The sequence below is a fragment of the Pseudomonas sp. 20-5 genome (genome assembly GCF_056782835.1).
This window is the reverse complement of record NZ_CM165584.1, coordinates 3,434,849-3,549,928: the sequence shown is the minus strand read 5'-3', so window position 1 is coordinate 3,549,928 and position 115,080 is coordinate 3,434,849. Positions and strand designations below refer to the sequence as shown.

At 67.4% G+C, this 115,080-nt stretch carries 92 protein-coding genes and 3 pseudogenes (2 of these 95 only partly in view); 47 read left to right on the top strand and 48 right to left on the bottom strand.

The features are described 5' to 3' along the window. From fan1 to lasA, 8 genes are all read left to right on the top strand, one after another. Positions 1-1,542 carry the 3' portion of a nuclease Fan1 gene (gene fan1 / locus AC1RB9_RS16200; protein ID WP_003450139.1) on the top strand. The gene continues 138 nt to the left of window position 1, outside the view, so only the last 1,542 of its 1,680 coding nucleotides appear in the window; its start codon lies off the left edge, out of view; it ends in the stop codon at positions 1,540-1,542. Continuing rightward, complete coding sequence (locus AC1RB9_RS16195; RefSeq protein WP_003450142.1) at positions 1,535-3,811, top strand: ATP-dependent DNA helicase; 2,277 nt, start codon at positions 1,535-1,537, stop codon at positions 3,809-3,811. Before fan1 ends, AC1RB9_RS16195 begins: the two co-directional genes overlap by 8 nt. An 89-nt stretch (positions 3,812-3,900) precedes the next feature. Further along, positions 3,901-4,110 (top strand): hypothetical protein, encoded by a 210-nt coding sequence (locus AC1RB9_RS16190; RefSeq protein ID WP_003450145.1) that lies wholly within the window; start codon positions 3,901-3,903, stop codon positions 4,108-4,110. A 141-nt stretch (positions 4,111-4,251) separates the two neighbouring features. Then, entirely contained in the window at positions 4,252-4,779 is a 528-nt protein-coding gene (locus tag AC1RB9_RS16185; RefSeq protein ID WP_003113617.1) for a type VI pilus biosynthesis protein, read from the top strand. Continuing rightward, a complete protein-coding gene (gene gspD, locus AC1RB9_RS16180) occupies positions 4,766-7,096 on the top strand; it encodes a type II secretion system secretin GspD (RefSeq protein ID WP_003450146.1) in 2,331 nt (776 codons plus the stop codon). Before AC1RB9_RS16185 ends, gspD begins: the two co-directional genes overlap by 14 nt. Positions 7,097-7,263: 167 nt before the next feature. Further along, on the top strand, positions 7,264-7,503 hold the full coding sequence (gene acpP, locus AC1RB9_RS16175; protein WP_003106681.1) for an acyl carrier protein: 240 nt from the start codon (positions 7,264-7,266) through the stop codon (positions 7,501-7,503). 282 nt (positions 7,504-7,785) lie between these two features. Beyond that, the gene (locus AC1RB9_RS16170; protein WP_003120217.1) at positions 7,786-8,211 is read left to right on the top strand and encodes a hypothetical protein; all 426 of its coding nucleotides are present in this window, start codon (positions 7,786-7,788) and stop codon (positions 8,209-8,211) included. A gap of 281 nt (positions 8,212-8,492) precedes the next feature. Then, the gene (gene lasA / locus AC1RB9_RS16165; protein WP_023090616.1) at positions 8,493-9,749 is read left to right on the top strand and encodes an elastinolytic metalloprotease LasA; all 1,257 of its coding nucleotides are present in this window, start codon (positions 8,493-8,495) and stop codon (positions 9,747-9,749) included. Positions 9,750-9,863: 114 nt separating this feature from the next. Here lasA and AC1RB9_RS16160 read toward each other — a convergent pair whose 3' ends face one another. Together AC1RB9_RS16160 and AC1RB9_RS16155 are read right to left on the bottom strand one after the other, a co-directional pair. Next, on the bottom strand, positions 9,864-10,655 hold the full coding sequence (locus tag AC1RB9_RS16160) for an EcsC family protein (RefSeq protein WP_003106675.1): 792 nt from the start codon (positions 10,653-10,655) through the stop codon (positions 9,864-9,866). A gap of 60 nt (positions 10,656-10,715) precedes the next feature. Further along, positions 10,716-11,738, bottom strand: a complete 1,023-nt coding sequence (locus AC1RB9_RS16155; protein WP_003106674.1) for a transporter — start codon at positions 11,736-11,738, stop codon at positions 10,716-10,718. 499 nt (positions 11,739-12,237) lie between these two features. On the opposite strand from AC1RB9_RS16155, the gene AC1RB9_RS16150 reads away from it, so the two are divergent. From AC1RB9_RS16150 to AC1RB9_RS16135, 4 genes are read left to right on the top strand one after another with little or no spacing between them, the layout of a single operon-like run. Continuing rightward, positions 12,238-20,640: an Ig-like domain-containing protein gene (locus AC1RB9_RS16150; protein ID WP_124164874.1), complete on the top strand. Its 8,403-nt coding sequence runs from the start codon at positions 12,238-12,240 to the stop codon at positions 20,638-20,640. After that, positions 20,640-21,917, top strand: a complete 1,278-nt coding sequence (locus tag AC1RB9_RS16145; RefSeq protein WP_003102743.1) for a TolC family protein — start codon at positions 20,640-20,642, stop codon at positions 21,915-21,917. Before AC1RB9_RS16150 ends, AC1RB9_RS16145 begins: the two co-directional genes overlap by 1 nt. Further along, positions 21,907-24,078 (top strand): type I secretion system permease/ATPase, encoded by a 2,172-nt coding sequence (locus AC1RB9_RS16140; RefSeq protein ID WP_003114950.1) that lies wholly within the window; start codon positions 21,907-21,909, stop codon positions 24,076-24,078. The genes AC1RB9_RS16145 and AC1RB9_RS16140 overlap by 11 nt, the downstream gene beginning before the upstream one ends. Beyond that, entirely contained in the window at positions 24,068-25,255 is a 1,188-nt protein-coding gene (locus AC1RB9_RS16135; RefSeq protein ID WP_003102741.1) for a beta-barrel domain-containing protein, read from the top strand. Before AC1RB9_RS16140 ends, AC1RB9_RS16135 begins: the two co-directional genes overlap by 11 nt. Positions 25,256-25,363: 108 nt before the next feature. Here the strand turns inward: AC1RB9_RS16135 and AC1RB9_RS16130 are convergent, their stop codons facing one another. From AC1RB9_RS16130 to AC1RB9_RS16115, 4 genes are all read right to left on the bottom strand, one after another. Next, the gene (locus tag AC1RB9_RS16130) at positions 25,364-25,942 is read right to left on the bottom strand and encodes an HD domain-containing protein (RefSeq protein ID WP_003160088.1); all 579 of its coding nucleotides are present in this window, start codon (positions 25,940-25,942) and stop codon (positions 25,364-25,366) included. 88 nt (positions 25,943-26,030) lie between these two features. Beyond that, positions 26,031-26,585 carry a helix-turn-helix domain-containing protein gene (locus tag AC1RB9_RS16125; RefSeq protein WP_003088112.1) on the bottom strand — a complete coding sequence of 185 codons (555 nt, stop codon included), beginning with the start codon at positions 26,583-26,585 and terminating at the stop codon, positions 26,031-26,033. Positions 26,586-26,742: 157 nt separating this feature from the next. Then, positions 26,743-28,938: a xanthine dehydrogenase family protein molybdopterin-binding subunit gene (locus AC1RB9_RS16120; protein ID WP_003450155.1), complete on the bottom strand. Its 2,196-nt coding sequence runs from the start codon at positions 28,936-28,938 to the stop codon at positions 26,743-26,745. A gap of 4 nt (positions 28,939-28,942) precedes the next feature. Further along, complete coding sequence (locus AC1RB9_RS16115) at positions 28,943-29,404, bottom strand: (2Fe-2S)-binding protein (protein WP_003102736.1); 462 nt, start codon at positions 29,402-29,404, stop codon at positions 28,943-28,945. Positions 29,405-29,734: 330 nt separating this feature from the next. Between AC1RB9_RS16115 and AC1RB9_RS16110 the strand changes: the two genes are divergently transcribed. Both AC1RB9_RS16110 and ndhC read left to right on the top strand, forming a co-directional pair. Then, positions 29,735-30,058, top strand: a complete 324-nt coding sequence (locus AC1RB9_RS16110) for a DMT family transporter (protein ID WP_003102734.1) — start codon at positions 29,735-29,737, stop codon at positions 30,056-30,058. Positions 30,059-30,070: 12 nt separating this feature from the next. Next, positions 30,071-30,469, top strand: coding sequence for an NADH-quinone oxidoreductase subunit A (gene ndhC / locus AC1RB9_RS16105; RefSeq protein WP_003088123.1), 399 nt, complete (start codon positions 30,071-30,073; stop codon positions 30,467-30,469). Here ndhC and AC1RB9_RS16100 read toward each other — a convergent pair. Next, the gene (locus AC1RB9_RS16100) at positions 30,466-31,017 is read right to left on the bottom strand and encodes a helix-turn-helix domain-containing protein (RefSeq protein ID WP_003450159.1); all 552 of its coding nucleotides are present in this window, start codon (positions 31,015-31,017) and stop codon (positions 30,466-30,468) included. The two genes, ndhC and AC1RB9_RS16100, sit on opposite strands and share 4 nt — an antisense overlap. An 85-nt stretch (positions 31,018-31,102) precedes the next feature. On the opposite strand from AC1RB9_RS16100, the gene AC1RB9_RS16095 reads away from it, so the two are divergent. Next, complete coding sequence (locus tag AC1RB9_RS16095; RefSeq protein WP_003102722.1) at positions 31,103-31,636, top strand: GNAT family N-acetyltransferase; 534 nt, start codon at positions 31,103-31,105, stop codon at positions 31,634-31,636. A gap of 68 nt (positions 31,637-31,704) precedes the next feature. Further along, complete coding sequence (locus AC1RB9_RS16090; RefSeq protein ID WP_003122806.1) at positions 31,705-34,068, top strand: DNA polymerase II; 2,364 nt, start codon at positions 31,705-31,707, stop codon at positions 34,066-34,068. A gap of 3 nt (positions 34,069-34,071) precedes the next feature. Here the strand turns inward: AC1RB9_RS16090 and AC1RB9_RS16085 are convergent, their stop codons facing one another. The 3 genes from AC1RB9_RS16085 to AC1RB9_RS16075 form a co-directional block, all read right to left on the bottom strand. Further along, positions 34,072-34,740 carry a hypothetical protein gene (locus AC1RB9_RS16085; protein ID WP_003102715.1) on the bottom strand — a complete coding sequence of 223 codons (669 nt, stop codon included), beginning with the start codon at positions 34,738-34,740 and terminating at the stop codon, positions 34,072-34,074. After that, entirely contained in the window at positions 34,724-36,133 is a 1,410-nt protein-coding gene (locus tag AC1RB9_RS16080) for an alpha/beta fold hydrolase (protein ID WP_003450162.1), read from the bottom strand. The genes AC1RB9_RS16085 and AC1RB9_RS16080 overlap by 17 nt, the downstream gene beginning before the upstream one ends. Positions 36,134-36,506: 373 nt before the next feature. Next, complete coding sequence (locus tag AC1RB9_RS16075; protein WP_003088136.1) at positions 36,507-36,794, bottom strand: hypothetical protein; 288 nt, start codon at positions 36,792-36,794, stop codon at positions 36,507-36,509. A 164-nt stretch (positions 36,795-36,958) separates the two neighbouring features. Between AC1RB9_RS16075 and AC1RB9_RS16070 the strand changes: the two genes are divergently transcribed. Continuing rightward, a complete protein-coding gene (locus tag AC1RB9_RS16070; RefSeq protein WP_003115740.1) occupies positions 36,959-37,345 on the top strand; it encodes a hypothetical protein in 387 nt (128 codons plus the stop codon). A 13-nt stretch (positions 37,346-37,358) separates the two neighbouring features. On the opposite strand, the gene AC1RB9_RS16065 is transcribed toward AC1RB9_RS16070, so the two are convergent. From AC1RB9_RS16065 to AC1RB9_RS16030, 8 genes are all read right to left on the bottom strand, one after another. Then, positions 37,359-37,982: a glutathione S-transferase family protein gene (locus AC1RB9_RS16065; protein WP_003088140.1), complete on the bottom strand. Its 624-nt coding sequence runs from the start codon at positions 37,980-37,982 to the stop codon at positions 37,359-37,361. An 88-nt stretch (positions 37,983-38,070) separates the two neighbouring features. After that, positions 38,071-38,460, bottom strand: a complete 390-nt coding sequence (locus tag AC1RB9_RS16060) for a hypothetical protein (RefSeq protein WP_003088144.1) — start codon at positions 38,458-38,460, stop codon at positions 38,071-38,073. Next, positions 38,457-39,194 carry a hypothetical protein gene (locus AC1RB9_RS16055; RefSeq protein WP_003088145.1) on the bottom strand — a complete coding sequence of 246 codons (738 nt, stop codon included), beginning with the start codon at positions 39,192-39,194 and terminating at the stop codon, positions 38,457-38,459. The genes AC1RB9_RS16060 and AC1RB9_RS16055 overlap by 4 nt, the downstream gene beginning before the upstream one ends. After that, positions 39,191-41,620 (bottom strand): penicillin acylase family protein, encoded by a 2,430-nt coding sequence (locus AC1RB9_RS16050; protein WP_003450166.1) that lies wholly within the window; start codon positions 41,618-41,620, stop codon positions 39,191-39,193. Before AC1RB9_RS16050 ends, AC1RB9_RS16055 begins: the two co-directional genes overlap by 4 nt. 25 nt (positions 41,621-41,645) lie before the next feature. Then, a complete protein-coding gene (locus tag AC1RB9_RS16045; protein WP_003102697.1) occupies positions 41,646-42,269 on the bottom strand; it encodes a 2OG-Fe(II) oxygenase in 624 nt (207 codons plus the stop codon). 16 nt (positions 42,270-42,285) lie between these two features. Next, positions 42,286-43,560, bottom strand: coding sequence for a fatty acid desaturase (locus tag AC1RB9_RS16040; protein WP_003102695.1), 1,275 nt, complete (start codon positions 43,558-43,560; stop codon positions 42,286-42,288). Positions 43,561-43,578: 18 nt separating this feature from the next. Then, on the bottom strand, positions 43,579-44,748 hold the full coding sequence (locus tag AC1RB9_RS16035) for a hypothetical protein (RefSeq protein WP_003088150.1): 1,170 nt from the start codon (positions 44,746-44,748) through the stop codon (positions 43,579-43,581). Positions 44,749-44,753: 5 nt separating this feature from the next. Then, on the bottom strand, positions 44,754-45,521 hold the full coding sequence (locus AC1RB9_RS16030; RefSeq protein ID WP_003102692.1) for a sterol desaturase family protein: 768 nt from the start codon (positions 45,519-45,521) through the stop codon (positions 44,754-44,756). Between the two features lie 761 nt (positions 45,522-46,282). Between AC1RB9_RS16030 and qscR the strand changes: the two genes are divergently transcribed. The 8 genes from qscR (at position 46,283) to phzG (ending at position 53,751) form a co-directional block, all read left to right on the top strand. Further along, positions 46,283-46,996, top strand: coding sequence for a quorum-sensing transcriptional repressor QscR (gene qscR, locus AC1RB9_RS16025; protein WP_003118960.1), 714 nt, complete (start codon positions 46,283-46,285; stop codon positions 46,994-46,996). A gap of 481 nt (positions 46,997-47,477) precedes the next feature. Then, entirely contained in the window at positions 47,478-47,966 is a 489-nt protein-coding gene (gene phzA, locus AC1RB9_RS16020; RefSeq protein WP_003450170.1) for a phenazine biosynthesis protein PhzA, read from the top strand. Between the two features lie 35 nt (positions 47,967-48,001). Then, positions 48,002-48,490, top strand: coding sequence for a phenazine biosynthesis protein PhzB (gene phzB / locus AC1RB9_RS16015; RefSeq protein WP_003115119.1), 489 nt, complete (start codon positions 48,002-48,004; stop codon positions 48,488-48,490). Between the two features lie 23 nt (positions 48,491-48,513). Next, on the top strand, positions 48,514-49,731 hold the full coding sequence (phzC, locus tag AC1RB9_RS16010; protein ID WP_015502308.1) for a phenazine biosynthesis protein PhzC: 1,218 nt from the start codon (positions 48,514-48,516) through the stop codon (positions 49,729-49,731). Then, positions 49,728-50,351, top strand: a complete 624-nt coding sequence (phzD, locus tag AC1RB9_RS16005; protein ID WP_003093625.1) for a phenazine biosynthesis protein PhzD — start codon at positions 49,728-49,730, stop codon at positions 50,349-50,351. The genes phzC and phzD overlap by 4 nt, the downstream gene beginning before the upstream one ends. Further along, positions 50,348-52,231, top strand: coding sequence for a phenazine biosynthesis protein PhzE (gene phzE / locus AC1RB9_RS16000; protein ID WP_003460078.1), 1,884 nt, complete (start codon positions 50,348-50,350; stop codon positions 52,229-52,231). Before phzD ends, phzE begins: the two co-directional genes overlap by 4 nt. A gap of 13 nt (positions 52,232-52,244) precedes the next feature. After that, the gene (gene phzF / locus AC1RB9_RS15995; RefSeq protein WP_003093628.1) at positions 52,245-53,081 is read left to right on the top strand and encodes a phenazine biosynthesis protein PhzF; all 837 of its coding nucleotides are present in this window, start codon (positions 52,245-52,247) and stop codon (positions 53,079-53,081) included. Positions 53,082-53,106: 25 nt separating this feature from the next. Continuing rightward, positions 53,107-53,751 carry a phenazine biosynthesis FMN-dependent oxidase PhzG gene (gene phzG, locus AC1RB9_RS15990; protein WP_023088039.1) on the top strand — a complete coding sequence of 215 codons (645 nt, stop codon included), beginning with the start codon at positions 53,107-53,109 and terminating at the stop codon, positions 53,749-53,751. A gap of 520 nt (positions 53,752-54,271) precedes the next feature. On the opposite strand, the gene AC1RB9_RS15985 is transcribed toward phzG, so the two are convergent. The 18 genes from AC1RB9_RS15985 to AC1RB9_RS15900 form a co-directional block, all read right to left on the bottom strand. Further along, positions 54,272-54,808: an HIT family protein gene (locus tag AC1RB9_RS15985; RefSeq protein WP_003450216.1), complete on the bottom strand. Its 537-nt coding sequence runs from the start codon at positions 54,806-54,808 to the stop codon at positions 54,272-54,274. 41 nt (positions 54,809-54,849) lie between these two features. Next, positions 54,850-56,490 carry an alpha/beta hydrolase gene (locus AC1RB9_RS15980; protein ID WP_003450219.1) on the bottom strand — a complete coding sequence of 547 codons (1,641 nt, stop codon included), beginning with the start codon at positions 56,488-56,490 and terminating at the stop codon, positions 54,850-54,852. Continuing rightward, positions 56,487-57,698, bottom strand: coding sequence for an MFS transporter (locus AC1RB9_RS15975; protein WP_003450221.1), 1,212 nt, complete (start codon positions 57,696-57,698; stop codon positions 56,487-56,489). The genes AC1RB9_RS15980 and AC1RB9_RS15975 overlap by 4 nt, the downstream gene beginning before the upstream one ends. 1 nt (position 57,699) lies before the next feature. Further along, on the bottom strand, positions 57,700-57,888 hold the full coding sequence (locus tag AC1RB9_RS15970; protein ID WP_003450223.1) for a hypothetical protein: 189 nt from the start codon (positions 57,886-57,888) through the stop codon (positions 57,700-57,702). Then, on the bottom strand, positions 57,885-59,036 hold the full coding sequence (locus AC1RB9_RS15965; RefSeq protein WP_003088170.1) for a PepSY-associated TM helix domain-containing protein: 1,152 nt from the start codon (positions 59,034-59,036) through the stop codon (positions 57,885-57,887). Before AC1RB9_RS15965 ends, AC1RB9_RS15970 begins: the two co-directional genes overlap by 4 nt. Positions 59,037-59,076: 40 nt before the next feature. Further along, positions 59,077-61,491: a TonB-dependent receptor gene (locus tag AC1RB9_RS15960; RefSeq protein WP_003450227.1), complete on the bottom strand. Its 2,415-nt coding sequence runs from the start codon at positions 61,489-61,491 to the stop codon at positions 59,077-59,079. 208 nt (positions 61,492-61,699) lie between these two features. Beyond that, positions 61,700-62,650, bottom strand: coding sequence for a FecR domain-containing protein (locus tag AC1RB9_RS15955; RefSeq protein WP_003114934.1), 951 nt, complete (start codon positions 62,648-62,650; stop codon positions 61,700-61,702). Further along, the gene (locus AC1RB9_RS15950; protein ID WP_003088185.1) at positions 62,647-63,153 is read right to left on the bottom strand and encodes a sigma-70 family RNA polymerase sigma factor; all 507 of its coding nucleotides are present in this window, start codon (positions 63,151-63,153) and stop codon (positions 62,647-62,649) included. The genes AC1RB9_RS15955 and AC1RB9_RS15950 overlap by 4 nt, the downstream gene beginning before the upstream one ends. Before the next feature lie 91 nt (positions 63,154-63,244). After that, entirely contained in the window at positions 63,245-63,925 is a 681-nt protein-coding gene (locus tag AC1RB9_RS15945; RefSeq protein ID WP_003114933.1) for a hypothetical protein, read from the bottom strand. Between the two features lie 106 nt (positions 63,926-64,031). Next, positions 64,032-65,258: a DUF2599 domain-containing protein gene (locus AC1RB9_RS15940; protein ID WP_003112111.1), complete on the bottom strand. Its 1,227-nt coding sequence runs from the start codon at positions 65,256-65,258 to the stop codon at positions 64,032-64,034. Positions 65,259-65,825: 567 nt separating this feature from the next. Beyond that, positions 65,826-67,373 carry a PucR family transcriptional regulator gene (locus AC1RB9_RS15935; protein ID WP_003119177.1) on the bottom strand — a complete coding sequence of 516 codons (1,548 nt, stop codon included), beginning with the start codon at positions 67,371-67,373 and terminating at the stop codon, positions 65,826-65,828. A gap of 63 nt (positions 67,374-67,436) precedes the next feature. Beyond that, positions 67,437-68,669, bottom strand: coding sequence for an aromatic amino acid transport family protein (locus tag AC1RB9_RS15930; protein ID WP_003088197.1), 1,233 nt, complete (start codon positions 68,667-68,669; stop codon positions 67,437-67,439). 44 nt (positions 68,670-68,713) lie between these two features. Continuing rightward, the gene (locus tag AC1RB9_RS15925) at positions 68,714-69,061 is read right to left on the bottom strand and encodes a cupin domain-containing protein (RefSeq protein ID WP_003088200.1); all 348 of its coding nucleotides are present in this window, start codon (positions 69,059-69,061) and stop codon (positions 68,714-68,716) included. 12 nt (positions 69,062-69,073) lie between these two features. Further along, positions 69,074-70,474: an NAD(P)/FAD-dependent oxidoreductase gene (locus AC1RB9_RS15920; protein WP_003117378.1), complete on the bottom strand. Its 1,401-nt coding sequence runs from the start codon at positions 70,472-70,474 to the stop codon at positions 69,074-69,076. A gap of 193 nt (positions 70,475-70,667) precedes the next feature. Continuing rightward, on the bottom strand, positions 70,668-71,366 hold the full coding sequence (locus AC1RB9_RS15915; RefSeq protein WP_003117379.1) for an anaerobic ribonucleoside-triphosphate reductase activating protein: 699 nt from the start codon (positions 71,364-71,366) through the stop codon (positions 70,668-70,670). Then, complete coding sequence (nrdD, locus tag AC1RB9_RS15910; protein WP_003088212.1) at positions 71,363-71,509, bottom strand: anaerobic ribonucleoside-triphosphate reductase; 147 nt, start codon at positions 71,507-71,509, stop codon at positions 71,363-71,365. The genes AC1RB9_RS15915 and nrdD overlap by 4 nt, the downstream gene beginning before the upstream one ends. Before the next feature lie 43 nt (positions 71,510-71,552). Beyond that, the gene (locus AC1RB9_RS15905) at positions 71,553-73,580 is read right to left on the bottom strand and encodes a ribonucleoside triphosphate reductase (RefSeq protein ID WP_003111559.1); all 2,028 of its coding nucleotides are present in this window, start codon (positions 73,578-73,580) and stop codon (positions 71,553-71,555) included. A 157-nt stretch (positions 73,581-73,737) separates the two neighbouring features. After that, positions 73,738-74,547 (bottom strand): class I SAM-dependent methyltransferase, encoded by an 810-nt coding sequence (locus AC1RB9_RS15900; RefSeq protein WP_003088221.1) that lies wholly within the window; start codon positions 74,545-74,547, stop codon positions 73,738-73,740. A 167-nt stretch (positions 74,548-74,714) separates the two neighbouring features. Between AC1RB9_RS15900 and AC1RB9_RS15895 the strand changes: the two genes are divergently transcribed. From AC1RB9_RS15895 to metE, 6 genes are all read left to right on the top strand, one after another. Next, on the top strand, positions 74,715-76,676 hold the full coding sequence (locus AC1RB9_RS15895) for a TonB-dependent receptor domain-containing protein (protein WP_003450235.1): 1,962 nt from the start codon (positions 74,715-74,717) through the stop codon (positions 76,674-76,676). Further along, positions 76,676-80,521 carry a cobaltochelatase subunit CobN gene (gene cobN / locus AC1RB9_RS15890; protein ID WP_003124738.1) on the top strand — a complete coding sequence of 1,282 codons (3,846 nt, stop codon included), beginning with the start codon at positions 76,676-76,678 and terminating at the stop codon, positions 80,519-80,521. Before AC1RB9_RS15895 ends, cobN begins: the two co-directional genes overlap by 1 nt. Next, positions 80,518-80,994, top strand: a complete 477-nt coding sequence (locus tag AC1RB9_RS15885; RefSeq protein ID WP_003088234.1) for a MotA/TolQ/ExbB proton channel family protein — start codon at positions 80,518-80,520, stop codon at positions 80,992-80,994. Before cobN ends, AC1RB9_RS15885 begins: the two co-directional genes overlap by 4 nt. Continuing rightward, a complete protein-coding gene (locus AC1RB9_RS15880; RefSeq protein WP_003088238.1) occupies positions 80,994-81,320 on the top strand; it encodes a DUF2149 domain-containing protein in 327 nt (108 codons plus the stop codon). The genes AC1RB9_RS15885 and AC1RB9_RS15880 overlap by 1 nt, the downstream gene beginning before the upstream one ends. A gap of 80 nt (positions 81,321-81,400) precedes the next feature. Beyond that, the gene (locus AC1RB9_RS15875; protein WP_031632880.1) at positions 81,401-83,671 is read left to right on the top strand and encodes an OsmC domain/YcaO domain-containing protein; all 2,271 of its coding nucleotides are present in this window, start codon (positions 81,401-81,403) and stop codon (positions 83,669-83,671) included. Between the two features lie 132 nt (positions 83,672-83,803). After that, positions 83,804-86,104, top strand: a complete 2,301-nt coding sequence (gene metE / locus AC1RB9_RS15870; protein WP_003102365.1) for a 5-methyltetrahydropteroyltriglutamate--homocysteine S-methyltransferase — start codon at positions 83,804-83,806, stop codon at positions 86,102-86,104. Positions 86,105-86,165: 61 nt separating this feature from the next. Here the strand turns inward: metE and AC1RB9_RS15865 are convergent, their stop codons facing one another. Together AC1RB9_RS15865 and AC1RB9_RS15860 are read right to left on the bottom strand one after the other, a co-directional pair. Next, positions 86,166-86,735, bottom strand: coding sequence for a GNAT family N-acetyltransferase (locus AC1RB9_RS15865; RefSeq protein WP_003119171.1), 570 nt, complete (start codon positions 86,733-86,735; stop codon positions 86,166-86,168). A gap of 46 nt (positions 86,736-86,781) precedes the next feature. Further along, positions 86,782-87,078: a DUF7660 family protein gene (locus AC1RB9_RS15860; RefSeq protein WP_003088248.1), complete on the bottom strand. Its 297-nt coding sequence runs from the start codon at positions 87,076-87,078 to the stop codon at positions 86,782-86,784. Between the two features lie 371 nt (positions 87,079-87,449). Here AC1RB9_RS15860 and AC1RB9_RS15855 point away from each other — a divergent pair. The 7 genes and pseudogenes from AC1RB9_RS15855 to AC1RB9_RS15825 all read left to right on the top strand — a co-directional run. Beyond that, positions 87,450-88,217 (top strand): annotated as a pseudogene (locus AC1RB9_RS15855) (PAS domain-containing protein); the annotation flags it as partial. 186 nt (positions 88,218-88,403) lie between these two features. Beyond that, a pseudogene (locus AC1RB9_RS15850) lies at positions 88,404-88,745 on the top strand (methyl-accepting chemotaxis protein); the annotation flags it as partial. Between the two features lie 169 nt (positions 88,746-88,914). Beyond that, on the top strand, positions 88,915-89,427 hold the full coding sequence (locus tag AC1RB9_RS15845) for a (2Fe-2S)-binding protein (protein WP_003088271.1): 513 nt from the start codon (positions 88,915-88,917) through the stop codon (positions 89,425-89,427). Beyond that, positions 89,424-90,413 (top strand): FAD binding domain-containing protein, encoded by a 990-nt coding sequence (locus AC1RB9_RS15840; protein WP_003102358.1) that lies wholly within the window; start codon positions 89,424-89,426, stop codon positions 90,411-90,413. Before AC1RB9_RS15845 ends, AC1RB9_RS15840 begins: the two co-directional genes overlap by 4 nt. Further along, on the top strand, positions 90,410-92,614 hold the full coding sequence (locus AC1RB9_RS15835) for a xanthine dehydrogenase family protein molybdopterin-binding subunit (RefSeq protein WP_003450244.1): 2,205 nt from the start codon (positions 90,410-90,412) through the stop codon (positions 92,612-92,614). Before AC1RB9_RS15840 ends, AC1RB9_RS15835 begins: the two co-directional genes overlap by 4 nt. A 493-nt stretch (positions 92,615-93,107) precedes the next feature. Further along, positions 93,108-93,488 carry a DUF4354 family protein gene (locus AC1RB9_RS15830; RefSeq protein WP_003111130.1) on the top strand — a complete coding sequence of 127 codons (381 nt, stop codon included), beginning with the start codon at positions 93,108-93,110 and terminating at the stop codon, positions 93,486-93,488. 736 nt (positions 93,489-94,224) lie between these two features. Next, positions 94,225-94,389, top strand: a complete 165-nt coding sequence (locus AC1RB9_RS15825; protein ID WP_071535722.1) for a DUF736 family protein — start codon at positions 94,225-94,227, stop codon at positions 94,387-94,389. Positions 94,390-94,453: 64 nt separating this feature from the next. On the opposite strand, the gene AC1RB9_RS15820 is transcribed toward AC1RB9_RS15825, so the two are convergent. Continuing rightward, the gene (locus tag AC1RB9_RS15820; RefSeq protein ID WP_079275382.1) at positions 94,454-95,824 is read right to left on the bottom strand and encodes a hypothetical protein; all 1,371 of its coding nucleotides are present in this window, start codon (positions 95,822-95,824) and stop codon (positions 94,454-94,456) included. Between the two features lie 56 nt (positions 95,825-95,880). Here AC1RB9_RS15820 and AC1RB9_RS15815 point away from each other — a divergent pair. After that, positions 95,881-96,087, top strand: a pseudogene (locus AC1RB9_RS15815) (DUF2840 domain-containing protein); the annotation flags it as partial. Positions 96,088-96,093: 6 nt separating this feature from the next. After that, entirely contained in the window at positions 96,094-96,273 is a 180-nt protein-coding gene (locus tag AC1RB9_RS15810; protein WP_016851718.1) for a hypothetical protein, read from the top strand. Between the two features lie 273 nt (positions 96,274-96,546). Here the strand turns inward: AC1RB9_RS15810 and AC1RB9_RS15805 are convergent, their stop codons facing one another. The 5 genes from AC1RB9_RS15805 to AC1RB9_RS15785 all read right to left on the bottom strand — a co-directional run bounded on the left by AC1RB9_RS15805 (position 96,547) and on the right by AC1RB9_RS15785 (position 103,196). Beyond that, positions 96,547-97,800: a hypothetical protein gene (locus tag AC1RB9_RS15805; RefSeq protein ID WP_170869670.1), complete on the bottom strand. Its 1,254-nt coding sequence runs from the start codon at positions 97,798-97,800 to the stop codon at positions 96,547-96,549. Between the two features lie 482 nt (positions 97,801-98,282). Next, on the bottom strand, positions 98,283-99,422 hold the full coding sequence (locus tag AC1RB9_RS15800) for a catalase family protein (RefSeq protein ID WP_003450259.1): 1,140 nt from the start codon (positions 99,420-99,422) through the stop codon (positions 98,283-98,285). A 178-nt stretch (positions 99,423-99,600) separates the two neighbouring features. After that, positions 99,601-101,496 carry a di-heme-cytochrome C peroxidase gene (locus AC1RB9_RS15795; protein WP_003450262.1) on the bottom strand — a complete coding sequence of 632 codons (1,896 nt, stop codon included), beginning with the start codon at positions 101,494-101,496 and terminating at the stop codon, positions 99,601-99,603. Between the two features lie 310 nt (positions 101,497-101,806). Further along, positions 101,807-101,941 (bottom strand): hypothetical protein, encoded by a 135-nt coding sequence (locus AC1RB9_RS15790; protein WP_003088290.1) that lies wholly within the window; start codon positions 101,939-101,941, stop codon positions 101,807-101,809. Between the two features lie 157 nt (positions 101,942-102,098). After that, positions 102,099-103,196 carry a GNAT family N-acetyltransferase/peptidase C39 family protein gene (locus AC1RB9_RS15785; protein WP_003450267.1) on the bottom strand — a complete coding sequence of 366 codons (1,098 nt, stop codon included), beginning with the start codon at positions 103,194-103,196 and terminating at the stop codon, positions 102,099-102,101. A gap of 190 nt (positions 103,197-103,386) precedes the next feature. Here AC1RB9_RS15785 and AC1RB9_RS15780 point away from each other — a divergent pair, with 190 nt between their 5' ends. The 7 genes from AC1RB9_RS15780 to rbsK all read left to right on the top strand — a co-directional run bounded on the left by AC1RB9_RS15780 (position 103,387) and on the right by rbsK (position 112,089). Further along, positions 103,387-104,874, top strand: coding sequence for a RimK family protein (locus tag AC1RB9_RS15780; protein ID WP_003088294.1), 1,488 nt, complete (start codon positions 103,387-103,389; stop codon positions 104,872-104,874). 135 nt (positions 104,875-105,009) lie between these two features. Continuing rightward, complete coding sequence (locus AC1RB9_RS15775) at positions 105,010-106,338, top strand: sigma-54 dependent transcriptional regulator (protein WP_003450268.1); 1,329 nt, start codon at positions 105,010-105,012, stop codon at positions 106,336-106,338. A gap of 218 nt (positions 106,339-106,556) precedes the next feature. After that, on the top strand, positions 106,557-107,516 hold the full coding sequence (locus AC1RB9_RS15770) for a sugar ABC transporter substrate-binding protein (RefSeq protein WP_003450274.1): 960 nt from the start codon (positions 106,557-106,559) through the stop codon (positions 107,514-107,516). A gap of 21 nt (positions 107,517-107,537) precedes the next feature. Beyond that, positions 107,538-109,070, top strand: coding sequence for a sugar ABC transporter ATP-binding protein (locus AC1RB9_RS15765; protein WP_003450276.1), 1,533 nt, complete (start codon positions 107,538-107,540; stop codon positions 109,068-109,070). A 23-nt stretch (positions 109,071-109,093) separates the two neighbouring features. Beyond that, positions 109,094-110,092 (top strand): ABC transporter permease, encoded by a 999-nt coding sequence (locus tag AC1RB9_RS15760; protein WP_003088303.1) that lies wholly within the window; start codon positions 109,094-109,096, stop codon positions 110,090-110,092. A 3-nt stretch (positions 110,093-110,095) separates the two neighbouring features. Further along, a complete protein-coding gene (locus AC1RB9_RS15755) occupies positions 110,096-111,109 on the top strand; it encodes a LacI family DNA-binding transcriptional regulator (protein WP_003119158.1) in 1,014 nt (337 codons plus the stop codon). 53 nt (positions 111,110-111,162) lie between these two features. Further along, positions 111,163-112,089: a ribokinase gene (gene rbsK / locus AC1RB9_RS15750; RefSeq protein ID WP_003450278.1), complete on the top strand. Its 927-nt coding sequence runs from the start codon at positions 111,163-111,165 to the stop codon at positions 112,087-112,089. 120 nt (positions 112,090-112,209) lie between these two features. Here the strand turns inward: rbsK and AC1RB9_RS15745 are convergent, their stop codons facing one another. The 4 genes from AC1RB9_RS15745 to AC1RB9_RS15730 all read right to left on the bottom strand — a co-directional run. Further along, positions 112,210-113,475: a transporter gene (locus AC1RB9_RS15745; protein WP_003088309.1), complete on the bottom strand. Its 1,266-nt coding sequence runs from the start codon at positions 113,473-113,475 to the stop codon at positions 112,210-112,212. A gap of 60 nt (positions 113,476-113,535) precedes the next feature. After that, complete coding sequence (locus AC1RB9_RS15740; protein ID WP_003144431.1) at positions 113,536-114,288, bottom strand: hypothetical protein; 753 nt, start codon at positions 114,286-114,288, stop codon at positions 113,536-113,538. A 13-nt stretch (positions 114,289-114,301) separates the two neighbouring features. Next, positions 114,302-114,982 carry a C39 family peptidase gene (locus AC1RB9_RS15735; protein WP_003117395.1) on the bottom strand — a complete coding sequence of 227 codons (681 nt, stop codon included), beginning with the start codon at positions 114,980-114,982 and terminating at the stop codon, positions 114,302-114,304. A gap of 61 nt (positions 114,983-115,043) precedes the next feature. After that, a protein-coding gene (locus AC1RB9_RS15730) for a hypothetical protein (protein WP_003113480.1) crosses the window boundary here: on the bottom strand, positions 115,044-115,080 show its 3' portion. It continues 986 nt past the right edge of the window; 37 of the gene's 1,023 nt are visible here — the last part of the coding sequence; the start codon falls outside the window, past its right edge — the gene reads right to left on this strand; its stop codon occupies positions 115,044-115,046.

Sequence of the window (115,080 nt, the reverse complement as noted above, 5' to 3'; positions counted from 1 at the left end):
GCCTTCATCGCCGCGTTCGCCGAGCTGCCCGAGGCCAGCCAGGCCCTGCTGGTGCGCATGGTGATGCGCAAGGGCACGCTGTTCCGCGAAGGCAAGCTGGCCTATGCCGAGATCGGCGACACGCGCGCCGCCGTACAACCGCTGTTGGCATTGGGCTGGGTGGACGCGCAGCCGACCCTGGAACTGGCGCAACTGTTCGGCTTGCTGAAGAAGGACGAATTGTCGCAGCTGTTCAGGGACCATCTCGGGCGCGCGAACCTGCGCAAGGATGCGTTGCTGGAGCGGCTCCAGCCGTTGTTCCCCGAGGCGCGGCGGCTCGGCGAGTGGCAGGCCGACTTCGCCGAACCGGTCTACGAGTTGCGCTGCATGGGGCTCTGCGACCGCTTGCGGTTGATGTATTTCGGCAACCTGTGGCAGGACTGGTCGGAGTTCGTCCTTGCCGACCTGGGTATCTATCGTTACGAAAGCGTCGAGTTTTCCGCCGACTCCCGCGGCTTTCGCCTGCGTGCCGACGTCGACGCCTATCTCCACCTGTTCGACTGCCGCCAGCGCTTCGACCTCGGCGAGCCGCTGGAGGAACTGCTCGCCGGCCTGCCGGGCGAACCCTACGCCAATCCCTGGCTGGAAGGGCGGCGGGTCAAGCTGCTGTTCCAGTTCGCCCAGCACTGCGAAAAGCAGCGGGATTTCGACCTGGCCCAGCGGCTCTATCGCCAATCCAGCCACCCCGGCGCGCGCCTGCGGGCGATTCGCAGCCTGGAACGTGGCGAGCGCTTCGCCGAAGCCCATGCATTGGCGCGGGAGGCCAGCTGTGCGCCGGAAAGCGACGCCGAACGCCAGGGCCTGGCCCGATTGCTGCCGCGCCTGCAAGGCAAGCTCGGCCTGCCGCGACAGGCGCGGGCGGCGGCTCCGGAAATCGACCGCCTGGACCTGTGCCTGGCGTTCCCGAGCGAACCCTGTAGCGTCGAGTGGGCGGTTCGCGAGCACCTGGAAGAGCCCGGTTGCGCGGTGCACTACGTCGAGAACGGCCTGATCAATTCGCTGTTCGGGCTGCTCTGCTGGGAGGCGATCTTCGCCGCCATTCCCGGGGCGTTCTTCCATCCCTTCCACAGCGCGCCGGCGGACCTGCACAGCGCCGACTTCCGCCAGCGCCGCGCCGCCCTGTTCGAGGCCTGCCTGGGACGGCTGGAGGACGGCAGCTACCGCGACGCGATCCGCTGTCGCTACCGCGACAAGTTCGGCATGCAGTCGCCCTTCGTCTACTGGGAACTGCTTGGCGAGGAACTGCTCGAACAGGCGCTCGATTGCCTGCCGGCGGCCCACCTGCGCGCCTGGTTCGAACGCCTGCTGGAGGATATCCCGGGCAACCGCGCCGGCCTGCCGGACCTGATCCAGTTCTGGCCGGCGCAGCGGCGCTACCGGATGGTCGAGGTCAAGGGACCGGGCGACCGCCTGCAGGACAACCAGTTGCGCTGGCTGCAATTCTGCCGCGAGCGGGAGATGCCGGTGGCGGTCTGCTACGTGCGCTGGCATGTCGATGACTGAGCAGGGCGGCGAGGCGCTGTACCAGGTGGCGGTGCGCGCGCTTTGCGAGTTCAGCGCCAAGCGCGGCGACCTCGACCTGCGCTTCACCCCGTCGCCCAGCGCCCTGGAAGGCATCGCCGGACATACCCTGGTGACCTCCCGGCGCCCCGCTCACTACCAGCGCGAAGTGGCGCTGGACGGACGCTACCGTCACTTGCAGGTGCGCGGCCGGGCGGATGGGTACGATCCGCAGGCGAACTGCCTGGAGGAAATCAAGACCCACCGCGGCGACCTCGCCCTGCAACCGGCCAACCACCGGCACCTGCACTGGGCCCAGGCCAGGGTCTACGGCTGGCTGCTCTGCGCCGAACGGAAGCTGGAGGAAGTCGAACTGGCGCTGGTCTACCTGGAGGTCGGCAGCCAGAAGGAGACCCGCTTCGTCGAGCGGGTGCGGGCCGACGAGCTGCGGCTGTTCTTCGAGAGCCAGTGCCAGGCGTTTCTCGCCTGGGCCGAGCAGGAACTGGCGCACCGCCAGCGGCGCGACCGCGAACTGGCCGCGTTACGCTTTCCCCACGCCGAATTCCGCCACGGCCAGCGGCAACTGGCGGAGGCGGTGTACAAGGCCGCCTCCGCCGGTTGTTGCCTGATGGCCCAGGCGCCGACCGGGATCGGCAAGACCATCGGCACGCTGTTCCCGCAACTCAAGGCGATGCCCGGGCAGCGCCTGGACCGGCTGTTCTTCCTGGCCGCCAAGACCCCGGGCCGGGCCCTCGCGCTGCATGCCCTGCGTAGCCTGGAAGGGGAGACCGGCGGACTGCCGGTGCGGGTGCTGGAACTGGTGGCGCGGGACAAGGCCTGCGAGCACCCGGACAAGGCCTGCCACGGCGAGTCCTGTCCCCTGGCCCAGGGCTTCTACGAACGCCTGCCGGCGGCCCGCGCCGCCGCCGTGGAGGCGCGCTGGCTGGACCAGGCGCGGTTGCGCGAGGTGGCGCTGGCGCACCGGGTCTGTCCCTACTACCTGGGCCAGGAACTGGCGCGCTGGTGCGACCTGGCGGTGGGCGACTACAACTACTACTTCGATCTCGGCGCCATGCTCCATGGCCTGGCCCAGGTCAACCAGTGGCGGGTGGCGGTACTGGTGGACGAGGCGCACAACCTGGTGGAGCGCGGCCGGCGGATGTATTCCGCCGAACTCGACCAGGGCGATTTCCTCGGTGTGCGCAAAACCGCCCCGGAGGCCCTGAGGAAACCGCTGGAGCGCATCCAGCGTGCCTGGAACGAACTGGGCAAGACCCAGGCGGACGACTACCAGGCCTACGACGAGCCTCCGCAGAAGCTGCTCCTGGCCTTGCAGAACGCGGTGGCGGCGATCAACGACCTGCTCGCCGAGCAACCGCAGGCGCTGGAGCCGGCGTTGCAGGAGTTCTACTTCGCGATCCTGCAGTTCGGCCGTCTCGCCGAACTGTTCGGCGAGCATTCGCTGTTCGACATCGAGAAGCGCCCAGGCCGCAACGGCCGCAGCCTGGCCCGGCTGTGCCTGCGCAACGTGGTGCCGGCGGCGTTTCTCGCCGAGCGCTTCGCCGCCAGCCGCTCCACTGTGCTGTTCTCCGCTACCCTCGGGCCGCGCGACTATTACGCCGACCTGCTCGGCCTGCCGGCGGGCACGCCCTGGCTGGAAGTGGACTCGCCATTCAGCGCCGAGCAACTGGAGGTGCACATACAGCGTCGGGTTTCCACGCGCTATGCGCAGCGCCAGGCATCCCTGGCGCCCATCGCAGCGATTCTCGGCGAGCAGTTTCGCCAGCGGCCGGGCAACTACCTGGCCTTCTTCAGCAGCTTCGATTACTTGCAGCAGGCGCTGGACGTCTTCCGCCAGGCATACCCGTGGGTGCCATGCTGGAGCCAGACGCCACGGATGGACGAGGCGGAGCGCCGGGTCTTCCTCGAGCGCTTCGTCGCGGGCGGCGAGGGCATCGGCTTCGCCGTGCTCGGCGGTGCCTTCGGCGAAGGCATCGACCTGCCTGGCGAGCGCCTGATCGGCGCCTTCATCGCCACCCTCGGGTTGCCCCAGGTGAATCCGGTGAACGAGCAGATCCGCCTGCGCATGCAGCGCCTGTTCGGTGACGGCTACGACTACACCTACCTGTATCCGGGACTGCAGAAGGTGGTCCAGGCCGCCGGGAGGGTGATCCGCAGCCGCACCGATCGCGGCGTGGTGCACCTGATCGACGACCGTTTCGCCCAGGCCAAGGTGCGCCGGTTGCTGCCGGGCTGGTGGCAACTGCGTTGACCCGTGGCGATACGCCGGCAGGTGCTGCCGGACAGCCGGACAGCCATGTATAATCGCGTCCCCACGATTTCCCCCGATCCGGATACGCCATGGCTTCCGCTCCCGACGCTCTTCCCCAGACCCTTTCCTCCGACGACGCTCCGGCCCAGGCCGCGCCGAGCGACGCCAGCGTGTTGCTGAAGGCCGCCCTGGCGAAGAAGAACCAGGCCCAGCTCTATCCGCAGCGGAAGATCCACGACAAGGGCCAGCGTCCCGGCATGGCGCCGCGCGGTACCCGTCGTTCGATGGGCAAGCGCTGAGGCCTTTCCCGCGCCTGGCGTTTTGTGGGCCAGTTCCCGCCACGAAGGATCAAAGCGGGCAGCCTTAACAGTTTTGCCCTTTCGCGGCCGTAGGCCGCAGCCCCATCCCTTATGCTCGCCGCCCCTGGGCGAGCCGCGTCGATGCAGCGCGCCCGTTTGCCGGAATCCGCCTGCTGCATGTCGCGTCACCTTCCATCGTCTTTCGTTTCCCTGCGCAGCCTGGCCGGGCATGCGCCCGCTGTGCTTTGCGTGCTGCTGCTGGCGTTGCTCAGCGCCAGCCTGGCCAGCCAGACGCGCTCGCTGCGCCGCGAGCTGGCGGAATTGCCCGCCGCAGCGGCCCCGGCGCCGCCAGCCAACCCTTCAGCGGCCCCGCGCGCGGCGTTAGCCGGCTTGTTCGGTGGCGCTCCGTCGCCGCGCGGCGCGACGGCGGGCGAGCGTCTGCAATTGCGCCTGCTGGCCTGCTTCCTGGCGCGTCGCGAGGACCGCTCGGCGGCGCTGATCGCGGTGGCCGGGCGCTCGCAGCGCTTCCTGCCGGGCGCCGAAGTGCGCCCCGGCACCGTGCTGCTGGCGGTTCATCGCGACCATGTGGTGCTGCGCGACCAGGGTTATGAAGAACGTCTGTATTTCCCCAAAGCCGAAGGGGCAGAAACCACCCATGCCACGTTGTAGTACCCGTTCCGCCCAGCGCCTGTCTCCGCTGTTCCTGGTCCTGTCGCTGGCCGTCCTCGGCCTGGCGCCGCCGGTCCATCCGGCACCTGCCGAGACTGCCGCCGCGCAAGAGGAAGAGCAGTGGACGATCAACATGAAGGATGCCGAGATCGGCGACTTCATCGAGCAGGTATCGAGCATCAGCGGCCAGACCTTCGTCGTCGATCCGCGGGTGAAGGGGCGGGTCACGGTGGTATCCCAGGCGCGGCTCAGCCTGGCGGAGGTCTACCAGCTGTTCCTTTCGGTGCTCGCCACCCATGGCTACGCGGTGCTGCCGCAGGGCGACCAGGCGCGTATCGTGCCGAACATGGAGGCACGCCAGGACGCCGCGCAGAAGACCGTCCGCGATGGGCCGGGCAGCCTGGAGACGCGGGTGGTCCAGGCGCAGCAGACCTCGGTGGCGGAACTGATCCCGATGATCCGGCCGCTGGTCCCGGCCCATGGCCATCTGGCCGCCGTACCGTCGGCCAACGCGCTGATCGTCAGCGACCGCCGCTCCAACATCGAGCGCATCGAGGCGATCGTGCGCAGCCTCGACCGGGCCGGCGAACATGACTACAGCATCTACGACATGCGCCATGCCTGGGTCGCGGAAATCGCCGAGGTGCTCGATCGCAGCGTCACCCCGGCCGCCGGGAAGAGCGCCGCCACCGTCCAGGTCCTTGCCGACAGCCGCAGCAACCGCCTGGTCCTGCTCGGTCCGCCGCAGGCGCGAGCGCGCTTGCTGCGGCTGGCGCAGTCGCTCGACGTCCCCTCGTCGCGGTCGGCGAACAGCCGGGTGATCCGCCTGCGCCATGGCGACGCCAAGACCCTTGCCGCCACCCTCGGGGAGATCGGCGAATCGCTGCACGGCGAGCGGGGCCAGGATGGCCGGGGAAGCGGCAAGCGCGGCCTGCTGGTGCGCGCCGACGAATCGCTGAATGCCCTGGTGATCCTCGCCGACCCGGAGGATGTCGGCCTGCTCGAGGACATCGTCCGCCAGCTCGACGTGCCGCGCGCGCAACTGCTGGTGGAGGCGGCGATCGTCGAGCTGTCCGGCGAGATCGGCGACGCCCTCGGGGTGCAATGGGCGCTGCGTAGCGGGCATGTCGCCGGCGGCGCTGGCTTCGCCGACAGCGGGTTGTCCATCGGCACCCTGCTGGGCGCGTTGCAGGCCGGCAAGCCGCCGGCAGAGCTGCCCGACGGTGCGATAGTCGGCCTCGGCAGTCGCGATTTCGGCGCACTGGTCACCGCGCTGAGCCGCAATAGCCGCAGCAACCTGCTGTCGACGCCGAGCCTGCTGACCCTGGACAACCAGAAGGCGGAAATCCTGGTCGGCCAGAACGTGCCGTTCCAGACCGGCAGCTACACCACCAGCGCCAGCGGTTCGAGCAATCCGTTCACCACTGTCGAGCGCAAGGATATCGGGGTGACCCTCAAGGTCACGCCGCACATCGGCGAGGACCGCATGCTGCGCCTGGAGATCGAGCAGGAAATATCCTCCATCGCGCCAACCGCCACCCTGGCGGCGAAGGCGGTGGACCTGGTGACCAACAAGCGCTCGATCAAGAGCACCGTACTGGCTGACGACGGCCAGGTCATCGTCCTCGGTGGACTGATCCAGGACGACCTGCTGCGCAGCGATTCGCGGGTACCGCTGCTGGGCGACATCCCCGGCGTCGGCCGGCTGTTCCGCTCGTCCCGCGAGACCCGGGTGAAGCGCAACCTGATGGTCTTCCTGCGCCCGAGCATCGTCCGCGATGCCGCCGGCCTGGAGCGCATCAGCCATGGCCGTTACCGTTCCATCCAGTTGCTGCGCGGTGCCGCCGGCGAACCGGCGCACCCGCTGTTCGAGGATGCCGGCGCCATCGACCTGCGTCCCGCCGCCCAGGTCGCACCGGCACCTATTGGCTCGCCGCGCAGCTATCCGGCTCCAGCCCCGGTGCTGATGGAGAAGCCGCGCCTGGCGGACCCGGCGTCCCTGGGCGACGGTCGCGGCGGCGAGGTACCGGAGGTTCGCCAGGGCACGCACGCGCCGCAGCCGCCGTCACCCCAGCGCTACGCCGTGCGATTGGTCGAGGGCAGCAGCGAAGCCTTCATGCGCGCGCTGATCGAGCGGCATCCGGGCCTGTCGTTGCGTTTGCGCCGCGAACTGCGCGATGGCCAGGAGCTGTTCGCGGTGGAACGGGGCGACTACCTCGACCCGGAGCAGGCACGCCGGGCCCTGGCGGAACTGCCCGAAAGCCTGCCGCGAGGGAAGGCGCGGGTGATTGCGCATACGCCGGGAAGCGCCCTGTGACGGACTTCGAATCCTCGCGTCGCGCTCCGTCCACCGGATTGTCCGGCGCGCTGCGGCGGCCGCGCTCCAGCGCAGCGCCACTGCCAGATCTGGCAGTTGTCGCTGGCGGGGACGGAGGCTTTAGTAGCCGCACTTTTTTCCAGGGCCGGGCAGTGGGACCGCAATGCATGGACGACATCGAGACCAGAGTGAGGAAACTGGTAGCCGCCCGGTTCGGCGTGGAGGAATGCGACATCCGGCTGGACAGCGACTTCCGTAACGACTTCGGTGCCGAGTCGCTCGAGGTAGTCGAACTGGTCATGGCCCTGGAAGCGGAGTTCGGCGTCGAGATCGCCGATGACGATGCGGAACGGATCGAGACCGTGCGCCAGGCCATCGACTATCTCGAGGAAGCCGTGCCGACCTGACTCCCCCTGGACCACCGGCCGATGCCGTGGTCATTCCCTGCGAAACGCTGTGCGCCACCTCCCGCCCGTGCCGGCGGCAAGGTGCGCGACGTCCCGCGCTTCGATTACGCCGGATCGTCCAGCCCGCCCCGGGCCGATCCGGCTTTTTTTTGCCCGCCGCCGCGATTGCGAGGCGGCCGCCGTCGGTTGGATTTCCTGAATCTTCCCGCGCCTCGCCGGTCGACCGAACAAGGGCAGCGTGCCATTCCCGGCGCGTGCCCGCCATTCGTAACGGAGGTCGTCATGGCTACACGACGGAAAACAACACCCCAGGAAATCGATGATATCCAGGACCGCATGGGTTCGATGCGCGAGCTCGATTTCGACGAGCGCCGCCAGGCGCGTAAGGCGCGGATCGGCGACGAGCGGCCCGAGGCCGAGGTGGAGGCCGAGTTTTCCTCGCGGCGGGTACGCGAGGCGGGCCACGCTGGCGGGCAGCCGGACGAGGACGATGGTTACCAGGATAACGTCGGCATGGACGATCTGGCGCCGGAAACCCTGATCGACGAAAGCGGCGCCCGCTCGCCGGCCGAGCGCGGCGGCGAATCGCCCGCGGACAAGCGCCTGAGGGTCGTGCATGGCAACGAGATCGGAGCCGGCCACGGCCTCGACGAGGCCGAGCTGGCGCGTCGTGATCCGCTCGACGGTTCCTCCGACGAGGAACGCTGAGCGCGCAGACTGTATCGAAGTATTTCCGACGCCTGGCGTTCTGTGATCGATTCGGCTCGGTTGGAGTGCGCTGCCGCACGCTTTTCGGCCGGACGGAGCGGGGCACGGGATCTACTGCAAAAGCTGATAGTTGTCTTCCCGGGTGACGGCGTTGCACGGTCCTGCGGCGTGCAACCCGGCCTGGGCGAAATACCGGCGGAGCGGACCAGGCTATCCCGTCGGAGGCGATGTCGCCGGGCTGCTGGCTTTCAAGGTTTCCCTTCGATGACCAGGAGCTACCCATGCAGCACAAAAGATCCCGCGCGATGGCGAGTTCGCGCTCGCCGTTCCTCTTCGTCTTGCTGGCGCTCGCCGTGGGCGGTACGGCCAATGCCCATGACGATGGCCTGCCGGCCTTCCGCTATTCGGCGGAGTTACTCGGCCAGTTGCAACTGCCCAGCGTGGCCCTGCCGCTGAATGACGACCTGTTCCTTTACGGTCGCGACGCCGAGGCGTTCGACCTCGAGGCCTACCTGGCCTTGAACGCGCCGGCGCTGCGCGACAAGAGCGAATACTTGGAGCACTGGAGCGGCTACTACAGCATCAACCCGAAAGTGTTGTTGACCCTGATGGCCATGCAGTCCGGGCCGTTGGGTGCGCCGGACGAGCGCGCCTTGGCGGCGCCGCTGGGGCGGCTGTCGGCGAAACGCGGCTTCGATGCCCAGGTACGCGACGTGTTGCAGCAGTTGTCGCGGCGCTACTACGGTTTCGAGGAATACCAGTTGCGCCAGGCGGCTGCGCGCAAGGCCGTCGGCGAGGACGGCCTGAACGCGGCATCGGCCGCGCTGCTCGGTCTGTTGCGAGAGGGGGCGAAGGCCTCCGCCGTGCAAGGCGGCAATCCGCTCGGCGCCTACGCGCAGACCTTCCAGCGCCTGTTCGGCACCCCGGCCGCGGAACTCCTGCAGCCGCGCAACCGCGTGGCCCGGCAACTCCAGGCGAAGGCCGCGCTGGCGCCGCCATCCAACCTGATGCAATTGCCCTGGCGCCAGGGCTATTCCTGGCAGCCCAACGGAGCGCATTCGAACTCCGGCTCGGGCTATCCGTTCTCGTCCTTCGATGCGTCCTACGACTGGCCGCGCTGGGGCAGTGCGACCTACAGCGTGGTCGCCGCCCACGCCGGTACGGTACGGGTGCTGTCGCGCTGCCAGGTACGGGTGACCCACCCCAGCGGCTGGGCGACCAACTACTACCACATGGACCAGATCCAGGTGAGCAACGGCCAGCAGGTCAGCGCCGACACCAAGCTCGGCGTCTATGCCAGCAACATCAACACCGCGCTCTGCGAGGGTGGCAGCTCCACCGGACCGCACCTGCATTTCTCGCTGCTCTACAACGGCGCCTTCGTTTCCCTGCAGGGAGCCAGCTTCGGTCCGTACCGGATCAACGTCGGCACCAGCAACTACGACAACGATTGTCGCCGCTACTATTTCTACAACCAGAGCGCCGGCACCACCCATTGCGCTTTCCGCCCGTTGTACAACCCCGGCCTGGCGCTCTGAGTCGGCGCGGGGCCCGGCTCCAGCCGGGCTCCGCCGCGAGCGAAACGGCGCTGAACAGCTGGCGCGTCGCTGCCGCCGCGCCCGGCGCCAGGCTGACCGCGTGGGCCGGCATGCTCAGCCGCGCCGGGGCAGCAGGGCGTAGGCGTCGCGAACCACATCCTTGCCGTAGTGGCGTTCCAGGCGGCGGACGACGAAGTGACCGCGCGCCATGGCCTGGAAATGGTTCATGAACACCGTGTTGATCGCCGCGCCGCCGAGGGCACCGACGATGGGCACGATCTGCGCCGCAAGCTTTTCCGAATACTGCACGCCCAGGCGCTCGGCGACCTTGCGCACCAGGGCCAGGAGCATCGGCGCGGCCTTCTTGCTGCCGGCGTCCTTGCCGAGGAAGTCGGCGGCCGCCTTGACCTGCTGGGCCAGCGCCGTACGCACCGCGTAGTAGCCGGACTCCGACGCGTCGTCCGAGGCGGATTTGCCGCCGAGGGCGAAGACTTCGATACAGGCCATCAGGGTGTCCATGTCCCTGATCGACTCGCCCTCGCTGCGCGCGATGTCGGCGATGGAACGGAAGATGATGCCGGTGGTGACCGGCACCTCGACCAGCATCGCCAGCGGCCCGAAGAAGCCGCCGACGCCACCGGAAACGGCGGCGCCGAGGGTATGCAGGCGGTTCGCCGGTTGACCGCTGGCGTTTTCCTGGAGAGTGGCGGTGGCCGAGCGGGCGACTTTCAGCAGCGCTCCCTCGATCACCGAACCGAGCTTCTCGTTGACCTTCCGCGGCAGCTTCTTCAGGCCGTATTCGATCGGCGTGCCCAGCAGGCTGGTGAGTTGCGCGGTGAGTCCAGGGTTCTCCAGCAGGTTCTTGGCGGCCTGGAGTTGCTTGAGATCGGCGGGGGAAAGGCTCATGGAAGGTCCGGCTGACGGTGGTCGGTCAACCTAACCACTGTCCGCCGGCGTTGTCCACGCTCAATAGTCGCCGCGCTTGCGGAAGGCCCAGCGGCCGGCGAGGAAGGTGAAGCTGGCGACCAGCACGAGCATGATCCAGAAGCCTTCAGGATCGTCGGCGAAGGGAATCCCGCCGACGTTCATGCCGAAGAAGCCGGCGACGATGTTGATCGGCAGGGCCAGCACCGTGACCATGGTCAGGGTGAAGAGGATGCGGTTATTCTGTTCGTTGAGCTTGGCCGCGATCTCTTCCTGCAGCAGCTTGATCCGTTCGCCCAGGGCGGTCAGGTCGCTGATCACCAGGGAGAACTCCTCGGTGGCTTCGCGCAACTCACGCAGGTCGGCATCCTGTAGCCATTCCGGCGGTCGGTTGAGCAGGCGCAGCAGCGAACCGGGCTCCAGCGCCAGCAGGCGTTGCAGGCGTACCAGCACGCGCCGCATGGCGCCGAGGTCGGCGCGGTTGGCGGAGAGGCGCAGGGCCAGTAGCTGGTCCTCAATGCGGTCCACTGCGACGCTGGTTTCGCGGACGATCTGGGTCAGCACGTCGCCCTGGTCGCGCAACAGGTGGATCAGCAACTGCAGGGGCGAACGGAAAGGTTCGCCGTGCTTCACCGAAGAGCGCAGCTTGTCCACCGAGCGCAGCGGTTGCGCTCGTGCACTGACCAGCAGCCGGCCACGGGCGCAGACCCACAGGGTGGCCACGTCCGAAGAGACCAGGCCGAAGTTGAAGACCACGTCGTTGACCACTGCCAGCAGCGCCGAGTCGACGTGTTCGATGCGCGTCGAGCGCGACCCCTCGCGCAGGCTTTCGAAGAAATAATCCGGCAGTTCCAGATGCTTCTTCATCCAGCGCTCGCAGGCGGCATGGGCGAGGTTCAGGTGCAGCCAGAGGAACTCGTCCGGCGCCTCCTCGCGAGCCTGCCGCAGGCAGGCGAGGGCGGTAGCCGAGTCGATTTCCCGCCCCGCTTCGCCGGGGCGGAAACGGAAACCGTAGATCAGGCCGAACAGGTCGGCGTCCTGGGGCGGGGAGATACCGTGATGCATGGTCGCTCGCGGGAGAGGATCGGTTGGGTAACTTGGCATCGTAACGATGACGCTTTGATTGCAGGGCGATGAAGGCCGCTTCGCGGGATGCCCGGCGATGCTTTCCGTTGGAACTGTCGGGGGCGTCTTGCCGTCGCCTCGCGCCGACGAACTACGAGGTGCCGGGAAGTGCTATTTCATTTCTCCCGGTTTTTATGAAATACGCATCGTAGAGTTCTGATATTTGCCCGCTGGGTTATTTAGTCGATTTGCCGTGCCAGGTGATGGGGGTTGTTTATAAAGTATTATAACTTTTTGATTATATATTGTTTATCAATTAGATAGGCGTGTGATGGCTAAATGGCTGCATGTTTTCCAGGGGTTATCTAAATTGAATTTTTCATGGGGGCTTTCTTAGTCGTTATATATAAAGTCAGACTCGCCTTTTATTTAAAAGCTGCTATTTCTGGATTACATGGTGCGGCCGTTCGGTCGCTGCTTGACAAGAGGAATGTCGGAAATGTCGATCCAGGCGAAAGTTACCCCTATCGATCAGAGTATTTCTTCTGCGGCTGCCGTCGAGGTTCCGGAAAACGGGATACTCAAACTCTCCCAGAGCAGTAATATCGCGCTCGATGTCGCACCGGAGTCGGTGGCGGGATACTCGAAGAGCGGTTCGGACCTGATCGTCCAGCTGAAGACCGGGGAAAGCGTACGCATCGCCAACTTCTATGCGGAAGGCCAGCCTTCCAGCCAGCTGTTCCTGGCCGACAAGGACAAGCTGGTGGCGGTAGATCTGCCGCCGGTCGCCGCCGACGGGCCGCTGATGGCCGGCTACATCCCGCAGGAAAGCCTGGCCGGTTTCGAGTCGCTGACCGGCGCCGGTGTGCTCGGTGGCATGAGCGCAGGGACTGCGCTGCTGGTCGGTGCGGCGGCCATCGGCGCCGGGGTGGCGATTTCCAACAGCAGCGGCGGCGGTGGCGGCGGCGGTTCTTCGGTGCCCCCGGACACCACTCCGCCGAAGGCGGCCAGCGGCCTGAAGATAGCGCCTGACGGCAGCAGCATCAGCGGCCAGGCCGAGGCCGGCGCGAGCGTCGGCATCGATACCAATGGCGACGGCAAGCCGGACCTCACCGTGATCGCCGATGCCAACGGCAATTTCACCGCTCCGCTGAACCCGCCGCTGACCAATGGCCAGACGGTCACCGTGGTGGTCACCGACCCGGCTGGCAACGCCAGCCCGCCGGCCCAGGTCACCGCTCCGGACACTACCGCCCCGGCGCCGGCTACCGACGTGCAGGTGGCGCCGGACGGCAGCAGCGTCACCGGCAAGGCCGAACCCGGCTCGACGGTGGGCGTCGATACCGACGGCGACGGCCAGCCGGACACCACCGTGGTGGTCGGCCCCGGCGGCAGCTTCGAGGTTCCGCTGAACCCGCCGCTGACCAATGGCGAGACGGTGACGGTGATCGTTACCGACCCGGCCGGCAACAACAGCACCCCGGTGACCGTCGAGGCGCCGGACACCACCGCCCCGGCGCCGGCCACCGACGTGCAGGTGGCGCCGGACGGCAGCAGCGTCACCGGCAACGCAGAGCCGGGCGCCACCGTCGGTGTCGACACCGATGGCGACGGCCAGCCGGACACCACCGTGGTGGTCGGCCCCGGCGGCAGCTTCGAGGTTCCGCTGAACCCGCCGCTGACCAATGGCGAGACGGTGACGGTGATCGTTACCGACCCGGCCGGCAACAACAGCACCCCGGTGACCGTCGAGGCGCCGGACACCACAGCCCCGGCGCCGGCCACCGACGTGCAGGTGGCGCCGGACGGCAGCAGCGTCACCGGCAACGCAGAGCCGGGCGCCACCGTCGGTGTCGACACCGATGGCGACGGCCAGCCGGACACCACCGTGGTGGTCGGCCCCGGCGGCAGCTTCGAGGTCCCGCTGAACCCGCCGCTGACCAATGGCGAGACGGTGACGGTGATCGTTACCGACCCGGCCGGCAACAGCAGCACCCCGGTCACCGCCGAAGCCCCCGACTTCCCCGACGCGCCCCAGGTCAATGCCAGCAACGGCAGCGTCCTCAGTGGTACGGCGGAAGCGGGCGTGACCATCGTGATCACCGACGGCAACGGCAATCCGATCGGCCAGACCAGCGCCGATGCCAACGGCAACTGGAGCTTCACCCCCGGTAGCCAACTGCCGGATGGCACCGTGGTCAATGTGGTGGCCAGGGACGCCGCCGGCAACAGCAGCCCGGCGACCTCCATCACCGTCGACGGCGTGGCGCCGAGCGCGCCGGTGGTCGAGCCGAGCAACGGCAGCGAACTCAGCGGGACTGCCGAACCGGGCAGCAGCGTGACCCTGACCGACGGCAATGGCAATCCGATCGGCCAGACCACCGCCGATGCCAACGGCAACTGGTCTTTCACGCCGTCCACCCCGCTGCCGGACGGTACCGTGGTCAACGTGGTGGCCAGGGATGCCGCCGGCAACAGCAGTCCGCCGGCCAGCGTTACCGTGGATGCCGTCGCGCCGGCCACGCCCACCGTCGATCCGAGCAACGGTACGACCCTCAGCGGCACCGCCGAGCCGGGCGCTACCGTGACCCTGACCGACGGCAACGGCAATCCGATTGGCCAGGTCACCGCCGACGGCAGCGGCAACTGGACCTTCACCCCGAGCACGCCGTTGCCCAACGGCACGGTGGTCAACGCCACGGCTACCGACCCGTCCGGCAACGCCAGTTCGCCGGCCAGCGTCACCGTGGACGCCGTGGCACCGGCCACGCCAGTGGTCAACCCGAGCAACGGCACCACGCTCAGCGGCACCGCCGAGCCGGGCGCCACCGTGACCCTGACCGATGGCAACGGCAATCCCATCGGGCAGGTCACCGCCGATGGCAGCGGCAACTGGAGCTTCACTCCGACCACGCCGTTGCCCAACGGCACCGTGGTCAACGCCACGGCCACCGACGCCTCCGGCAACACCAGTGCGGGCAGCAGTGTCACCGTGGACTCGGTAGCCCCGGCCACGCCAGTGATCAACCCCAGCAACGGCACCACGCTCAGCGGCACCGCCGAGCCGGGCAGCAGCGTGACTCTGACCGATGGCAACGGCAACCCGATTGGCCAGGTCACCGCCGACGGCAGCGGCAACTGGAGCTTCACCCCGTCCACGCCGCTGGCGGATGGAACCGTGGTCAACGCCACGGCCACCGATCCGGCGGGCAACACCAGCGGCCAGGGCAGCACCACCGTCGATGGCGTGGCGCCGACCACGCCGACCGTCAACCTGAGCAACGGCAGCAGCCTCAGCGGCACTGCGGAACCGGGCAGCACGGTGATCCTCACCGACGGCAACGGCAATCCGATCGCCGAGGTCACCGCCGACGGCAGCGGCAACTGGACCTACACCCCGTCCACGCCGATCGCCAACGGCACCGTGGTCAACGTGGTGGCCCAGGACGCCGCCGGCAATAGCAGCCCGGGCGCCAGCGTCACCGTGGACTCGCAGGCCCCGGCGGCTCCGGTGGTCAACCCGAGCAACGGCACTACGCTCAGCGGCACCGCCGAGCCGGGCGCTACCGTGACCCTGACCGACGGCAACGGCAACCCGATTGGCCAGGTCACCGCCGACGGCAGCGGCAACTGGAGCTTCACACCGGGCACGCCGCTGGCCAACGGCACCGTGGTCAACGCCACGGCCAGCGACCCGACCGGCAATACCAGCGCTCCGGCCAGCACCACCGTGGACTCGGTGGCGCCGGCCGCGCCGGTGGTCAATCCGAGCAACGGCGCGGAGATCAGCGGCACCGCCGAACCGGGCGCCACCGTGACCCTGACCGATGGCAGCGGCAATCCGATCGGGCAGGTCACCGCCGACGGCAGCGGCAACTGGAGCTTCACCCCGTCCACGCCGCTGGCGGATGGAACCGTGGTCAACGCCACCGCTACCGACCCGGCCGGCAATACCGGCGGCCAGGGCAGCACCACCGTGGACGCCATCGCGCCGGCCACGCCGACCGTCAACCTGAGCAATGGCAGCAGCCTCAGCGGCACCGCCGAGCCGGGCAGCACGGTGATCCTCACCGACGGCAACGGCAATCCGATCGCCGAGGTCACCGCCGACGGCAGCGGCAACTGGACCTACACCCCGTCCACGCCGATCGCCAACGGTACTGTGGTCAACGTGGTGGCCCAGGACGCCGCCGGTAACAGCAGCCCGCCGGCGACGGTGACCGTCGATTCCAGCGCGCCGCCGGCGCCGGTGATCAACCCGAGCAACGGCGTCGTCATCAGCGGCACCGCCGAGGCCGGTGCCACCGTGACCCTCACCGATGCCGGCGGCAACCCGATAGGGCAGGTCACCGCCGACGGCAGCGGCAACTGGAGCTTCACGCCGGGCACGCCGCTGGCCAACGGCACGGTGATCGTCGCCACGGCCACCGACCCGACCGGCAATACCGGCCCGCAGGCCGCCACCACGGTGGACGCGGTGGCGCCGCCGGCGCCGGTGATCGATCCGAGCAACGGCACGACCATCAGCGGCACCGCGGAGGCCGGGGCCAAGGTGATCCTCACCGACGGCAACGGCAACCCGATCGGCGAAACCACCGCCGACGGCAGCGGCAACTGGACCTTCACGCCCGCCACGCCGCTGGCCAACGGCACGGTGGTCAACGCCGTGGCCCAGGACCCTGCGGGCAATACCGGCCCGCAGGGCAGCACTACCGTGGACGCGGTGGCGCCGAACACGCCTGTGGTCAATCCGAGCAACGGCAACCTGCTCAACGGTACCGCCGAGCCGGGCAGCACCGTGACCTTGACCGACGGCAACGGCAACCCGATCGGCCAGACCACCGCCGATGGCAGCGGCAACTGGAGCTTCACGCCCGGCTCGCAACTGCCCAACGGCACCGTGGTCAACGTGACCGCGAGCGACGCCGCCGGCAATACCAGCCCTCCCGCTACCACGACGGTGGATTCCTCACTGCCGTCGATCCCGCAGGTGGATCCGAGCAACGGCTCGGTGATCAGCGGCACCGCGGACGCCGGCAACACCATCATCATCACCGATGGCAACGGCAACCCGATTGGCCAGGTCACCGCCGACGGCAGCGGCAACTGGTCCTTCACTCCAGGCATCCCGCTGCCGGATGGCACGGTGGTCAACGTGGTGGCGCGCAGCCCAAGCAATGTCGACAGTGCGCCGGCGGTGATCACGGTGGATGGCGTGGCCCCGGCGGCGCCGGTGATCGATCCGAGCAACGGCACCGAGATAAGCGGTACCGCGGAAGCTGGCGCGACGGTGATCCTCACCGATGGCGGCGGCAACCCGATCGGCCAGGCCACCGCCGACGGCAGCGGCAACTGGACGTTCACCCCGAGCACCCCGCTGGCCAACGGCACCGTGATCAACGCCGTGGCCCAGGACCCGGCCGGCAACACCAGCGGTCCGGCCAGCGTCACCGTCGATGCCATCGCCCCGCCGGCGCCGGTGATCGATCCGAGCAACGGAGTCGTCATCAGCGGTACGGCGGAAGCCGGGGCCACGGTGATCCTCACCGACGGCAACGGCAACCCGATCGGCCAGGTCACCGCCGACGGCAGCGGCAACTGGGCCTTCACGCCCGCTACGCCGTTGGCCAATGGCACGGTGATCAATGCGCTGGCCCAGGACGCCGCCGGCAACAACAGCAGTCCCACCAGCGCCACCGTCGACTCGCTGGCGCCAGCAGCCCCGGTGATCGATCCGAGCAACGGTAGCGTGATCGCCGGTACCGCCGAGGCTGGTGCCACGGTGATCCTCACCGACGGCAACGGCAACCCGATCGGCCAGGTCACCGCCGATGGCAGCGGCAACTGGAGCTTCACGCCCGGCACGCCGCTGTCCAATGGCACGGTGGTCAATGCGGTGGCCCAGGACGCTGCCGGCAACACCAGCGGCCCGGCCAGCACCACGGTGGACTCGGTGGCGCCGGCCGCGCCGGTGATCGACCCGAGCAACGGCAGCGTGATCGCCGGTACCGCGGAAGCCGGTGCGACGGTGATCCTCACCGATGGCGGCGGCAACCCGATCGGCCAGGCCACCGCCGACGGCAGCGGCAACTGGACGTTCACCCCGAGCACCCCGCTGGCCAACGGCACCGTGATCAACGCCGTGGCCCAGGACCCGGCCGGCAATACCAGCGGTCCGGCCAGCGTCACCGTCGATGCCATCGCCCCGCCGGCGCCGGTGATCAATCCGAGCAATGGAGTCGTCATCAGCGGTACGGCGGAAGCCGGGGCCACGGTGATCCTCACCGACGGCAACGGCAACCCGATCGGCCAGGTCACCGCCGACGGCAGCGGCAACTGGAGCTTCACGCCCGGCACGCCGCTGGCCAACGGCTCGGTGATCAATGCGCTGGCCCAGGACGCCGCCGGCAACACCAGCGGCCCGGCCAGCACCACGGTGGACTCGGTAGCCCCGGCCACCCCGGTGCTCGATCCGAGCAACGGTACGGTGATCAGCGGTACCGCCGAAGCCGGGGCCACGGTGATCCTCACCGACGGCGGCGGCAACCCGATAGGGCAGGCCACCGCCGATGGCAGCGGCAACTGGAGCTTCACTCCGGGCACACCGCTGACCAACGGCACGGTGATCAATGCGGTGGCCCAGGACGCCGCCGGCAACACCAGCGGTCCGGTCAGCACCACGGTGGACGCGGTGGCCCCGGCCACCCCGGTGATCGACCCGAGCAATGGTGTCGAACTCAGCGGCACCGCCGAACCCGGCGTCCGGGTGATCCTCACCGATGGCAATGGCAACCCGATCGGCCAGACCCTCGCCGACGGTAGCGGCAACTGGACCTTCACACCGGGCACGCCGCTGGCCAACGGCACGGTGGTCAACGCCGTGGCCCAGGACCCGGCCGGCAATACCAGCGGTCCGGCCAGCACCACGGTGGATACGGTGGCGCCGGCCACGCCGGTGATCAATGCCAGCAACGGCAGCGTGATCACCGGCACCGCCGAGGTCGGCGCCAAAGTGATCCTCACCGACGGCAACGGCAACCCGATCGGCGAGACCACCGCCGACGGCAGTGGCAACTGGACCTTCACCCCCGGCACGCCGCTGGCCAACGGTACGGTGATCAACGCCGTCGCCGAAGACGCCGCGGGCAACGCCAGCGGTCCGGCCAGCACCACGGTGGACTCGGTGGCGCCGTCCGCTCCGCTGCTGAGCATCAGCGCCGACGGCGCGCTGCTGACCGGCACCGCCGAGCCGAACAGTCAGGTGCGTATCGTGGTCAACGGCGACACCGCCAACCCGATCACGGTCACCGTCGACGGCGCCGGCAACTTCAGCCTGCCGTTCGCGCCGCCGCTGATCACCGGCGAACTGATCGCCGGGGTTGCCGTGGACGCCGCCGGCAACGTCAGCGGGCCGGCCACCATCAACGCGCCGGACCTGGCGCCGCCGACCATCAGCGTGCCGGAAGCCGCCGATACCTGGATCAACGCCGCGGAGATCGGCGACGGCATCCAGGTCGATGTGACGGTCCGTCCGACCATGCAGGTCGGCCAGGTGGTCACGGTCAAGTTCGCCGGGCAGAACGGCTACGAGGCCGAGGTCAGCCATACCCTCACCGCCGGCGACATCGCCGCCGGCAACCTGACCCTGACCCTGACGCCTCCCGGCGGCATGGGCCCGTTCCCGGAGGGCGCCTCGACCGTCACCGCCGACATCAACGGCGGCACCGCGTCGACCCCGGTGCCGTTCACCATCGACACCATTCCGCCGGCGACCCCGGTGCTGTCCCTGGTCGGCAACATCCTGACCATCTCGGCGGAGCCAGGGACCGAGTTGACGGTCACCGTCGACGTCGGCGGGGTGACCGCCACCGCCACGGTGACCGCCGACAACAGCGGGCTGGCGTCGCTGAACCTGCTCACCGACCTGGACATCGACTTCAGTTGGGACCAGTTGCTCAATGCCCAGGTGTCGGTGGTCGGACGCGACCCGGCCGGCAACCCGAGCAACACGGCGAGCATCGGCGTCGGCACCAGCATCGAGCAACCGGTGACCATCGGCAACTTCGGCCTCGACGTCAGCCTCAACCCGCTGAACCCGCGTTTCGGTTTCAGCGGAACCACCGAGCCTGACTCCAGCGTGGTGATCCGGGTCATCACCCCGGCGTTGAACGTCGAATTGCTGCCGATCCAGGCGGATTCGTCCGGAAACTTCTCGCTGAACCTGCTGAGCCCGACCATCCTCACCCAGTTGGGGCTGAACATCACCGACATCCTCAACCTCGGCTCGCAGATCTCGTTCAACCTGGTGTCCACCGACTCCAATGGCAACGACAGCGCCGCCTACGGGATCACCCTGACCCCCAACGGACTGTCGCTCAATATCGGCCAGATCGATGTCAATGGTACTTCCGGCGACGACGTGCTGTCCGGCGCCAACGGCAGTTCGGAGCACATCAACGGCGGCGACGGCAGCGACCTGATCTTCAACGTGGGCACCGGCGATCACGTGGTGGCCGGCAACGGCAACGACACCATCCAGATCACCGCGACCGATTTCGTCAGCATCGATGGCGGCGCCGGGTTCGACACCCTGGTCCTGGCCAACGGCATCGACCTCGACTACAACGCCGTCGGCGTCGGCACGCTCAGCAACCTCGAGCGCATCGACCTCGGCAAGGGCGATTCGGGTAGCGTGCTGACCCTGACCGCGGCGGAGGTGGATGCCATCACCGATGCCAACAACACGTTGCAGATCACCGGCGAGAACAACGACACCCTGAACGTGGTGGGCGCGGTGAATACCGGTACCACGCAACTGATCAACGGCATTACCTACGACGTCTACACCTTCGGCAGTACCACCCTGCTGATCGAGGACAACACGGTACAGGTCGTGGTCTGATGCGCGGGCGCAGGCAGTACGCGCGCAAGGGACGGCGGCATGGGAAGGGAGCCATCTGGCTCCTTTCCCTGGGTCTGCCGATGTTCGCGTCGGCCATGCCCCTCGACCAGGCGGTCAGGGCAGGGCTGGCGATCCACCCGGAAGTACGATCCGCGATGGCCGAAGCGGACCGTGCAGGCACCGAGGTGGAGATGGCCAAAGGGGGGTACTACCCCTCCGTGACGATGTCCGGGGGGCCGCAGGAGTTCGACTTCGGCGAGATCGTCTACGATCTCACCGCGTCGCAGATGCTGTACGACTGGGGTCGGGTGACGAGCAAGGTCGACAGCGCCAGCGCGACCCAGCGCAAGCTGTCCGAGGCGGTGCTGGTGGCGCGCGACGATGCGGCGCTGGATATCGTCGAGACCTACCTCGACGTGCTTGCCTCGGAGCGCCGGGTGGAGGCGGTGCGCGAACACATCCAGCGCCTCGACGGCATCCGCGAGATGACCCAGGCGCGCGGCGGCGACGGCTACGCCGACCGCAGCGAGCTGGATCGCGCCAATCTGGAACTGTCGCGGGCCCAGGAGCAGTTGTCGCTGGAGAAGGGCAACCTGCAGGACGCGCGCAACCAGTACGCGATCCTGGTCGGCCAGGAGCCCGCCGACCTGGTGGAGCCCGAGCCGATGTCGCTGCAACGCTACCTGGCGGCCAGCGATATGGCGCGGGTGATCCGCGAATCGCCTTTGCAGCGCAAGGCCCTGGAGGACGCCAATGTCGCCGAGGCCGAGGTCCGCGAGGCCAAGGCGTCGCTGCTGCCGCAACTGAACCTGGAGGCCAGCGCGCTGCGCCGGGAGATCGGCGGGCATCCGGAAAGCGACTCGGTGGTATCCCTGCGCTTCCGCATGGACACCTTCCAGGGGCTTTCCAACTTCCGCCGGCCGACCGCCGCGCAGCAGCGCCTGGAGTCGGCGAAATGGAGCGCCGACGCGATGCAGCGCGACATCCGCCGGCAACTGCAGAACCTCTTCGACAACGGCGACACGCTGCGCTGGCGGGAACAGTCGCTGACCCAGCAGGTGACCGAGTCGGAGCAGGTCGGCGAGTTGTATCGCGAACAGTTCGAGGTTGGCCGGCGCGACGTGATCGACCTGCTCAACGTGCAGCGCGAGCGGTTCGAGGCAGAGCGGCAACTGATCAACCTGCGGATCGAACGCAAGCGCATCGAGTATCGGGCGGCCGCGCAAGTCGGCCTGTTGGGTCCGCTATTGGAGAACCGGCTGAATCATGGAAGCTGAGAAAACCCCGGATAACGTCGTGATCCTCAACCACGACCCCATCGTCGACCCGTTGCGCCAGGGCTTGTTGCTGCTCTGCCGGCAGCTTGGCCGACCGCTCGGCGACGCCGAACTGGTGGACGGCATGCCGCTGGAGCACGGTCGCCTGCCGTTGCACCTGGTGGCCCGCGCGTTGCGCCGCGCCGACATCACCGCCCAGGTCACCCGCCAGCCGTTGCGCCGGATCGATCGCTACCTGCTGCCGGCCCTGCTGCTGCTCGACGACGGCCGCGCCCTGGTGCTGGTGGGCAACGACGGCGAGCACGCCGAGGTGCTGGTACCGCAGAGCGACGGCGGAAGCCAGAGGATGCCGCTGGCCGAGCTGGAAGCGCTGTACAGCGGCACGGCGGTCTTCGCCAAGTGCCGCTACCGCCCGGACGGGCGGGTCGGCGACTACGCCAGCGCCTTGCCCGAACACTGGTTCTTCGGCCCGCTCAAGCGGCTCTGGCGTTCCTACGCCGAGGTCACCGCCGCGGCGTTGGTGGCCAACGTCCTGGCGGTCGCCTCGGCACTGTTCGCCATGCAGGTCTACGACCGCGTGGTGCCCAACGCGGCGTTCGACACCCTGTGGATCCTCGCCAGCGGCGTGGCCCTGGCGATCGTCCTCGACGGTGTCCTGCGGATCATGCGCGGCCACCTGCTCAACGTGCTCGGCAAGCGCCTCGACCTGCAACTCTCGACCCTGCTGTTCTCCCGCGTGCTGAGCACCCGGGTCGCTGCCAAGCCGGCGTCGATGGGCGCCTTCAGTACCCAGGTGCGGGAGTTCGAGTCGGTGCGCGAGTTCTTTACCTCGTCCAGCGCGGCGCTGATCAGCGACCTGCCGTTCGTGGCGATCTTCCTGCTGATCATCGCCGTGATCGGCGGCCATGTGGTCTGGGTGCCGCTGGTGGCCTGCGTGCTGATGATCCTGCCGGGGCTGCTGACCCAGCGCCTGCTCGGCCACCTGTCGCGGCAGAACCTGCGCGAAGGGGCGATGAAGAACGGCGTGCTGCTGGAAGCCTTCGAGCACCTGGAGACGGTCAAGGCGACCCGCGCCGAAGGCCGCTGCCTGCACCAGTGGGAAACCCTGACCGGCGAACTGGCCGGTACGGCGATGAAGACCCATACCCTGGCCTCGACCCTGAGCTACTCGGCGAGCATCGTCCAGCAGCTCTGCTACGTCGGCGTGGTGGTCTTCGGCGTCTATCGGATCAGCGAGGGCGCGATGACCGTCGGCGGCCTGGTGGCCTGCTCGATCCTCGCCTCGCGGGCCATCGCACCGCTGTCGCAGGCGGCCGGCATCCTCGGTCGCTGGCAGCACACCAAGGTGGCGATGGAAGGCCTCGACCAACTGATGAGCGCCGAGCAGGAGCGACCCCAGGGCAAGCGCTTCGTGCACAAGGAGCGCCTGCAGGGGCATTACCGCCTGGAGGGCGTGCGCCTGGCCCACGGCGACAGCCCGCCGGTGGTCGACGTGCAGGCCCTGAACATCCGCGCCGGCGAGCGGGTGGCGCTGCTCGGCGGCAACGGCGCCGGCAAGTCGACCCTGCTGCGCCTGCTCAGCGGCCTGCTCGACGCGCAGGCGGGACGCCTGCTGCTGGACGACGTCAGCCTGACCCAGATCGACCCGGCCGACCGCCAGCGCGGTATCGGCTACCTGCCGCAGGACGTGGCGCTGTTCCATGGCAGCCTGCGCGACAACCTCAACCTGGAGAACGCCGCGCTGGGCGACGAGGAACTGCTGGAGACCCTCGACGGGGTCGGCCTGGGCGCTTTCGTCCGCGGCCACCCGCTGGGGCTGGACATGCCGATCCAGGGCAACGCCAGCCTGTCCGGCGGCCAGCGCCAGGCCGTCGGGCTGGCCCGGGTGCTGCTACAGGACCCTCCGATCCTGCTGCTCGACGAGCCGACCGCGGCCTTCGACCAGGGCAGCGAGAAACAGGTCATCGACTACCTGCAGCAATGGTTGGGCAAGCGCACCCTGGTCATCACCACCCACAAGAAAAGCATGCTCGCCCTGGTCGAGCGTGCGGTGGTCCTGCGCCAGGGCAGGGTGATAATGGACGGCCCGCTGGAGCAGGTGGTGCAGGGCAACCAGGTACAGGCACCGCAGGCCGCCGAAGGAGGCAACCATGGACTCTGACCGCGACGCCGCCGCCCTGCGCCGGCAACTGGCCGACCCGTTGCTGGCGGCTACCCACCCGGTCTACCGGCCGCTGCTCTGGACCCTGCTCGGTTGCGTGCTGCTGTTCATCGGCTGGGCGGCCTGGGCGCAACTGGACGAGGTGACCCGCGGCGACGGTCGGGTCGTGCCGTTCAGCCGCATCCAGAAGATCCAGAGCCTGGAGGGCGGCATCCTCGACCGCCTGCTGGTGAAGGAGGGCGACCTGGTGGAAGTCGGCCAGCCGCTGGTGCGCCTCGACGAGACGCGCTTCCTCACCAACTTCCAGGAGTCGGCGAACCAGGCCAGCGTGCTGCGCGCGGCCATTGCCCGGCTCGACGCCGAGGTGCTAGGCAAGAAGAGCATCGAGTTCCCGCCGGACGTCGATCCCGAGGGGCCGCTGGCGCGTTCCGAACGCGAGCTGTTCAAGTCGCGCCGCGACAAACTGGTGGAGGGCACCCAGGCGATCCAGCGGCAGATCCACCTGGCGCAGAGCCAGCTCGACCTGGTTCGCCCGCTGGTGGCCAAGCGTGCGGTGAGCCAGATGGAGGCGCTCAAGCTGAGCCAGGACATCGCCACCCTCAGCGGCAAGCTGACCGAGCTGAAAAGCACCTATTTCCAGGATGCCTATACCGAGCGCGCACAGCGCAAGGCCGATCTCAGCGCCCTGGAACCGATCGTCCAGCAGCGCCAGGACCAGTTGCGCCGCACCGAGATCCTGTCGCCAGTGCGCGGGCGGGTGAACACCGTGCTGATCAACACCCGCGGCGGGGTGATCCAGCCCGGCGAGCCGATCATGGAAGTGATCCCGGTAGAGGAGCGTCTGCTGGTGGAGGCGAAGATCAAGCCGCGCGACGTGGCCTTCCTGGTTCCCGGCATGCCGGCCAAGGTGAAGATCACCGCCTACGACTACACCATCTACGGCGACCTCAAGGGCACCCTGGAGCAGATCAGTGCCGACACCATCGAGGAGGACACCCCGCATGGCAAGGAGTCCTACTACCAGGTGCTGATCAAGACCGATGGCAGCCAGTTGAAGCGCGGCGAGGAGGTATTGCCGATCATTCCGGGGATGGTCGCCGAGGTGGACATCCTCAGCGGCAAGCGCAGCGTGCTCAACTACCTGCTGCGGCCGCTGATCAAGGCGCGCCTTTACTGAGGCGTGCAGGACAGGCCCCGGTCGGTGGAAACGTGCCAGCCGCTTCCCTGTAGCCATGGCGAGCTACGTAGGCGGTGGCGCTGGTAACGCTGCCCGGGCGGGCGCACGCTAGGCGTCGCGCCGAGCTGCGAGGCACTGTCGGGTCCTGGCGTCGAGTAGCTCGCGCAGGGTCTTGAACAGCGGTGCGCGGTCGGTATAGCGACGGCCGTAGTCGAGGTTGAAGGCATAGTCGAAGTCCGCCGGATTGTCGCCCTGGGTGTGCTGGAGCAGGGTTTCCAGCTTGTCCAGGGCCTTCACTGCCAGGGCTTCGGCGGACTCGCCGCGCTCGTATTCGTCCCACAGGGCGAGCAGGCGGTCGCGCAGCGGCGCGTCGAGGTGACGGGTCAGTTGCAACAGGTCGGCGCGTTCCTGTTCGCCTTTGTCCGGGTGCGCGGCCTGCTCGACGGCGGGGATGTCGCCGTGGATCGCTTCGCCGAGGTCGTGGACCACGCACATGCGCAGGACCTTGCCGAGGTCCAGGCCGGCCAGTTGGTCCTCGAAGGCCAGTGCCATCAGGCACAGCCGCCAGCTATGTTCGGCGGTGCTTTCCGGGCGGCCGGAGGAGGTGTGCGCGGAGCGCAGGACGTCTTTCAGGCGTTCGGCTTCGCGGAGGAATTCGAGGCGGTTGCTCAGCAGTTCGAGGGACATGGCGCGGGCTCCGCTACCGGTGAAACGAGCCTGCAAGCCTAGGCGCGGCGGTGCTGAAGGTCCATGGATAAAATATCCGCGGCGACGTTCAGAGGGTTTCCACCAGGCGCACCGCGCGTCCGTCCGAGAGGGTCATGCGGGTCCAGCGGCAACGGCTGCGCCGGATCGGCACGATGGCCGAGGCGTTCGCTCCGCTGGCGAACTCCAGCGCCGGCGGTGCCAGCAGTTCGCGCCAGCCGAGTTCCTCGAGGGTGGCTTCCTGGCGGAGGATTTCCTCGCTGCAATAGGGCCACAGCGAACGGTCGAGCAGTTCGCCGAGAGGCACGCCGAATTGCGCGGCGCGTGCCGGCGAACAGGCCAACAGGCGATGGGTGAGGTCGCAGATCAGGTGCACGGGTTGCGGGTTGGCCTCGACCAGGCGGGCCAGTGCCTGGTCGGCGGCGGCTTCCAGGCGGGCGCCGAGCAGACGCTCCAGGCGTGCCCGTTCCTCCACCAGCAGCGCCTGGGTACCGGACTCCCAGCGCGAGATGGTCGATTGCGCCACGCCGAGCAATTCGGCGGCATGCGTTTGCTTGACCCGGTGCAGCAGGCGCCAGCGACGCAGGGCGGGGCCCAGGGACGAAGAAGGGAGAGGCTCGGTCATGCTTGGCTACGCGGGCGAATGGACGCTGAAGTCTGCGCCCGACGCCGGGCGGAGGCAAATCGGCGCGACACCGGGGGGACCCGTATGGTCGGCGGCGATCCTCGGAGGGCCGCCCGCGCCGCGCCGGCAGCCGTGGAGCTGCCGGCGGGCGTCTCGCTCAGGCCTTGGCGAAGGAGGTGGGGAAGGGCAGGTTGTACAGGCGTTGCCCGGTGGCGGCGAAGATCGCATTGGCCAGCGCCGGGCCGATGGGCGCCACACCGGGTTCGCCGACCCCGGTGGGCGCTTCGCCGGAGGGCACGATGTGCACTTCGACCTTGGGCATCTCGGCGATCCGCAGCACCTGGTAGCCGTCGAAGTTGTTCTGCTCGACCTTGCCGTCCTTCAGGGTGATCGCGCTGTGCAGGATCGCGCCGAGGCCGAAGCCGATGCCGCCCTCCATCTGCGCGGCGATCACGTCCGGGTTGATCGGGATGCCACAGTCCACCGCACAGACCACCCGCTCGACCTTCAGCTTGCCGTCCTTGTCCACCGAGACCTCGACCACCTGGGCGACGAACGTCTTGAATGCCTCGGTCACCGCGATCCCGCGCCCGCGCCCGGCGGGCAGCGGCCTGGACGGGTCCCAGCCGGCCTTTTCCGCAGCCAGTTCGAGCACGCCGCGCAGGCGCGGCTGCTCTGCCAGCAGGTCGCGGCGGAACAGGTAGGGGTCCTTGCCGGCGGCCTGCGCCGCCTCGTCGATGAACGCCTCCACCGCGTAGACCGTGTGCGAGCTGCCGACCACCCGCCACCACAGGACCGGCACGCCGACCTGGGTGGTGCTCAGCTCGACCGAGACATTGGGCACCGCATAGGGCAGGTTGGCGGCGCCTTCCACCGAGGTGGCGTCGATGTCGTCCTTGACCATCACCGCGGCGAACGGCGTGCCTTCCAGGATCGACTGGCCGACGATGCGATGTTGCCAGCCGACCAGCTTGCCGTCGGCGTCGAGCCCGGCTTCGAGCCGGTGGTAGTACATCGGCCGGTAGAAACCGCCGTGGATGTCGTCCTCGCGGGTCCATTGCAGCTTCACCGGCACGCCGTTGGCGCCCAGCGCCTTGGCGATCGATACCGCCTCGACGATATAGTCCGACCAGGCGTTGGCGCGCCGGCCGAAGCTGCCGCCGGCGTAGAGCGTATTGATCTTCACCTGCTCCGGCTTCAGCCCGGCGGTGCGCGCCGCGTTGCCCTGGTCGACGGTCTGGAACTGGTCGCCGGCCCAGATCTCGCAGCTGTCGGCGGTCAGCCTGACCACCGCGTCCAGCGGCTCCATCGGCGCATGGGCGAGGAACGGGAACTCGTAGCTGGCGGCGATCCTGCGGGTCGCCCCGGCCACCGCCTTGGCGGCGTCGCCGTCCCTGCGCGCGGGCTTGCCGGGTTGCTCGGCGAGCTTGCGGTACTCCGCCATCAGCGCCTCGGAACCACGCTTCTCGGCCTTGCTCTCGTCCCACTCGACCTTGAGCGCGTCGCGGCCTTGCTTCGCCGCCCAGAAGCCCTTGGCGACCACCGCCACGCCGTGCGGCACCTGGACCACCTCGACCACCCCCGGAATCGCCCTGGTCGCCGTGGCGTCGAACGATTTCACCGTGGCGCCGAACAGCGGCGGGCGCTGGAGCAGGGCGACCAGCATGCCGGGCAGGCTGACGTCGAGGGTGAATTGCGCACTGCCGTCGGTCTTGCCGGGAACGTCGACGCGCGGCGCCTGGTGACCGATCAGGCGGAAGTCCTTGGGATCCTTCAATTGCACTTTTTCCGGCACCGGCAGTTCCGCCGCCGCAGCGGCCAGCGAACCGTAGCTGGCCTTGCGCTGGCTGGCCGGATGTTCGACGAAGCCGTCGCGGGTGCGCAGTTCGGTGGCCGGCACTCGCCACTGGCGGGCGGCGGCCTCGACCAGCATCGCGCGCGCCTTGGCCCCGGCCTCGCGCAATTGCATCCAGGAGTTGGCCATCGCCGAACTGCCGCCGGTGCCCTGCATGGTGCCGAAGGCCAGGTTGGCGTAGCGCTTGGCGTCGGCGGGCGCGCTTTCCACGCGGACCTTGCTCCAGTCCGCGTCGAGTTCCTCGGCGACGATGGTGGCGATACCGGTATAGGCGCCCTGGCCCATCTCCACGTGCTTGGCGATCACCGTGACACTGTCGTCCGGGGCGATCCGCAGGAAGGCGTTGGGCGCGAAGCCGGCGTCCGGCAGGGCCGCGGCGAGGGCACGCCGGGCTCCGCTCCACTGGAAGCCGATGGTCAGGCCGACCACCGCGGCGCCTTTGAGGAAGCCGCGGCGCGAGCCGGGCAGGGCGTTGCTCAGATCGATCTTGCTGTTCATGGCGTCAGGCCTTCAGGGTGTCGGCGGCTTCGTGGATGGCGGCGCGGATCCGCACATAGGCGGCGCAGCGGCAGATGTTGCCGTTCATCGCGGCATCGATGTCGGCGTCGCTGGGGCTGGCGTTCTGCTCCAGCAGCGCGGTGGCGGACATGATCTGGCCGGACTGGCAGTAGCCGCACTGCGGTACCTGGAGCTTGACCCAGGCGTCCTGCACGGCCTTGCCGGGCTTGCTCTGGATACCCTCGATGGTGGTGACGCGCTTGCCGGCGACCGCGGAGACCGGCAGCACGCAGGAACGTACCGCGGTGCCGTCCAGCTGCACGGTGCAGGCACCGCACTGGGCCATGCCGCAGCCGAACTTGGTGCCGTGCAGGCCGGCGCTTTCCCGGATGGCCCAGAGCAGGGGCATGTTGGGATCGACGTCGAGGGTGACGTTCTTGCCGTTCAGGACGAGCGAGGTGGGCATGCTGATTCTCCACGGAAAGGCCCGGGCAGGGCGTTATCTCTTATCAGGCAGGGATGCATCGGGCGAAGTGTGCGCGAAGGACGAAACGGACGCCTTGCACGATCCTGCGAAAGTCTAGATCAATCCTGCCGAGCGTCCCGGCGGGCACGGCGCGGAAACGCGGCGAAACAACTCCGTCGGCGCAGGCGTTCACCCGCCATCGGCAACGCGCTAGGATCGCTGCCGTCGGTGACTGACGCCCGCCCGGGCGGCACGCACTTTCAGCCGGAAGCGGGACGACCCGTTTTCCCTCTTTCATTGCGCGGGGACGACCCTGCAGAGAGGCTGAAAATGGCGTGGATCTATCTCTTGCTCGCCGGTGTCTTCGAAATCGTCTGGGCCACGGCCATGAAGGAGTCGGCCGGCTTCACCCGCCTGTGGCCAAGCCTGGTCACCCTGCTGTTCATGATCCTCAGCTTCGGCCTGCTGGCCGTTTCCATGAAAACCCTGCCCCTCGGCACGGCCTACACCATCTGGGTCGGCATCGGTGCGGTCGGCGCCTTCGCCCTGGGCATCCTGCTCTTCGGCGAAAGCCCGAGCCCGTTGCGGCTGCTGGCGGTGGGGCTGATCGTGGCCGGCATCGTCATTCTCAAGCTGGCGACCCGTCAGGGCTGAGGGGCGACCATCATGTACGCATCCTTCGCTCCCGCGACCTGGGCCTTGCTCGCCTACCTCTTCGGCGCGCTCGCCCTTTGCCTGCTCATGCTGGGGTTGGGCCGGGTGCTGGGCGGCCGATCGCATGGCCGGGCGAAGAACCTGCCGTTCGAGTCGGGGGTGGATTCCACCGGCTCGTCGCGCTTGCGCTTCTCGGTCAAGTACGCGTTGGTCGCCATGCTGTTCGTGATCTTCGGCATCGAGATGCCGTTCCTCTACCTCTGGGCGGTGTCGCTGCGGGAGAATGGCTGGGCGGGTTTCGTCGAGGCGACGCTGTTCGTCTCCCTGCTGCTGGTCGGACTGTTCTACCTGCACCGGGTCGGCGCCCTCGACTGGTCGCCGGAGCGCCGGCGGAAAAAGCCGCACGACTAGTCGTGGAGGATCACCAGCAGGTAGCGGCAGGCTTGCCCGGCGGTGGCGAAGGTCACCGCGCGGTCGACGCCGAAGTCCAGGCGGTCGCCGCGTTGCAGGTGGAACGACTGCTCGCCGTAATCCACCCGCAGCGCACCCTCGACCAGCCACAGGCGCTGCCGGTAGGGCCGGCCGCCCCAGCGGGGATAGTCGAGGCGGGCGTTCGCCGGGATCTCCACTTCCACCATCTCGCAGCCGCTGCGCGGATCGAGAGCGCCGACCTGGCGGCGGCGGTAGCCGCTGGCCGGGTCTTCCCACACTTCCTGCTGCGCGCGCCGGCAGAGCGGTTCGGCCGGCGCCTGCGCGTCGCCGAGCAGCTCGGAGAGGGCGACCCCCAGGCCGCCGGCGAGACGGCCGAGGACGCTGGCGGTGGGGCTGCTTTGGTTGCGCTCGATGCGCGAGATCATCGCCTTGCTCACCGCGCAGCGTTCGGCCAGTTGGGCGAGGGTCAGCTCGCGCTCCTTGCGCAGGGCGGCTAGGCGTCGGGCAATCAGTTCGTCGATATCCATGAGTGGCCCTGGCGGATTTTTCTCGTCCATGATAGTCACTGTCCAATATATTGGAAATTCGACCTTGCATTGGAGCTTGCCCGCGATGACCGAACCGACGATTCGCCGCCTGGCTGGCGAGGAGATCCTGGCGCGCCTGGACGAACTGGCCGAGGTACTGCTGGACTGCGTGGAAGGCGGGGCTTCGGTCAGCTTCATGTGGCCGTTGCCGCGGGAGCGGGCGCTGGCTTTCTGGCGCGGCGTCGGCGAGAGCGTGGCGGGCGATGAACGCCTGCTGCTGGTGGCGGAAGCGGAGGGGCGGATCGTCGGTACCGTGCAACTGCTCCTCGACCAACCGCCGAACCAGCCGCACCGCGCCGACGTGGCGAAGATGCTGGTGCACCGGCGTGCGCGTCGGCGCGGCATCGGCGAGGCGCTGATGGGCGAGCTGGACCGGCTCGCCCGGGCCTGCGGCAAGTCCCTGCTGGTGCTGGATACGGTCAGCGGCAGCGCCGCCGAACGGCTGTACCTGAAGACCGGCTGGACACGGGTCGGGGAAATCCCGGACTACGCCCTGATGCCGGACGGCACGCCCTGTCCCACCACCTATTTCTACAAGCGCCTGGCTGCTGCCGGCTGACCGAAGATGCCGGCGTTCCCAAGGCAGGCCGGGTAGAATCGGCGGATGCGAGAGATTCGGGGTCGATGGTGGAGTTACTGCAAGGGTTCGTCCTGACCCGGCACTGGCGCGATACGCCGGCCGGCACGGAAGTCGCGTTCTGGCTGGCGACCGAGCAGGGCCCGCGGCAGGTGCGGCTGCCGCCGCAGCCGTCGGTGGCGTTCGTCCTCGCCGAGCAGCGCGGGCGCGTCGAGTCCCTGCTCGCCGGGGAGACTGGCGCCGAGCTGCGGCCGCTGGCGCTGCGCGACTTCCAGCAGCGGCCGGTGCTCGGCCTGTACTGCCAGCAGCATCGCCAACTGATGAATCTGGAGAAACGCTTGCGCCAGGCCGGCGTCGAGGTGTTCGAGGCCGATATCCGGCCGCCGGAGCGCTACCTGATGGAGCGCTTCATCACCGCGCCGGTCAGCCTGGAGGCGAGTGTCGAGGCTGACGGCAGCCTGCTCGCCCGGCGCCTGAAGCCGGCTCCGGACTATCGCCCGCGCCTGCGCCTGGTGTCGCTGGACATCGAGACCAACGCCCGCGGCGATCTCTACTCCATCGCCCTGGAAGGCTGCGGCCAGCGCCAGGTATACATGCTCGGCCCGGCCAACGGCGATGCCGCGGCCGTGGATTTCCGCCTCGACTATTGCGACAGCCGTGCCGGGCTGCTGGAACGTCTCAACCAGTGGCTGGCCGAGCACGACCCCGACGCCATCATCGGCTGGAACCTGGTGCAGTTCGACCTGCGCGTCCTGCATGAGCATGCCCAGCGCCTGAAGGTGCCGCTGCGCCTGGGGCGTGGCGGCGACGAAATGGGCTGGCGCGAGCACGGCAGCCGCAACAACCACTTTTTCGCCGCGGCGGCCGGCCGCCTGATCATCGATGGCATCGAGGCGCTGCGCTCGGCGACCTGGAGCTTCCCCTCGTTCAGCCTGGAGAACGTCGCCCGGACCCTGCTCGGCGAAGGCAAGGCGATCGACAATCCGTACCAGCGGATGGACGAGATCGATCGCATGTTCGCCGAGGACAAGCCGGCCCTCGCGCACTACAACCTGAAGGACTGCGAATTGGTGACGCGGATCTTCGCCCGTACCGAACTGCTCGACTTCCTCCTCGAACGGGCCACCGTCACCGGCCTGCCGGCGGACCGCAGCGGCGGCTCGGTGGCGGCCTTCACCCACCTGTACATGCCGTTGATGCACCGCGCCGGCTTCGTCGCCCCGAACCTCGGCGAGAAGCGTCCGGAAGCCAGTCCCGGCGGCTTCGTCATGGACTCGCGGCCGGGCCTCTACGAATCGGTGCTGGTGCTCGACTACAAGAGCCTGTATCCGTCGATCATCCGTACCTTCCTGATCGACCCGGTCGGCCTGGTGGAAGGCCTGCGCCAGCCGGACGACGAGCACTCGGTGGAAGGCTTTCGCGGCGCCCGCTTCTCGCGTACCCGGCATTGCCTGCCGGCCATCGTCGCACGGGTCTGGGAGGGCCGCGAGGCGGCCAAGCGCGAACGCAACCAGCCGCTCTCGCAGGCGTTGAAGATCATCATGAACGCCTTCTACGGGGTGCTGGGTTCCAGCGGCTGCCGCTTCTTCGACCCGCGCCTGGCCTCGTCCATCACCCTGCGCGGGCATCGGATCATGCGCCGTACCCGCGAGCTGATCGAGGCCGAGGGCTATACGGTGATCTATGGCGATACCGACTCCACCTTCGTCTGGCTCGGCAGCCCCCGCGCCGAGGAGGAGGCCGCGGCCATCGGCCGGGCGCTGGTGGCGCGGGTCAACGACTGGTGGCGCGAGCACCTGAAAGAAGAATTCGGCCTCGACAGCGCCCTCGAGCTGCAATTCGAGACCCATTACCGGCGTTTTCTCATGCCCACCGTGCGCGGCGCCGAGGAGGGCAGCAAGAAACGCTACGCCGGCCTGGTGCGCCGCGCCGACGGTGGCGAGGAGATGGTCTTCAAGGGCCTGGAGACCGTGCGCACCGACTGGTCGCCGCTGGCCCAGCGCTTCCAGCAGGAACTCTACCTGCGCATCTTCAATCGCCAGCCCTACCAGGACTACGTGCGCGATTACGTACGACGGACCCTGGCCGGCGAGCTGGACGACCTGCTGGTCTACCGCAAGCGCCTGCGCCGGCGCCTCGACGATTACCAGCGCAACGTGCCGCCGCATGTGCGCGCGGCGCGCATCGCCGACGACTACAACCTCGAGCGCGGGCGCCCGCGGCAGTACCAGAGCGGCGGCTGGATCAGCTACGTGATCAGCGTCGCCGGTCCCGAGCCGCTCGAGGCGCGGCGTTCGGCCATCGACTACGAGCACTACGTGGGCAAGCAGTTGCAGCCGGTGGCCGACGCCATCCTGCCGTTCGTCGGCGATGATTTCGCCACTTTGGTCGACCGGCAGATGGCACTATTCTGAGGCTCATTGGCGGATGAGCCGCTGGTCCAGCTGGCGCAGCCGTTCCCGGTCGAGGTTGCGCGGCAGGACGAGAGTGTCCGAGCCGTTGGTCAACGGCGATTCCACGGGCCTGTTGAGTGGGATGACGATACGCTCGGCGTCGTAACGGATTTCCTTGGCGTCGGTCAGGCCCTGCTTCTGTAGCTGATGGATGGCTTCGAGGCGGGCGTCGGCGTCGGCTGCGCTGGGCGCCGATTGCATGACCTTCAGGTAGATGTCCAGTGCCTCCCGGCCATTGAACGGACCTTGCCCCAGGTGCTTCACGAATACCCGGTAGACGCCTCCCACCGCGCGGCACAGGCGGCTGTTGCCGTTCTGTGCGGCGATGTCGGCCTGCAGCCTGGCGTCGCACTGCTGCTTGCTCATGTTGCGGGCTTCGGACTTTTCGCTTTGCGCGCAGTAGGCGCTGCCGTAGAGGTCGCCGTCCTTGTCGCAGCGGCCGTAGCAGATATCGTGCAGGCGGCAGGCCTCGCTGAGCGAGCAGCCCGCGACGTCGTCCGGAACCAGATACTGGGTGAAGCCGGAGCCGCAATAGGTGGCCTTGTCTTCGGCGGCGCTGGCGGCGGGCGCCATCCGCGGGGCGAGCAGAACGACGGCGAAGCCGATCAGGAGCAGGCTAGAGAGGGTTTTCATAGAGGACGTCCTGTTCGCTGCGGGTGCCGGGTTCCGAGAGTTGCCGTTGCAGCCGCCGGTGCATGGCCGTGGCTTTGAGGTAGTGGAAGTCGAAGCACTTGCCGAACGAGAAGTTCTTCCGCACCGGGTCGTGGCACTCCCGGTAGTAGGAGGCGCCAGCCGTACGTTCGTAGATGGCCTTGCTGACGGCGGTGGCCATGAAGGCGATCACCTGGTCGTTGAAGATATCGTTGTGGTCGGCGATGAAGGACTGCGAGGTGTAGATGAAGTTGACCGGCTCGTTGCTGTAGCAGGGCATGCGCGGCAGCGCCGGATCGGCGTTGGCGCCGTCCGCGCTGCAGAAGCTCCTGAAGCGCCATTTGCCGATATCGGTGTCGTCGATCACCCGTGGTTCGGGCGGTCTTGGCGCGCAGTTGTCGCTGCCATCCGGCAGCGGGCACTCGCGGTCGATCAGCAGGGCGGTCCGATACAGGCTGTAGTTGCCGAGGGCGGTGGTATCCAGGTCTTCTTCCCGGAGGCGATAGCGGGTTCCGTTGTAGGTCCTGTCCAGGTCCACCTGGCTCCAGGTGAGGTTGACGCCGACCCATTGGCCGAGCGGGAAGGCGAAGTGGGTGGCGCTGTCGCCGTGCGAACTGATGACGTACAGCAGCGGCGGCGGCTGGGTTCCCAGGGCGCCGACCTTGAGGCTGTTCTCCTTGAGCAGCAGGCCCTGATTGGCCTCTATCGCCGGATTCAGCATGATTACCGCGTCGCCGAAGGCGCGTATCCGCTGACCGTCCTGGAGAGCCAGCAGGCGTTCGAGCAACGGGTCGTGAAGTGCGCCGAGGGTGATTGCGCCGCCGAAGCTGTGGCCGACGATCACCAGATAGTTCCTGTCCTTGCGATCGATCCGTTCCAACTGGGCGAGCAACTCGGCGACGCCACCCCGGCCGACTTCCTCGGCGACGGCCTTCCTGTCCCAGTAGGTCAGGTTCTCGCTATACAGGCCATGCATCGACTTGCCCCGCCAGCCAACATAGAGGCCGACCAGCCTGCGTTTGCCCAGCACCCCGGAGGAGGCGAGATTGGCGAGTGCCTTGTTGAAGCTGGCGACGTTGCCGTCGTCCCGTCCCGCGTTGTGCTTCCAACCGTGAATGAACACCACCATGGCGATGTCCCCCCGGGCGGAGTAGCGCTTTAGCTGGTCGATCAGGCGTTGCGTTCTGGCAGGCGCGAAGTCGTTGCCGCGCTCGCTGTATTCGACGAAGCCGATCTCGTAGTTCGGATGGCGTTCGTAGTAGCTGTCGCTGCAAGGCCGCATGTCGGCGCAGGTCGATTCGCTGTCATCGCGCAGCGGGGCGTTGGCGGCGCAGCCTGCCAGCAGGCAGGCTGCGAGAAGGGCGAGTATTTTCATGACGATTCCCGCGTGGAGATTCTTTTCCGGCGCGCCAGAACTCGACCGGTCGCTACCCGTTACGCAGGCCGGTCGGTACGCTCTGGCGCTGTCGGTGCCCGTGTCGCCGGCCGGGTGCTGTCATGGGGGATGGGAGAGCGCAGGCGGAGAAGTCGTCCCGCGAAAGGCTGGGGAGGCGTGTGTCAGGGTCCCCTGGAAGCGGGCCTGGGATATCCCGGAAAGGCTCGTCGTGGGGCGAACTGTCGAAGACGTTGACATGCTGAACCACCACTTCCGTGTCTGTTCTGCAACTGTCTATAGACCGCCGGGGGGTGGGTGTCAAAGTGCCACTTCGCAGCCTTCCCCATGGTGGATGGCTGCGAAGGAGAGTCGATCAGGCCAGTTGCGCCGGGTCGAGCATGTCGCTCTCGAAGGTCATCCAGCCGCCGTTCTCGCTGGCCGCGCCGTCGAGGATCGGGCCGTAGTAGGTGAGGCCGATGGTCAGGCTGAAGCAGATGTGGGTAGCGTTCTCCGGGGCGTCCAGCTGGCCTTCGAAGTGCAGCTTGAGCACGCCCGGCTCGACGCTTTCCAGGCCGATGGCGACGTTCGGGTTGTCCACGGCCTCGCTTTCGCGGCCGCGTTGCTCGGCGCTGACGGTGAGGGTCACGGTGTCTCGGTACATGTCTTGCTCCAGTTGGCGTGGGGCCGGCGTCGCCAGCGCGGCGGACAGACTACTGGCAGACGCGCCGGCTGGCCAGTGCTGGCTGCGGCAGGCGCCGCGCGGGGCCTGGGAATCATTCGCCGGCGGCGCAGTCCAACTGCGCATCACCAACCGACCCCGAGGGGATGATGAAGCTACCCGTGCTCGCTGTATTGGGCGCCGCGCTGCTGTTGAGCGCCTGCGCGAAGAAGGAGGCCGAGGCCTGTGCCTCGCCGGACGTGAAGGACCAACTGATGCGGATCTTCCTCCAGGGCGCGATCACCGAGCGCTCGCCGGAGTTCAAGGACAGCGCGCTGCGCGACGTGGCGATCCTCGAGAAGGATCCCGACAGCGGCGTGCTGTCCTGTGTCGGCACCCTCAGCGTGCCGGCCGGCCAGCAGGTGGTCGAGGGCGTCCTGCAATATCGCATCGCCCCGGTGGCCAAGTCCGACTACGACTACCTGCTGCTGGATACCGCCGGCGCCAACACCACCGCCCTGGCGCAGCGCCTGAACAAGGCACTCGGCCAGTGATCGCGCGCCTCGCTCAGGGTACGCCGTTGCGGCCGTGGGCGAGGAAGCCGGGACGGGCGCCGAGGCGCTCGTAATAGGCGCGCACCGCTGGCAGCGACGGATGCTCGAACGGCGTCTCGTACCAGCGGTTGACCGACAGGCCGATGGCGATGTCGGCCAGGCTGAAGGTCTCGCCGGCGACATAGGCGCCGGTGCGTAGCAGTTGTCCCTCGAGGATTTCCATGAAGCCCGTCCAGCCGCGCAACGAAGCCTCCACCTGGGCCGCGTCGCGGTGCGCCGGCGACTGCCGGACCAGGCTCATGAAGGCATAGCTCCACGAGCGGTTGAGGTCGGAGGCCTGCCAGTCCAGCCACTGGTCGACCCGCGCGCGCGGCGCCGCCTGCTGCGGATAGAGGCGTTCGCCGGCATAGCGGTTGGCCAGGTAGCGGATGATGCTGTTGGATTCCCAGAGCACCAGTTCGCCGTCGCGCAGCACCGGCACCATGGCGTTCGGGTTGAGGGCGAGGAACTCCGCCGCGTGGGTGTCGCGGAAGCCGCTGCCCCAGTCTTCGCGGCGGTAGGGCAGGTCCAGTTCGGCGCAGGTCCAGAGCACCTTGCGCACGTTGATCGAAGAGGCCTTTCCGAGAATCTCCAGCATGGCGATGGCGCGTCCTTGGGCGGATAGGAAGGCTCCGAGTATACGGGCCGATCCCGCCGACGGGGAACGGCTCGAGCGGGGGCGCCGGCTAGGCGCCGCTGGCTTGCCGGCGACCCGGGCGGCGGCGCGCCCAGAGGGCGAAGTAGAGCCAGCCGATGACGAACGATGGCGCCACGCTCGCCAATGGATGCGGCGTGCCCGAGAGCCAGTGCAGCGCGGCCATCGGCGCGGTCAGCAGGAGCACCACCAGCAGGGGCGCCTGGCGTTGCGCAAGGCCGTGGCGGCGGCCGAGACATTGCAACAGGTACAGGCCGAAGCGCGTCGCCAGGAGACTCGCGGCGCCCTGGAGCAGGGCGGCGACGCCCATCCCGGCCAGGCCGCCGTCCTGGTTGGCATAGGCCGCCCAGGCGCCGTAGAGCACCGCGGCCGGCAGCGCCGCCAGCCACGGGTCGTCGGAGCGCTGCGCGAGTCCGCTCACCGGATGATCCTCTGCTGCACGTAGGGTTCGGCACCGGGCGCGAGGCGGACCATGCAGAGGATCTGGTCGCTGCTGCCGACGTGGGCGACGAAGTGGTCGTTGGTCCTGGCGTGGCTGGACATCGCCATGCGCGGGAAGAAATCCGGGGCGACGCTGCGTTGCCCGCCGGGTATCAGGCCGGTTTCCGCATCCAGGCGCAGGTTGGCGGACAGCGTGCCGACAACGTCGAGGGCCAGGTCGACCATGTCCGGGCTCTGGCGCGGCGCTTCCAGGTCCGGGTACAGCGTCGCTCCCGGGATCCGCGCGCTGAGGGCGCGGAACATGTTGTAGACCACCGGGTTGTAGGTCTTCGCCACGATCAGTGGCGGCAGCCCGCCGTTGCGCTCGCTGACCTGGCGCAGGAAGAACTGGTTGATCCGCTTGAACAGGCTGGTGCGGTGGTAGCGGTCGACCACCATCGCCGTCCACAGGTAGAGGAAGCGTGTCGAGCCGCGGACGAAGTCCTTCGCGCCCAGGATGCCGATGATCCGTTCGCCCTCCGGGTCGGTCGCCAGCACCAGGTGGTCGTAGGTCTCGAAGATATCCGGCTGGTTGCCGAAGTATTGCAGCACGTCGAACTGCGGCATTCCCTCTTGCAGGTCGGCGACTATCTTGCGTTTGAAGCCCTCGGGGAATTGCCGTTCGCGGCTGGAGTAGTCGAGGTCGAAGGCGTTTTTCTGCGGATCGCTGGTCATGGTCGTGGCTCGCCGGAGGAAGAGGCTGAAGGGCGCAGGACCAACTGGCGGTCCGTCGCGTCGGGGGCGTCGTCGGCGATACGGATGTACGCGCCGCGGGCCCAGAGTTCGTTGAGGTCGGTGGCGCCGTCGAACGGCAGGCCGGAGTTGCGGGTGGACAGCGCGTAGCGCGAGTTGTCGAAGTCCGCCAGGTCGATGACCATCCGCAGGGTCGCGGCGATCCGGGTGTTGAACGGGTTGGCCGGGTCGCTGTAGTCGAAGCGCCCGACGTTGACGCTGAAGTTGTCGCCGCCCTTGTTGTTCTTCAGGTCGAACAGCGCGCGCAGCGGGGTCTTGTGGAAGGGCACGTGCTCGGCGAGGGCGGCGTGCGCCTCGCCCCACTTCCAGCCGCTCGGCGCGCTTCCGTGGGCGGCACGCAGTTCGTCGAGGGCGCGGCGCAACGACTGGTTCAGCTTGAGGTCGCAGCCTTGTTCCTGGCCGCACCAGAAGCGCAGGTCGGCCTGGCCGTCGAGGATCAGCCGGAGGAAACCGTCGTAGTTGCGCTGGTTCCAGCCGCTGGCCAGCAACTGCGTGCCGATCCTCGGTTGCAGCAGCTCGCGGGTGAAGGCGCGTACCCAGTAGCCGGCGATCAGTGGCGCGGCCAGGTCGGCGGCGGCCTGGTGGTTCCAGCCCTGGAGCAGGGCGAAGGCCTCGCTGGCGCGCAGTTCGGGGTCGCTGACCTGCTCCAGCATCTTCGGCAACAGGCTCGCCATCACGCTGGAGAACTCGTCGTTCTGCAACTCCAGGCTGTCTTCCAGGGTGCGCTGGCCGGGGCCGCCGAGCCACTCGCGGATGCGTTCGTAGCGGTAGGGCAGGACCCAGTCGTGGCCGAAGTCGAAGGCATTGTCGGGCGGCACGATGCGCTGGTTCGCCGTGGCGATGAACCCTTCGCGGGGGTTGAGGCTGCGTGGCTTGGCGCTTTCCGGAACGTAGCCGACCCAGTCGTAGCGGCTCTCCCAGCCGGGCGAGGGGGCCAGGCCATGGAGGTCGTCGTCGGCGCCGCGGAGCGGTACGCGACCGGCGGAGACGTAGCCGATGTTGCCCTCGACGTCGGCATAGACCATGTTCTGCGGCGGTACGCCGAAGTCGGCGGCGGCGTCGAGGAACTGTTCCCAGCCTTCGGCCCGGTTGATCGCCAGCAGGCTCGGGAAGGTCTTGTCGTGACGGTCGAGGCCGGTCCAGGCGAGGGCGATCACCAGCCGGTCGCGCTGCGCCTGCGGCAGCCGCGCCGGTTCGTAGATGTCGCTGATCACCGGGCCGTGGCGGGTGCTGCGGACCTCCAGCGAGACCGGCTCGCCGTCGCGCACGGCGATGCGTTCCAGGCGCGTCTCGAAGGGCCGGTAGCCGTCCGGGGTCAGGTAGCGCCGCGGGTCCTGGGGATCGACGCGCTCCAGATAGGCGTCCTGGATGTGCGAGCCGGTATTGGTGTAGCCCCAGGCGATGCGCTGGTTATGGCCGATGACGAACAGCGGGGCGCCGGCGAAGTTGGCGCCGGTGAGGCTCAGGCCGGGGATCTTCAGGCTGGCCAGGTAGAAGGCCGCCGGGTTGGTCAGGCGCAGGTGCGGATCGTTGGCCAGCAGCGGCTTGCCGGTGGCGCTGCGGCTGGCGGAGACCACCCAGTTGTTCGAACCGATGCCCTCGACGTTGGAACCGGGCAGTTGCCCCAGCAGCTTGCCGGCGTCCGGCGTGCCGTGCAGGGAGCGGTACAGGCTGGCGTAGTCGCGGGTGGCCGGCGGCCGCTCGCCCGGATAGGGGGCGAACACCTCGTTGATCCGCGCCAGGTCCAGGTGCTCGGCCAGCGCCAGGCGCTGCAACTGCATGCCCAGGTTGGCGCTCAGGGTCCAGGAATAGAGCAGGTGCAGGGACAGGCTGTCCACCGGCCCCCAGGGCCCCGGCCGCTCGTGGCGCACCAGGCTGAATTCCAGCGGCAGCGCCGCCGGGGCCAGCTCCAGGTAGGCGTTGATCCCGTCGCTGTAGCGTTGCAGCAGGACGCGCGTGGGCGCGTCCAGGTTGGCGTAGATGCCCTCGGCGGTGCGCCGGAAGCCCAGGGTGCGGGCGAACCTGTCCATCGGCAGGGTCTTGGCGCCGAACACTTCGGAGAGCGTCCCGCCGGCATAGCGGCGGGCGAACTCCATCTGCCACAGGCGATCCCTGGCGTGGCTGTAGCCGAGCAGGAAATAGCCGTCCTCCAGGCTCTGCGCGCGGATATGCGGGACGCCGGCGGCGTCCCAGGCGATCCGCCCCTCGTGTTCCAGGCCATGGCCGACCTGGATCTCGCCGTACTTGAAGCCCAGCGGGACGGCCAGCAGGTAGACCGCGCAGGCCAGTAGCCCCAGCAGCAGGCCGCCGAGGGACAGGCGCCAGGCGTAACGTGCGTTCTTCGACATCGCTTCGAGTCTCCACGCCGACGGGTCAATAGACCCGCCGGTTCCGGTCCGCATGGCGACTGACGAAGAACACCAGCGAGACGCGCTCGCCGGCGGTCACCTGCTGGACCTCGTGGGGATAGCTGCAGTCGCTGATGATCACCGAGCGCGGCTCCGGCTTGATGTCGTTGCGCAGGTTGCCGTCGCGGTCGTAGACCACGAACTGGCCGCCGGAGAAGTAGGTGCCGAGCTGCAGGACGATGGAGTACTGGTAGTCCGGGTTGCTGTCGGTATCCAGGTGCCGGCCGATGAACGAGCCGGCCTTCATCCGGTTCACCTGCATGCGCCGGACGTAGAAGGCGTCGTCGCCCATCAGCTTGCGGAACAGGCTCATCACGTTGTCGTTGCAGACGCGCGGGATGATCAGCTCCGACAGCGCATGGTTGACCACCGTGGGACGGTCGCGGTCGGTCATGAAACGGGCCACGTAGAGGTCGTTCTCCTCGTCGGCGTCGCCGATCAGGATCTTCTCCCACGGCAGGGTCGAGTTGGCCAGGACCTGGTTCATCAGTTCCCAGTCCTGCTCGTCGTAGAGCGCGTCGCTGGGGGTGATATAGGCGCAGCCGTTGGCTGCCAGGCTCTGGGTGATCTGGGCAATCTGAGTATTCATGGGGTTTCCTGTGTGATCAGGCGGTAGCCTGGGATGCGGGTTGGTTGGTGTGGGGCTGGTTGGCGGCATCGGTCTCCGGAGCGAGCCGGGCATGGTTCTCGCGGTACCAGTCGACGATTCCGAACGGGTCCGACTGGCCGCGGCAGAGGTGGTCGCGCAGGATCAGGAAGTTCTCCCACATGCCCCAGGTCTCGGTCATCGGGCCGAACTTCGAGGGGCGCGCCTCGTTGGCCGCGCGCTCCGGCGCGATGCGCCAGAAGTTCACTCCCGGCTTGCGATGGTGGAAGTCGTGGCTGGGCAGGTCCTGCATGAAGGAGAACACCCGCAGCGGGATGTCGATCAGCAGCACGCCCAGGCTCCAGCGAACGAACGCCAGGGCGAAGGCCAGGCCCTGCTTGTCGGCCGGGTAGGGGCGGCCGAGGAAGCGTCCCCAGCTCAGCGAGCCGTAGTGCAGGAAGCGCGGCAGGCCGTGCTCGTTGCGGGCGAACCAGAGGTGCTCGGAGACGTGCTGGATCCACGACGAGTACTGGGTGAGGATGAAGATCGGGAACAGGTAGAACAGCGCGAACGCCTCCAGGTAGCCGCTGGCGTACACCAGGCCGAGCAGCGCAGCCCAGTAGAGCGCCCGGCTGACGCGCTCGTGGCGCGGGGCGGAGACGAAGCTGACGTCGAAACGGAACTTCAGGTGCTCGAGGATCCGCGCCGGATGGAAGGGCGCGAGCACCAGGCGGGTCCAGAAGGCGCTCTCGGACATGCCCTTGTAGAAGCCGTGCTGTTTCATGAAGACCAGGTCGACGTCGTGCTCGGTATTGAAGGTGCGCACGCTGTGGTGTTCGTTCACGTGCAGCTTCACGTACTCGTCGCGCGGGGTGTGCAGGATCGGGATCGACAGGATCCACTTGCAGGTGAAGCGGGCCAGCGCCTTGTTCTCCAGGCTGGCGCCATGGGTGGTGTAGTGGAAGGTATGGAGGAAGCCACGCTGGCGGTTGACCACCAGGCACATGATCAGCGCGCCCAGCAGGCACTTCAGCCACAGTGGCTGCTGCGAGGCGAGCAGTTGCTGGCCGTAGATCACCGCGAGGAAGAACACCGCGTAGCCCCAACTGATGTGCAGGTAGAGCTGCCAGGGCTTGAGCAGGGTGTCTTTCGGCCGTCGCGGCGGGCGGTCGTTCAGCGACTTGCCGGTGACCCAGGTCCAGAACGGCTGGCAGGGCAGGTCCTTGTAGGTACGGCGCACGTCGATGCCGTATCCGTACTTGGAGTATCGGGTCTTGAACAGTTCATCTTGCATGGCGCAGGCGCTCCCTCGTTACAGGTAGTCGGTTCGGATGTAGAGCGTCGGGACGGTCGCGAAGAACGAGTAGAACGGCTCCATCCGGTAGTGATCGACGGCCAGCACGACGAAGTTGTCGAAGCGCTCGCCGAAGAGTTTTCCCATCAATGCGTACTCGGCGGCCTGGGAGACGAAGCTGGCCCAGATCTGCTCGCGCGACTGGCTGGCGAACCATTTCTCGTAGAGCGGCAGGCGCGACAGGAAGATCGATTCCAGGGCCGGGTAGTCCAGCCCGGTCTGGCCGTAGTCGCCCTGTTCCAGGCGCTGGACGATCTCGCCGTGGGCCCGGTGCCAGCCGTCCTCGCCGCCGCACATCTCGAAGAACGAGCAGGTCGCGGCCGGGCAGGGCAGGGCCCCGGCGATCCGCTCGAGCTGGCGCTCGACCTTGCCGAGGAAACCCTCGCGGGTCTCGCCGGTGGCGGGGTTGCGGTTGAACGACAGGTATTCGAACTCGCCGCCGAGGATCGCGTGGCGGATCTCCACCTGGCGCGCCCTGGCCAGCTCCGCCACCGCCTGCCCGGCGCTGACCAGCTTGGCGCCGGCCAGGCCGGGCTGGTCGCCGACTCGCTCGAAGGTGTAGCGCGGCTTGCCCTCGGCATCGCTGGAGTGCGAGTAGTCCGGGCATACCGCGCTCACCAGGTGCAACGGACGGCCTTCGCCAGCGGCGCGCTCCAGCGCCTCCACCAGGCCGCGCAGGGCCCGCTCGCTGGGCGGCATGACGTTGCCGGCGGCCAGCCAGCGCTCGATGTCGCGGGCGTGGCGGTCGAGCTGCGGGATGTCCGGATGCTTGAGTTCCAGCTCGCTCTTGGCGTTGACCGCATCGGCCAGGAGCAGGGTGGTCAGGGACGGGATGCGTCCCTTGCTCTTGAAGCGGTGGATGTTGGTGACCACCGAGTTGCCCTGGCGCAGCTTGAAGTCGAATTCCTGGTGGCGCGACTGGAGGATCAGGTAGAACAGGTAGTTGCTGAACGGCAGCTCGCGCGCGCCGTGGGAGATGCGCAGCTCCAGATACCTGCGTTTCAGTTCGCCGAGGCGCGTTTCCAGTTGCGCATAGGTATGGTCGGGGACCACTTCGGCGAGGGGGAGGCCATACGAGATGGATTTCAATATGTTCCGGCTGAGACGGGAATCGATGTCTGGAATCATGGCGTTCACCTGACGTCGGGCTTGACCAGGACGGGAGCGGGCTGGGTTTTTCCGGGGAGGCTGTGCACGTCGCGGAACAGCAGCATGTCGACGAACTGCTGCTCCTTGTCGCCGGCGAAGCCCTGCGGCTCGTCGATGCGGCGGGGGTTCTCGTAGGTGCCGAACAACATGTCCCAGATCGGGAAGTCGCTGTAGTTGCACTCGTGGCGGTCGCGCTGGTGGTGGATGCGGTGCATCTCCGGGCGCTGGAACAGGTAGCCGAGGACGTGCGGGGTGCGCAGGTTCGAGTGGTAGAACATCTCGCCGAGCGCGGCGAACATGATGTAGTAGGCGCCGGCCTCGATGCTGATGCCCATCACCACGTAGGCGACGAAGCTGCCCAGCAGCGAGTTGAAGACCATCTCGGTCGGATGCTTGTAGAAGGAGGTGAATACCTCGATGCGTTGCGGCGCGTGGTGCAACTGGTGGAACAGCCGCCAGAGCGTGTCGTTGGCGTGGCGCGCGCGATGCCACCAGTAGGTGACGAAGGTGTTGACGAAGTAGGCGGCGAAGCCGGCCAGCAGTGGTGGCAGGGCATCCGAGGTGTGCAGCAGGCTGTGCCCCATCATCCATTTGTTCCAGGTGATGCCGGCGAGCAGGGCGATCGACACCTGGACGATGTTGAGGAAGATCACCCGGGCCACCCAGGTGCTCACCTTGGGCAATTTCCAGCCGGGAACCAACTGTTCCAGCATGAAGATGAATAGCGCCACTCCGATCAAGTAATAAATCATATTTATCTCCTCTTCCTTAGGGGCGGACGCCATGCGGAACTTTCATCGATACGAAAGGCCAGCGTCCTGTTTATTGTCTGAAGCACTTCTCGGCAGGCTGCGGTTATCGCTTCGCTATATTCGGAAGGCGATCTCGGTCAGGCGTGGATAGCTTGTCCATGGTCGAATGGAGCGCTCTTTTTAATTGCCTCAGAATGCGCTTCGTGAAAATCGGCACGGACAATGAAATGCCTGGTCGAATTAAATTGTCACAGCCCGGCAGGGACAACCTGCCCTTCCGGGCAGGTATCTGCGGAGAGATAGGGGGGGAAGTATGTAGTTGCCATTTCTGGTCCCCGGGGAGCCTCGTCGACGAGGCCCGCCATGGGCCAAGGTTTGTTGTCGGGAGGCTCTCCCGACGACGATGGAGCGTGCGAGAAGAACAATGAGAAAGACCGCCGTGAGGCCCATCGGAGAGCCGTTCTACGGTTTCCGCAAAGATCCGGGGCGCCGTCCCCTCCAGCCCAGCGCAGTTCCTGCGCGGCGCCTCGTGTCCGTGCTCATCGAGAAGTTCTCTTCAGCCTCGTTTCGTCGTCGCCCGGCGGGCGGCGAATGGGCTCGACCTCGTCCGGAACACCCGCACAGGGCCGGTGGCGATATGTACTTCCAGGTCCGGCTTGATAAAGGGAATTGTCATGAGTGGATAAGACGGAAACAAAAAAGAATAAAAACGCTGAAGAACCGAATCCTGCCGGGATCGATTGTTGACTGGTGAAGCTGGCATGCATGATGAGAGAGAGGGATATCTCGAGATTTTGTCAAGAATAACAACCGAGGAAGAGTTCTTCTCCCTGGTTCTCGAGATATGCGGTAATTATGGATTCGAATTCTTTTCATTCGGTGCGCGGGCGCCTTTCCCGCTGACCGCACCTAAATATCATTTCCTGTCCAATTACCCAGGGGAATGGAAAAGCAGATATATCTCCGAAGACTACACATCCATCGACCCGATCGTGCGCCATGGTCTCCTGGAATACACCCCGCTGATCTGGAATGGCGAAGACTTCCAGGAGAACCGTTTCTTCTGGGAGGAAGCGCTGCATCACGGCATCCGTCACGGCTGGTCGATCCCGGTCCGCGGCAAGTACGGGCTGATCAGCATGCTGTCCCTGGTGCGTTCCAGCGAGAGCATCGCCGCCACGGAAATCCTGGAGAAGGAATCCTTCCTGCTCTGGATCACCAGCATGCTGCAGGCTACCTTCGGCGACCTGCTGGCGCCGCGCATCGTCCCGGAAAGCAATGTGCGCCTGACCGCCAGGGAAACCGAGATGCTCAAGTGGACCGCGGTGGGCAAGACCTACGGCGAGATCGGCCTGATCCTGTCGATCGACCAGCGCACGGTGAAGTTCCATATCGTCAATGCGATGCGCAAGCTCAACTCCAGCAACAAGGCGGAGGCCACCATGAAGGCTTACGCCATCGGCCTGCTCAACTGAATCGACGCCTCGTCGCCTAGCGAGGCCGCCGCGCAAGCGTCCGGCCATTCACCGAATGGCCGGATAGCGTTTGCGCCGGTCGCCTGAGCGCAGCCTTCCCACCGGCAGCGTTTCCCCGCTGCCCCCTTCGCCATTGCGCCCGTCCTCCTGTTGTCCGGCACGCTAGTGCAACTTTCCGGGCGCTTGGCAAACCGGCCAAAGAATAGAACGGAATCGATGCCCCACACCTGTAATTTTTAAGGGGTTATGGCTATTGCAAAAAAGCGTTTATAAGTTTGTCCCCTGTCAAATCTGGTTACAACTGGGTTTCAGGCGAAACATTCGGTCATGGCAATTCGGCATTAGTTGAAACTTTGGAGACGCTCCGAAGCGGGCAACTTTTGCCCGGAAAAAGCTTCACGGCAATTTCTCCGGCCTGTCATCCCGATGTCTTCTTTCCGGTATGGATGCCAGTCGATTCGAACTGGCGGAGATTCGCACCATGCGAGAGTACCAACGGTTGAAAGGGTTTACCGACAACCTGGAATTGCGTCGGCGCAACCGTGCCACGGTCGAGCACTACATGCGCATGAAGGGGGCCGAACGGTTACAGCGGCACAGCCTGTTCGTCGAGGACGGCTGCGCCGGCAACTGGACCACGGAAAGCGGCGAACCCCTGGTTTTCCGGGGCCATGAGAGCCTCAGGCGGCTCGCCGAGTGGCTCGAGCGCTGCTTCCCCGACTGGGAGTGGCACAACGTGCGGATCTTCGAGACCGAGGATCCGAACCACTTCTGGGTCGAGTGCGACGGGCGCGGCAAGGCGCTGGTCCCGGGGTATCCGGAGGGCTATTGCGAGAACCACTACATCCATTCCTTCGAACTCGAGAACGGCCGGATAAAACGCAATCGCGAGTTCATGAACCCGATGCAGAAATTGCGTGCATTGGGAATAGCCGTTCCACAAATAAAACGTGACGGTATTCCCACCTGATTAATGTTTATTCCAATTCAAGAGGAGATATGACGATGCTCGATAATGCCATTCCCCAAGGTTTCGAAGACGCCGTGGAGTTGCGCAGGAAGAATCGCGAGACGGTGGTCAAGTATATGAACACCAAAGGCCAGGATCGCCTGCGCCGCCATGAACTTTTCGTCGAGGACGGCTGTGGCGGTTTATGGACCACCGATACCGGCTCGCCCATCGTCATTCGTGGCAAGGACAAGCTGGCCGAGCACGCGGTGTGGTCGCTGAAATGCTTCCCGGATTGGGAGTGGTACAACATCAAGGTCTTCGAGACCGACGATCCCAACCACTTCTGGGTCGAGTGCGACGGCCACGGCAAGATCCTCTTCCCCGGCTATCCCGAGGGCTACTACGAGAACCACTTCCTGCATTCCTTCGAGCTGGACGACGGCAAGATCAAGCGCAACCGCGAATTCATGAACGTCTTCCAGCAATTGCGCGCCCTGAGCATTCCGGTCCCGCAGATCAAACGCGAAGGCATTCCCACCTGAGGCCATCCTGGAAGGGGTGAACTATGGACGATCTATTGCAACGCGTACGGCGCTGCGAAGCGCTGCAGCAACCCGAATGGGGCGATCCGTCGCGCCTGCGCGACGTGCAGGCGTACCTGCGCGGCAGTCCGGCGCTGATCCGCGCCGGCGACATCCTGGCCCTGCGCGCGACCCTGGCGCGGGTCGCCCGCGGCGAGGCGCTGGTGGTGCAGTGCGGCGACTGCGCCGAGGACATGGACGACCACCATGCCGAGAACGTGGCGCGCAAGGCCGCCGTGCTGGAACTGCTGGCCGGCGCCCTGCGCCTGGCCGGCCGGCGGCCGGTGATCCGCGTCGGGCGCATCGCCGGGCAGTACGCCAAGCCGCGTTCCAAGCCGCACGAGCAGGTCGGCGAGCAGACCCTGCCGGTCTATCGCGGCGACATGGTCAACGGCCGCGAGGCCCATGCCGAGCAGCGCCGGGCCGATCCGCAGCGGATCCTCAAGGGCTATGCGGCGGCGCGCAACATCATGCGCCACCTGGGCTGGGACGCCGCGTCCGGGCAGGAGGCGAATGCCTCGCCGGTCTGGACCAGCCACGAGATGCTGCTGCTCGACTACGAGCTGTCGATGCTGCGCGAGGACGAGCAGCGCCGGGTCTATCTCGGTTCGACCCACTGGCCGTGGATCGGCGAGCGCACCCGCCAGGTCGACGGCGCCCATGTGGCGCTGCTGGCCGAGGTTCTCAACCCGGTGGCCTGCAAGGTCGGTCCGGAGATCGGCCGCGACCAGTTGCTGGCGCTCTGCGAGCGCCTCGATCCGCGCCGCGAGCCGGGACGCCTGACGCTGATCGCGCGGATGGGCGCGCAGAAGGTCGGCGAGCGCCTGCCGCCGCTGGTGGAGGCGGTGCGCGCGGCCGGGCACCCGGTGATCTGGCTGAGCGACCCGATGCACGGCAACACCATCGTCGCGCCCTGCGGCAACAAGACCCGCCTGGTGCGCAGCATCGCCGAGGAGGTGGCGGCGTTCCGCCTGGCGGTGTCCGGCTCCGGCGGCGTGGCCGCCGGGCTGCACCTGGAGACCACCCCGGACGACGTCACCGAGTGCGTCGCCGATTCCAGCGGCCTGCACCAGGTCGGCCGGCACTACACCAGCCTCTGCGATCCGCGGCTGAACCCCTGGCAGGCGCTCAGCGCGGTGATGGCCTGGGCCGGCGCAGAAGCGTCCCCGAGCGCAACCTTCCCCCTGGAGACCGTGGCATGAGCGGCATTCCCGAAATCACCGCCTATCCCTTGCCGACCGCCCAGCAGCTGCCGGCCAACCTGGCGCGCTGGAGCCTGGAGCCGCGGCGCGCGGTGCTGTTGGTGCACGACATGCAGCGCTACTTCCTGCGCCCGCTGCCCGAGAGCCTGCGCGCCGGGCTGGTGGCCAACGCCGCGCGGCTGCGCCGCTGGTGCGTCGAGCAGGGCGTGCAGATCGCCTACACCGCCCAGCCGGGCAGCATGACCGAGGAGCAGCGCGGCCTGCTCAAGGACTTCTGGGGGCCGGGCATGCGCGCCAGTCCGGCCGACCGCGAGGTGGTCGAGGAGCTGGCGCCGGGGCCGGACGACTGGCTGCTGACCAAGTGGCGCTACAGCGCCTTCTTCCACTCCGATCTGCTCCAGCGGATGCGCGCCGCCGGCCGCGACCAGTTGGTGCTGTGCGGCGTATACGCCCACGTCGGGGTGCTGATCTCCACGGTCGACGCCTACTCCAACGACATCCAGCCGTTCCTGGTGGCCGACGCCATCGCCGACTTCAGCGAGGCGCACCACCGCATGGCCCTGGAATACGCCGCCAGCCGCTGCGCGATGGTGGTCACCACCGACGAGGTGCTGGAATGAACGCCCTGCCCACATCGCTGTTGCAGCGCCTGCTCGAACGGCCGGCGCCGTTCGCCTTGCTCTACCGCCCGGAAAGCAATGGCCCGGGCCTGCTCGACGTGATCCGCGGCGAGGCGCTCGAACTGCACGGCCTGGCCGACCTGCCGCTGGACGAGCCCGGCCCGGGCCTGCCGCGCCATGACCTGCTGGCGCTGATTCCCTACCGGCAGATCGCCGAGCGCGGCTTCGAGGCGCTCGACGACGGCACGCCGCTGCTGGCGCTGAAGGTTCTGGAGCAGGAACTGCTGCCGCTGGAGCAGGCCCTGGCGCTGCTGCCGAACCAGGCGCTGGAACTGAGCGAGGAAGGTTTCGACCTCGACGACGAGGCCTACGCCGAAGTGGTCGGGCGGGTCATCGCCGACGAGATCGGTCGCGGCGAAGGCGCCAACTTCGTGATCAAGCGGCGCTTCCAGGCGCGCATCGACGGCTACGCCACGGCCAGCGCGCTGAGTTTCTTCCGCCAGTTGCTGCTGCGCGAGAAGGGCGCCTACTGGACCTTCATCGTCCACACCGGCGAACGCACCCTGGTCGGCGCCTCGCCCGAGCGACACATCAGCGTGCGCGACGGCCTGGCGGTGATGAACCCGATCAGCGGTACCTACCGCTATCCGCCGGCCGGGCCGAACCTGGCCGAGGTCATGGAATTCCTCGACAACCGCAAGGAAGCCGACGAGCTGTACATGGTGGTGGACGAGGAGCTGAAGATGATGGCGCGGATCTGCGAGGACGGCGGCCGGGTGCTCGGTCCCTACCTCAAGGAGATGGCGCACCTGGCGCACACCGAGTACTTCATCGAGGGCCAGACCAACCGCGACGTGCGCGAGGTGCTGCGCGAGACGCTGTTCGCCCCGACCGTCACCGGCAGCCCGCTGGAAAGCGCCTGCCGGGTGATCCGCCGCTACGAGCCGCAGGGTCGCGGCTACTACAGCGGGGTGGCGGCGCTGATCGGCGGCGATGGTCAGGGCGGGCGCACGCTGGACTCGGCGATCCTGATCCGCACCGCCGAGATCGAGAGCGACGGCCGCCTGCGCATCGGCGTCGGCTCAACCATCGTGCGTCACTCCGATCCCCTGGGCGAGGCGGCGGAAAGCCGGGCCAAGGCTTCCGGGCTGATCGCCGCGCTGAAGAGCCAGGCGCCGCAGCGCCTGGGCTCGCACCCGCACGTGGTGGCGGCGCTGGCCAGCCGCAACGCGCCGATCGCCGACTTCTGGCTGCGCGGCGCCAGCGAGCGCCAGCAGTTGCAGGCCGACCTGTCCGGACGCGAGGTGCTGATCGTCGATGCCGAGGACACCTTCACCTCGATGATCGCCAAGCAGCTCAAGTCGCTGGGCCTGACGGTGACCGTGCGCGGCTTCCAGGAGCCGTACTCGTTCGACGGCTACGACCTGGTGATCATGGGCCCCGGCCCGGGCAACCCCACCGAGATCGGCCAGCCGAAGATCGGCCACCTGCACCTGGCCATCCGTTCGCTGCTCAGCGAGCGCCGGCCGTTCCTCGCCGTGTGCCTGAGCCACCAGGTGCTGAGCCTGTGCCTGGGCCTGGACCTGCAACGCCGGCAGGAGCCCAACCAGGGCGTGCAGAAACAGATCGACCTGTTCGGCGCCGCCGAGCGCGTCGGCTTCTACAACACCTTCGCTGCGCGCGCCCTGCAGGACCGCATCGAGATCCCCGAGGTCGGCCCGATCGAGATCAGCCGCGACCGCGAGACCGGCGAGGTCCATGCCCTGCGCGGGCCGCGCTTCGCCTCCATGCAATTCCACCCCGAATCGGTGCTGACCCGCGAGGGTCCACGCATCATCGCCGACCTGCTGCGCCACGCGCTGGTCGAGCGGCGGCCCTGAGCCAGGAGAGCCCATGCACAGATATGTCGTGATAGACGCCTTCGCCAGCGAACCGCTGCAAGGCAACCCGGTGGCGGTGTTCTTCGACTGCGACGACCTCAGCGGCGAGCGCATGCAGCGCATGGCGCGGGAGATGAACCTGTCGGAGAGCACCTTCGTGCTCCGCCCGCAACAGGACGGCGACGCGCGCATCCGCATCTTCACCCCGGTCAACGAACTGCCGTTCGCCGGCCACCCGCTGCTGGGCACCGCCATCGCCCTGGGCGCCGAGACCGACAAGGACAGGCTGTTCCTGGAGACCAGGATGGGCACCGTGCCCTTCGCCCTGGAGCGCCAGGACGGCAAGGTGGTGGCCTGCAGCATGCAGCAGCCGATCCCCACCTGGGAGCACTTCAGCCGCCCGGCCGAGCTGCTCGCCGCCCTCGGCCTGAAGGGCTCGACCTTTCCCATCGAGGTCTACCGCAACGGCCCGCGCCACGTCTTCGTCGGCCTGGAGAGCGTCGCCGCGCTGTCCGCGCTGCACCCCGACCACCGCGCGCTGTGCGACTTCCCGGACCTGGCGGTGAACTGCTTCGCCGGCGCCGGGCGGCACTGGCGCAGCCGCATGTTCTCGCCGGCCTACGGCGTGGTCGAGGACGCCGCCACCGGTTCCGCCGCCGGGCCGCTGGCGATCCACCTGGCGCGCCACCGGCAGATTCCCTACGGGCAGCAGATCGAGATCCTCCAGGGCGTCGAGATCGGCCGGCCGTCGCGCATGTACGCCCGCGCCGAGGGCGCCGGCGAGCGGGTCTCGGCGGTGGAAGTGTCGGGCAACGGCGCGGCCTTCGCCGAAGGCCGGGCCTACCTGTGAACGGGCAGAACGGAGGAACGCCGTGATGGGCGTCAACACGAACATTTCCGAGTCCCTCACCGGGACCATCGAAGCCCCTTTCCCGGAGTTCGAGGCGCCGCCGGCGAACCCCATGGAGGTGCTGCGCAACTGGCTGGAACGCGCCCGCCGCTATGGCGTGCGCGAGCCGCGGGCACTGGCCCTGGCCACGGTCGACGGGCAGGGCCGGCCGTCGACGCGGATCGTGGTGATCGCCGAGTTGGGCGAGCGCGGGGTGGTGTTCGCCACCCACGCCGATAGCCAGAAGGGCCGCGAACTGGCGCAGAACCCCTGGGCCTCGGGGGTGCTGTACTGGCGCGAGAGCAGCCAGCAGATCATCCTCAACGGCCGCGCCGAACGCCTGCCCGACGAGCGCGCCGACGCCCAGTGGCTGAGCCGCCCGTACCAGACCCACCCGATGTCGATCGCCTCGCGGCAGAGCGAAACCCTCGCCGACATCCACGCCCTGCGCGCCGAAGCCCGGCGCCTGGCGGAAACCGACGGCCCGCTGCCGCGCCCGCCGGGCTACTGCCTGTTCGAACTGTGCCTGGAGTCGGTGGAGTTCTGGGGCAACGGCACCGAGCGGCTGCACGAGCGCCTGCGCTACGACCGCGACGAAGGAGGCTGGAAGCACCGCTACCTGCAACCGTGACGACACCGCTGCGCCGACGTCTCATGGCGGATAACCGCAAGCGGTTATTCGCCCTACGCGGCCTCGGAACCCATCCAACCGCACGCGGTCATGCGTACCGCGGCCTCGGAGCCGGGTCGTAGGGCGAATGACGCCACCGGCGTTATCCGCCGCTGCGCCGACGTTTCATGGTGGATAACCGCAAGCGGGTATTCGCCCTACGCGGCCTCGGAACCCACCCAACCGCACGCGGTCATGCGTCCCGCGGCCCCGGAGTCGGGCCGTAGGGCGAATAACGCCACCGGCGTTATCCGCCGCTGCGCCGACGTCTCATGGCGGATAACCGCAAGCGGTTATTCGCCCTACGCGGCCTCGGAGCCCATCCAACCGCACGCGGTCATGCGTACCGCGGCCTCGGAGCCGGGTCGTAGGGCGAATGACGCCACCGGCGTTATCCGCCGCTGCGCCGAGGTTTCATGGCGGATAACCGCAAGCGGTTATTCGCCCTACGCGGCCTCGAAGCCCACCCAACCGCACGCGGTCATGCGTCCTGCGCGGACTCGGAGTCCGGCCCAGACGATGTTCGGGGTTGGACGCCGTAGCCGAATGCCCGGCGCAATCCGGCGATCGCCTGTTGCCGATCCATGCCGCGCACGGCCGGCGGATCGGCGCGTTCGCAGAATTCGCGCCAGACGAACAGGGTCAGCTCGGCGCCATCGGTAAGGGGGGCGGCGGTCGGCACGCCGAACTGCTGGAGCGTCCGGTAACGCGTGTCCTCCCAGAACAGTTCCTCGACCCAGTCGTACAGTGGCATCAGGTGGAAATGCACCGGCAGGCCGGGCATGTGGCCGTAGCGGCCGACATAGATGCGTCGCGGCCGCAGCAGCGCGTCCATTTCGCGCTCGACCCTGGCCAGCAGCGGCCCGAATTCGGCGAGGGCCTGTTCCGGCAACTGGTGGAAGGCCGTCGCCGGTTGCCGCGAGCCGAGCATGCAGTAGCCGGGCAGGGCCGAGTCGATCCGCTGGTTCAGCGTCCAGTGGCGGGTCTGGTGGATGATCAGCTCGGGCGGGATATGCATGGACGGCGCTCCGCAGATGGGACGCCCACTGTAACCCGTCGTCAGGGAAGATCCAGCCCGGTCTTGCGCCGTTTCATTTCGTCGATGCGTCGTCGCAGCGCCAGGCGCTGGGCTTCCGGCTTGGCCAGCCACCAGTCGCGCACCGCCGAGTTGTCGTAGCGCGTCAGCCAGGCGGGGAAGCGCGCCATCTGCGCTTGCGGAAAGTCGTTGGCGCGGCCGCGCAGGTAGTGATCGAAGAAACCCAGCACCAGGGCGTTGGGAGCCTGGATGAGGACTTCCGTCGGTGCCGAGCCGAGCAGCCCGTCGCGCAGCGGCCGGCGGATGAACAGCGGATTGTCGGTAAGCCCGGCATGGGCCGAATCGCGCAGTACCAGGCGATGAATGTCCTGGCGCTGGCCGGCGTGCTCGAAGCGTTCGTAGGAAAAGTCGTTGAAGCTTCTCGGGCGGGCCGGCGGTTCGATGCCGAACAGCCGGTAGAAGTTGCCAAGGTCGGCGTGCAGCATCAGCAGCGGTGCCGGGAAATCGCTGTCGAAGGGCGCGAAGTCGAAGTCGCCGCCGTCGAGGTTGACGGCCGCCGCGCAGCGTCGGTCGACCATGCAGACCGCGCCGGTGGTCGAGCCGCCGAAGGACATGCCCATCTCGCCGGTGTGCGCGAAGTCGCTGGCGGCCACCAGGTCGGCGACCCTGTCCGGGACCTCGCCGGCCTGCAGGCGGTCATGGACGAACAGGCGGTCGGCCAGCCATACCGGCGCGCTGAGGTTGACGGCGCGGTTGGCCGGGGCGGGCAGGTCGAGGGCGGTGTGCAACTGGCCGTCGAGGCGCTGGTCGAGATCGTCGCTGACATAGCCCTGGCGCATGGCCTGCGGCAAGCCGTCGTGGGCGGCCCGGCGCAGGTGTTCGACCAGCCCGGGGTCCATGGGCAGCAGCGTGCCATCGGGCAGGCGGGTCGGCGACGCGTCGCCGCTGTGCTGGATGGCGTAGACCGCGTAGCCGTGGCTGGCCAGTTCTTCCATCAGGGTCCAGTTGCCGCCGGCGAAGGCGCTGTAGCCATGGCTGTAGAACACCACCGGCAGGCGAGCGGAATCGTCGCGCAGCGGGGCGTCCGGATAGGAATTGGTGCGCAGGTGCTTGAGGTAGGCGAGCAACGGCGGAAAGCCGAGTATTTCACCGAAGCCCCGCGCGGTGCTGCGCGCCTCGCCTGGGTCGAAATAGTGACGCGGCGCGGCGCCGGCGATCGGGCGTGCCGGGTACCAGGCGCGTACCAGCAGGCGCCGCGGCTGCCCGGCCGGGGCGCCGAGCAGGCCGGGTCGGCTGGGGTCGCCCAGTTCGAAATCGCGCACGCCGACCGCATAGGGGCCGCTCGGCGCCGGCAGCGGCGCGACCGGGAACAGGTACAGCGCGGCGATTGCCAGCAGCACCAGCAGGCCGTACAGCGAACCGGTCCGGAACGGCAGGCCGCGCTCGGGCTTCCGGCGCAGGCAGGCGCCGAGCAGCAGGGAGAAACCGGCGAAGGCGCCGACGCCGGCTTGCCAGCGGTCGTCCCATGCAGCGTACAGGCCGGCGCCGAGCGCCAGCGTCGAGGCGAGCGCCAGCAGGCTACGGCGGCCGGGCAGGGCGGGTATCCACCAGGCGAGCAGGGCCGCCAGCAGGGTCGCGACCAGCAGCAGGTCGACAGCGGTCATGGTGCTTCGCTCCTCGTTTCCACGGGGCGCGTCGGTTGGCTCGACCAGAACGCCGCCAGCGCCAGCAGCAGACCGACCAGCGCGTAGGGGGCGCGGCTGTCCAATTGGTGGAGCAGCGTGCCGAGCAGCGGCCCGCTGATCAGGCCGAAGCCATGTACGGCCACCAGGGTGCCGGCGGCGGCACCCTGTTCCTCGGCGCGCACGGCATTGGCGTTGAGCGCCGAGACTGCCGGGAATACCCAACCCATGCCCGCCGCGGCGACGAAGAAGGCCAGCCAGAGCAGCGGCGGCGAGTCGGCGAAGCACACGGCGGCGAAGCCGATGGCGGCGACCAGCCCGCCGACCCGGATCAGTCGCGGCGGTGGCCAGTCCAGGCGGCGCACCAGGAGCTGGGCCAGGATCAGCGCGACGCCCACTGCGGTCAGGGCGATGCCGGCCACCCGCGCGGCGTCGGCGGAATCCAGGCGCAGCCGGTCGAGGGCGAAGAAGCCCACGGTGATCTGCGCCACGGTGACGCTGAACATCGCCACGAAGCCCACCGCCAGCGGCCGCCGCAGGCGGCGGTCGCCGATCGCCAGGGCGGCGCCGCGGTTCGGCTGGCGACGCTCCTCGCGCGGCAGCCAGCGCCAGAGCGCCAGCAGGGCGACCAGGGGTAGCGCGCCGGTGACCAGCAACGGCAGGACCAGCCCGTGAGTCGCCAGCAGTCCGGCCAGCCCCGGCCCGATCACCATGCCTATCGCGCTGGCCGCGCCGAGTCCGGCCAGCGCCGCGGCGCGTCGTTGCGCCTCGACGTGATCGGCCACCAGTGCCGCCGTGCAGGCCGGCACCGCGGCGTAGAAACCGCCGGCGAGGCCGCGCAGGAGAACGATACCGGCGAAGGCGAACAGGGTCGGCAACGTCCAGTGCAGGGCGAGCACGATGAACAGGCAGAGCGAGCCGTAGGAGAGGGCGAAGCCGGCCAGCCCGCCGAGCAGTATCCGCCGTCGCCCATGCCGGTCGCTGGCGATGCCCCAGGGCCGCGCCGCGAGCATCCAGGCGATGCCGCCGACGGTCACCGCGGCGCCGGCCTGCCAGGCCGCGAGGCCGAGCTTGCGGGCGAGCGGGCCGACCAGGGCGACGAAGGACATCACCGCGAGGGTGCAGACGAAGGTCTCGAACATCAGCGGACGCAGGTCCAGGGTGTTGGCGGAGGACGGCGGGGTGGTCATCTCAGGGGTTCCTTCGGGGTCGCGGCAGGCGCAGCCAGACCCAGCCGACCAGCACCAGCGGAGTGCCCAGGGCGAGCCAGGAGAGCAGGTCGTAGAGGCCGTCGCCGAGCAGCGCCGAGAGCAGCCCGAAGAGGCCGAGCAGGGCCAGTAGCAGGGGCCAGCGGAAGATCATCCAGAGACCGCGCCTCATGCCTTGCCCTCCGTCGCCAGGCTGCCGTCCGGCAGTTCCGCCAGGCGCTTCTCCAATGGCGTCTTGCGTCGGCCGAGCCAGAGGTAGAGACCGCTGGCGAGGATGACGATGCTGACGAGGTCGAGCAGCGCCCAGACGATCTTCAGCGGCATGCCGCCGTAGTCGCCGAAGTGCAGCGGCTGCGACAGCAGGAGCGTCTTCACGTACAGCGGCATCTCGCGCATGTCGGTGAGTTCGCCGCTCTGCGCGTCGATCAGTGCCGGCTTCAGCAGGCGCTCGGTGAGCGGCGTGTTGCCGCGCATGAACACCGCATAGTGATGCTGGCTGCTGAACTGGGTGCCGGGGAAGCCGACGAAGCTGACCTCCATGTCCGGCGCCGCCCGGCGTGCCGTGGCCAGGGCCGCGTCGAGCGAGCCGAGGCGCTGTAGCGGCGGCGCGTCCTTGTAGGGCGCGGTCATTTCCGCCAACTGCCCGCCTTGCCAGAGCATCAGGATCGGCAGGGCCAGGGTGTTGATCACTCCGGTCACGCCGACCACCAGTACCCAGGACAGGGTGACGATGCCCAGCAGGTTGTGCAGGTCCAGCCACTTCAGGCGACGGCTGCGTTCGGCGCGTACCGTGGCGAAGTCCAGCTTGCGCATGAACGGCGTGTATACCACCACCCCGGACACCAGCGAGGCCACCAGCAGCAGGCCCATCAGGCCGAGGAACAGGTAGCCGGGCAGGCCGAGGAACAGGTCGGTGTGCAGCTTCAGCATCAGGTACATGAAGCCGCCCGGCGGCGGCAGTGCGTCGAAGAATTCCCCGGTGCGCGCGTCGAACGGCTGCATGTGGCCGTTCTCCGGCGGCGGTACCAGGCTCGGCGCGCTGATCACCAGGCCCAGCGGGTCGTCCTTTTCGAATACCAGGAAGCGCACCACTTCGCCCGGCCGGGCGGCCAGGGCGCGGGCGATCACGTCGTCGTAGTCGATGCGCGGCGACTCGGCGGTGAGCGGCTCGAGCTGCGGATGCGGCTCGAAGTAGTGCTCGATCTCCTCGTGGAAGATCAGCGGCAACCCGGTGAGGCAAAGCATCAGCAGGAAGATCGTGGAGATCAGGCTGGTCCATTTGTGCACCAGGTACCAGGTGCGCAGGGTTTTCGCGGTCATTGGCTGGTCATCGGCGGTTTCTGGTTATGGTGGGGCGGACTCAGAAGTCCGCCGTGAGGGAAAGGGAAAGGGTGCGCGGCGAGCTGATCGACAGGTAGCCGTTGGCTGCGGTCCAGTAGTCCTTGCCCAGTGCGTTCTCCAGGTTGGCGCGCGCCACCAGCGGCTTGCCGGCGACCTGGAAGGCGTAGGCGGCGCCGAGGTCGACGCGGTTCCAGTGCGGCACGGCGAGGGCGTTGGCGCTGTCCATATAGGCCGAGCCGGTGTAGATCCAGCGGCTGTCGAGGGTCAGTCCGTCGACGAACGGGGTGTCCCAGCTGACCCCCAGGTTGGCCTGGCGGCGGGCCACGCCGGGCGCGTCCTTGCCTTCGCTGGCAGGGTCGCCGGTCTTGTTCTGCTCGGGCTTGATGTAGGTGGCGCCGGCCATCACCCGCACGCCGTCCAGCGGTTCGCCATAGAGGCTCAGCTCCACGCCGCGGTTGCGTTGCTCGCCGTCGGCGCGGAAGACGTTGCTGGCGTCGGTATAGGCGTTCGGTTTCCTGATCTCGAACAGCGCCAGGGTGGTGGTGAAGCCGCCCAGGTCGTACTTGGCGCCGATCTCGTATTGCTCGGCCTTGTACGGTGCCAGCACCTGGCCGGCGTTGGCCGCGGTCATCGGCGCCGCCTCGCCCTGGCTGAGGCCCTGGATGTAGTTGGCGTACAGCGACAGGTCCTGCAGCGGCTTGACCAGCACGCTGGCCATCGGCGTCCACACGTGCCGCTTGTCGTGGCTGGTGCGCGCGCCGCTGGTCTGGTCGTAGTTGCGCGACTCGATCTGCTGGCGGCGCACGCCCAGGGTGACCTGCACGCGATCCTCGAGGAACGACAGCCTGTCGGCCAGCGCCACGCCGCCGAGATCGGTTTCATTGGTCTTCGGAATGCTCCCGTCGAGGCTGGAGAAGTCCGGCAGCGGCGTATGCGGCGAGGTCTGGTAGAGGTTGCCCGGCTGCATCCCGGTGAAGGCATAGACCATGCCCAGCCGTTCGTGCAGGCGGTTGGCGCTGAGCGTCCAGTCGTGGCGGAGCGGGCCGGTGTCGAAGTTGCCGCGCAGGCCGACCTCGGCGGAATAGGTGCGGCGGTCGCCGCGCTGGCGTGCCAGGCTGTTGACGATATCGCCCTGGTTGCCGACGAGGATGCTGTTGGCGGCGATGGTTTCGTAGTTGCTCTGGCGGCCGCCGATGCTGGCGAACGCCGTCAGGTTGTCGGCGAGGTCGTACTCGCCGCGGTTGACCATGGAGTAATCCTCCTGGTCCAGGTAGGAATCGCGCAGGCCGAAGCGTGTCTTCGAGTCCGGGGCGTGGGGGATGTGGGTGGTTCCCGGGCCGGTCAGCAGCGGGCGCACCACGCCTTCCAGGCTTTCCTTCTGGTACAGCAGGTCGCTGGACAGGCGCAGGCGCTCGCCACGGAAGTCCAGGCCCAGGGAGAGCATGGGAAACTCGCGGCTCTGATGGTCGACGGCGGTATCGCCGTTGCGGTAGACGCCGTTGAAGCGCACGCCGAAGGCGTTGTTCTCGCCGAAGCGCCGGCCGATGTCGAGGTGAGTGCCGAGCTGGCCGCGCTGGGTCCAGTCGACGCTGACGCGGGTCAGCGGCTGGTCGTCGGCGCGCTTGGGCACCAGGTTGATGGTGCCGCCGACGCTGCCGCCGGGGGAAATCCCGCCGAGCAGGGCGTTCGGTCCCTTGAGCACTTCCACGCGCTCGGCGAATTCGATCGGTACCCGCCAGAACGGCAGCAGGCCATAGAGGCCGTTGAAGGCGACGTCGGCGTTCTGCACGCTGAAGCCGCGAATCGTGTAGCTGTCCACCAGGTCGCCGCGCCCGCCGACCACCCGCACCGACGGATCGTTGGCCTGTAGCAGGTCGGCGACGCTGCGCGCCTGCTGCTGCTCGATGGTCCTGGCGGTGTAGCTGGTGATGCTGAATGGCGCATCCATCACGTCGGCGTTGCCCAGCATGCCCAGGCGCGCGCCACGGGCCACCTGGCCGCCGGCGTACTCGGCGGGCAGGGTCTCGGCACCGGCGGCCTGGGCGGTGATCAGCGAGGATTGCAGTTCCAGCGCGCCATCGGTGGCTGCCGGCACCAGGGTGTAGCTGCCATCGCTGCGCTGCTGCAACTCCAGGCCGCTGCCCAGCAGCAGGCGGTGCAGCGCCTCGACCGGCGCGTAGCGGCCGCGCAGGGCGGCGCTGCGGCGACCCTCGGTGAGCGCCGGGTCGAACGCCAGGGATACCCCGTTGTCGCTGGCGAAGGCCGACAGGGTACGGCCGAGCGGGCCGGGGGCGATGTCATAGCTGCGCGCCGAGCTGGCGGCGGGCGCCTCGGCGGCAAGCAGGGCGGGGGCCGCGCCGGCGAGGGCGAGGGTCATGGCGGCGGCGTGGATGGCCAGGGACAGCGAACGGGGGCGAAGCGTGCGTACGGGCATGTACAGGGTTCCTCGTGGTCTCTGCGGACCTTGGGTCGGGGCGGATTCCTCTACTTGCCAGCCGAGAAGGAAAAAGGTCTCAGGTCGAGGCGGTTATTTTTCTGCGGAGCACGGTATGTCGATGGCAACGCCTGTTCCGGCGCAACCGCGGACGGCCTGCCGGGGTGGACGCGAGGGGGCGGTTGCCACGGGGATGGCGGCCGCGCCGTCACGCCGGCACCAGGCTGATCCAGTAGTCGGTCACCCCGCGCACCTTCAGCGGATAGGTGGCCTGCAGCATGCCCAGCGTGCGCCGCAGGTCCAGCAGCGGATAGGCGCCCGACACCGCCAGCCTGGCCAGTTGCGGGTCGCAGCGCAGTACGCCGCGACGGTAGCGGGCGAGTTCGGCGAGCACCTCGGCCAGCGGCATCCGGTCGGCCATCAGCATGCCGCGGGTCCAGGCGTCCGGCAGGCCGTCGAAGGCCAGCCGGCGCGCTTCGCCGTCGGCGCCCAGGCGCACCGACTCGCCGCTTTCCAGCCAGCGCCCGCGTCCGTGGAGCGGGCTCAGTTCGACCCGCCCGGCGAGTACCGCGACCCGGGTCGCGGCCATCTCCTGGCGTACGTTGAAGCGGGCGGCACCGGCATGCAGCCGCGCTTCGGCGGTGGCGACGCGGAACGGACGCGGGTCGGCGCGGCTATCGACGAAGATCTCGCCGCGCAGCAGGCGTACCAGCCGCTGGCTGGCGTCGAAGGCCAGGTCCACGGCGCTGTCGGTGTTCAGGGTCAGCAGGCTGCCGTCGGGCAGGGTCAGGCGGCGCTGTTCGCCGACGCCGGTGCGCTGGTCGGCCAGCCAGTCGCGCAACGGTTCGGCCTGCCAGGTGGCGAGCCCCAGCGAGGCGCCGCCGAGGACCAGGGCGAGGTGCTTGATCGCGCGCCGCCGGTCCAGCCCGCGCTCGCGGCCGAGGGTCGGCAGGGCCAGCGCCGGCGGCAGTCGGCCGAGGCATTGCAGCAGGCGCTCGGCGCGCTCCCAGGCATGGGCGTGCTGCGGGCTGCGCTGCCGCCACTGGGCGCAGGCCTGGCGCGTGTCGTCGGTGCAGCCGCTGTCCTGCAGGCGCACCAGCCACTCGGCGGCCTCGTCGAGGATCGGCGAGGGAATCCGGCCTTCGTCCGCGGCGTTCATTCCATCAGCTCCAGGCACTGGCGGAAGGCCTGCTGCATGTAGCGCTTGACCGAACCCAGGGACACGCCCAGGCGCTCGGCGATGGCTTCGTACTTCAGGCCTTCGATCTGCGCCAGGAGAAACGCCTGGCGGACCCTGTCCGGCAGGCTGCCGAGCAGGGCGTCTACTTCATGCAGGGTTTCCAGCACCATCAACCGCTGTTCCGGCGGCGGCGCGAGGTCTTCCGGGAGGTTGGCCAGGGCATCGAGGTAGGCGCGCTCCAGCGACTGGCGCTGGAACCAGTTGATCATCAGCCCCTTGGCGACGGTGGTCAGGTAGGCGCGCGGTTCGCGCGCATCCAGTACCCGGCGCGAGGCGAGCAGGCGGGCGAAGGTGTCCTGGGCCAGGTCGGCGGCGTTTTCCGCGCAGCCCAGGCGTCGCCGCAACCAGCCTTGCAGCCAGCCATGGTGGTCCTGGTAGAGATGGCTCACAGCGTCGTGCAGGGAGGCGTCGGCCGGCGGCATGGAGGGGATCGCTGTTGTAATTGAGAATGAGTCTCATACTACTTACAGCGAGGGCATGCCTACAAGTCCCCCGGATCGGCGGCGCAGCGCCTCAAGCGTTTTCCAGGCCGTACTGGAAGAAAGCCATGTCGGCCAGGCGCCCGGTGGGGTAGAGGAGCCCCTTGCGGGCGGTCTCCAGGCGCGGGAACGACAGCCTTTCTTCGCCGATCAGGCGGTGCAGCGCGGTGAGGGTCCCGCCGTTGACGCTCGTCAGGCCCCGGCGTGGATACAGCGCGCGACAGGCGGCCACGTAGTGGCGGTCGAGGGCGGGAAACTCGCCCCAGACGCCGAGCAGGATCTTGCTCTTCAGGGTGTCGGTCCAGCTCACCCGGCTGCTGAGGGCGTCCATCGACCCGAGTACCGTTTCCAGCAGCTTGCGGTTGTGCGCCAGGCGCGCGCCGTTGCCGGCGAAATCCACCAGGGACAGCTCGAAGAGTTCCGGTCCGGCACCGCTGAAGAGCTGCCGGGCCAGCGCTTTCATCAGGTCCAGGTTGCTGTTCTGCAGCAGTCCCGAGGAGCCACGGAACATGCCCCAGTTGGCCAGGTAGAAACCCAGGTGCAGGGCGGTGGTGTCGAGCTGTTCGGGGGCGGTCAGGTCGTCCCAGCTGCGACTGGGGTCCCAGACATACTCCCAGAGGTACTCCCAGGCCCTCAGGCGCGGGTATTCGTTGCCCGGGGCGGGCGCCAGGCTGGCGTAGTAGCGGTGGACATAGCGGGCGGCATCGAAAGCCATGCGTTCGTTCCCTGGCGGCTTGGAAAGACGGCATGGTAGAGTGTGTGATATCAAAAGGCCATATCGCTGTTCGCAGGGGACGCCTTAGCGCCCCCGCGGAGCGGCCTCAGGTGTTATTGCAGCCCTTGGCGATGGAGTCCTCGTTGGAGGTGTACGGCCGCGAGGGTTCCAGGTTCCACTCGGGCTTGTTGCGGGCGACGTTGAAGTGGCAGACCAGTTGTCGGCGCATGCTGCCGATATTGCTGTCGCGGTTGTCCGGGTTGTCCTTCCATTCGCTGTCCAGGTAGTGGTCGACCACCAGTTCGTTGAAGAAATTGTTGGTCTGGTTGTCCTGGATCTTGCGCCCGCAATCGGTCGGTACCACTTCCAGGGTCATGATCTTCTTCCTGAAGCCCGGATCGTCGCGCTCCACCCAGGTGGCGCTTTCCACATAGCGCTCGCAGGCATTCTTCTCGCTGGTCGGGTAGATCGCCTGCTTACGCCCGTCGTAGGCGAACTGCGCGTCCTGCTGGCGGGTCTGCGGCAGTCGCATGTTGATGATCGGGAGGAATGCCTGGACCGACTGATACCACTGGATCTGGTTGAGCCGAGCGCCCTCCAGGCCGGCGTCCTCGGTGTAGAACGCGGCGAGGATCGACGGCGACTTCGGCGGGTTTTCCTCCCACTTGGCCAGGCGCAGTTCGTTCTGGGTGGTGAAGGATTCGTCGGCGATCTGCGCCATCGCCCGGATGCTCTGGTAGAAGGCCGGGCCGGCGGCGGTATTGCGCTCGTCGCGGACGTCGAAGGAGCACTGCCGCGAATGGTCGCCGCGGTTCTGCCGGTAGTTCGCCGCCCACTGCTCGGCGGTGCTGACGTTGATGTCCTGGCAGGACTTCTCGACGCTGTTCGGCGTGCGCCGCGAATCGGTGCAACCCTGCTGGGCGCGGTCGTCGGTGGCGGCGTCGATGGGGAAGGAACAGAGCACCGCATAGTCTTGGTGGTCCTTCGGATTACCGAAGATGGTGTCGAAGATGAAGCCACTCTTCAGGCCATAGGCGAGCTTGCGGTACTTGGCGTCCTTGCGCAGGTAGGAGGCGGAGACGCCGCCGCTTTTCTGGCTCTTCGGACTGATGCTGTAGAACATGTAGTCGGTCGAAGGCCAGGTGGCGCGGAACAGCACGCCGGAACAGAGGAATGCCGGCTTCGACGGTCCGCCGCAATCCTGGCGGGTGTCGTTGTACAACTGGTTGAGCCGGGCGACCACGTCGTTGCCCCGGTCGGCCTGGGCCGCGGGTGTCAGCGCCAGGCCGGCGGCGGCGAGAAGGTAGAGAAAGGTGGATCTGCTTCCGTTCATGGGATGGACTCCACGCAGGTTCGAAGGAGCGGGCCGGGGGCGGCCCGGTTGGTCCCGATGGGGACGAGCGCGACGGGCGGATCGCGGGGGATGAAGCGCTTGCGACGGCATGGCCGTCGGCGTTGGGACGTCAGTGGGACGTGGCGGCGCCAGTCTGCAAGCGGACGCTGTCGGGAATGCCGGGTGACCCCGGCGGGCGCTGGGCGGCGGGGGCCTGCCGAGCGCGTGGGGGAAGTCGCTCGAGGGAGGCGGTGAAGACCGCCGGCGGAGATACGAACAGGGTGGGTAGCGGGGCGGATACAGCGTCGATTCCGTTACGCATCGCAGGCCTCCTTTGCGCCGCGCCGATGGGCTTCCGTCTTACCGTTCGAGCCTAGAAGCGCGGGCCGCGCCGCTCCAGCGGCGGGGTGGCTAGCTAGCAAGGGGGATTAATGCATTCGCAACGGCGCTCGCTGCGATGCACCGTGGTCCGGCATCCACAGGCCACGCCGCTGCCAGGCAACCGTTCCTGGCCGCGCCTGTTGGCGGCGGCGTCGCCCTGCAAGCGCCAGGTATCGGGCTCCGCCGTCAGTCCATGTCGCCGCCATGGTGCGCGGACTGCTCCAGGAGGCTGCCCTTCGCCGTCCTGCCCCTCGCTTCCGGCGACAGCCGGGTTGCCTGCAAGGCGAACCAGAGGGTCGCCACATCGGCGGTGCTGTCCAGCGAGCGACCGCTGATTTCCTCGATGCGGCGTATCCGGTAGACCAGGCTCTGCTTGTGTATGTGTAGCCGCTGCGCGGCGTTCAACCAGGACCTGTTTTCCTCGAGAAAGACCTGCAGCGTGTGTAGCAGTGCGGAGCCATTGGCCGCGTCATAGTCGTGGAGGGCGCCGAGGACCAGACGGAACGCCCGCTCGGCCTCGGCGAGGCTTCTGGGTAGCCAGGGCGCCTCGTCGTCCAGTTCCGCGTAGCGACACAACGGTCGCCGGGAATGGCTGTGGGCCAGGGCCAGACGCGCTTCGCGCAAGGCCTCGGCGCAACGTTCGGCACGACGGAGCGGGGCGCTCACGCCCAGCGAGCTGTCCAGGGCTTCCTGCAGTGTCGAGGCGAGGCCGGCCTGGTGCAGCAGAATGATTTCCTGGCCTTGCGCGCGAACCAGCAGGCGTGAGTCGTGGCCCCGGAAAAGACCGATAGGGTCGGTCGCGAGCCCCTCGGAACTTGCCACGGAAACGACTGCATCGTCGAGATCGAGCCCGGGCAGCAGTTCCTCCAGCCGCTCCTCGGCTTGTTCCCGGTATAGCCGTCGTTGCAGCAGGTCGTCGAGCAATTCCGAACCCAGGCGCAGGTGGCGTTCGCTTTCGACGCGCAGCCGTTCGATCTCTATGCCGAGCACTGCCGTCAGGTGGTGCAGGAGACTGTAGTCCGGCAGCCGCTCGCCCAGGGCTATCAGCAGGCAGTTCCGGTCGGAAGGAATGCCGATGCTGAGCGCTTCGCCTTCCGCGAGCGGATGGCGAAGGACCATCGGCTGCGGCTCCGCCTGCTCGCGACGGCGGTTGCGCAGCGCGTCGGCCAACTCCGCGGGCAGCCCTGGCAGGCCTGGCTGCCAGGCCGCCAGGGTGTCGGGAACGATGAGGTAGAGGCTGCTTCGCACGTCCTTGCCGAGGCGTTGCAGCAGCGCCGGCAGGCCCAGTCCCTGCATGCTCAGCCGGGCGCTTTCGTATATCCGGGCCAGGGCGTTGCGGCGCTCGTATTCGTCTTTCTGCCCCGCATCGACGATGGCCCGGGTCACGGCGGCGAAAGGGACGCCGTAGTGGGTGAGAATCAACGGGAAGCCCAAGGCCTCGGCCGTCTCGCGCAGGGCATCGAGGTCGCTCGGGGCTTCCATGTTCTCGCCGATCATCATGCCTGCCAGGCCGGCCTCGGCCAGTCTTCGGACGTAACGCCGTTGCCGCTCGGCGTCGCTCGGTATGCCCAGCCCGGTGGTCATCAGCAGGTCACCCTCGCCGAGCCATTCGGTGGGGTCGTCGAGTTCGCAGACATGCGCCCAGCGAACCGGGCGGTCGAGGCCGCCGGCTCCGCTCAGCAGGCGTGAACGGAGTTCGGGGAGGGCGATCAGGTGGCGGATGCTCTGCGGCATGTCCAGGAAACTCCAAGCATGGGCCTTCAGTGTAATCGCCCCGGGCGCAGGCAGCGCGCCCTGTCACCAACTGGCGGGCAGCATCCCCAGTGCCGAGGCGATCGCGTAGACCCCGCTGGAGGCGAACACCAGGACGATCAGCCCCTGTATCAGCGGATGGGCATACCAGCCGCAGCTGAATGCCGGCAGTTGGTCGCCGTGGCGCCGCGCCGCGTTGAGCAGGAGGATGGGGATGATGCCCATCAGTACGCCGCCGAAGGTACCGGCGAAGTACAGCGCGTTCACGAAGCCGCCGAGCCCCGCATAGGCCAGCAGGAACGGCGGGACCGAGACCGCGGCGAGCACCGCCAGGCGTTTGCGCCGGTTGGTTTCGCTGCCCAGGCGGAAGTGGTCGAAGATATTGGTGAACAGGCACCCGCCGAGTCCCCAGTAGGAGGTCAGCATCGCCAGCAAGGCGAAGGTGTTCGCCACGTAGTAGGCCCATTGGCCGAGGGAGCGTCCCCAGCTCAAGGTCGCCACCTCGCTGAGGTTGTCGGGGCCGACCAGGGCGATGACCGAGGCAGGAATGGCCGCCACCAGCAGGAAGGTCAGCAGCATGCCGACCACGATCAGGCGCGGCACGCGCCCGGGGGTTGCCAGGTTGCCGCGCACCAGCTCCGGAACCAGGAACTGCGCGCCGAACACGAAGACCGCCAGGTTGAACACTGGAACCACGTATTGCCACTGGCTCTGCCAAAGGTGGGCGAGACGGGCGTCGTCGTGCATCAGGGTAGCGCCGATGAGGATGCAGACGATGGCCACCATGCCGGCGCTGATCAGCTTCTCGCCCACGCCGAGCGCCTTCAGGCCCAGGTAGAGCACCAGCGCCGAGGGGACGAAGAAGATCAGGCTGCCGACCTCGCGCGTGAGGCCGTACTGGCCGAAGAACTCGAGCATGATGTTGCCGCTGCCGGTCATGTAGGCGACCAGGGCCCCGTAGCTGTTGGCCGCCACCGCGATGAAGATCAGCCAGCCGCCGAGCGGGCCCAGGTAACGCCGGGAGAGGCCGCTGAGCTGGTTGTTGCCGCGGGTTCTCAGGCAGGCTTCGGTCACGTAGAGCATGGTGACGATGCAGAAGAGGCAGGTCAGGGCCAGGCATACCAGCAACGGCACGTAGCCGACCTTGCGGGCGGCGTAGGCCATGCTCAGCACGCCGGCGCCGATGTTGGTGCCGATGATGATAGCGATCGTCTCGAGCGAGCCCAGGGGATGGGCCTTGAGGCCCGATGCGTTGTCGTTCGCTTCTCGCATACCCATTTCTTGTTTCCTCTGTCAGGGCGGTGGAGTTCGGTTCTTCGGGGTCAGTCGAAGATCAGGTAGGTCTTGCGCACGGTCTGGCGGATGTCCCAGGTGCCCTGGGTGGCAGCGGCGAAATAGAGCGCGTCGCCGGCGCGAAACTCCACGGCCTGGCCTTCGTCGGGGGTGAAGCGACCTTCACCGCTGACGATGTAGCTGTACTCGGCCTGCTCGACCTGTCGGCGGAAGCGCCCCGGGGTGCATTCCCAGATGCCGGTCACGCCGTTGCCGTCGGCGAGCGGGCGGTGGGCCGCGGTACGGGTCAGGGCTACCGGTTCGCCCAGCGGCTGGCCGACGGGCGTGGGCGAGGTGAAAGGACTTTCGTCGTCGAGACGGATGAGCGAAGGGTTCATGCCATGGGCTCCTCAGGATTTGTCTTCAAGGCCGGCGGGGGCGAAGCGCGCGAGAAAGCGGTCGGTGGCCGAGGGCGCGGTACCGGCGAGTTCCGCGCGTTCCTTGCGCAGGACGGCGTTGCGCACCAGGGAGCCACCCAGGTAGCGCAGCGGCTCGGGGGGGAAGCTCCGGCAGCGGCGTTCTACCAGCGGACAACGGCTCCACGGGTCGTCGCGGCCGAGGGCGAGGCTGGCGAGGATCCGCCCGCCCAGGCGGCTCGGTCCCACGCCGTTGCCGCTCCAGCCGATGCCGTAGTGGATGTTCTCGTGCAGGCGGCCGAAGACCGGCAGGCTGTCGTAGGTACGGTCGATGGGGCCGGACCAGCCGTCGACCAGCGGGATGTCGCCTAGCGAGGGATAGGTGCGGCGGAAGTCGGCCTCGGTCAGGGCCAGGCTCTCCCGGTCGACGTCGAATACCCGGCCGATGCGCGAGCCGTAGCTGATGGCGCCGGTGCCCTTGCCGAAGGCGATGCGCCCGTCGCGGGTGGTGCGGTAGTAGTCCACCATCAGTTGGGAATCGGTGATGGCTTCCCCGCCGGTCCAGCCGATTCGCTCCAGCCGTTGCGGTATCGCCTCGGTAACCGCGATGGAACTGTTCACCGGCACGATCAGCCTGGAGAGCCTGGGCAGGGCGGCCGACCAGGCGTTGGTCGCGAGAACCACCGCCTTGGCCTGGACCCGGGCCCCGGCGCTCAGCAGCTGTGCCGGCTGGCCGGGAACGATCTGGCTGACGCCACAACGCTCGTGGATTTCCACGCCGAGGGCCAGCGCCACGCGGCGCATGCCTTGCACCAGCAAGGCTGGTTGCACGGTGGCATTGCTGCGCTCGAAGACCCCGGCGAGATGCACCGGCGAACCGGTCCGGCGTGCCACTTCGCTGGCGTCGAGGCGTTCGAAGGGACTGACGCCGAGCCGTTCGCAGGCGGCGAGGGTATCGTTCCAGGCGTCGAGGTGGTGCGCCGTGGTGGCGGTCCACAGCCAGCCCTTCTGCTGGAAGTGCGCATCGATGTCATGCCGCGCGCAGAACTCCCCGAGTTCCTGGATTGCCCGCTCCGCGCTTTCGCCAAGGAAGCGCGCCTGCGCCTCGCTGCAGAAGCCCAGCAAGGTACCGATCTTCGGCCACCAGGACATCACGAAACCACCGTTCCTGCCGGAAGCGCCGCCGCCGCAGACGTCCTGCTCCAGCAGCAGGACCCGTGCGTCCGGCTCCAGTTGCTTGAGGGTGATGGCGGTCCAGAGCCCGACGAAACCGCCGCCGACTATCGCCACGTCCGCCGAGTGGGTGCCGACGAGGGGGGCGCTGGTGGCGTCGGCCAGGTCGGTCGAGCGCATCCAGTGGCTGGGGGTCAGGGGAGGGGTGAGCGTGAGTTTCATGGCGCGGGTCCGGGGTCGCTGAATCTGGAGCAAGGGTGGCGAGCGGCGCCGTCCGCGACAATTGGACGCAACTAGGAATCGAGGAGGTGCTCTCGTACGATCGTATGAGTCTTGTGAAGGACAGGCCTGGTCGGGACTGCCCGCCCTGTCCGAGCGAGCTGGCAGGCCCGAGCGGCGCCGCTGAACCGGAGGCTCAGGCGTCGCGCAGTTCGAAGGCGGGAAACAGCTCTTCCAGTTCTCGCCATAGCTGCGCAGCGCCCTGCGGCGCGGGCTTCGCGAGAAGCTGCGGATCGAGCTGGCGGGCCGGGCGCGCCAGTTGTACGGCGAAGCGCTCCACGCCCATCTCGCGCAGGCGCGTCGCCAGGCGCCAGAGGCGTTCGCTATCGAACAAGCGCCAGTGCACCGTGGTCCGGCATTCGTAGGCCACGCCGCTGTCCAGCAGGCATTCCAGGCTGCGCCAGTTGGCCGCGCCGCTGCCGTCCACGCCGGTAATGGCGGCGACGTCCTCGGCCGGCGCCTTGACGTCGAAGCCCACCCAGTCGCTCTGCGCCAGCACCCGGGCGAAGGCGCGGGGGTTGATGCCGGCGCTGTGCAGGCCGACGCGGAAACCCAGTTCGCGGACCGTGCGCATGGCGTCGCCGAGGGCCGCCTGCAGGGTCGCCTCGCCGCCGCTGAAGACCACCGCCTGCAACAGGCCCTGGCGTCGGCGGAGGAAGTCGAGCAGGCGTGGCCAGGGGATTTCCTCCGCGCCGCGCGGCGCGATCAGTTCCGGGTTGTGGCAGTAGCGGCAGCGCCAGGCGCAGCCCTGGCAGAACAGCACGCAGGCGAGCAGGCCGGGGTAGTCGAGGGTGGTCAGGGGCACCAGGCCCCCGACCCTGAGCGTGGCGCTCATCGCGTCTCGCGGAAATGGCGGCGTTCGCGATGCTCGGACTGCTTGCCGGCATTGAACGCTGCCACGGGACGGTGGTAGCCCATCACGCGGGTCCAGACTTCGCAGCGCTGGCGCTGGCCTTCGGGCAACTGGTTGGGGTTCATCGGTGGTACTCCTTGCTGGTGGATGAAAGGAACGACAGGCGACTCAACCGCCGCAGCCGCCGCAACAGCTCTTGGGCGTGGAGCGTTGCAGCAGCTCCTCGTCGCACTTCGGGCAGAACTCGTGCTCGCCGGCCAGGTAGCCGTGCCGCGGGCAGATCGAGAAGGTGGGGGTGACGGTCAGGTACGGCAGGCGGAAGCGACCGAGGGCGGTGCGCACCAGGGTCTTGCAGGCTTCGGCGGAGGAAATCCGCTCGGCCATGTAGAGATGCAGCACGGTGCCGCCGGTGTACTTGCATTGCAGGGCGTCCTGCAGCTCCAGCGCCTCGAACGGGTCGTCGGTGAAGCCCACCGGCAGTTGCGAGGAGTTGGTGTAGTAGGGCGCCTCCGGCGTGCCGGCCTGGAGGATGCGCGGATAGCGCTTGCGGTCCTCGCGGGCGAAGCGATAGGTGGTGCCCTCGGCGGGCGTGGCTTCCAGGTTGTAGAGGTGCCCGCTGTCCTCCTGGAAACCCACCAGCCGCGCGCGCACGTGATCGAGCAGGGCCAGGGCCATCTCGCGCCCGGCTTCGCTGTGCAGTCCCTCGCGGTCGTCGCTGAAGTTGCGCACCATCTCGTGCAGGCCGTTCACGCCGATGGTGGAGAAATGGTTGCGCAGGGTACCCAGGTAGCGTCGGGTGTAGGGATAGAGGCCGGCATCCATGTGCTGCTGGATCACCTTGCGCTTCAGCTCCAGGCTGGCGAAGGCGAGTTCGAGCAGGTGGTCGAGCTGGCGGTAGAGGCCGGCGGCGTCGCCACGGTGGCGATAGCCCAGGCGCGCGCAGTTGATCGTCACCACGCCCAGCGAGCCGGTCTGCTCCGCCGAGCCGAACAGGCCGTTGCCGCGCTTGAGCAGTTCGCGCACGTCCAGTTGCAGGCGGCAGCACATCGAGCGCACCTGGTTGGGCTGCATGTCCGAGTTGAGGAAGTTCTGGAAGTAGGGCAGGCCGTAGCGCGCGGTCATCTCGAACAGGCGCGTGGCGTTGTCGCTGTCCCAGGGGAAGTCGTGGGTGATGTTGTAGGTCGGGATCGGGAAGGTGAATACCCGGCCGTGGGCATCGCCGGCCTGCATCACCTCGATGTAGGCGCGGTTGATCAGGTCCATCTCGGCCTGCAGCTCGCCGTAGGCGAAGGGCATCTCCTCGCCGCCGATGCGCGGCACCTGGTCGCGCAGGTCGTCCGGGCAGACCCAGTCGAAGGTCAGGTTGGTGAAGGGCGTCTGGGTGCCCCAGCGCGACGGCACGTTGAGGTTGTAGATGAACTCCTGGAGGGCCTGGCGCACGCTGGCGTAGTCGAGGCGGTCCTTGCGCACGTAGGGCGCCAGGTAGGTATCGAAGGAGCTGAAGGCCTGGGCCCCGGCCCACTCGTTCTGCAGGGTACCGAGGAAGTTGACCATCTGCCCCAGGGCGCTGCCCAGGTGCTTCGGCGGACCGGCCTCGACCCGCCCCGGCACGCCGTTCAGGCCTTCGTTCAGCAAGGTGCGCAGCGACCAGCCGGCGCAATAGCCGGCGAGCATGTCGAGGTCGTGGATATGCAGGTCGGCGTCGCGGTGGGCGGCGGCAATGTCGGCATCGTAGACCTCATCCAGCCAGTAGTTCGCGGTGACCTTGCCGGATACGTTGAGGATCAGCCCGCCGAGGGAATAGCCCTGGTTGGCGTTGGCGCGCACCCGCCAATCCTCGCGGGACAGGTATTCGTTCATCGACGCGGCGACGTCCACCAGGGTCTTGCGCTCGCGGCGCAGCCGGCCGTGGCGTTCGCGGTAGACCACGTAGGCGCGCGCCGTGGGGTAGTGGCCGGCCTCCATCAGCACCCGTTCGACCAGGTCCTGGACCCGTTCGATATCCAGGCAGGCGCGCTCCGGCAGGCGTTCCACCACGCGTTCGGCGAGCGCCTGCGCCTGCTGCGGGTCGAACTCGCCGGTGGCCTGGCCGGCGGCGGCGATGGCGCGTTCGATCTTGCCGGGATCGAAGGGGACTTCACGTCCGTTGCGCTTGAGCAGGGTGGCCGGCCAGGTAGCCTTCCGGGGCTGGGTCATTTCAATTTCTCCACAACATGATGTGTTTTGATTTTGCAAAACAACAAGATGTTGTGGATTCTGGCGAGCGACGCCGAGCCGGCGTTGATCTGCGTCAACGTCCGGCGGATTGCCCGGGTTCCATTGGAGGTATTCCCCGCGCCCGGGTGACGGCGTATCAGGCCTGGGCGAGGCGGGCGAAGACCACGTAGTTGTCCAACTGCTGCCAGACCGTGGCGGCCTCGGCGAAACCCGCCTGGCGCAGGGCGGCGAGATGGAAATCGAGCGAGCAGTCTTCGTCTTCGCTGGCGCGCCTGAGCGGGCGCCGCGCGAAATGGGCGTCGCGCTGCGCCTTCAGCGGGGCCAGCCGGGGGATCTGCGCGGCGCGTTGCCACCAGTCTTCCCAACTGTCCGCGCCGCTGGCCACGGACGCCTGGAGGACCCGCTCGCGGTGCTTCCGGGACAATTCCGCGAGTCCCGGCCAGCGTCGGTCGTAGCGCATGTGGTCGGCGTTCAGCAGCACGCCGCCGGGGGCGAGCAGTTCGCCGGCCTGGGCGTAGAACCCGGCGAGTTCGGCGGGCGACAGCCAGTGCAACGCGGTGGAAGAGAGCAGCGCCGCGGGCCGTTCGCCGGCGAGGGACTCGCGCGCTTCGGCGACCCGTTCGGTCCAGCCTGGATCGGTGAGGTCGCACTCCACCACGCGGACCCGTTCGGCGAAGCCGGCCAGCGCCGTACGCGCGATCTCCAGCAGCATGACGTCGGCGTCCAGCGCCACCACCCGCGCCGCCGGGAAGCGTTCGAGCAGGCGCCGGCCGAGGGAGCCCGGGCCGCAGGCGGCGTCGATGGCGGTGAAGCGCCCGTCGCGGCCGAAGAGGTCTTCGAGCAACTGGAACATCGCCTCGTAGCGCTCCTCGCGCTGGCGGATGTAGCCCTCCTGCTGGCGGTCCCAGCGTTCGAGGAGCGCCATGATCTGCTCGGTTGCGGTCATCTTTCCTCCTGGGGGGCATGCCCGGTTGAGAGTGGGGTCCTGTGCTTCGAGGGATACGGCGAGCGAGACGTTCCCTGGCCTCGATGAAGAAGAAACGGCGGGCATTCTTCATTCGATTAAATGTTATGTTATAACTTATAAATATTCATAATTCATACCTGCCGACCATGACCCCCCATTCCTCCCCGCACCGTCTTCCTCCGCTGCGGCTGGCCCGCGCCGTGCCGTTCCTCTACCTGCTTCCCTGCCTGGCGCTGGCCGCGCCGGTCGACCTGGAGCCGACCGTGGTCAGCGCCACCACTACCGAGCGCAAGCTGCGCGACGCCCCGGCCAGCGTTTCGCTGATCGCCGCCGAGGACCTGCGGCGGCGCCCGGTGCGCGACCTGCAGGAAGCCCTGCGCGGTTCGGAAAGCCTGCAGTTCAACGGCGTCGGCATGTCCCGGCGGGGCATCAGCGTTCGCGGCATGTCCAGCGAGCACACCCTGGTGCTGGTGGACGGCCAGCGGATCTCCACCTCGTCCGGGGCCATCGCCCATTCCGACTTCGACCTCGGCTGGGTGCCGGTGGAGAGCATCGAGCGTATCGAGGTGGTACGCGGACCGATGTCCTCGCTCTACGGTTCGGAAGCCCTCGGCGGGGTGGTGAACGTGATCACCCGGCGCGCCACCGATACCTGGACGGGCAGCGGCCTGCTCGATGGCGGCGTGCGCGAGGACGGCCTCGGCGGGCAGAGCCACCAGCTCGGCGCCTATCTCGCCGGGCCGCTGGTGCCCGGCAAGCTGGGCCTCGCCCTGAACGGCGAGAGCCGCCGCCAGCAGGAAACCCCGGACGCCGATGAGCGCCGACTCTCCGAGCTGGAAGGCGGCAACGCCGACAGCGGTGGGCTGAACCTCAGCTGGACCCCGGACGACGCCCAGCGCATCGACCTCGGCCACCAGCGCGGGCGCGAACGACGCTGGCGCAACAGCGAGACCGGAGGGTTGCGCTCGCGCTACTACGAGTCGCGCGACGTGATCGAACGCGAGCGCTGGTCGCTCGCCCACAATGGCCAGTGGGACTGGGGCAGCAGCCAGCTGCGCACCTACCGCAACCGCCTGGAGCGGCACAACGCGCGTTCCGACGGACAACCGCCGAGCAACCCGCAGCGCCTTACCGACAGCGTGGTCGACGGCCACCTCAGCGTGCCGGCCTTCGAGCGACATCTCTTCACCCTCGGCGGCGAATGGCGCAAGGAAGAACTGGAGGATCGCTCGGTGAATACCGCCGGCGACGCCAGCGCGCGACACAAGGCGCTGTTCCTGCAGGACGAGATCGCCTTCGGCCCGGACTGGTCGCTGACCCTCGGCAGCCGCTTCGACAAGCACGAGGCGTTCGGCTGGGAAAGCAGTCCGCGCCTGTACCTGCTGCACCACCTTTCCGATGCGCTGACCCTGCGCGCCGGCGTCGGCCGCGGCTACAAGGCGCCGAGCCTGAAGCAGCTATCGCCGGAGTATGCGGCGGTCGGTGGCGGCGGGCGCTTCACCATCTACGGCAATCCCGACCTGAAGCCGGAGACCAATACGTCCTACGAACTGGGCGCCGACTACCAGGGCGATGGCTGGTCGCTGAAGGGCACGGTGTTCGAGAACGATGTCCGCGACCTGATCCAGACCGTCTGCGTAGCGCGCTGCGGGGTGCGCGGCGGCGAGATACGCAACTACGAGAACGTCGATAGGGCACGGATCCGCGGCCTCGAGCTGGGCGGCGGCGTGGACCTGCCGGCGGACCTGCGCTGGGAACTCAACTACACCTACCTCGACGCGCGCAACCGCACCGCCGGCCAGCGCCTCGGCGATCGCTCCCGGCACCTCGCCAACAGCCAATTGCGCTGGAGCCCCAATGCCCGCTTCAGCGCCCAGTTGCGCACCGAATACGTCGGCAGCCAGGTGGCCTACAGCAGCAACGTCGGCTACGCCTTGCCGGCCTACAGCCTGTGGCACCTGGAGCTGAGCCAGAAACTCAGCGAGAACCTGACGCTGCGCGGCGGCATCGAGAACCTTGGCGACCAGCGCCTGGCCGACGACGACACGCACTTCACCTATGCCGAACCTGGGCGGACCTTCCATCTCGGCCTGGTGGCGAGCTTCTGATGCGCCGTTCGCTACTCTTCTGCGGCGCGCTGCTGGCCAGTCTCTGTGCCTGGGCGGAGCCGGCCCAGGTGCGTCTGCTCAGCAGCGATTTCGTCCTCCCGGGCAAGCACCAGCGCCTAGCCGGTTGGGCGCGCGAGGCCGGTGTCGAGTTGCGCGGCCTGCGCCTCGGCATCGGCGAGGCGCCGCCCGGCGAGTGGCTGGACGGCGGCAACCTGCTGATCCTCGACACGCCGCGGCCGACCGATCGCGCCCAGGTCGAGGAGGCGCTGGGCGAGCGCTTGCAAGGCGGGACGCAACCCTGGATCCGCGTCGGCGGCGGTCCTCCGGGCTTCGGCAACCTGCCGGCGGCGCTGGGCGGGCGCCTGGTCGGCTACTACGCGAACGGCGGCGAAGCCAACCTGCGCCGGCTGTTCGAGGCGGTCCAACGCTGGCATGCCGGCCTGCCCGTCGACGCGTTGCCGGCGCCGCAGCCCCTGGCGCAGGCCGGCTTCTATCATCCCGACGCACCGGCGCCGTTCGCCGGCCTCGCCGACTACCTGGCCTGGGGCGCCTCGCGCTGGGCCAGCGATGCTCCGCGCATCGCCTTCCTGATCCCGCGCGGCGCCATCGCCGACGCCCAGACCGGCGCCATCGACGAACTGTTGCGGCGTAGCGAGCGGCACGGCCAGGCGCCGCTGGCGGTGTGGTTCGACGACAGCGATCCGGAGGCGTTGAGGAAGTCCTTCGCTGGCGCCGATGTCCAGGCGCTGGTCAACCTGCAGCACCTGCAGAACGGCCCGGCGCGCCGTGCCGAGTTCCTCGCGCTGGACGTGCCGGTATTGCAGACCCTCGGCTACCGCGACGGCAACGAGGCCGACTGGCTGGCCGCCGCCAGCGGGGTGGCGCCGCGTACCGTGGCGGCCTTCCTCGGCATGCCGGAAACCTGGGGAATGAGCGATCCGCTGGTCATCAGCGCCCTGGAGAACGGCGAGCCGAAGCTGATGGCCGGGCAGGCCGAGGCCCTGCTGGACAAGCTCGACCGGCTGCTGCGCCTGCGTCGCCTGCCGGTGGCGGACAAGCACCTGGCGCTGATGTTCTGGAACCACCCGGAGGGCGAGAAGAACGTCGCCGCCTCGCATCTCAATGTACCGGCCAGCCTGGCCCGTCTCGGCGAAGCGCTGCGGGCGGCCGGCTACCGGGTTGCGACGAGCGACGAAAGCGCGCTGATCGATACCGCCCAGCGCCTGCTCGGCGGCTACTACCGGCCGCAGACCCTGGACGCGCTGTATCGCGACGGCCTCGCCGCGAGCCTGCCGCTGGACGCCTACCTGCACTGGCTCGAGGCGCTGCCGGCGGACCTGCGCGAGGAGATGCGCGCGCGCTGGGGCGACCCGCGTCGACATTGGGCCTTGCGCGATATCGACGGCCAGCGACGCTTCGTGTTCCCGGCGGCGCGCCTGGGTAATCTGCTGCTGTTGCCGCAGCCGCCGCGTGCCGGCCGTCCGGGCGAGGCCTACCACGACAGCGCGGTGCCGCCGGACCATCTCTACCTGGCGGTCTACCAGTTCGTCCGCGAGGGTTTCGGCGCCGACGCGCTGATCCATTTCGGCACCCATGGCACCCAGGAATGGCTACCCGGCAAGGACCGCGGGCTGGCGGTGGGCGACTACCCGCTGCGGACGCTCGGCGACCTGCCGGTGTTCTACCCGTACATCCAGGACAACGTTGGCGAGGCGATCCAGGCGCGCCGGCGCGGGCGCGCGGTCACCGTCAGCCACCAGACGCCGTCGTTCGCCCCGGCCGGGCTGTACGACGAACTGCGCGACCTGCACCAGTTGATCCACGAATACCAGCAACTGGACGAGGGCGCGGTGCGCGAACGCAGCGCCGAGCAGATCCGCGCGGCGGTGCGGGCGGCGCACATGAACGACGACCTGGGCTGGAGCGAGGCAGCGATGCGCGAGGATTTCCCGGCGTTCCTCGGCGTGCTCCACGACCACCTGCACCGACTGGCCGGCTCGGCGATGCCGCTGGGGCTGCACACCTTCGGTGTCGCCGCCTCGCCGGAGCTGCGCCTGGGCACCGTCATGCAGCAGCTCGGCGAGCCCTACTACCGCGCGCTCGGTCTCGACCCCGACGAACTGTTCGCCGCCGATTTCAGGGCGCTGCGGGAAGGTCGTGCCTACCGCACACTGCAACGCTACCTGCGCGACGGTGGCGAGATCGCCAAGGTGGCCGATCCGCGCCTGCGCGAGCAGTTGCTGCGCGCCCGCGAACTGGACCGCCAGCTCGCCGACACCGGCGAACTGGAGGCGCTGCTCGCCGGCCTCGCCGGGCGCTTCGTCGCGCCCGGGCCGGGCGGCGATCCGATCCGCAATCCGCAGGTACCCAGCGGGCGCAACCTGTTCGCCTTCGAGGCCGACAAGGTACCGACCCGCGCCGCCTACGAAGCCGGCGCCGAGGCCTTCGGCCAACTGCTGGAAAGCTACCGCGCCGAGCACCAGGGCAGGGCGCCGGAAAAGCTCGCCTTCAGCCTCTGGTCGTCGGAAACCATGCGCCACCTGGGCATCGTCGAAAGCCAGGCGCTGCACGCCCTCGGCCTGCGCCCGCGCTGGGACGCCGGTGGCCGCCTGCTGGCGCTGGACATCGTGCCGGCGGCGGAACTGGGGCGTCCACGGGTGGACGTGGTGCTACAGGTGACCAGTGTCTACCGCGACCAGTTCGACGGCTTCATGCGCCTGCTCGCCGAGGCCATCGAGCGCCTCGCCGCGCTGGACGAGCCGGGCAACCCGCTGGCGCGCAACAGCCAGGCGCTGGAGCGGCGCCTGCGCGAACGCGGCGTCGAAGCGCCACTGGCGCAGCGCCTGTCGCGCCTGCGGCTGTTCGGCAATGCGCCGGGCGACTACGGCACCGGGGTAACGCAACTGACCCTCGATTCCACCCGCTGGGACGACGACTCGGCGCTCGCCGAGCAGTTCCTCGGGCGCCTGCAGTACGCCTATGGCAGTCGCGACTGGGGCGTGAAGCTGGATGGCGGCAACCTGTTCGCCGAACAGTTGAAGGGTGTACAGGCGGCGATCCTCTCGCGCTCCTCGACGCTCAACGGCGTGCTCTCCACCGACCACCCGTTCGAGTACCTCGGCGGCCTGTCGCTGGCGGTACGCCACCTCGACGGCGCCAGCCCGGCGCTGTACATCGCCGACCTGCGCCAGCGCCAGCCGCGCACCACGGCCGCCGCGCAGTTCCTCGCCAGCGAGCTGCGCGGGCGCTACCTAAGCCCGCAGTGGATCGCCGCGATGCAGCGCGAGGGCTACGCCGGCAGCCTGGAAATGCTCGACCTGGCCAACAACCTGTGGGGCTGGCAGGCGGCGGATCGCACCATGGTCCGCGCCGACCAGTGGCAGGCGTTGCACGACACCTTCGTCATGGACCGCCGCGAGCTGGGTCTCGCCGAGTGGTTCGAAACGCACAATCCGACCGCCCAGGCGCAGATCATCGCGCGCATGGCCGAGGCCATCCGCAAGGGCTACTGGGACGCCAGCGAGCAGACCCGCCGCGAACTGGCCGAGCGCTGGCGGCAACTGGCGGCCGCCGGCGCCGGCGAGGTCGGCGCGGCGACCACCCGTGAATTCATCGAACGGATGGCCGGCGGTTTCGGCGAGGCCGCGGCGCAGGCAGAGGGCGCGGCCGCGTCCGGTGCCGGCGAAACGGTCAGCGGCCGCGTCCTCGAAGAAGTCGCGCCGCCGCCGTCCGGCGAGCCGCAGCCGTGGCTCCGGCTGGCCGCCGCCGTGCTGCTCGCGCTGTTCGCCGCCGGCGCCGTCCGGCAATCCGTAGTCAATCGTCGTCCGATGGAAAATCGCTCATGAATGGTCTGGAAACCAGCCTCTACGAACTCACCCGCCTGTTCCTGCTGCCGGTGCTGCTGTTGATCCTCGCCGCGCTGGCCTACGCCTTCGTCGCCCTCGGCGGCTTCGCCATGGAAGCCTGGCAGCGCCGTCGCGGGCGCTACCGCTCGCGCCTGGCGGCCTGGCAGGCGCTGCATGGCGGCAACAGCGACGATCTCGAACTGTGGATCATGCAGCGCCTGGAATGGCTGCGGATCACCTCGCGCAGCGCGCCGATGCTCGGCCTGGTGGCGACCATGATCCCCATGGGACCGGCACTGCTGGCGCTGACCCGCAACGACGCCCAGGGGATCGGCGAGAACCTGGTGGTGGCGTTTTCCGCGGTGATCCTGGCCCTGGTCGCCGCCAGCATCACCTTCTTCATCCTTACCGTGCGTCGCCGCTGGCTGCTCCAGGAACTGCGCGCCGTCGAACGCGCGCGGGAGGCCGGCTGATGCGCTTCCTCGAACACGACGAGGCGGACGACCCGATCCTCTCGATGGTCAACCTGATCGACCTGTTCCTGGTGGTGATCGGCATCCTCCTGATCGTCATCGTGCAGAACCCGCTCAACCCGTTCAGCCAGGACAAGGTGGTTGTGGTCGAGAATCCCGGCGAGGCGGACATGCGCATGCTGGTCAAGGACGGCAAGGAGCTGAAGCGCTACCAGGCCAGCGGCGAGATCGGCGAAGGGCAGGGCAGCCGCGCCGGAGTGACCTACCGCCTGGCCGACGGACGGATGATCTACGTGCCGGAGAGCGGCGGGGAGGCCGGCAAGTAGCGACGCGTACGGCGGAGAGCTGGGACTTTTGCCCGGAGTTCCCGGATAATGGCCGGTTTCCGTTTCTCTTGGTGCTCGCCGTGGAAGTAAAGGTCAATTTTCTCGATAACCTTCGACTGGAAGCCAGGTTCGATGATTTCACGGTGATCGCCGACCAGCCGATCCGCTACAAGGGCGACGGCTCCGCGCCGGGGCCGTTCGACTACTTCCTGGCGTCGTCGGCGCTGTGTGCCGCCTACTTCGTCAAGCTGTACTGCCAGACGCGCAACATCCCCACCGACAACATACGCCTGTCGCAGAACAACATCGTCGACCCGGAGAACCGCTACCGGCAGATCTTCAAGATCCAGGTGGAACTGCCGGCCGACATCTCGGAGAAGGACCGCCAGGGCATCCTCCGCTCCATCGACCGTTGCACGGTGAAGAAGGTGGTGCAGACCGGACCCGAGTTCGTCATCGAGGAGGTCGACAACCTCGATGCCGACGCCCAGGCGCTGCTGATGCCCGGCACCGATGCCGCCGGCTGCACGCGCATCCCGGGCAAGGACCTGCCGCTGGAGCAGACCATCGCCAACCTGTCGGCCATCCTCGCCGGCCTCGGCATGAAGATCGAGATCGCCTCCTGGCGCAACATCGTGCCCAACGTCTGGTCGCTGCACATCCGCGATGCGCAGTCGCCGATGTGCTTCACCAACGGCAAGGGCGCGAGCAAGGAAAGCGCGCTGGCCTCGGCGCTGGGCGAATTCATCGAGCGGCTGAACTGCAACTTCTTCTACAACGACCAGTACTGGGGAGAAGAGATCGCCAATGCGGCGTTCGTCCATTACCCGGACGAACGCTGGTTCAAGCCCGGCCGCGACGATGCGCTGCCGCTGGGACTGCTCGACGGCCATTGCCTGGCGATCTACGACCCCGACGGCGAGCTGCGCGGCTCGCACCTGTACGACACCAACTCGGGCAACGTGCAGCGCGGTATCTGCGCCTTGCCCTTCGTGCGCCAGTCCGACGGCCAGGTGGTGTATTTCCCCTCCAACCTGATCGAGAACCTCTACCTCAGCAACGGCATGAGCGCCGGCAATACCCTGGCCGAGGCGCAGGTGCAGTGCCTGTCGGAGATCTTCGAGCGCGCGGTCAAGCGGCAAATCCTCGAAGGCGAACTGGCGCTGCCGGACGTGCCGCCGGAGGTGCTGGCCAAGTACCCGGGCATCCTCGCCGGGCTCCGCGGCCTGGAAGAGCAGGGCTTCCCGGTACTGGTCAAGGACGCCTCGCTGGGCGGCGAATTCCCGGTGATGTGCGTGACCCTGATGAATCCGCGCACCGGTGGCGTGTTCGCTTCCTTCGGCGCCCACCCGAGCTTCGAGGTGGCCCTGGAGCGCAGCCTGACCGAACTGCTCCAGGGGCGCAGCTTCGAAGGCCTGAACGACCTGCCCCAGCCGACCTTCGAAAGCCATGCGCTGACCGAGCCGAACAACTTCGTCGAGCATTTCATCGACTCCAGCGGCGTGGTGTCCTGGCGCTTCTTCAGCGCCAAGGCCGATTTCCCGTTCGTCGAGTGGGACTTCACCCGGCAGGGCGAGGCTGCCAACGCCGAGGAAGCCGCGACCCTGTTCGGCATCCTCGAAGCCATGGGCAAGCAGGTCTACATGGCGGTGTACGAGCACCTCGGCGCTACGGCCTGCCGGATCCTGGTGCCGGGCTACTCGGAAATCTATCCGGTGGAAGACCTGATCTGGGACAACACCAACAAGGCCCTGGCGTTCCGCGAGGACATCCTCAACCTGCACCGCCTCGACGATGCTGCGCTCGGGGCGTTGCTGGAGCGCCTGGAAGACTGCGAGGTGGACGACTACACCGACATCACCACGCTGATCGGCGTCGAGTTCGACGACAACACGGTCTGGGGCCAACTGACCATCCTCGAGCTGAAAGTGCTCATCGGCCTCGCCCTGAAGCGCTTCGAAGACGCCAAGGAAGGCGTGGAGGCGTTCCTCCAGTACAACGACAACAGCGTCGAGCGCGGCCTGTTCTACCAGGCGCTGAACGTGGTGCTGGAGGTCGTCCTCGACGACGAGCTGGAGATCGCCGACTACGAGGCCAATTTCCGCCGCATGTTCGGCGACGCGCGGATGGACGCCGCGCTGGGCTCGGTGGACGGCAGCGTGCGCTTCTTCGGCCTGACGCCGACCAGCATGAAGCTGGAAGGGCTCGACCGGCACCTGCGGCTGATCGACAGCTACAAGAAGCTGCACGCGGCGCGAGCCAGGATGCAGCCCGTGGTCGACGGCGAGGCCGGCGCTGCCGCGGCTGGCGGTCTCAAGCCTCGGCGCATGGCGATCCGCAAGCGCAAGTGAGGAGGGCGCCGAGGTCAGGGCGCGAGGATGATCATGAGGGAAACTTGATTTCATCACGAAGAAATTGAGTTTGTCTCATGGCATGAGCCTCACGAGAATCCCTCCATCGACCTTTCGACTGGAGGAACACCCATGGCCCTGGCCCACACTCTCGGCTTCCCACGCATCGGACGCGATCGCGAACTGAAAAAAGCCCAGGAAGCGTTCTGGAAGGGTGAGCTGGACGAGGCCGGCCTGCGGGCCGTCGGTCGGCAGCTGCGCGCTGCCCACTGGCAGGTACAGAAGGATGCCGGCATCCAGTTGCTGCCGGTCGGCGATTTCGCCTGGTATGACCAGGTGCTGACCCATTCGCTGACCTTCGGCGTGATCCCCGAGCGCTTCCGGGCGCACGGCGAGGCCGGGCCGACCCTGCATACCCTGTTCGGCATGGCCCGTGGCGTCAGCGACGACAGTTGTTGCGGCGGTGCCCATGCTCAGGAAATGACCAAGTGGTTCGACACCAACTATCACTACCTGGTCCCCGAGTTCAGCGCCGATCAGCAGTTCCAGCTGAGCTGGGAACAACTGTTCGAGGAGGTCGACGAGGCCAGGGCCCTCGGCCACCAGGTGAAGCCGGTGCTGATCGGTCCGCTGACCTACCTGTGGCTGGGCAAGGCCAAGGGCGCCGAGTTCGACAGGCTCGACCTGCTGGACCGCCTGCTGCCGCTCTACGGCCAGATCTTGCGTCGTCTCGCCGGCCAGGGCGTGGAGTGGGTGCAGATCGACGAGCCGATCCTGGTCCTCGACCTGCCGCAGGCATGGAAGAACGCCTTCGAGCGCGCCTACAACCTGCTACAGGGCGAACCGCTGAAGAAGCTGGTCGCCACCTACTTCGGCGGCCTGGAAGACAACCTGGGCCTGGCCGCCAACCTCCCGGTGGACGGCCTGCACATCGACCTGGTGCGAGCGCCGGAACAGTATCCGAGCATCCTCGACCGCCTGCCGGCCTACAAGGTCGTCTCGCTGGGCCTGGTCAACGGGCGCAACGTCTGGCGCTGCGACCTGGAGAAAGCCCTGGAGGTGGTGCGCCATGCCCGGGAGCGCCTGGGCGAGCGGCTGTGGGTCGCGCCGTCCTGCTCGCTGCTGCACAGCCCGGTGGACCTGGAACGCGAAGACGGGCTGGACGCCGAGCTGAAGAGCTGGCTGGCCTTTGCCGTGCAGAAGTGCCGCGAAGTCGCGGTGCTGGCCCGTGCCGCCACTGAGCCGGAAGCCGCCGAGGTGCTTGCCGCCCTGGAAGAGAGCCGTGCGGTCCAGGCCAGCCGCGCTTCTTCGCCGCGAATCCACAAGCCGGCCGTGCAGGCGCGCCTGGCCGCGATCAAGGCCAGCGACGCCCAGCGCCGCTCGCCGTTCGCCGAACGCATCGCCAGGCAGCGCGCCGGACTCGACCTGCCGGCGTTCCCGACCACCACCATCGGCTCCTTCCCGCAGACCTCGTCGATCCGCCTGGCCCGCCAGTCGTTCAAGCAGGGCAAGCTGAGCGAGGCTGAGTACATCGAGGCGATGCACAGCGAGATCCGCCATGCGGTGCAGATCCAGGAGCAACTGGGGCTGGACGTGCTGGTGCACGGCGAGGCCGAGCGCAACGACATGGTCGAGTACTTCGCCGAGCAACTGGACGGCTACGTCTTCACCCGCTTCGGCTGGGTGCAGAGCTACGGCTCGCGCTGCGTGAAGCCGGCGGTGATCTATGGCGACCTGAGCCGTCCGCGGGCCATGACCGTGGAGTGGATCAGGTACGCCCAGAGCCTTACCGACAAGGTGATGAAGGGCATGCTGACCGGCCCGGTGACCATGCTGATGTGGTCCTTCCCGCGCGAGGACGTGTCTCGCGAGGTGCAGGCGCGCCAGTTGGCCCTGGCGATCCGCGACGAAGTGGTCGACCTGGAGGCCGCCGGCATCAGGATCGTGCAGATCGACGAGGCGGCTTTCCGCGAAGGCCTGCCGCTGCGCCGCAACGCCTGGCCGCACTATCTGGAGTGGGCCACCGAGGCCTTCCGCCTGTGCGCCTCCGGAGTCCGCGACGAAACCCAGATCCATACGCACATGTGCTACAGCGAGTTCAACGATGTGATCGAGTCCATCGCCGCCATGGACGCCGACGTGATCACCATCGAGACCTCGCGTTCGGACATGGAGCTGCTGGAGGCTTTCGAGCAGTTCGACTACCCGAACGAGATCGGTCCGGGCGTCTACGACATCCATTCGCCGCGCGTGCCGAGCCGGGAAGAGATCGTCGCGCTGCTGCGCAAGGCGGCCCGGCGGATACCCGCCGAGCGGCTCTGGGTCAACCCGGACTGCGGCCTGAAGACCCGCGCCTGGCCGGAAACCGAGGCAGCGCTGGTGAACATGGTCGCCGCCGCCCGCGAACTGCGTGGCGACCTCGCCCGCGGTTGACCGGCGGGCCTGGTGAGCGGAACGGGACGCCTGGCGTCCCGTTCCGCATTTGCACGTCGGTTCAGCGCGGAGCGTCCACCAGCGCCCGTAGCACATGGTCTTCCCAGACCCCGGCGATCTTCAGGTAGGCGCGGGCGTAGCCTTCCTTCTCGAAGCCGAGGCTTTCCAGCAGGCGCTCGCTGCGTGCGTTGCGCGGCAGGTGGCTGGCCATGATCCGGTGCAGGCCGAGCTGCTCGAAGCAATACCGGTTGGCTACCCGCAGGGCTCGTGCCATCAGGCCGCGGCCCTGCGCCGCAGCGGCCAGGGAAAAGCCCAGGTGGCAGGCCTGGAATACCCCGCGGACGATATTGGTGTAGCTGCAGCGCCCCAGCACCTCGCCGTCGTCGGGATCGAGCAACAGCAGGAGAAGCGCCTCGCCTTCGTCCATGCTCGCCACCTGTAGCAGGGTGCGGGCGCGGGCGTTGTCCACGGAAAAATACCCCGGGTCGCGCAGCGGCTCCCATGGCGCCAGGTGCTCGCGGTTGGCGTTCTCGTAGCGGCTGGTCCGGACGAAATCGTCGGGTTGCAGCGCGCGCAGGAGGAAGTCCGCGTCGCGATGCAATATCGGCACCTGCCGCCGGTTGCCCGGCAAGACCCTCGGGTAGCCGGGCGGGAAGGGCGCCAGGGCAGACTTGAAGTCATTCATAGAACTTGCCCGCCAGCATCAGCTGCGCCGCGCGCCGCCAGGCATTCTCCGGCCTGGAATAGCCCGGCAGGCCGTCGCGGGAGTCCTCGCCCCAGGTCGCGGCGGCATCGAGGAAGCCACCGATGCTGCCGTTCTCCCAACCCAGCGGGCTGGGGCCGAACGGCTTCGGCGGGTTGGCGGCGGCAAGGCGGCGGTCTTCCTCCCAGTCCGCCGCCAGCGCGGCGAGGAAGCGCAGGTAGCCCGCTTCGTCCTCGACCTGTTCGGCCAGCGCGTAGAGATCGGTTGCCATGTGCTTCCTCCTGGAAGTGGGTTTCGGGATACGACAGCGCGAGGTCGGAGCGCGGTCAGTCTGGGCGCAGCGATCATAGCGCGGACCGGCGCTGGCATGGCTCGCAGCCTGGCTGATGCGCGGGCGCGGGGCGATTGTCTGGGCGTACCAATGCCTGCCTCAACCAGAGCGTCTCGGTAGTCGGGCTGGCCGGCCTGGCGATCCTGGCATCGCGCGCCCCGCTGGGCCCCGCCCGCTAGGGGACGGACGGCGATGCGGGCACCGAGGAAAGTTACCGGAGCCCGATCTACACTGGCGTTTAGCGGTAGGACGGCTATCTCCGGTTCTCCACTCCCTCGCGATGGACAGGTGCCATCAAGGAGTCGTGCGCGATGCTCTTCGGCAGAAAAAGCAGGGCGGTGGAAAGCGCCGCCAAGGATGAAGACCTGGCGTGGCGACTCGAGGCCATCGGGCAGAACGTCGCCACCATCCGTTTCACTCCCGATGGCCAGATACTGTCCGCCAACCCGCTGTTCCTCGCGGTGGTCGGCTACTCGGCGGACGAGCTGGTCGGGAAGCACCATCGGATCTTCTGCGAAGAGGACTTCCAGGCCTCCGCCGCCTACGTGCGCTTCTGGAAGGAACTGGCCAGCGGCACGCCCCAGCGCGGCGTGTTCAAGCGCCTGCGGCGCGATGGTACGCCGGTCTGGCTGGAGGCCACCTATTTCCCGGTGAAGAATGCCGAAGGGGCGGTCGTCGAGGTGCTGAAGATCGCCGCCGACGTGACCCGCAACCATTCCGAACTGCTCCTGCTCAACGCGATCAACGACGCCATACGCCAGTCCATGGCGGTCATCGAGTTCACCCCGGACGGCGAGATACTCGATGCCAACGAGAACTTCCTGCGTCTCTTCGGCTACAGCCTCAAGTCGCTCAAGGGCCAGCACCACCGCATGCTCTGCTTCGACGAGTTCTATCGGGAGAACCCGGATTTCTGGGCTCGGCTGCGGCACGGCGAATTCTCCCGCGGGCATTTCGAGCGCCGCAGCGCCGCCGGCGAGCGGGTACATATCGAAGCCACCTACAACCCGGTCAAGGACAGTTCGGGGCGGATAATCAAGGTCATCAAGTTCGCCATCGACGTTACCGAGCAGGTCAATCGCAACGAGGAGGTACGGCGCGCCGCCGAGCTGTCGTTCTCCACCGCGGAAGAGACCGCGCAGATTTCCACCCGCGGCATCGACTCCCTCGACCAGTCCGTCGCCCTGTCGGCCAAGACCCTGTCGATGGTCAACATCGCCGTCGGCCTGATTTCCCAGCTCACCCACCAGACCAAGGACATCGAGAACATCGTCACCACCATCCAGAGCGTCGCCGAACAGACCAACCTGCTGGCCCTCAACGCCGCCATCGAGGCGGCTCGCGCCGGCGACATGGGGCGCGGCTTCGCGGTGGTCGCCGACGAGGTGCGGCAACTGGCGGCGCGCACCAGCGGCGCCACGGTGGAGATCAAGAACGTGGTCACCGAGAACGTCAAGCTGACCCAGCAGATCAACCACAACATGCAGACCATCGAGTCCAGCGCCCAGGAGAACAACAACCAGATCACCACCGTGGCCGGCATCATGCAGGAGATCAGCAAGGGCGCCGAGCACGTGGCGCGGGTGGTGTCGAGCCTGTTCAAGTGACTTCGGCGCAGGGCTCCGGCGGCCGATAGCGGCGCAGGCGTCGAGCATCCGCCCGCCTTTGTGGCATGGCCATGGCCGTCATTTACTTTGAACATATCTTCGAGCCGTTCGGTCGGACCTGAAAAAGCGGCATCCGCCGCGCCGATGCACCGACCGTGAGGCTTGTACCATGACCAATCCGGAGCCGGCGGACCTGCCGATCAGCCTGCTGATCAATGGCCAGCGCCGAGAGCTGAGAGTACCCCCGTGGCTGACGCTGCTCGACCTGCTGCGCGAGCGGCTCGACCTGGTGGGCAGCAAGAAGGGCTGCGACCACGGCCAATGCGGCGCTTGCACGGTGTTGCGCAACGGTCGCCGGATCAACGCCTGCCTGACGCTGGCGGTGATGTGCGACGGCGATGCACTGACTACCATCGAAGGTCTGGCCGAGGGTGATCGCCTGCATCCCCTGCAACAGGCGTTCATCCGCCATGATGCCTTCCAGTGCGGCTACTGCACGCCCGGACAGATCTGTTCGGCCCTTGGCCTGGCGAGCGAGGGGCGGGCGCGCTCGCGGGCGGAGATCCGCGAGGGCATGAGCGGCAACCTGTGCCGCTGCGGCGCCTACGGCAATATCCTCGACGCCGTGGAAGACGCCTTGCCGCTGCTCGATCGCGACGGGCAGGGAGGGCAGCGCGCATGACGCCCTTCGCCTATGCCAAGCCGGCCGACATCGAGCAGGCGCTGGGCCTCGCCGGCCCGGAGTCGCGCTACATCGCCGGTGGCACCAACCTGCTCGACCTGATGAAGGAAAACGTTGCCAGGCCCCGGCGACTCATCGACATCACCGGCCTCCCGCTGCGCGACATCCGCCGGACGCCCACCGGCGGCCTGCTGGTCGGAGCCCTGGTCAGCAACGCCGAACTGGCCTGGAATCCCGCCGTGGAGGCGGACTATCCCTTGCTAGCCCAGGCGATCCTCGCCGGCGCCTCGCCGCAGTTGCGCAACATGGCCAGCACCGGCGGCAACCTGTTGCAGCGTACCCGCTGCCAGTATTTCTACGACACCGGCACGCCATGCAACAAGCGCGAGCCGGGCAGTGGATGCCCCGCGCGCAGCGGGCTGAACCGCAACCATGCGATCCTCGGCGCCAGCGAACACTGCGTGGCGGTACATCCATCCGACCTGTGCGTGGCGCTGGCGGCGCTGGAGGCTCAGGTACTGGTGCGCGGCCGCGCTGGCGAGCGGCGGGTCGCTTTCGCCGACTTCCATCGCCTGCCGGCGGACACGCCCGAGCGCGACAACTGCCTGGCCGTCGACGAACTGGTCACCGCCATCGAGCTGCCAGCGCCGCGCTTCGCCCGGCATTGCCACTACCTGAAGGTGCGCGACCGGGCCTCCTACGCCTTCGCCCTGGTCTCGGTGGCGGCGGCCCTGGAACCGGACGGCGAGCGCATTGGCGAACTGCGCCTGGCGCTCGGCGGCGTGGCCCACAAGCCATGGCGCGTGGCAGAGCTGGAGGAACGTTTCAGGGGCCACCCGGCGAACCGGGACAGCTATGTCCGCTTCGCCGAAGCGCTGCTGCGTGACGCCAGGCCGCTGGCCCACAACGCCTTCAAGATCGGATTGGCGCGCAACGCCATCGTTCGCGCACTGGAAGAAGCCCACTCGGGAGGGATCGGCCAATGAGCAGCCTGCCACACAGCACCGGGCAAGCCCTGGATCGCGTCGACGGGCCAGCCAAGGTCACCGGCCAGGCTCGCTACGCCGCCGAATATCCTGCCGCCGACCTGCTCCACGGCAGCGTGGTCAGCAGCGACGTCGCCCGCGGCCGGGTGCGCGGCATCGACTGTGCGGCGGCCCTGGCGGTACCCGGGGTGGTCGCGGTACTGCATCACCTGAACCGGCCGCCGATGGCGGGCGACGACGAGCCCTACAAGGACGCTGATGCCGCCGAAGGCGAACCCTTCCGCCCGCTGTTCGACGACCGCGTCCTGTACAGCGGCCAGCCCCTTGCCCTGGTCCTGGCACGGAGCCTGGAACTGGCCCGCTACGCGGGCTCGCTGCTGCGCATCGATATCGAGCCCGAGCCGCACCAGACCGACCTGCTGGCCGCCCTCGACCAGGCCCATGAGGCTCCCGCCCAACTGCCCGCCGAGCGCGGCGATTTCTACACCGCCTACCGCGCCGCGCCGATTCGGGTCGAGGCCAGCTACAGCACGCCGATCGAGCACCACAATCCCATGGAACCGCACGCGTCCACGGTCATCGTCCAGCCCGACGGCAGCCTGCTGGTGCACGACAAGACCCAGGGGACGCAGAACAGCCAGGCCTACCTGCAAAAGGTCTTCCGCCTGCCCGCCGACAAGGTAAGGGTCTGTGCCGCCTACGTCGGCGGCGCCTTCGGCTCCGGCCTGCGTCCGCAATACCAGTTGGCCCTGGCGGTGATGGCGGCGCTGCAACTGCGGCGGTCGGTGCGCGTAGTGCTGACCCGCCAGCAGATGTTCACCTTCGGCTACCGGCCGCGCACCCTGCAGCGCCTGCAACTGGGCGCCGATGCCGAGGGGCGCCTGCTTGCGCTGGGCCACCAGGCGACAGCGCAGACCTCGCGCTTCGAAGACTTCACCGAGCACGTGGTGGAGTGGAGCGGCATGCTCTATCGCTGCGAGAACCTTTCCCTGGCCTACCGTCTGGTGCCGCTGGACGTCTATACCCCGCTGGACATGCGCGCCCCCGGCGCGGCGCTGGGGCTGATCGGGCTGGAATGCGCGATGGACGAACTGGCGGTGCGGCTCGGCATGGACCCCATCGCGCTGCGCCGGTTCAACTTCGCCGAGCGCAACGGCAACGAGGACAAGCCGTACTCCAGCAAGGCGCTGCTGGCCTGCTACGAGGAGGGCGCCCGGCGCTTCGGTTGGCAGGCCCGCGACCCACGGCCACGGAGCATGAGCGAAGGGCGCCAGTTGCTCGGCTGGGGCATGGCCGGCGGCGTCTGGGAGGCCATGCAGAGCAAGGCCAGCGCGAGGGCGCGGCTGGAGGCGGACGGCCTGCTGCGGGTGGCCAGCGCGACCACGGATATCGGCACCGGCACCTACACGGTGATGACCCAGATCGCCGCCGACGCCGCTGGCATGGCGCCGGAAGAGGTGCGCTTCCAGCTTGGCGACAGTGCGTTGCCCAAGGCTCCATTGCAGGGCGGCTCGTTCACCGTCTCGTCGGTCGGTTCCGCCGTCCGCCTGGCCTGCCTGCGCCTGCGCCAGGCCCTGGTCGCCCATGCCAGGGCCCGCCATCCGGAGCTGGCCGGCACCGCCGAAGAACGCTTCCGCATATGCCGTGGCCATCTGGAAGCGGGCGATACGCGATACGCCCTGGCCGACCTGCTGCAAGGGCTGCCGGAAGACGCGTTGCAGGTGGAGGTGGAAGCTGAACCCTCGGCGCGGCGCAAAGGCTACGCCACCGCGACCCATTCGGCGGTATTCGTCGAGGTGCGGATCGACGAAGCCCTCGGTACCCTGCGTGTGAGCCGGGTGGTCAGCGCGGTCGCGGCGGGGCGGGTGATCAACCCGAAGACCGCTCGCAGCCAGATACTCGGCGGGGTGGTCTGGGGCCTGGGCATGGCCTTGCAGGAGGAAACCCAGGTCGACCATGCGCTGGGCCGCTGCATGAACCACAACCTCGCCGAGTACCACATCCCGGTTAACGCCGATATTGGCGATATCGAGGTGATCTTCGTCGACGAACCCGACGATATCGTTAACGAACTGGGCTCCAAGGGCGTCGGCGAAATAGGCATCGTCGGCGTCGCCGCCGCAGTGGCGAATGCCGTGTACCACGCCACCGGCCGCCGCCTGCGCGACTTCCCGCTGACCGTCGACAAGTTGCTCGGCTGAGCCCGGCAGCCTGCGCAAGCGGCTTGGCGGCCACCTGCCGGGTCGCCGGGCTGGACTCTCCCCCAAGGGAAGATCGCAGGCCCCGCTCGCCACCCGCAACGGAGTCGAACACGACATGCCGCCGACAGCCTCGGTGGCGCCCTCGCCGAGCGCTACCGCGATGCCGGTCCAGGCGCACTTGTTGCATCGCGGCCACGCCGAAGCGGACCTGTCCGGCGCCCATTGGGCCATCGCCTGGACCGAGCGTCCGGCCTGTGGTTGCAAGCGTTCGAGGGCAGCCTGGCGGGCGCGAGGATCGTGTGGGGCCGAAGACCGGCGCTCCGCGTAGCGAGCGGTTTTCGCCTGGAAGCACGGTTGCGGGAAAAGTTCCGCTGGAAACCCTCCGACTTGCAGAACACGAGGCGCCCCGCATTCCTTGGCACTGCGCTTGATCGCGGCGAAAAGACCCACGGAAAATCACTGGGTCGTTCAGTCTTTGCCAAAGGAAATCAGTATGAAGAACGCAATGGCCCTGACCCTGGCCGGCCTGCTGGCCGCTCCTTCCCTCGGCTTCGCCGCCGCGCCGGACGCAGTGATGGTCTTCGCCCGCCAGGGCGACAAGGGCAGCGTATCCGTCGGCGACAAGCACTTCCGCACCCAGGCCTTCAAGGTCCGCCTGGTGAATGCGGCGAAGAGCGAGATCAGCCTGAAGAACAGCTGCCTGGTGGCGCAGTCCGCCGCCGGCCAGTCCTTCAGGCTGGATACCGTGGACGAGGAACTCACCGCCGAGACCCTCAAGCCGGGGGCCACCGTCGAAGGCGAGGCGATCTTCGCCTCCGAGGACGACGCGGTGTACGGCGCATCGCTGGTCAGGCTGAGCGACCGGTGCAAGTAGGCGGATAGCCGTTGCGCAGCGAAAGCCGCAGGGCAGCCTCGGCGGCTTTCGGGTGCGAGGAAACGGCTTTCGAAGGTTTCGGCGCGAATCTGAAATCATTCAGGGCGCGTTTCCGGTGCTTCTGGTTGCCTGGGCTGGGGGCCGAATTCTAGATGCCAGATGCCAGATGCCAGATGCCAGATGCCAGATGCCAGATGCCCGGGGCTAGGGGAGGTAGACATCGCTCCAGGCTGCGCCCGAGCGAGGCGCTCGACCCATAAGGCACGCCCGGCCCCCTCTCCCGCGTGCGGGAGAGGGTTGGGGTGAGGGCCGCCAACACCACATTTCAAAAACCAAATCCGCAGCACTCAAGCCGCGACTATTGCGGTTAGCAGCGGGGGAGGTTGTGGTTTTGCGGGTGGCAATAGGTGTGCCGTTCAGGTATGGGGAAGGGCTATGGCTTAGGGAGGGAAGGGCTGTATACGGCCAGAAGCTGTCACTCACCAAAGGATACTTCTGTCACTAACTATCGGGGGCCTGCACTCAGGAGCACGCTGGCGAACCGTCACACCAGATACGCCCAACTATGACATCCTTAAGGATGTGTTGGACGATGATGTGGATGTGGCCGTGTCCTACCGTATGCAAGTCGGCCACGGCTTAAGGTGTGACTGAGATCTGTCCTGGTTAGACGAACCATGATCACTGACTAGGCGGCTATGATGCTTCCGGGACTCTCTAAACACGGAACGGCCAAATAGCCTTTGGCGCCGTTACAGTTTCGCACCAAGCGACCTCGTACAACACAGGGCCGACCCTCGACGATCCTTCGCTCCCGGCCACGGTCTACGCCCGCCTGATCGAAGGCGAGGGCGGCACGCACGACCTGATCTGGTCGCGCAGCAAGCCCCATGCGGCGTAACCGCCGCTGCACTCCGCCCACACGCGGCGGGGCTCAGTGTTCATCTAGCCGTCTGCCGTTTGGGTTAGCGCCATGCGTAAGTCTTGCTCTTACGCCATCTGACCACTCCAATGCCTCGGGCAATCGCGTGTGCGCAGCCCAGTGTCATTGCATATTCATGGAACAGCCTTTGATTGAAAAATATCTCTTCAAAATCCTGGGTTCCGTCCGGGTTTTCTATAACAATGGCGGCGTGGGAAATGTCGTTGCATTTGTCTTGCCCAATTTCTTCGGTAACGATAAGCATGTACCTGTTGGGCAATATTCCTACCCCATCTATATCTTTTGCTTCGTTTAGAAGTTCGGATATTTTCTCTTGAAAGACATGGGTTGCATAATGGTGCGTTGTCAATCGCCGATTCCCTCCTGACTCCTCATTCCACTTGAGCCAAGCATCCCAAGTTACAGGAATTGAGATAAATACCTGTCTGTTTGTTGCTTGCTTGGCAGCATCTGCTCTTTTCAGCTTCCAGTCCTCATAGTTTTTCCGAAGCCATTGTGCATTTGGCAGGTTTTCACGAAATGTTGTCCATTGCCCAAGCGACAGATCGCCAAAAACCAGTCCCACCGGAGGAGATGTCGTTATTCCCGTGCTATTCAATCTTGGGCGGCCATGCCGGAAGAAATCTGATTTCCCTCCAATCGGCGGTGCCGGTTTCACGTAGGTGATGTTATCAATGTCGAATTGTGTATCTACCACCGGCCCCTTTATCTCCTGCTTTCCGGGAAATTTTTGCATGAGAGCAGTCATGCTCCTTGTGGCAAGATCGTTCCAGGCACGGTGCAAGTCATCGAACTCTGGAAAATCCTTATCCAGGTTTATGGGGACGTATTCAAAGGGCCACAGGAAAAAGCTGTCGAAGGAATCGCTGTGGAAGTAGCAGCCCGAAACAATGACCCCATCAATCTCATTGGTGTCATTCCGCACTCGGTGAGCTATTAGCGTGAGCAATGCATCGTGATCGAGCGCGGTGTAGCCGTTGTTGACAAACCAAATAATTGAAGTCGTCGTTCCTTCATGTTCAAGCCTGGACTGCTTGAGTTGTTTTTTGGCTTTGCTGATTGCCGTTTTGATTGGACCTTCTAGAATCCGATCATAATTTCTCTGCTCAGGCGGCGGCAAAGAGCCACGATCCAGAACGACAACCGGTCTGTCGGCGTTAAAAGGGCGGAACAACGCAGCAAGTTTGGCTTGTCTCTCTGGCTTTGCTAAGCCCTCATCATCCAGCGCCTTTAACTCTATAACGCAGTTGCCCAGCACATAGTCAGCCCCAATTTGCTCTCGGCGATCAGCATCCGGATGTGCCCGTTTTCCCCTGGCATCTTCAACAACCTGGTCAATGTCAGACTCTGAAATCGGCCGCAGCCTGAAATGATCCATAACTGGATTTGGCATTGTGTCTTTTCCCCGGTGCTGCCCACGATCCTTCTTTTAGCAAATTATTGCTGCGTACGCCCTTGGATGGCGCGCAGCGCATCCCCGGTGTGCAGCCTGGCGCGCGCCTGCTGCTGCACGCTGAGGGAGAGAACCCGGTGCGCGCCGTGCTGGCACGCATTGACGCCATCGAGGCGCTGGGCATCGCGCCTGTCGGCGTCTCGCCCGCGTACTGGCGCACGCTCGCTAACCGGCTCGCGGCACGCTTACCGCTCGCGTTGTGAAAACAGGTGATCAGCGATCGCATCCGCCAATCTGATCTGAGCGGCAACGACCTGGGGCTGGCGCAGGCTGAGGACGTGTCGGTCATGGGCGATGCCAGTGCCCTGGGCATCCTGCTCAACAACCTGACGGCCAAAAGGGGCCAAAAGGACGGCCAAAAGGGGACGGATTTATTTTTCCTATTCTAAACTTGACCGGTCAGGCAGAATTAGAGTGCAATAAATAAATCTTTCCCCTTTTACACAGAGGTCTGATCAGGGCGTTGTGGTAAGTCTTGGTGCTTTCGCTACCTACCACAATGCTGCGCCCCTGGTTGGAAGAAGTGATCTCAACGCGTCGGCGCGAATTTCGATCGGCGGCAAGCTTTAGTGGCTGCCTAGCTTTACCTGCCTCACGGGTGCTCCTGCGCAGACAGGTGCAGAGGAGGGGCGGCGCTAACTCCGACCACTTCGCAGCTGGCGTTACTGGAACAGCCCTGGATTTCGATCAATTGTTTCTTTCAATGCGTCCTCGGTTGTAAGTCCCACTCTGACCATTTCCGCGAAGTCCTCCAAAGCAAACAGCGCGCTTTCGTTTTCCAGAGCTGTTTTCATGAAGGCTGCGGCTAACGCGTGAAGATTTATTTCGCCCCCACTCTTTTCGCCTAGGCGATCAAACAACGCCTGCGCATCTGTCCCTTTAGTGTATTCGTCCAGCCCAAAGAGTGAGTAGAACATCATTCCCAATGAGCCCGTTATGTGGGGTTCTGGCCGGGTCCATTCGTTTCGAAGCTCGGTACCTTGATCGGCGTTTTCCAGTTGCTTACGAATCTTATTAGGAATAGTGGCGGCGGCTGTCTCGCGGTTGTAGTAGCTACGGCTAGCAAGGGCTGCTGCATCTCGAGTGACCTTCCACATGATGAACCACATCTGCGCGACGCTGTATTTGCGCATCCCATGGCGCACGGTGGCTTTGATCTTGTCTACATCTGCAGCGCAGAGGATGTGGTTGTGCACGTCGCATTGATATTCGAAGTAGCACATCACGTCTGTGACGGCATGGTCCAGCCAGAGTTCGGTCAGCGCTACGGAATCTGAGAACTCTCGCTCAAACAGCATGTTGAGCGCTGCCTGACTTCCTCCTAGGTCAGCATCCGGAGGAAGAAAGTAACGAGCTGAAGCTTTGGAGAACCAGAGCTTCTCGTCTTGGATCCAGTAGGTCCCCGGTTTAGCTGCTGCAGGGTCGTCTTGCAGGATGTTTTGCTTGTAGAGGCGATCAATGAGGCCGCCTGTTCCCTGAGGAGTCATCGCTTCACAGTCGTCCAGCGAAAAGGTCCCTTGCGTAAGCAGAGGGCCGACCAGTGCATGGATTGCTTGCAGGATGAGTACAGTGTCGTCAGGTAGCGCAGAGTAGGAAATGGTCGCTTCCCGTGCACGGGAGATGTAAGGGGCGAGCTTAGCTTCCAACTCAGCGCGTTGCTGAGCTTCCTCCTTTTGCCTCTCCTCGTCCTGAATTTTTTGACATTCCTCGCACGGTTGATTGGAGCGTTGAATTACCTTCTTGGCCTCGGTCCGGCCACCTATCTGGATTTGCCCATCGCACTTGGGACAGGTCTGATTTTCGTCATAAGCCGTGCAGATCTGCCGGACAAATTTAGCGACCATGCTGGCCTGGGTAATTTCTCGGAAAGGGAGGAGATCGGCTACGCGTTCCAGGTACGCGCCTTCCTCGTCCATGGCCCAATACCGCTTCGCCAACTCAATCTCTTGACTGTCTGTAGTTTCAAATTCCAACCTAACTGCCATGTAGCGACCTGCATCATCAAAGAGTTCAACGACTTGGAGAAATCCGTTTTGCCTCGCTCAAGCTCCAAGAAAGGCAGCTGAACCACTGAGACAATCGAGATCAGCTTCTGCGAGTTCAGCCGCAGTTTGAGCCATTCTAGTGACTGCGGCACGGCAGGTGTTTACGCTGCCAATAATATAGGGGGAAATCCCGTGATATTAAGCGCGTGCGGTGCTCATTTACCTTGCGGCTCTGGGCGACACCACCCGCGACCCTGGCCAAAGGTACAGTCAATCGTGATGGGGCCTGGAACCCCTGCCGCAAAGTCGACGCCAACCTCAGGCCGCTTTTGGCCGTTTTCTGACAGTCCAAATTGGCGAAATCAATACCAAGGGAGACGCCATACACAGCTACCTTCCACCTTCCCAACCCCTCACCCATTCCTCCCCAACCTATACCCACTGACCGCCTCGTAAACCGCCTTCCGCAACCGGTTGATCCCGCCGATCGGCCGATGCTCCGGCAGTGCGTGCCAGGGGTTGAACGAGAGGTTGTCACAGAACAGGTTCTGTTCCCGGCTATCAAAATCCTGAGCTGGCACAATGATGTCGGCTATGGTAGCGAAGGGCGCGTCCGACTCCTTCCATTCGACGCTGGTGTCTTCGATGGGCATGTACTTGCCCGGGTCCTGGCGCTGCACCTGGAAGGCGTAGCAGGCGGGGGCGCGGTCGATGGAGAGTTGCTGGTACAGGGCGGCGCGGAGGAAGTTGGGCAGGTCCTGGTTCTGCTTCGGCAGCTCGTAGGCCGGGCACTTCTCCGGGGCGGGGACGACGCGGAACTTGATGTTGTGTTCGCCCAGCTTGTACGGCGAGATGCCGTTGTAGCCGGCGTGCAGCGGGCTGTCCGGGGCGGGGGCGAGGGTGCGCAGGGCGATCAGCAGGTGGCGCAGTTCCCAACTGGCGGGGTTCCAGTTGGGGAAGAAGGCCAGGGCTTTCTTGCCGTCGGCCTGGGCGGCGAAGTTCTGCCGGTATTCGGCGATGTCGCGGATGAAGAACACCGGCTGGTTGAACATGACGAAGTCCTGCTCGCCGTCATGGCCGCGGCCGGGCAGGAGTTTTTCGCCGGGCACGTCGAGCAGCTTGATGGCCATGCCGCGCGCGTCGTTCTTGCTGTCGAACTGCGGGTAGGCGTTGCCGTTGGAGAAGCGCACCCAGGCGTTCCAGCTCTTGCCTGGTTCGGCGAACACGCCGCGACGCAGGGTCGGGTCGAGGTCGGCGCGTACCTTGAACTCGGCCTTCACGCAGCCGTGGGCCTTGGCGTGGGCATCGCGCAGGACGCGGGTGTTGTCGCGGTGCTGTTCGACTACGCGGATGGCGTCCTGGATGATCGCCTGGGTGATGCGGGCTTCGTCCGGGGCGATCTGCTCTTCCGCGGACACCGGGCCGGAGAATTTCCAGGCGTAGTAGAGGCTGCCGATGGCCCAGCCGCCGAGGCCGACGGCCAGCAGCAGGAGGAGCAGGCGGCCGAGCCATTTGCCGAGGAACAGCCAGGCGTGGGTGAGGAGTGCGCGCATGGAGTGGGTGTCCTTGGTGGTGTGCGTTGGCTGTGGGCTTTTATTCTTCTTGGGCGGGGAGTGCGCCACGATTGCTTCTCCCCGTCCTCTGGCCAGGCGTCCCCCCTGAAGGGAGAGGGGCTGCTAGGGGTGGAGAGGGGCGGCGGCGCCATGCCTCGCGCTTCTCCATTTCCCAGGTTCAGCGTTGCGCGGTCCGTTGCTCCGGCGCCGGGCATTTCGGGCCGGGCGTCCAGGGTGGGGTCTGGGCCGGGACCAGGCGGCGCTCGAATTCGGGGTTGCCGAGCACCTTCAGGTATTCCACCAGCGCCCAGCGTTCTTCCGGGCTGAGGGCGCGGCCGATCACGCCGTTCTGCCGGCAGCCGTCGCGGAATTCGTGGCCGCTGTTGCGGTTGCCGGTGAGACGGGTGTCGAGGAGGAAGCCGCCGGGGAATTTCTCGGTGCGGAATCCAACGAATTTCGGATCGAATTCGAAGGTGCCGACGTAGAACTGCGGCGAGCGTTCGGCGGCCGGGGAGAGCAGTTGGAACAGGTTGGGCACCGAGCCGTTGTGCAGGAACGGCGGGGTCGCCCAGACGCCGTCCAGCGGGCGGGCCTTGTAGGCGCGCAGTTCCTGTACGCCGATCGGCAGGTCGAAGCCGTTCATGGTCTTCTGCTGTTCCGGCGGGATGCCGGCGTCCCGGTAGGCGCGCTGCTCGACGAAGGCGGTGATGTAGGCCAGGCCCTTGGCCGAGGACAGTTGCGAGAGGTCGAGTTGCTGCGGATCGGCGCCGATCAGCTGGACGTTCATCCGCGCCAGTTCGTCGACGCTCCAGCCGAGCTTGCGCAGGTCGTAGCGGTGGTCGGCGATGTTGTCGGCGGTGGTCGGGTCGGTGCCGATCACCTCGGTCGGCACCATGTGCATGCGCCACTCGGGATTGCGTCCGGGGGCGGCGTATTCCGCCGGTTGCACCTTGGGCGCATGGCAGAAGGCGCAGTTGGCTTCGAACAGGGCGCGGCCCTGGGAGGCGCGTTGCAGGTCGATGCGGCCGAAGAGGTCTTCCGGCCAGGTCGGCGGTTTCAGTTGTTGCAGGGTTTCTTCCAGGACGTGCAGGTCATGCAGGCGTACGCTGGAGGCGTAGCGCTGCTCGCCCCGCAGCGGCTGGCCGTGCTCGTCGAAGATCTGCAGGCGCGCGCCGACGCCGAGGGCCTCGCCGATGTTGCGCGCCATCGGCTGCATGGCCGAGCCGTTCCATTGCACCCAGTCGAATTTCCAGATGTCCCAGACCTGCGGATAGCTCACCGGGGCGTTGGCGACGCGGTAGTTGCCCGGGTCGATGGCATCGCCGAAGACGCTGTTGGCGATGCGCCCGAAGGCGTCGGTGCGGCCGGGGCCTTCCTCGGTGGGGTAGAGGTGGCGGCGGGTGTCGTTCCAGGCGGTGCGCAGGAGGGTGTCGAGGACGGCCTTGAAGTCGGCGCGCAGTTGCGACTTGTCCTGTTCGTAGCGTTCGCCGAGGACTTTCCTGGCGAAGCGGTTGAACTTGAACGGGTTGTAGTAGGTGGCGGCCATGCTCGCGCCGAGCGCCTGGCCGAAGGCGCCGCCGCGCAGGGTCGGCACGGTGGCGGCGATGGAGTGCATGGCGGCGCCGCCGTCGATGCGCAGCGACTTGCCCTGGTAGCGCAGTTCGCCGGTGTGGCAGGCGGCGCAGGTGATGTCCAGGTAGCGGGTGCCGGTCTTCTCGTCGCGGTGCTGGCTGAAGCCCACCGGCAGGTTGCCGGGGTTGAGGTCGCTGGCCTTCTGCTGCGGATCGACGAGGAAGCCGAAGCGGGCGAGGTATTCGGGGGCGGCGAAGGGTTCTTCGGAGAAGGGCAGTTCGAGGGCGGTGAACCAGTCGTAGTGCAGGCCTTTCACCAGGGTGCCCTGGGGCGTGTAGTAGAAGCGCTGGCGGGCCTCGTCCTGCCATTGCGGCAGGTAGCGTACCTCGCTCGGCGCCTGGTAGTGGGGGAGGTTGGGATTGGCGACGTAGTAGACCACCACCCCGACGACCGCCAGCACGATCACGCCGACAACCAGCAGAGCCTTTTTCACGGTGCGCATCAGGAACGTCCTTGTAGGCCTTTTTTTGGCACCGTTATGCCAAGGCGTTGGCATATTGGCAAGCTGCTATCAGCTTTTTTGACAAGGTTTTCTTGACAGCGAACGGGTGAAACGTTTGCGCAGGCCTCGCCTGGCGATGTTGGCGACGAAAGCTCGGTATTTCACCGGAGAAAGGCGGACGCCGGAGCGGCGTGGAACGGCAGGGCGAGGCGCCGGTGGCCTGCCGGTCAGAGACCGGAGAAGGCCAGCCAGGCGATGATTGCGGCGTAGAGCATCCAGGTGGGATCGGTACGGCGGTCGAGCAGGGCTTTCATTTCTTCGCCTCCGCGCTCCAGAAGCCCTGGGCGTTGCGGAAGGGCTGGCGGGCCAGTTGTTCCAGGCGGGTGATGCCGTCGGCGCGCATGGCATTGATCAGGGCCGAGAAGGATTTGGCGGAGTAGCTCATGGTGTCGTCTCCAGTTCCGTTCTGGTTATTCGGGGATCTGGCGACTATGTAAACATCGGCGTTGGCGAATGAAAAATGGATAGTCTCACTAGCCACTATCGATGGAATTGATTGATAGGCGAGAACATCTCCCCGCCGCAGGGCGGGGCGATGCGGATCATTCCGGGTTGAACAGGATCACCGCCGCGCGCAGCTTGCTGCGGCCGAAGCGGCTCATCTTGTCGAACTCGGCGTGGCTTACCGGGATGTGCTGGCAATCCAGCGGCTGGCGGTGCTGGCTGTGGTCGACGTCGGGATCGTGGAGGTAGACGAAGTCCTCGTCGTAGTGGGTGACCAGCACCCAGTGCGGGGCCTTGGAGCGGGTCAGGCGGTAGCTGCTGATCAGCACCAGCGGCTGGCCGCCCCTGGCCAGCTGGCGCGGGATGTCGAGCCTGGCCGAGCGTTTCTGCTCGACGCCCGAGGCGTCCAGTTCCTCGCAGAAGTCCTCGTGGACCAGGCGCATCACCGCCTTCTTGTCTTCGTTGCGTACGCCGTCGAGGAACAGCGGGCCGCTGGCGGACAGCACCAGCTTGACCCGGAAGCCGCGCCGCCAGGCGGCCAGCGCCAGGCCCTGGGGGCTACAGCCGCCGTGCCCGGCGGTCATGTAGATGGTGGTCGCCTCGCGCCACAGGCGCAGTTCCTCGCGGCGGGTCAACTGGCGCTCCGGTTGCAGCGCGCCCATGGCCATCAGCAGGCAGGCCGGGCCGCAGGTGAAATCGGTGGTCTGCCGGTAGAAGGGCACGTGGCGGCGCTGTTCGTGGCCGGGGTTGCGGATGCGTTTCTCGAAGCGCAGCGCTTCGCTGTGGTCCTCGTAGTAGTCGCGCACGGTGGCGAAGGGACGGTAGCCGTTGCGCTCGTAGAGGGCGATGGCGCCACGGTTGTCCGGGCGCACTTCCAGGCGCATGTAGGCGCGGTCGTTGTCCCGCGCGGCCTGCTCGGCGGCTTCCAGCAGCTTCTGGCCGAGGCCGATGCCGCGGGCGCGCGGGTCGATGGCGATGGAGTAGAGGCGGGCCAGCGAGGTGCCTTCGTGGAACAGCACCAGGGCGTAGCCGAGCACGCCGCCGTCGCCCTCGGCTACCGTCAGGCTGGCGTGGGCGCGGGTGAGCATCCACTGGAAGTTGCGGCGGGACAGGCGATCGTAGTCGAAGCAGCGGTTTTCCAGCTCGACCAGGGCGGACAGGTCGTCCACACCGGCCGGGCGGAGGGTCAGGTTCATAGCGGTCTCCACGGCCGCGGGCGGGAACTTCCGCGCGGGCGTGCTGTAATGGGTGCTGTACGCTTCGGTTTGCTGGCAGGCGCCATAGAGCGGTTTCGCAAGGGATTCCCGCCGAGTATTGGCCGGGATGCGTGCGCCGGCAAGCCGGTTCCGAATGCGCCGTGGTTTCGCTGTCACCCCGGGAGGTGTCGTGAGCAAGCTGTTCATCATCGTGGAACGCAAGGAAGACTGGACGTCCTATTACCCCAGCGAGGATGTGGTCACCGCCCAGGAATACCTGGAACTGCCCATCGACGACGACACTGGCAAGCGGGTCCAGGTGATCAACCTGTGCCGGCACTACAAGTACCTGCGCCATGGCTACTACTGCTCGCTGCTCGCCGAGGCGCGCGGGCACAAGGTGATCCCCTCGGTGCGGACCATCAGCGAGCTGGCCAGGAAGTCGCTGTACAGCCTGGTCCTGGAAGATCTGGATCGCACCCTGGACAAGGCCCTGGCCGCGCACCCCTACGGCAGCACCGATGGTTTCACCCTGACCCTGTATTTCGGCCGTACCGATATCGAGCCGCTGCAGGACCTGGCGCGACAACTGTTCGAGGCGTTTCCCTGCCCGTTGCTGCTGGTGGAGTTCAAGCGCAACCGCACCTGGCACATCGAGGGCATCAAGCCCGGCGCCATCCACAAGCTGCGCGAGGACCAGGAAGACCTCTTCGCCAACGCCCTGGACAGCTTCAGCCGGCAGATCTGGCGCAAGCCGCGTTCGCGCAAGCCGTTCCGCTACGACCTGGCGATCCTCCACGACCCCGGCGAGGCGTTCCCGCCTTCCGATGCCAAAGCGCTGAAGAACTTCGTGCGGGTCGGCCGCAGCCTCGGCATCGACGTCGACCTGATCGAGCGCAAGGACTATTCGCGGATCGCCGAGTACGACGCGCTGTTCATCCGCGAGACCACCAATGTCGCCGACCACACCTACCGTTTCGCCAAGAAGGCCGAGAGCGAAGGGTTGGTGGTGATGGACGACCCGGTGTCGATCCTGCGCTGCACCAACAAGGTGTACCTGGCCGACCTGCTGCGCAGCCACAAGCTGGGCATGCCGGCCACGGAGATTCTCTACAAGGAGAACCCGCAGGAACTGGAGAAGGTCGGCGAGCGCCTGGGCTTCCCGCTGGTGCTGAAGATTCCCGACGGCAGCTTCTCGCGCGGGGTGATCAAGGTGGAGGACCAGGAGCAGTTGCTGGCAGCCAGCGCCGAGCTTTTCGAGCGCTCGGTGCTGATCCTTGCCCAGGAGTTCTTCTATACCGAGTACGACTGGCGTATCGGCGTGCTCAACCGCAAGCCGATCTTCGCCTGCCAGTACTTCATGTCCAAGGGCCACTGGCAGATCTACGACCACAGCCCGGACGCCGAGGAGGTCAGCGGCGATTTCCGCACCATGCCCGTGCACGAGGCGCCGCGCAAGGTGGTGGAGCTGGCGGTGAAGACCGCCAACCTGATCGGCGACGGCCTCTACGGGGTGGACCTGAAGCAGGCCGGCGACAAGGTGGTGGTGATCGAGGTGAACGACAACCCGAACATCGACTGCGGGGTGGAGGATGTCTACCTCGGCGACGACCTCTACAAGCTGGTCCTGGAGGAGTTCGTCCGGCGCCTGGAAGTCAAGCGTCGCGGCTACGACTGATAAGACGATTTCGGCATTGGCGATATAAACAAAGATTCACTTTCGCGCGTCAAAAAATTGCTAGATTTTCCTTTCAGAGCGCCAACATGCCGTTTTTATGACGGTTCAAAGAATTGGCGCCGCAAAGGAGCACACATGTTAGATGCATCGAACCTCCGCCGTCTGCTGGTGGTGGACCCGTGCGACGATTGCCGGCGCCTGTTGCCGGGCCTTCGCGAGGCGGGTTGGGCAGTGGACAGCTGCGCGCTGGAAACGGCGCGCGAACGCGCTTGCGACGTCGGCCTGCTGCGCCTGCGGCCGTTCCACCTGGAGCGGCCGGAAACGGTGAAGGACCTGATCAGCCGCAGCGGCACCGAGTGGATCGCCGTGCTCAGCCCGGACACCTTGCCGCTGAATGGTGTCGGCGATTTCGTCTGCGAATGGTTCTTCGACTTCCATACCTTGCCGTTCGACATGGCGCGGGTGCAGGTGACCCTCGGCCGCGCCTTTGGCATGGCCCGCCTGCGCGGGCGCGGCACGGTGCCCGGCGATGCCGAGGGCGAGCACGAACTGCTCGGCGAGAGCCTGGCCGTACGCGACCTGCGCCGGCTGCTGGCGAAGCTGGCGCCGACCGACTCGCCGGTACTGATCCGTGGCGAGAGCGGCACCGGCAAGGAACTGGTCGCGCGTACCCTGCACCGGCAGTCGCGGCGCGCGGACAAGCCGTTCGTCGCGATCAACTGCGGGGCGATTCCCGAGCACCTGATCCAGTCCGAGCTGTTCGGCCACGAGAAGGGCGCCTTCACCGGCGCGCACCAGCGCAAGGTCGGACGGATCGAGGCGGCCGACGGCGGCACTCTGTTCCTTGACGAGATCGGCGACCTGCCGCTGGAGTTGCAGGCCAACCTGTTGCGCTTTCTCCAGGAACAGCAGATCGAGCGGGTCGGCGGTAGCCGGCCGGTCGAGGTGGACGTGCGGGTGCTGGCGGCGACCCATGTCGACCTGGAGGCGGCGATCGACGCCGGGACGTTCCGCGAGGACCTCTACTACCGGCTCAACGTCCTGCAGGTCGGCACCGCGCCTTTGCGCGAACGGAGCGAGGACCTGCCGCTGCTGGCCAATCATTTCTCCCGGCTCTACAGCCTGGAGACCGGCCGCCGCCCGCGTCGCTTCAGCGAGGACGCGCTGGCGGCGATGGCGATGCACGCCTGGCCGGGCAATGTCCGCGAACTGGCCAACCGGGTACGTCGCGGGTTGGTCCTGGCAGAGGGAAAGCAGATCGAGGCCCAGGACCTCGGCCTGGAATGCGCGCGCGGCGACGGCCCGCCGTTGTCCAGCCTGGAGGTCTACAAGCTCTGCGCCGAGCGCCAGGCGATGTGTGATGCGCTGGCCCGTTACGGCGACAACCTCAGCGTGGCCGCGCGGATGCTCGGGGTGTCGCGGCCGACCTTCTACCGCCTGTTGCACAAGCACCGGTTGCGCTGAGTGGGCGGCGGGAGATCTGCCGGCCAGGCAAAATATCCTGCGTTTCCCAGCCGTAGCGAACTAGAATCCAACCGATCCCGACCGGTTCGCGACAGTTGCTCGTGGCGATTGACAGAATCTGTCAGATCGACGCATATTCACTTAACGCAAACGTTTGCGTCTGGATAATCTCCTGGAAAAGCCTCAATACAACGATAAGAAAAGCTGGAGGATACACCATGAAGCGGGTCGCTTCCCGGCGCCTGTTGGCTGCCGTTGTGCTGACTGCCTGTTCCTCGTTCCTGCCCCTGTCCGCCGTCCACGCGGAAACTCCCGAGAAGCCCAGGATCGCGCTGGTGATGAAGTCGCTGGCGAACGAGTTCTTCCTGACCATGGAGGACGGCGCCAAGGCCTACCAGAAGGAGCATGCCGACCGGTTCGAACTGGTTTCCAACGGCATCAAGGACGAGACCGATACCTCCAGCCAGATCCGCATCGTCGAGCAGATGATCGTGTCCGGGGTCGACGCACTGGTGATCGCGCCGGCCGATTCCAAGGCGCTGGTGCCGGTGGTGAAGAAAGCGCTGGACGCCGGCATCGTGGTGGTCAACATCGACAACCGCTTCGACCCGCAGGTGCTGCAGGCGAAGAAGATCGGCGTGCCCTTCGTCGGGCCCGACAACCGCAAGGGTGCGCGGCTGGTCGGCGAGTACCTGGCGAAGCGACTGAAGGCCGGCGACGAGGTCGGCATCATCGAAGGGGTCTCCACGACCACCAATGCCCAGCAGCGCACCGCCGGTTTCAAGGATGCGATGGACGCGGCGGGGATGAAGATCGTCTCCTTGCAGTCGGGCAACTGGGAAATCGAGAAGGGCAACACGGTGGCTTCGGCGATGCTCAACGAGCATCCGGACCTCAAGGCGCTGCTCGCCGGCAACGACAGCATGGCCCTCGGCGCGGTATCGGCGGTGCGCGCGGCGGGCCGCGCCGGGCAGGTGAAGGTGGTCGGCTACGACAATATCCAGGCGATCAAGCCGATGCTCAAGGATGGCCGGGTGCTGGCCACTGCCGACCAGTTCGCCGCGAAGCAGGCGGTGTTCGGTATCCAGACCGCGCTCAAGCTGCTCGCCGGGCAAACCCCGGAACATGAGAAGGACGGCGTGGTCGAGACGCCTGTCGAGTTGGTGACCGCGCCCTGAGCCGTCCGATGGAGCCTTCCCATGTCTAGCGACGCATTGCCGCTGCTGAGCATCCGCGGGGTCGGCAAGACCTACGCGCAGCCGGTGCTGGCGGAGATCGACCTGCAATTGTTCGGCGGCGAGGTGCTGGCCCTGACCGGCGAGAACGGTGCCGGCAAGAGCACCTTGTCGAAGATCGTCGGCGGCCTGGAGCGTCCCGGCGCCGGCAGCCTGGAACTCCTCGGCCGGCCCTACGCCCCCGGCAGCCGCCGCGAGGCCGAGGCGCTGGGCGTGCGCATGGTGATGCAGGAACTGAACCTGCTGCCGACCCTGTCGGTGGCGGAGAACCTGTTCCTCCACGACCTGCCCCGGCGCGCCGGCTGGATCGACCGTCGGCGCCTGCGCGCGGCGGCCCGCGAGGCGATGGCCCAGGTCGGCCTGGAGGCGATCGATCCCGACACGCTGGTCGGCGACCTCGGCATCGGCCACCAGCAGATGGTCGAGATCGCCCGCAACCTGATCGGCGACTGCCGCTTGCTGATCCTCGACGAACCCACGGCGATGCTTACCGCGCGCGAGGTGGACATGCTCTTCGAGCAGGTCGAGCGGCTGCGCGAACGCGGCGTGGCGATCGTCTACATCTCCCATCGACTGGAGGAACTGGCGCGGATTTCGCAGCGCATCGCGGTGTTGCGCGATGGCCGCCTGGTCTGCGTCGAGCCGATCGAGCGTTACGACGCCGACCAACTGGTGACCCTGATGGTCGGCCGCGAGCTGGGCGAGCGCTTCGACCTGGGTACACGGCAGATCGGCGCGCCGTTGCTGCGGGTGGAGCGGTTGAGCCGGCGCGGCAAGGTGCATGAGGTGTCGTTCGAGGTGCGCGCGGGGGAGATCTTCGGCATTTCCGGACTGATCGGCTCCGGGCGCACCGAATTGTTGCGCCTGATCTACGGCGCCGACCGCGCCGACGGTGGGCAGGTCCTGCTCGGCGATCCGCCGCAGCGCCTGAGCCTGCGTTCGCCGGCCGACTCGGTGCGCCAGGGGGTGGCGCTGATCACCGAGGACCGCAAGGGCGAGGGCCTGCTGCTGGACCAGTCGATCAGCGCCAACCTGGCCCTGGGCAACCTGCCGGCGCTGGCGCGCCACGGGGTGATCGACCGGCGCCGCGAGGAAGCCCTGGCGCGGCGTCAGGTGGAGGCGCTGCGGGTGCGCTGCGCGGACACCGCGCAGGCGGTGGGCGAACTGTCCGGCGGCAACCAGCAGAAGGTGGTGATCGGCCGCTGGCTGGAGCGCGACTGCCAGGTGCTGCTGTTCGACGAGCCGACCCGTGGCATCGACGTCGGCGCCAAGTTCGACATCTATGCCTTGCTTGCCGAACTGACCCGCCGGGGCAAGGCGCTGGTGGTGGTGTCCAGCGACCTGCGCGAGCTGATGCTGATCTGCGATCGCATCGGCGTGCTCTCGGCGGGACGTATGGTGAACACCTTCGAGCGCGACGCCTGGACCCAGGACGCGCTGCTGGCGGCGGCCTTCGCCGGTTACAAGAAACGCGACGCGCTGCTGGCGACGTCGTGAACACGCAACGCAAGGAACCAGAAATGAGCGACCCGACGTCTTCCGCTACCGCCGCCGCAGCGCCAACCCTGCGACGCGGCAACTATTTCGGCCTGGGCACCTACCTCGGCCTGGCCGGCGCGCTGCTGGCGATGATCGCGCTGTTCTCGGCGCTGAGCAGCCACTTCCTCAGCTATGGCACCTTCCTCGCCATCGCCAACCAGATCCCCGACCTGGTGGTGCTGGCGGTGGGCATGACCTTCATCCTGATCGTCGGCGGCATCGATCTCTCGGTGGGTTCGGTGCTGGCCCTGGCGGCCTCGGCGGTAAGCCTGGCGACGCTCGGCTGGGGCTGGGGCGTGCTGCCGGCGGCGATGCTCGGGATGGCCTGCGCGACTCTGGCCGGCTGCGTCACCGGTTCGATCACGGTGGCCTGGCGGATTCCCTCGTTCATCGTGTCCCTCGGGGTGCTGGAGATGGCCCGTGGGCTGGCCTACCAGATGACCGACTCGCGCACGGCCTATATCGGCGACGCCTATGCCTGGCTGTCCAATCCGCTGGCGTTCGGCATCTCGCCGGCCTTCGTGATCGCCCTGCTGGTGATGTTCGCCGCCCAGGCGGTGCTCACCCGCACGGTGTTCGGCCGCTACCTGATCGGCATCGGCACCAACGAAGAAGCGGTGCGATTGGCCGGTGTGAACCCGAAACCCTATAAGATTGCAGTATTCGCCCTGATGGGGCTGCTCGCCGGGTTGGCCGCGCTGTTCCAGATCTCGCGTCTGGAAGCGGCCGATCCCAACGCCGGGGTCGGCCTGGAACTCCAGGTCATCGCCGCGGTGGTGATCGGCGGCACCAGCCTGATGGGCGGGCGAGGTTCGGTGGTCAGCACCTTCTTCGGCGTGCTGATCATTTCCGTATTGGCGGCGGGGCTGGCGCAGATCGGTGCGTCGGAGCCGACCAAACGAATCATTACCGGGGCGGTGATCGTGGTAGCGGTGGTGCTGGATACCTATCGCAGCCATCGCGCCCGCAGACAGGGCTGAACGATGGCGACAATGAAGGACGTGGCGGCGATGGCGGGGGTTTCCTTCACCACCGTATCGCATGTGGTGAACAGGACGCGGCCGGTCAGCGACGCGGTGCGCAAGAAGGTCGAGGACGCCATCGCGCAGCTGCATTACGTGCCCAGCGCGGTGGCGCGCTCGCTGAAGGTGCGCACCACCTCGATCATCGGCCTGCTGGTGCCGAACAGTACCAACCCGTATTTCGCCGAGCTGTCGCGCGGCATCGAGGATTGCTGCGAGCGCAACGGCTACTGCGTGATCCTCTGCAATTCCGACGACAACCCGCAGAAGCAGGCCAACTACCTGCGCGTGCTCCAGGAGAAACGCATCGACGGCCTGGTCCTGGCGTCCGCCGGCGGCGACGGCGCGCTGGCCAAGGGACTGGCGAACATGCGCACGCCGACCGTGATCGTCGACCGCGAGGTGGAAGGCGTGGAAGCCGACCGGGTGCAGATCGACCATGAGATGGGCGCCTACCTGGCGACCCGCCACCTGCTCGAACTGGGCCATCGCGACATCGCCTGCATCGGCGGGCCGCTGTCGACCAAGGTCTCGACGCTGCGGGTCGAGGGCTACCGGCGGGCGATGGCCAAGGCCGGCCTGGAGGTGCGCCCGCAGTGGCTGCTGGAAAGCGAGTTCAGCAGCCCCGGCGGCTACCACGCGGCGCTCGGCCTGCTGGGCGGCGAGGGCGAGCGACCGACGGCGATCGTCGCCGGCAACGACATGATCGGCATCGGCGTGCTGCGCGCCGCGGCCGAGCTGAATATCAGGGTGCCGCACGAACTGTCGGTGATCGGCTTCGACGATATCGAGCTGAGCCGCTTCGTGTTTCCCGCCTTGACCACCGTGGGCCAGTCGATCCGCCTGCTTGGCGAGATCGCTGCGCAACTGCTGCTGCAACGCATCGCCGAGCGCGAGGAGCCGATGCAGCGGCGGGTGGTGGCGCCGGCGCTGGTCCTGCGCGAATCCACCGCGCCGCCGCTGGTGCGGGTCTGAACCGGGCGCCGGGGGCGCCCTCGCTAGAGAGAGGCTGGAACAAGGACGCAACGATGCAAGCGAAAGTACTGGTGGTGGGCAGCCTGAACATGGACCTGGTGGTGCGCGCGCCGCGCCTGCCACGGGGCGGCGAGACCCTCGCCGGGCAGTCCTTCATCACCGTTCCCGGCGGCAAGGGAGCCAACCAGGCGGTCGCCGCGGCGCGTCTCGGCGCGGAGGTGGCGATGATCGGCTGCCTTGGCGACGATGCCTACGGCGACCAGTTGTACCGTGCGCTACAGGCCGAGGGCATCGACTGCCAGGGCGTCGAGCGGGTGGCCGGGGAGTCCAGCGGAGTGGCGCTGATCGTGGTCGACGACAGCAGCCAGAACGCCATCGTCATCGTCGCCGGCGGCAACGGCCACCTGTCGCCGGCCGTGCTGGCGCGCCACGAGCACTTGCTGGAGCAGGCGCAGGTGGTGGTCTGCCAGCTGGAAAGCCCGCTGGAGACGGTTGGCCATGTGCTGCGCCGGGCCCATGCGCTGGGCAAGACGGTGATCCTCAACCCGGCGCCGGCCACCCGCGACGTGCCGGCGGAGTGGCTGCCGCTGGTGGACTACCTGGTCCCCAACGAGACCGAAAGCGAACTGCTCTGCCGCCTGCCGGTGGACTCCCTGGAGAGCGCCGGGCGTGCCGCCGAGCGCCTGCGCGAAATGGGCGCCGGCAGGGTGATCGTCACCCTCGGCGCCCAGGGCGCCCTGCTGGTGGGCGAGGGGCGGGTCGAGCATTTCCCGGTGGCGCGGGTCAAGGCGCTGGATACCACGGCGGCCGGGGACACCTTCGTCGGCGGCTTCGCCGCGGCCCTTGCGCGCGGCCTCGACGAGGCGGCGGCGATCCGTTTCGGCCAGGCCGCCGCGGCGATCTCGGTGACCCGCCTCGGCGCGCAGACCTCGATCCCCTCGCGCGAGGAAGTCGAGCGGGCGCTCGCTGGCGAGGCTTGAGAGGGACGGTGCCGTTGCTACCGGCGGATAACGCCTGTGCAGCTAGGCGAGGATCGCTCCCAGGCTCACGCATTCCTTCGAGGGGTAGGGCATGCCCAGGCTCGAACGGCACGATGCCCCTCAGAAGTAGTAGGGGAATTTCACGCCGAAGGTGAAGTCCGGCGCGTCCGGAGTGATGCCGATGGACAGGCTGGGCACGATGCTGAACCTGTTGCTCACCGCATAGGTCATGCCCAGGCCGAAGTAGCCGGCGTTGGCGTCGCTGCCGCTGACGGTCTGCCAGCTCTGGCCGTCCTGCTTGACCTTGCTCTTCTGGCTGATCAGCTCTGAGAAGGAGAACGACATGCTCATCTTCTCGTTCAGCGCGAAGGCCACGCCGACGCCGAGTTGGAACCAGTTGCCGAGCTTGACCTTGCCGCCGGTCTTCACGCCTTGCTGCGGGTTGATGTCGTCGAACGACTCTTCGAAGTTGTAGGTATACGACAGGCTGCCGAACAGCACCGCCGGGTCCACCGTCTTCACCAGCGAGATGCCCGGGGTGATCGACCAGACGCCGTTGCCGGTGGGCAGGTCGTCGGGCACGTTGAGGTTGTTGTTGCCCGGTACCTGCTTCAGCTTGATGCCGTAGGGATCCTTGCCGGTGGGCGCCTTGACCCGCAGGCTGACCACCGCGTCCGGGGTGCTCTCGCTTTCGTCGAGGAACTTGTAGGCGACGCCGAAGCTGACGTCGCCCAGGCGTGGGTCGCCGGTCACCGATTTCTCGGTGATCTGCGAGGTCGAGCCGCCGGCGCCGGCGGACTGGTAGGTCGATTCGCGATAGACCACCGGGGCGTTGATATCCACCTGCCAGCGCTGGTTCCAGTTGTAGCGGCCGGTCAGGTCGAGGGTCCAGATGTCGGCATCGATCTGGTCCACGCCGATGTTGCCGAGGAAGATCGAGTCCAGCGCCAGGAAGCCGTTGAGGAACAACTGGCGGGTGTCGTAGTGGCTGTAGGTGAGGCCGGTCTCCAGGCTGAAGGTGCCGCCGCCGAAGAAGCCGCTGGCGTCCTGGTAGATGTTTTCCACGCTGGGCGCGGGCGCGCCATCGTCCTTGAGGCTGGCGCCGTAGGTGCCGGCGACCGCGTTGGCGTCGTTGCGCGCCTGCGCCGGCGGCTGGATCGACTTGACCAGGCGTTGCGGCTGCGGCGCCTGGGGTTGCGCCTCGACCTGGCGCACGCGCTGTTCGAGGACCATCAGGGCGTTCTGCTGGGCCTCGTAGCGTTGGCGCAGCTCCAGGAGTTCCTTCTTCAGCGCCTCGACCTCGGACTCCGTCGCGGCCTGCGCCAGGAACGGGGAAACCAGGGTGGTGGCGCAGAGGACAGCTCGCAGCGAGAGTGTCTGGGTCATGTTTGCCGTTCCGTTTTTATGGCCTTCCGATAGCACAGTGATTTCAGACTAGATCAACTTTCAGTAGCCGCTGGGGCGCAGCGCGCGCAATTGCTCCCAGGCGCAATTCAGTGCCGGATCGGCGCCCGGCCGGTCCTTGAGCATCACCTCGAGCGCCGCCAGGTTCTGCACCAGGTTGCGGTTTCCGCTGAGCGCCACGCTCTGCACCAGGCCGCCGGCGCCGAGGCTTTGCAGGCTGGCGCCCTGGCCGCTGGCCTGGATCGCCAGTTGCAGGGCGCCGCCGTTCGGCGTGACCTTCACCGTGCCGGCCTCGCCGCTGAGGGCGAGCGCACCTTCCAGCGGCGTGCCGCCCGGCAGTGGCGGCGGCGCGTCGCCGTGGCGGACCTCGATGCTGACGCCATTGCTGGCGCTGTTGTGGTCGCCGGCGGTGCGGATGCTCTGGCTGACCCCTTGGGTCTGTGCCAGTCCGGCGCCGCCGAGGACCTGGCCGTTGCCGGCGGCGGGTGGTGGGGCGTCGCCTGGCCGATCGACCAGGGTGACGTTGAGGACCGGGCGCGCCAGGTTCTGCCGCACCTGCAGGTCGACGCGCGCGCCGAGGACCTGGCCGCTGGCGTTCTGCCAGGTGCTGCTCATGGTCACTCCGAAGCTGACGATCCGCCCCGGCAGCACATAGCGCCCGCGCAGATGGGAAAGCTCCTGGTCGCTCAGTTCGGCGGGGGCGAACAGGTCGCTGGCGGGGGCGGGCAGCGCAGCGCCGAGGCAGCAGGCGAGGACGAAGCAGTGGTGCGTGTACATGGCGTGCTCCCGGAGCATCCGGCTCCTGCGATCAGAAGAAATCGCTCTGGATGAAGCCGAATTCCATCAGTTCGGCGTCCCTGACCGGTTTGAAGCGGTCCAGGCGATTGCGCGCGGTCAGCGGCTCGGGCGGCGTCAGCAGCGGATTGCCGCGGTCGTATCCCTGGCCGATCACGGCGAAGACGATGCCGTTCCAGCCCTTGGCGAACTCTGTCAGCGCGTAGCGTTTGTGCCCCAGCGCCGGGTCACCCACGTACACGTACTCGCCCTGGGTGCGTTGCAGGACGACGAAGTGCTTGTAGCCGCGGATTTCCATCAGCACGATGGCGGGGATCTTCAGTTGTTCCAGTTGCGCCGCCTCGATCCGGTAGCCGCGCGCGCGCATGCCCATGGATTCGACGTAGCGCTTCATGTCGAGCATGGAGAAGCCCTGGGTGCGGACGATCTCCGGGTCGGCGTGGGCGAGCATGCCCTGGATCACCGCCTGCTCGTCGAGCGGGGCGCCGTAGGCCTTCTCCAGGATGGTCGCGAGGGCCGCGGCGCCGCAGCTGAAATCGGTCTTCTGCTCGACCAGGTCGGCGAAGCGCCGCTCGCGGATGCTCTGCACCTGCTTGTAGACCAGGCCGCCGCCGGGCAGGGCGGGAAAGCCGAGGGTCGCCGCCTGGGCGGTGAGGTCGACGAGCAGCAGCAGGGAAAGGATGAGCGTGCGCATGGCCGGTTCCTGTGTCGGATGGAAAAGGGTTCCGGCTGGCGCCGGAACCCCTGGGCCAGGATCAGAAGCCAAGGCTCTCGCCACCGGCCGGGCAGCTG

Bases quoted from the DNA above. Each gene is read 5' to 3' on its own strand.
- AC1RB9_RS16185 (WP_003113617.1), top strand. From the start codon at position 4,252: ATGCAGCGCGCCCGTTTGCCGGAATCCGCCTGCTGCATGTCGCGTCAC.
- AC1RB9_RS15900 (WP_003088221.1), bottom strand. From the start codon at position 74,547: ATGACCGCAACCGAGCAGATCATGGCGCTCCTCGAACGCTGGGACCGC.
- AC1RB9_RS15885 (WP_003088234.1), top strand. From the start codon at position 80,518: ATGAATGGTCTGGAAACCAGCCTCTACGAACTCACCCGCCTGTTCCTG.
- AC1RB9_RS16115 (WP_003102736.1), bottom strand. From the start codon at position 29,404: ATGCCCACCTCGCTCGTCCTGAACGGCAAGAACGTCACCCTCGACGTC.
- AC1RB9_RS16035 (WP_003088150.1), bottom strand. From the start codon at position 44,748: ATGATTCCAGACATCGATTCCCGTCTCAGCCGGAACATATTGAAATCC.
- AC1RB9_RS15835 (WP_003450244.1), top strand. From the start codon at position 90,410: ATGAGCAGCCTGCCACACAGCACCGGGCAAGCCCTGGATCGCGTCGAC.
- AC1RB9_RS16070 (WP_003115740.1), top strand. From the start codon at position 36,959: ATGATGAAGCTACCCGTGCTCGCTGTATTGGGCGCCGCGCTGCTGTTG.
- AC1RB9_RS15860 (WP_003088248.1), bottom strand. From the start codon at position 87,078: ATGGCAACCGATCTCTACGCGCTGGCCGAACAGGTCGAGGACGAAGCG.
- AC1RB9_RS15755 (WP_003119158.1), top strand. From the start codon at position 110,096: ATGGCGACAATGAAGGACGTGGCGGCGATGGCGGGGGTTTCCTTCACC.
- AC1RB9_RS16110 (WP_003102734.1), top strand. From the start codon at position 29,735: ATGGCGTGGATCTATCTCTTGCTCGCCGGTGTCTTCGAAATCGTCTGG.
- AC1RB9_RS15980 (WP_003450219.1), bottom strand. From the start codon at position 56,490: ATGACCGCTGTCGACCTGCTGCTGGTCGCGACCCTGCTGGCGGCCCTG.
- AC1RB9_RS15970 (WP_003450223.1), bottom strand. From the start codon at position 57,888: ATGAGGCGCGGTCTCTGGATGATCTTCCGCTGGCCCCTGCTACTGGCC.
- AC1RB9_RS16190 (WP_003450145.1), top strand. From the start codon at position 3,901: ATGGCTTCCGCTCCCGACGCTCTTCCCCAGACCCTTTCCTCCGACGAC.
- phzF (WP_003093628.1), top strand. From the start codon at position 52,245: ATGCACAGATATGTCGTGATAGACGCCTTCGCCAGCGAACCGCTGCAA.
- AC1RB9_RS15745 (WP_003088309.1), bottom strand. From the start codon at position 113,475: ATGACCCAGACACTCTCGCTGCGAGCTGTCCTCTGCGCCACCACCCTG.
- AC1RB9_RS15935 (WP_003119177.1), bottom strand. From the start codon at position 67,373: ATGCCGCAGAGCATCCGCCACCTGATCGCCCTCCCCGAACTCCGTTCA.
- AC1RB9_RS15905 (WP_003111559.1), bottom strand. From the start codon at position 73,580: ATGACCCAGCCCCGGAAGGCTACCTGGCCGGCCACCCTGCTCAAGCGC.
- AC1RB9_RS15965 (WP_003088170.1), bottom strand. From the start codon at position 59,036: ATGACCGCGAAAACCCTGCGCACCTGGTACCTGGTGCACAAATGGACC.
- AC1RB9_RS16120 (WP_003450155.1), bottom strand. From the start codon at position 28,938: ATGAACAGCAAGATCGATCTGAGCAACGCCCTGCCCGGCTCGCGCCGC.
- AC1RB9_RS15775 (WP_003450268.1), top strand. From the start codon at position 105,010: ATGTTAGATGCATCGAACCTCCGCCGTCTGCTGGTGGTGGACCCGTGC.
- AC1RB9_RS16155 (WP_003106674.1), bottom strand. From the start codon at position 11,738: ATGCATCACGGTATCTCCCCGCCCCAGGACGCCGACCTGTTCGGCCTG.
- AC1RB9_RS15845 (WP_003088271.1), top strand. From the start codon at position 88,915: ATGACCAATCCGGAGCCGGCGGACCTGCCGATCAGCCTGCTGATCAAT.
- AC1RB9_RS16170 (WP_003120217.1), top strand. From the start codon at position 7,786: ATGGCTACACGACGGAAAACAACACCCCAGGAAATCGATGATATCCAG.
- AC1RB9_RS15955 (WP_003114934.1), bottom strand. From the start codon at position 62,650: ATGAACGCCGCGGACGAAGGCCGGATTCCCTCGCCGATCCTCGACGAG.
- AC1RB9_RS15920 (WP_003117378.1), bottom strand. From the start codon at position 70,474: ATGAAACTCACGCTCACCCCTCCCCTGACCCCCAGCCACTGGATGCGC.
- AC1RB9_RS15945 (WP_003114933.1), bottom strand. From the start codon at position 63,925: ATGGCTTTCGATGCCGCCCGCTATGTCCACCGCTACTACGCCAGCCTG.
- AC1RB9_RS15960 (WP_003450227.1), bottom strand. From the start codon at position 61,491: ATGCCCGTACGCACGCTTCGCCCCCGTTCGCTGTCCCTGGCCATCCAC.
- nrdD (WP_003088212.1), bottom strand. From the start codon at position 71,509: ATGAACCCCAACCAGTTGCCCGAAGGCCAGCGCCAGCGCTGCGAAGTC.
- AC1RB9_RS15735 (WP_003117395.1), bottom strand. From the start codon at position 114,982: ATGCGCACGCTCATCCTTTCCCTGCTGCTGCTCGTCGACCTCACCGCC.
- metE (WP_003102365.1), top strand. From the start codon at position 83,804: ATGGCCCTGGCCCACACTCTCGGCTTCCCACGCATCGGACGCGATCGC.
- cobN (WP_003124738.1), top strand. From the start codon at position 76,676: ATGCGCCGTTCGCTACTCTTCTGCGGCGCGCTGCTGGCCAGTCTCTGT.
- AC1RB9_RS15795 (WP_003450262.1), bottom strand. From the start codon at position 101,496: ATGCGCACCGTGAAAAAGGCTCTGCTGGTTGTCGGCGTGATCGTGCTG.
- qscR (WP_003118960.1), top strand. From the start codon at position 46,283: ATGCATGATGAGAGAGAGGGATATCTCGAGATTTTGTCAAGAATAACA.
- AC1RB9_RS15915 (WP_003117379.1), bottom strand. From the start codon at position 71,366: ATGAGCGCCACGCTCAGGGTCGGGGGCCTGGTGCCCCTGACCACCCTC.
- AC1RB9_RS16050 (WP_003450166.1), bottom strand. From the start codon at position 41,620: ATGTCGAAGAACGCACGTTACGCCTGGCGCCTGTCCCTCGGCGGCCTG.
- AC1RB9_RS16040 (WP_003102695.1), bottom strand. From the start codon at position 43,560: ATGCAAGATGAACTGTTCAAGACCCGATACTCCAAGTACGGATACGGC.
- AC1RB9_RS16065 (WP_003088140.1), bottom strand. From the start codon at position 37,982: ATGCTGGAGATTCTCGGAAAGGCCTCTTCGATCAACGTGCGCAAGGTG.
- AC1RB9_RS15880 (WP_003088238.1), top strand. From the start codon at position 80,994: ATGCGCTTCCTCGAACACGACGAGGCGGACGACCCGATCCTCTCGATG.
- AC1RB9_RS15765 (WP_003450276.1), top strand. From the start codon at position 107,538: ATGTCTAGCGACGCATTGCCGCTGCTGAGCATCCGCGGGGTCGGCAAG.
- AC1RB9_RS16140 (WP_003114950.1), top strand. From the start codon at position 21,907: ATGGAAGCTGAGAAAACCCCGGATAACGTCGTGATCCTCAACCACGAC.
- AC1RB9_RS16125 (WP_003088112.1), bottom strand. From the start codon at position 26,585: ATGACCGAGCCTCTCCCTTCTTCGTCCCTGGGCCCCGCCCTGCGTCGC.
- AC1RB9_RS15840 (WP_003102358.1), top strand. From the start codon at position 89,424: ATGACGCCCTTCGCCTATGCCAAGCCGGCCGACATCGAGCAGGCGCTG.
- AC1RB9_RS16085 (WP_003102715.1), bottom strand. From the start codon at position 34,740: ATGAAAACCCTCTCTAGCCTGCTCCTGATCGGCTTCGCCGTCGTTCTG.
- AC1RB9_RS16080 (WP_003450162.1), bottom strand. From the start codon at position 36,133: ATGAAAATACTCGCCCTTCTCGCAGCCTGCCTGCTGGCAGGCTGCGCC.
- AC1RB9_RS16075 (WP_003088136.1), bottom strand. From the start codon at position 36,794: ATGTACCGAGACACCGTGACCCTCACCGTCAGCGCCGAGCAACGCGGC.
- AC1RB9_RS16130 (WP_003160088.1), bottom strand. From the start codon at position 25,942: ATGTCCCTCGAACTGCTGAGCAACCGCCTCGAATTCCTCCGCGAAGCC.
- acpP (WP_003106681.1), top strand. From the start codon at position 7,264: ATGGACGACATCGAGACCAGAGTGAGGAAACTGGTAGCCGCCCGGTTC.
- phzD (WP_003093625.1), top strand. From the start codon at position 49,728: ATGAGCGGCATTCCCGAAATCACCGCCTATCCCTTGCCGACCGCCCAG.
- gspD (WP_003450146.1), top strand. From the start codon at position 4,766: ATGCCACGTTGTAGTACCCGTTCCGCCCAGCGCCTGTCTCCGCTGTTC.
- AC1RB9_RS15805 (WP_170869670.1), bottom strand. From the start codon at position 97,800: ATGGACGAGGAAGGCGCGTACCTGGAACGCGTAGCCGATCTCCTCCCT.
- AC1RB9_RS16145 (WP_003102743.1), top strand. From the start codon at position 20,640: ATGCGCGGGCGCAGGCAGTACGCGCGCAAGGGACGGCGGCATGGGAAG.
- AC1RB9_RS16055 (WP_003088145.1), bottom strand. From the start codon at position 39,194: ATGACCAGCGATCCGCAGAAAAACGCCTTCGACCTCGACTACTCCAGC.
- AC1RB9_RS15790 (WP_003088290.1), bottom strand. From the start codon at position 101,941: ATGAGCTACTCCGCCAAATCCTTCTCGGCCCTGATCAATGCCATGCGC.
- AC1RB9_RS15925 (WP_003088200.1), bottom strand. From the start codon at position 69,061: ATGAACCCTTCGCTCATCCGTCTCGACGACGAAAGTCCTTTCACCTCG.
- AC1RB9_RS15820 (WP_079275382.1), bottom strand. From the start codon at position 95,824: ATGCCAAATCCAGTTATGGATCATTTCAGGCTGCGGCCGATTTCAGAG.
- phzA (WP_003450170.1), top strand. From the start codon at position 47,478: ATGCGAGAGTACCAACGGTTGAAAGGGTTTACCGACAACCTGGAATTG.
- AC1RB9_RS15785 (WP_003450267.1), bottom strand. From the start codon at position 103,196: ATGAACCTGACCCTCCGCCCGGCCGGTGTGGACGACCTGTCCGCCCTG.
- AC1RB9_RS16135 (WP_003102741.1), top strand. From the start codon at position 24,068: ATGGACTCTGACCGCGACGCCGCCGCCCTGCGCCGGCAACTGGCCGAC.
- AC1RB9_RS16045 (WP_003102697.1), bottom strand. From the start codon at position 42,269: ATGAATACTCAGATTGCCCAGATCACCCAGAGCCTGGCAGCCAACGGC.
- AC1RB9_RS15740 (WP_003144431.1), bottom strand. From the start codon at position 114,288: ATGCTCCGGGAGCACGCCATGTACACGCACCACTGCTTCGTCCTCGCC.
- AC1RB9_RS16100 (WP_003450159.1), bottom strand. From the start codon at position 31,017: ATGGATATCGACGAACTGATTGCCCGACGCCTAGCCGCCCTGCGCAAG.
- rbsK (WP_003450278.1), top strand. From the start codon at position 111,163: ATGCAAGCGAAAGTACTGGTGGTGGGCAGCCTGAACATGGACCTGGTG.
- AC1RB9_RS15985 (WP_003450216.1), bottom strand. From the start codon at position 54,808: ATGCATATCCCGCCCGAGCTGATCATCCACCAGACCCGCCACTGGACG.
- phzC (WP_015502308.1), top strand. From the start codon at position 48,514: ATGGACGATCTATTGCAACGCGTACGGCGCTGCGAAGCGCTGCAGCAA.
- AC1RB9_RS15975 (WP_003450221.1), bottom strand. From the start codon at position 57,698: ATGACCACCCCGCCGTCCTCCGCCAACACCCTGGACCTGCGTCCGCTG.
- phzG (WP_023088039.1), top strand. From the start codon at position 53,107: ATGGGCGTCAACACGAACATTTCCGAGTCCCTCACCGGGACCATCGAA.
- AC1RB9_RS15770 (WP_003450274.1), top strand. From the start codon at position 106,557: ATGAAGCGGGTCGCTTCCCGGCGCCTGTTGGCTGCCGTTGTGCTGACT.
- ndhC (WP_003088123.1), top strand. From the start codon at position 30,071: ATGTACGCATCCTTCGCTCCCGCGACCTGGGCCTTGCTCGCCTACCTC.
- AC1RB9_RS16195 (WP_003450142.1), top strand. From the start codon at position 1,535: ATGACTGAGCAGGGCGGCGAGGCGCTGTACCAGGTGGCGGTGCGCGCG.
- lasA (WP_023090616.1), top strand. From the start codon at position 8,493: ATGCAGCACAAAAGATCCCGCGCGATGGCGAGTTCGCGCTCGCCGTTC.
- phzE (WP_003460078.1), top strand. From the start codon at position 50,348: ATGAACGCCCTGCCCACATCGCTGTTGCAGCGCCTGCTCGAACGGCCG.
- AC1RB9_RS15930 (WP_003088197.1), bottom strand. From the start codon at position 68,669: ATGGGTATGCGAGAAGCGAACGACAACGCATCGGGCCTCAAGGCCCAT.
- AC1RB9_RS15950 (WP_003088185.1), bottom strand. From the start codon at position 63,153: ATGCCGCCGGCCGACGCCTCCCTGCACGACGCTGTGAGCCATCTCTAC.
- AC1RB9_RS16150 (WP_124164874.1), top strand. From the start codon at position 12,238: ATGTCGATCCAGGCGAAAGTTACCCCTATCGATCAGAGTATTTCTTCT.
- AC1RB9_RS15895 (WP_003450235.1), top strand. From the start codon at position 74,715: ATGACCCCCCATTCCTCCCCGCACCGTCTTCCTCCGCTGCGGCTGGCC.
- AC1RB9_RS16095 (WP_003102722.1), top strand. From the start codon at position 31,103: ATGACCGAACCGACGATTCGCCGCCTGGCTGGCGAGGAGATCCTGGCG.
- AC1RB9_RS15800 (WP_003450259.1), bottom strand. From the start codon at position 99,422: ATGCGCGCACTCCTCACCCACGCCTGGCTGTTCCTCGGCAAATGGCTC.
- AC1RB9_RS15940 (WP_003112111.1), bottom strand. From the start codon at position 65,258: ATGAACGGAAGCAGATCCACCTTTCTCTACCTTCTCGCCGCCGCCGGC.
- AC1RB9_RS16030 (WP_003102692.1), bottom strand. From the start codon at position 45,521: ATGATTTATTACTTGATCGGAGTGGCGCTATTCATCTTCATGCTGGAA.
- AC1RB9_RS15760 (WP_003088303.1), top strand. From the start codon at position 109,094: ATGAGCGACCCGACGTCTTCCGCTACCGCCGCCGCAGCGCCAACCCTG.
- AC1RB9_RS15830 (WP_003111130.1), top strand. From the start codon at position 93,108: ATGAAGAACGCAATGGCCCTGACCCTGGCCGGCCTGCTGGCCGCTCCT.
- phzB (WP_003115119.1), top strand. From the start codon at position 48,002: ATGCTCGATAATGCCATTCCCCAAGGTTTCGAAGACGCCGTGGAGTTG.
- AC1RB9_RS16160 (WP_003106675.1), bottom strand. From the start codon at position 10,655: ATGAGCCTTTCCCCCGCCGATCTCAAGCAACTCCAGGCCGCCAAGAAC.